The sequence below is a fragment of the Pseudonocardia oroxyli genome (genome assembly GCF_900102195.1).
GTDB classification, from domain to species: Bacteria; Actinomycetota; Actinomycetes; order Mycobacteriales; family Pseudonocardiaceae; genus Pseudonocardia; species Pseudonocardia oroxyli.
Map to the genome: position 1 here is coordinate 1 of NZ_FNBE01000016.1, position 111207 is coordinate 111207.

The window sequence follows — 111207 nt, forward strand, 5'->3', positions numbered from 1 at the left end:
CGGTGGGTGTGTACCGGGGTCAGGGTGCCGTGGCCGAGGCGGGCGAGGTCGCGGCCGAGGGGGAGGTCGTGTTCGCCGTCGGTCTCGAGGAGGACGTGCAGTTCGGGGAAGCGGCGGGCCAGGTCGCGGGGGTCGGGGCCGGCGTTGTGCACGGCGTCGGTGAGCAGGATCGCGGTGCGTCTGCGGGCGGCGGAGCGGGCGAGCTCGGCGTGGGCGACGGACAGCCCGAACCCGACGTTGGTCAGCCCGCGGGCGGGGATCCGCAGCAGCGTGTCCAGCAGGGCGGTGGGGGTGGCGGGCTCGGTGAGGGTCTTGACGACGGCGGCGTCGGACCAGAAGGCGACGAGCGCGAGCTGGTCCCCGGCACCGGACAGGTCGGCGGACAGGGCGGCGACGGTGGCGGCGGCGATGCGGACCTTCTCCCCGCGCATGGAGCCGGACACGTCCACGATCAGCACTGCTGCGCGTCGGGAGCTCATCCGCTCCCGCACGATCACGTCGCTCGTGCCGTCGTCTCCCCACCCACCCACCGGGTGCTCGGCGAGCATCTCGATGGTCTTGTCCAGGTCGATGTCGTCGCTGCGGTAGGCGTAGGGCACCGAGGCCAGGGCGCCGGTGCCGCGTTCGGAGCGGGCGTCTCGCGGGCGGCGGCGCACCGCCAGCCGCCGGGCGATGGCCTGGGCCATCGAGACGACCGTCGGATCGGGGGCGGTCTCCTCGAGCAGCTCGGAGAGTTCCTTCTGCGTGGCCTGCTGCGTGGTGACCAGCACGCCCTGCCCGCCCGCGGGCAGGTCGGTGTCAGTGTCGGTGTCGGGGCCGCCGCGGTCGGGGTTCAGCTCGGCGACGACCGGGGTGCCCTTGCCCTTGGCGAACAGGTCGGGTGCGGCGTCGAGCTTCTTGGGCTTGCGGCGCAGGGGTTGCAGGGTCCGTCGCTCACCGGTGTCGGCGGTGGGCAGCGCGACGGCGTTCGGGACGGTCAGGCGGTGCGGACCCGGCGCTGCCCGCCGGGGGCGGAGAAAAAATGGTTCTCCCAGATCTCGGTGATGACCTGTTCGGGGGTGGCGTCGGAGGCCTCGTCGACCCCCACGCGGGCGGAGAGGGCGAGCAGCGCGGCGTCGAGCACGACCTGGGTGTGGTCGGCGTCCGGGGTGATCTTCGCCAGCTCCAGGGCGATGGCCACGAGGTCGATCGCCCCGCGCACCGACGAGCCGCGGCGCAGCTCGGGGTGGGTGCGCGTGGCCCGGGTGAGGGCCACGCCGTCGGCGTTGAGCGTGGCGTCCGTGCTGCCGGTGCGCCGGGCGACGATGTCGGTCTCCTCCGCGGCGCTCTGGTAGCCGACGGCGAGGCGGTTCCAGCGGTCGTAGACGGAGTCGGAGATCCGGGCGGTGCCGACGTTGTCGAACGGGTTCATCGAGGCCAGCACCCGGAACGTCGACTCCGCCCGCAGGGTCCCGACCCGCGGCACGGTCACCGCGCGCTCGGCCAACGCGCCCAGCAGCACGTTGAGCGTGTCCTCCGGCGCCCGGTTGAGCTCCTCGATGTAGAGGAACCCGCCGGTGCGCATCGCCTCGACGAGCGGGCCGGGCACGAAGTTCTCCGCGGAGTAGTCCTCGGCCAGGACCCGGGCCGGGTTGTGGTGCCCGACCAGGCGGGCCGGGGTGAGCTCGGCGTTGCCCTCCACCAGCACGAACGGCACACCCCAGTGCTCGGTGATGGCGCGCAGCATCGTGGACTTCGAGGTGCCGGGCGGGCCCTCCAACAACACGTCCCGGCCGGCGGCCACGGCCGCCAACACCAGCGTCAGCTCGCGCTCGCGGCCGACCACCGCCTCGGCGATCGCCGCCCGTGCCTCCGTTGATGCACTCACATCACCATCCGACCTTCCGGTCGAGCGTTCGTCAACCCATCCGTCAGCCCATCCGTCAACCCATCGTCTTCGCGCCGTCGATGGCCTCGCGGATGATGTCGGCGTGTCCGGCGTGCTGGCTGGTCTCGGCGATCACGTGCAGCAGCGTGCGGCGCAGGGTCCACGCCGCACCCGGCTCGAACCAGGGCGCCGAGGGCAGCGGGGTCGCGTGGTCGAGGTCCGCGGTCTCGACGACGGCGTCCGTGGCCGCCGCGACCTCGTCGTAGCGGGCGAGCAGCGCGGCGAGCGTGTCCGCCTCGGACAGCACGAAGCGGGGGTCCGGGGCGTTCGGGTCCCACTCGCCGTCCCAGTCCCCGCCGTCCGCCCCGCCCATCGCCCCGGGCGCCCCGGTGGCGAAGGCGATCCACTGCTCCTCGGTGTCCGCGACGTGCTTGAGCAGCGAGGCGATCGTCAGCGCGCTCACGGTGCTGCGGGTGCGGGCCTGCTCGTCCGACAGGCCGTTCGCGGTCTGGCGCAGGAACCCCCGGTGCCGCCGCAGGGACTGGAGCAGATCGGCCCGCTCGCCGGTCAGTGTGGTAGTGGTCACGGCACGCATTATGGAGCCACGACTGTCGGATCGGGGCCCCGAAACGACGGTTGTGGCTCCACAATGCCTCAGGCGACGGGGACGACGTCCGGGGCGCCCATGCGGGCGGAGTCGGCGGTGGCGTCGTCCGGCATCGTCTGGCTCTCGCGCTCCGCCGCGACCCGGCCCCGGTAGTGCTCGACCTCCTTGGCCTTCTGCTCGTCGGTCCAGCCGAGCACCGGCGCCATCAGGTCCGCGGCCTCCTGCGCGGCGCCGAGCCCCCGGTCGAAGGTCTCGATGCTGGTGCGGGTGCGGCGGGTGAGGACGTCGTCGAGGTGGCGGGCGCCCTCGTGCGAGGCCGCGTAGACGATCTCGGCCCGCAGGTGGTCCGGTGCGCCCTCGAGGGGCTCGCCGAGCAGCTTGTCCTGCGCCACCAGGTCCAGCACCTCGGTCACCAGGGAGCCGTAGCGGTGGATCAGCCCGTCGATCCGGGCCGGGTGCAGCCCGGACTGGGCGGCCAGCACCCCGACGGAGTTCTTCAGCGCCTCCCAGCCCTCGGCCCCGAGCAGCGGCACGTCCTTGGTCACCGACTCCGGCACCTTGGCGTCCAGGCCGTGCACGGCCGCGTCGACGGCGTCCTTCGCCATGACCCGGTAGGTCGTGTACTTGCCGCCCGCGACCACGACCAGCCCCGGCACCGGGATGGCCACCGCGTGCTCGCGGGACAGCTTCGACGTCGACTCCGACTCCCCGGCCAGCAGCGGCCGCAGGCCCGCGTAGACGCCCTCGACGTCCTCGGGGGTCAGCGGCTGCTCCAGCACCGCGTTGACGTGCTCGAGCAGGTAGTCGATGTCCGCCTTGGACGCCGCCGGGTGGGCCTTGTCGAGGTCCCAGTCGGTGTCCGTGGTCCCGATGATCCAGTGTCGCCCCCACGGGATGACGAACAGCACGGACTTCTCGGTGCGCAGGATCAGCCCGGAGTCCGAGCGGATGCGGTCCCGCGGCACGACCAGGTGGATGCCCTTCGACGCCCGGACGTGGAAGCGTCCGCGCTCACCGGCCAGCCCCTGCGTCTCGTCGGTCCAGACGCCCGTCGCGTTGATGACCTGCTTGGCCCGGACCTTGATCGTGGTGCCGGACTCGAGGTCGTGGACCTCGGCGCCGATCACCCGGCCGGACTCCTTCAGCAGCCCGACGACGCGGGCGCGGGTCGCGACGTGCGCGCCGTACGCCGCCGCGGTGCGGGCGACGAACATGGTGTGGCGGGCGTCGTCGACCTGCGCGTCGTAGTACTGCAGGGCGCCGGTCAGGGCGTCCTTGCGCAGCGACGGCACGATCCGGCGGGCGCCCCGCCGGGTGAGGTGCCGGTGGTGGGGCACCCCGCGGGACTGCCCGGAGAGCAGCCCGAGGGTGTCGTAGAGCGCGACGCCTGCGCCCGCGTACGCCCGCTCCCACACGTGGTGCTTGAGCGGGTAGACGAACGGCACCGGGCGGATCAGGTGCGGCGCGATCTTCTGGATCAGCAGCCCCCGCTCCTGCAGGGCCTCCGCCACCAGGCGGAAGTCCAGCATCTCCAGGTAGCGCAGGCCGCCGTGGATCAGTTTGCTGCTGCGCGACGACGTCCCGGACGCGAAGTCCCGGGCCTCGACGAGTCCGACGCGCAGGCCGCGGGTGGCGGCGTCGAGGGCGCTGCCCGCGCCCACGACACCGCCCCCGACGACGAGAACGTCGAGCTCGCCTGCCGCCATGTCCCGCAACGCCTGAGTACGGGCCTCCGGGGAGAGCGCGACGGATCTCATGACACTTCTTCCTTTCGACAGCCGGTGGACGGGTGAGCCGGTCGGGCCACTCCGCAGCTAGTCCACGTCCACCCAGTCCAACGTCCGCTGGACCGCCTTCTTCCACTGCGAGTACCCGGTCTGGCGCTGTTCCTCGGTCCAGGCCGGGTCCCAGTGCTTGGACTCGTTCCAGTTGGCGCGCAGCTCGTCGGTGTCCTTCCAGAACCCGACGGCCAGGCCCGCGGCGTACGCCGCACCCAGCGCGGTGGTCTCGGCCACGACCGGCCGCGAGACCTGCACGCCGAGCACGTCCGCCTGGATCTGCATGCACAGCTCGTTGGCGGTCACGCCGCCGTCGACCTTGAGCACCTCCAGGTGCACCCCGGAGTCCTTCTCCATGGCGTCCGCGACGTCCCGGCTCTGGTAGCAGATCGCCTCCAGAGTGGCCCGGGCCAGGTGCGCGTTGGTGTTGTAGCGCGACAGGCCGACGATCGCCCCGCGCGCGTCGGAGCGCCAGTACGGCGCGAACAGGCCGGAGAACGCGGGCACGAAGTACACCCCGCCGTTGTCCTCGACCTGGCGGGCCAGCTGCTCGCTCTGCGAGGCGCCGGAGATGATCCCCAGCTGGTCGCGCAGCCACTGCACCGCCGACCCGGTGACGGCGATCGAGCCCTCCAGGGCGTAGACCGCGGGCTCGTCCCCGAAGCGGTAGCAGACCGTGGTGAGCAGCCCGGCCTCCGAGCGCACCAGCTCGGTACCGGTGTTGAGCAGCATGAAGTTGCCGGTGCCGTAGGTGTTCTTGGCCTCGCCCGGCGCCAGGCACACCTGCCCGACCATGGCGGCCTGCTGGTCGCCGAGGATGCCGGTGATCGGCACCTCGCCGCCGAGCGGACCGTTCGCCAGGGTCGTCCCGTACGGCGTGGGCGAGCTGGAGGACCGGATCTCCGGCAGCATGGCGCGCGGGATGTCGAACAGGGCCAGCAGCTCGTCGTCCCAGTCGAGGGTCTCGAGGTCCATCAGCATCGTGCGGCTGGCGTTGGTCACGTCGGTGACGTGGACGCCGCCGTTCGGGCCGCCGGTGAGGTTCCAGACGAGCCAGCTGTCGGTGTTGCCGAAGATCGCGTCTCCGCGCTCGGCGGCCGCGCGCACCCCGTCGACGTTCTCCAGGATCCACTGGATCTTGCCGCCGGAGAAGTAGGTGGCGGGCGGCAGGCCCGCCTTGCGGCGGATGGTGTCGCCGTGGCCGTCCCGCTCGAGCTTGGACGCGATGCGGTCGGTGCGGGTGTCCTGCCAGACGATCGCGTTGTAGTAGGGCCGCCCGGTGTTGCGGTCCCACACCACGGCCGTCTCGCGTTGGTTGGTGATGCCCAGCGCCGCGAGGTCCGACGCGGACAGGCCGGTCTTGTTCAGCCCCGTCTGGATGACCGAGGAGGTGCGCTCCCAGATCTCCACCGGGTTGTGCTCGACCCAGCCCGCCTCGGGCAGGATCTGCTCGTGCTCGAGCTGGTGGCGGCCCACCTCGTTGCCACCGTGGTCGAAGATCATGAACCGCGTGCTCGTGGTCCCCTGGTCGACGGCGCCGACGTACTCAGGCATGGAGGATCCTCTCCGGTGAGGGGTCAGGACTGCTTCTCGGGGGCGGGCTCGCGGCCGACGGGCTGCGGCGCGAACTCCTCCTCCTGGGTCAGGTAGCGCTCGATGAGGATCTTGAAGAAGGCGCCGCCGACGAGGGCGCCGATGATCGGTGCGACGATCGGCAACCAGAAGTACAGGGTGCCGTTCTGGTCCGACCAGGCGGTGCTGTAGCCGGTGATGAAGCTGGCCAGGCGGGGACCGAAGTCACGGGCCGGGTTGATCGCGTAGCCGGCGTTGGCGCCCCACGCCATGCCGATCGCGACGACCAGCAGGCCGACGCAGACCGGCGCCAGGTTCGCCAGCGGCGGGTTGTTGCGCGCATTGGTCAGCGCGAAGATCACGAACACCAGGATGGCGGTGCCCACGACCTGGTCCAGGAAGGCGGTCGGGATGGAGACGCCCTCCCCGCCGTTGCCCGGCAGCGTGGAGAAGATGCCCTGGGTGGCGATGGTGTGGTTCGGGTCGACCTTGGCGATCAGGTCGGAGTAGGTGGCGCGCACGATCAGCGCCGCGACGAACGCGCCCGCGGTCTGGGCCAGCGCGTAGGGCACCACCTTGCGCCAGGGGAAGCCCTGGTAGGCGGCCAGCGCGACGGTCACGGCGGGGTTGAGGTGCGCGCCGGAGATCCGACCCGCGACGTAGACGCCGAGCGTCACGCCGATGCCCCAGGCCCACGCGATCGAGTCGTGGTCGCCGAGGGGACTGTCGCTCGACGCGGTGACCACCTGGGCCACGACGCCGGTACCGAACAGGATGAGGATCATCGTGCCGGCGAACTCGGCGCTCAGCTCGCCGAGATAGGAGTTCCGCATCGAACTCTCCCTTTCTTCCGGTCGTGACGACCCCCGCCGTGCGGGGACCCGGCACGGCGGGGGTCGGACACAGAGAACGTAGGAACGGGTGGTGAGCGCGTCCACGTCCGCCGTTCGACAATGTCGAACACCTCGTGTCGAGTGGATCACAGTAGCCTGACGGGGTGCCGGGACCCATCCAGTCGATCGAACGCGCGGCCGCGGTGCTGCGGCTGCTGGGCGGCGCCGGGCGCCCGCTCGCGCTCGCCGAGCTGGCCGCCGCCCTGGACCTGCCGCGCCCGACCGTGCACGGGATCGTCGCGACGCTGCGGTCCGAGGGCCTCGTCGAGCAGGACCACGCCAGCGCGCTCTACCGCCTCGGCGGCGGGCTGCGCACCCTGGCCAGCGGCTGGGACCGCCACGACCTGCGCGCCCGCGCCATGAACTGGGCGGACGTGCTCGCGGGCGGCACCGGCTGCGCGGTCTACCTCGCGGTGCCCGAGGGTGCGGCGGCCGGCATCGTGCACCACGTCTTCCGCCCCGACGGCACGCCGCAGACCCTGCGCACCAACACCGACCACCCGCTGCACGCCACGGCGTGGGGCAAGTGCCTGCTCGCCTTCGCCCCCGTGTCGACGCCCGCGCCGCGGGACCTGGAGCTGCGCCGCTACACCGGCCGCACGGCGTCGACGGTGGCGATGCTCGAGGCCCACCTCGCCGCCGCGCGGACCCGGGGGATGGCCACGGACGTCGGCGAGTTCGAGAGCGGCGCGGGTGGCGCCGCCGTCCCCCTGCGGTCCGGCGGCGGCCTGACGGTCGCGGCGCTGGGCATCGCGGCACCCGTCGAGCAGCTGTTCGGGGGCGGCGGCGAACCCCGCCCCGCCCAGGCCGACCTGCTGCGCGCCGCGGGCCGCGAGATCTCCGCCCTGCTGGTGAGCCGATGACCACACCCGTGAGCGGCGATGGTCGCTCTGGCGACTATCGCCACTCACAGGTCGTGGCGGCCATCGACCAGGGCACCACCTCCACGCGGTGCCTGCTGTTCTCCCGCACCGGGCGGATGCTCGCGGTGGCCCAGCGCGAGCACCGCCAGCACTACCCGGAGCCGGGCCGCGTGGAGCACGACGCCGAGGAGATCTGGCGCAACGTGGCCCGGGTCGTCCCGGAGGCGCTCAAGCGCGCCGGGCTCGGCCCGGAGAACATCGCCGCCCTCGGCATCGCCAACCAGCGCGAGACGACCGTGATCTGGAACCGGCACACCGGCGTCCCTCTCGCGCGGGCGATCACCTGGCAGGACACCCGCACCGGCCCGATCGTCGCGGAGCTGGTCGAGGCGGGCCTGACCGACCTCTACTCGCGCACCAGCGGGTTCACCCCCGCCACCTACTTCGCGGGGCCGCGGCTGCGGTGGCTGCTCGACCACGTGCCGGGCGCGCGCGAGGGCGCCGAGGCGGGGGACGTGCTGTTCGGGACCATGGAGTCCTGGCTGATCTGGCGCCTCACGGGTGGGGTGCACGTCACGGACGTCAGCAACGCCAGCCGCACGATGATGATGGACCTGCGCACGCTGGAATGGTCGCCGAAGCTCCTCGAAGCCCTCGACGTGCCGGAGCGGATGCTCCCGGAGATCCGGTCCAACGCCGAGGTCTACGGCGTGTGCACCGAGGTGCTGCCCGGCGTCCCGGTGGCCGGGGCGCTCGGGGACCAGCAGGCCGCGCTCGTGGGGCAGACGTGCTTCGCGCCGGGCGAGGTCAAGTGCACCTACGGCACGGGGGCGTTCCTGCTCAAGAACACCGGGCCCCGGATCGCGGGCTCCGCGCAGGGGCTCATCCCCACCGTCGGCTACCTGATCGGAGACGAGCCGGTCTACGCCCTCGAAGGCTCCATCGCGGTCACCGGCTCGCTCGTGCAGTGGTTCCGGGACTCGCTGGGCATGATCGGCACCGCGGCCCAGATCGAGACCCTCGCGATGACCGTCCCGGACAACGGCGGCTGCTACGTCGTCCCCGCGTTCTCCGGGCTCTACGCCCCGCACTGGCAGGCCACCGCCCGCGGCGTGATCGTGGGCCTGACCGGCTACATCACCCGCGGGCACCTCGCCCGCGCGGTGCTGGAGGCCACGGCGTGGCAGACCCGGGAGGTGGTCGAGGCGATGAACGCCGAGTCCGGCATCCCCGTCACCCGGCTCAAGGTCGACGGCGGCATGACGGCCGACCACCTCCTCATGCAGTACGTCGCCGACGTGCTGGACGTCCCCGTCGAGCGCCCGCTGGGCTCCGAGGCGGTCTCCCTCGGCGCCGCCTACGTCGCGGGCCTCGCCGTGGGGCACTGGTCGGACCTGGAGGTGCTGCGCGCCAACTGGCACCGCGCGGCCCTGTGGCGCCCTGACATGCCCGCCGAGGTCCGCGACCGCGAGCGCGCCAACTGGGGCCGCGCCGTCGACCGCAGCTACGACTGGGTCGTCTAGCGGCTCCGCCGCTCGTGCGTGGCAAGTGGTGCTCTGGCACCACTTACCACGCACGGGCGCCGGAGGCGCTGAGCGCGACGACCAGGGCGGCCGCCGGGGCGGTCGGGTCCAGCTCGGCGAGGGCGCGGACGGCCCGGCCCGCGAGGCCGTCGGGGAGCCGCAGCGCCGGGAGCGGGCCGGTCTGCACCCGTCCGCGGGCCAGGGCGGTCCAGGTGTCCGCGAGGCGGTCGCCGTGCTCGGCCAGGGTCGCCAGCGCCGCGCGGAAGGCCGACACCGCGGGGCAGGGGTGGCCCGCGGCCCGCTCGGTCTCGCCGATGGCGACCCAGGTCGCGGCGGCGGTGACCGCCCCCGCGGTCTGCTGCAGCGCGACGGCGGCGCGCAGGTCCACGAGCGCCGCGGCAGTGCGGCCGCGGCGGGCGGCGAGGAGCCCGCGGCCGCGCAGCGCGGCGGCCTGGAGGTCGTCGTCGGTGGCGGTGGTCACGACCGCGTCGTAGGCCCGCCGGGCGCGGTCCTGCTCCGGGCCCGCGGCCAAGGCGTCGGCGAGGGCGAGGGCCGCGCGGCCCAGCGCGGCGCGATCGCCGCTCGCCTCGGCCACGGCGAGCACGGCGAGGGCCGCGGTGACGGGGTCCGGAGCCGCGTCCGGGGCGTGCAGGCGGGCCTCGACGCGGGTGAGGACGGCGTCGAGCAGGTCCGGGTCGGGCGGCGCGGGCGTGGGCGGGGCGGGCGCGGGCAGGGCGGGCGCCGCCGTGTCGACGGTGTCCGGCTCGCGGGTCGCCTGTGAGGGACTCGCGGGTCCGGTCTCGGGCCCGGCGCCGAACGCGGTCCGGTAGGCGGCCCCGAACGCGGCGTCGAAGGCGGTGCGGACGGCGCGGGGGACCGCGCAGGTCAGGCCGTCCGGGCCCGGGCGCGGGCTGAGCAGGCCGCGGGCCCGCAGCGCCCGCAGGGGCGCGGTCACGTCCGCGCCGACCAGCGCGCCGCAGGACTCGGCGTCGACCGTCGCGGCGCCCGCGCGGACCAGCCGCACCGCGGCGGCGAGCACCGTGCGCTCGGCCTCCGACAGGGAGCGCAGGGAGCGCAGGGTGTGCAGGGCGTGCGGCCCGGTGATCGCCGTGGCCCGCACCGCGACCTGCGCCCCGCCCTCGAGCCCGAGGGCCGGGAGCGGGGCCGGGCTCACCGCGATCACCGCCGACCCGGCGCGCGGCAGCACGGCGCGGACCTGGTCGGCGCCGGTCACGTCGTCGAGCACCAGGAGGGTCGGGCGCCCGGTCGGCTCCGCGGGTTCGGCGCGCGCGGGGTCCGGCGCGAAGCGAGCCCCGCCCGGGAAGTCCGCCTCGAGCCGGGTGGCCGCCGCCAGGGCGACCGCGGTCGCGCCGGAGCCGGGCGCCCCGTGGACCACGACCACCGACGCCCCCGCACGCACCAGCTCGACCACGGCGACGACCTCGGCCTCGTGCCCGGGCACGTCCGCGGGCACCCCCGCCACCGTGCCCGGCCGCGGCGCCACGACGATCCGCCCGACCTGCACCACCGTGTCGACGGGGGAGGTGATCCGCAGCTCCAGGTCGGTCATCGCGCACCGTCTCGGCGCAGCGTCAGGCCGCCGTGCAGCTCCCGGGTCTGGACGATGCTGCCGACCAGCCCGCCGTCCGCGATCTCGATCCGCATCCCCGACTCCGCGGGCGGCGCGGCGGGCTCCGGGACCCCCGCGGCGGGCAGCGGCGCGCCGACGTGCAGCCACACCCAGCCGCGGAAGGCCTTCACCGGCTCGCTGACCAGCACCCGTCGGTACTCGGTGACCGGCAGGTCGGCGGCCGCGACGGCGAAGACCGGCTCGGACAGGGCGCTGACCAGGTCGGCGCCGGGGCGCAGCTGCAACTGCTCGCGCAGCACGCGCGCCCCCAGGACGCGGCAGGTGCGGACCACGCCGCTGCCCGCGAACCCGTTGCGGGCCGGTCGGGCCCGGCCGAGGTGCGCGGCCACCCGCAGCCGCATCCGGTCGGCGGCGGGCGCCGCCACGTTCGCCGCGCGCAGCCCCGCGGCCAGGGCGGCCAGCACCTCGGGGACCGCCTCGGCCCCCACCCGGGGGCCGAGCAGCGCCACCTCGCCGTCGCCGTTGGGCTGGCGGGCGACCTCCCGGCCCGACCACACGGCGTCGAGCAGGGTGACCAGGGCGTCCTGGGCGCGTTCCTGGCCCGCGTCGGTCCGCCTGCCGTAGCCCTCCAGGTCCACGGCCACACAGACCCGGGTGTCCCCGTCCCCCCGGCGACCGACCATCCGCACCCCCGAACTCCGAACCGCCCGCGGGGAGCCTACGAGCCCGACGGCGGCGGCCGGTAGGTTGCGTGCGCGGACGAACGATCCGCGCGACGACCGTGGGGGTGACGGGTGTCGGTCCACGAGGCTCTCCCGAGCAGCGCGCTGCTCGACGCCGAGCTCTGGGACGCGTTGTGCGGACTCGGGCACCAGGCCGATTTCGCGAGCGGTGAGACGCTGCTGTTCGAGGGCTCGGCGTCGGAGTCCATGCTGGTCCTGGAGGCCGGGCTGGCCGCGGTGAGCGTCGCCGACCCGGCCGGGGACGAGGTGTTCCTGGCCTTCCGCGGGCCGGGCTCGCTGCTCGGCGAGTTCGGGTACCTCGACCGCAGGCCGCGCTCGGCCATGGTCCGCGCGGTCGCGGCCACCCGCTGTCGGGTCCTGCCGCGTCCGGTGCTGGACCGCTTCCTCGCCGCCGACCCGCGGGCCGGGCAGGCGCTCAGCGCCGCCGTCGTCGCGAAGATGCGGGCGGTCACCGACCGGCGGGTCCGCTACGCCCAGGGTCGGATCGGCACCCGGATCGGGCGGGTGCTGCTGGACCACGCGGACGAGTTCGGCACGCCGGGCCAGGGGGACGACGTGGTCATCGAGGTGCCCCTGTCGCAGGGCCGCATCGCGGACCTGGTCGGGGCGGGCACCCGCATCGTGGGGCTGGAGCTCGCCCGCCTGCAGGAGGCCGGGCTCGTCGACACCGGCTACCGCTCGCGCCCGCGCCGGCTGCGGGTGCTCGATCCGGTCGCCCTCGCCGTCCGGGTCGACGGCGCCGCCTGAGCCCACGCAGCCCACCCCCGCCTTCTCGCACCGGTGCCACATCAGCGGACCGGATTCGGTGGACGATGGTGCCTCGCGACCCCGGAGGGTGCCCCCGTGAGCTCCGACCAGCCCGACCCCGATCCGTTCGAGCCCGAGCCGGACGACGTACTCGCCCTGCTCGGCCACGACGGCGCCGCGCTGCCGACCACCCTGGAGCTGGAGGCCTGGTAGCCGACGGCGGCGAGCCCGGCCGCGTCGTCGAGTGCGCGGAAGCGGTCCAGCGCCGCCCGCCGCAGCCGGGTGGCCCGCGTGGCGTCGCCCTCCGCCGCGGCCAGCTCGCCGAGCCCGGACAGCGCCCACGCGGTCGTACGGAGGGCGTCGGCGCCCGTGTGGGCGGCGAGCGCGCCCAGCACCCTCCGGTAGCCGGTCGCGGCGAGCGCCCGCTCGCCCCGGTCCCGGTGCACGTCCGCGGTGGCGCGGGCCGCGTCGGCCGCGGCCGCCGGGTCGCCCGCGTCGGCGAACCGCTCCTCGGCACCCGCCAGCATCGCGAGCGCGGCGCCGGGATCGCCGCGCTCGCGCAGCGCGTGCGCGAGCCTGACCTGCAGCGCCGCCCGCCGGTGCGGCGGCCCCTCGGCCTCGGCGTGGCGCAGCGCCGCCCGCTGGATCTCCGACCAGGCCGCCCAGGGGGCCCGGCTGCGCCGCCGGTCGGCGGAGACGTCCGCGAGGTGGTCGAGGCGGTGCCGGTCCCGGCCGTCGAGGTGCCGGGCGAGCGGCACGAGGTTCGGCCACTCCGCCGCCCACCAGCCCGGGTCCGCGCGCTCCAGCGCCGTGGCGTAGACCCGGGCGATCCGGTCCCCGGCGGCGGCGGTCTCGCGCGGGCCGCCGCGGTCGCGCGCGTCCTCCTCGGCGAAGCGGCGGACCAGGACCGGGAGCTCGTACCGGCCCCACGCCCGGCTGCGCAGCAGATCGGCGTCGGCGAGCGCGGCGAGCGCCGACTCGGCCTCGGCCCGGGAGATCCCGGTCAGCGCGGCCGCGGTCTCGGCGGTCACGTCCGCGAGCGGGAACGCCCCGAGCCCGCGCAGCACCGCCCGCGGCCCGGGGCGGAGCGCGGCCGCCGCCCGCTGCACCGCCTCCCGCATCCCCCGGTCGCCGATCCGCAGCGCGGAGAGGGTCCGGTGGGCCGGGGTCAGTCCCTCGGCCACGGCGGAGACGGGTTCGGTCGCGAGGCGCAGTGCCGCGATCCGCAGCGCGAGCGGCACCCCGTCGCAGGCGGCGAGGATCCTCGGGTCGTCGCCGCCGAGCAGTGCCGCCGCGGCGGTGGGGTCGAGCCTGCCGAGCCGGACCCGGGGCAGGCCCAGCCCGCGACGGGCGGTGAGCAGCACGGCGGACCGCGATCCCGGCGGGAGGAGGTCGACGGCGGCGGCGTCCGCGGCGTCGTCGAGCAGGAGGAGGACCCGGCGTCGGGCCAGCGCGGCGCGGCACACGGCAACGGGATCGGTGACGGGATCGGACACGGGATCGGGCGCCGGGTCCGGCTCGCCGAGCGCGATGAGCACCCGCCGGGCGAGGTCCGCGGCGGACACCGGCCGGTCGCCGAGCGTCTCGGCCAGCACCCCGTCGGGGAACCGCGGGGCCAGCCGGTGGGCGGCCTCGACGGCGGTCGCGCTGCGCCCCGACCCGGGCCCGCCGGTCACCACGACCGCCCGGGCGGCCCGCTCGACCGCCCGGACGATCCGGGCCAGCTCCCCGGCGCGGCCGAGCAGCGGTCCGGGCCGGGCGGGCGGCGCGCTCGGCGTCCCCTCCGGAACGGGCAGGACGATCTCGCCGATCTGCACGACGGCGCGCGCGGGCGCGTCGACCCGGAGCGTCAGCCGTCTCACCCCCGCGAACCCCATGGACAGATCATCGGTGACGGGAGCGTGAAGGCAAGGCTCTGACCTGCGATGTGTAATCAACGGCAACATTGCGGCGACCCCTCCAAGATCGAGCTGGGGGTGACCACCGTGCCGCAGAAGGGACTCGACCCGTTGCAGGAGGGGCTGCCCGCGGCCCTGCGTGCGGTCGTCACGGACCTGCGGACGGTCTACACCGAGGGCCCCTTCGCCCGGCTCCGGTCCGTCGAGGACGCGATCGTGGACGCGCGGACACGGGGTGCCGATCTGGTGACGGTCAGCTCCGCGACCTGCTCGCGGATGCTCAGCCCGCGCCGTGGACCCGATGGACGCACCGCGCTCCCGCGGTGGCCGTCGGTGCGGGCGTTCCTCGTGGTGCACGGCGTGGACCCGGACCCGTACGAGGTCCGGTGGGCCGAGGCTCGTACGGCGTGGGCGGCGCTGCCCGACCCGCAGGCCGACGACCCGGAGCCCGGCGACGAGGACGAGCCCGCCGACGCGCCGTCGCCGCCTCCCCGGCGCGGCCGACGGGCCGTGCTGCTCGCCGCCGTGGGCCTGCTGCTCTTCGCGGCCGGGACCGGGTTCGGGCTGTACCTCGGGCGCGCGGGCGACCCCGCGGAGTCCGGCGCGGGTTCCGCGGAGGCCGTGTCGCCGCTCGCCCTGCCGAGCGCCGATCTCGCCGTCGGCCCCACCGGCGTCGCCTGCGACCCGGGCCCGGGCGGGACCGTCCGGTTCCTCGGGGTGACCGGTGCGGACGGCGCGGCGGGCATCCCGCAGAGCATCCGGGTGGACGTCGAGGTGATCGAGCCCGCGGCCCCCGGGGACACCTACTGGCTGATGCTGCGGCTGTTCACCGAGGGGCTCCCCTTCTACGCGAAGGCGCCGGTCCGCACGGACACCGGGCTCGCGTCCTACGTGCTGACCTTCGACTCGCCGATCGGGTCCGTGCGGGACCTCTTCGTCGTCGAGGCGGACCCGGGGGCGGGGCAGTGGCTGCAGGACAGCTACGCCGCCGACCAGGCGGGGGATTCGAGCTGGGCGCAGAAGCGTGGGGCCCTGCCGCCGGGGGCGAGGACGGCGTCCGGCACCTGCCGGGTCGAGCGCACCCGGTAGGTACCGTCCGGGGGGTGCGCTACGACCTCACCGACCTGCGGTTGTTCGTCGCCGTCGCGGCGGAGGGGTCGATCACCGCGGGCGCGCGGCGGGTGCACCTGAGCCTGCCGTCGGCCAGCGCGCGGGTGCGCGCCCTGGAGGACTCGGCGGGTGTGCCGCTGCTGGAGCGGAGGCGACACGGGGTGCGGCCGACCCCGGCCGGGACGGCGCTGGCCCGCCACGCACGACAGGTGCTCGGCGAGACCGCCCGGCTCGACGGGGCGGTGGCGAGCTACGCGCGCGGCGCGGGCGTACCGCTGCGCCTGGTCGCGGGCACCTCACCGCTGTACGACCTGGTGCCGCGGGCGCTGGTGTCGTTCCTGCGCGCCCGTCCGGGTACCGATGTCGAGGTGGCCGAGCTGCCCAGCTCCGAGTCCGTCGGGAGGTTGGCCGCGGGCGAGGCGGACCTGGGGGTGGTCTTGGCCGACGTCGCGCGGGCGGGGCTCCCGGACCCGGTGCGGCTGGCCGACGACCCGCTGGTGGTGATCGGTGCGGCGGGCGGGGTGCTGGTCGGGCGGGACGCGCTGACCTGGTCCGACGTCGTCGAGCACCCCATGGTCGGGCTGCGGGCCGACGCCCCGCTGCAGGAGATGATCCGCGGGCGGATCGGGCCGCACGCCCCGGTGCCCCGCTACCGGACGCGGGCGGACGGATTGGGCACCGTCGTGGCCCTGGCCGCGGCCGGGGTGGGGATCGCGGTGGTGCCGCGCCGCGCGGTGCCGCCCGGGGCGGCGCTGGAGGTCCGGGCGCTCGCCGAGCCGTGGGCCGTGCGGGAGCTCGTGCTGTGCCGGGGGGCCGGTCCGGCGCCCCCGGGGGTGGCCGAGCTGGCGGCCCACCTGCACGACGCCGCCGCTGCCTCTGTCCCTGCCGAAGGCTGAGGTCGCGAATCGCGCATTGTGCACCTCCGCGGCCGATCGGATCCTGGAGTCGTGGGGAACCGGGTCGTGGTGGTCGTGGCGGCGCTCGTCGTGGCGCTGGGCGCCCTGTCGACCGGTGGGGTGGTGCGCAACCAGGCCGTCGCTGAGGCGTCGGGGGCGACCCACACGGTCGCGACGGCGCTGGCCGACGGCCCGGGCCCCCTGCCGGCGTTCTGGACGGCGCCGGACGGCGGACTTCGGCGGGGACAGATCGACGCGCCTGCGGGGACGCGGCTCGGCGGAACCCTCGACCTGTGGGTGGACGGGACCGGCGAGCCGGTGGCGCCGCGCGGGCAGGCGGCGGCGGCGAACGCGGGGCTGGTGGCGGGCCTGCTGGTCCTCGCGGCCGGGTGGTTGCCGCTGGGCGCCGGGGTGCTGCTCCGCCGTGCCCGGCGCCGCCGCGCGCTCGACCGCGAGTGGGCCGCCGTGGCGCCGGTCTGGCGGCTCAGCTGAGCCCGGGCCCGCCGATCGGGGTGAGCTCGATGAACTCCGGCGGCGCCGCCAGCAGGGGGAGGACGGCCCCGAGGCCCGCCTCGCCGAGGTCCTGATTGAGCGCGGCGTCGCTCGACGCCTCGTCCGCCCACACCTCGGTGACCCAGACGACGTCCTCCTCGTCCGGGGTGCGGTTCACGACGTAGAGCTCGCAGCCCGCGGCCGCGCGCATCCCCTCGGCGACGGCCAGCAGGCCGTCGGCCAGGGCGGCACCCGCCCCCGGCGTCGCGACCATCCGTACGTACCTGCCCACCTTCATGGGGAGACCGTAAAGGGGTGGTGCTGCGCTCGGGACAGGGGGAGGACGATGATCCGGTCGTCGCCGTCTCGTGGGTCGCCCCGGCCGTCCCGGTTGCTGGTGGTGAACCAGATCGCGCGGCCGTCCGGGGTCGTCGCCACGGTGCGGATCCGGCCGTAGACGTCCTCGAAGAGGACCTGCGGCTCGCCCAGGCTGCCGTCGGCGTTGACGGGGTAGCGGAAGAGGCGCTCGCCGCGCAGGGCGCCGACGTAGAGCGAGCCGCCCGCGTAGGTCAGGCCGCTCCACGACGCGTTGCGCACGGGCTGCTGGGCCACCGGGTCCAGGAAGCCGTCCCGGCCCTCCTGCCCCTCGACCTCCGGCCAGCCGTAGTTGCCGCCGGGCTGCAGCAGGTTGATCTCGTCGAGGTTGTTCTGCCCGAACTCCGCCGCGTACAGCCGACCGCTCGGGTCCCAGGCCAGGCCCTGCGGGTTCCGGTGCCCGAGCGTGTACACCGGGGTGCCGAACGGGTTGCCGGGCGCGGGCGCGCCGTCCGCGGTGACCCGCAGGATCTTGCCGCCGAGGTCGTCCCGGTCCTGCGCGGGATCACCGCGGCCCGCCTCGCCCGCGGTGATGTAGAGGTAGCCGTCCGGGCCGAACGCGAGCCGCCCGCCGTCGTGGTTGCCGCCCTTGGTGATCCCGGTGACGACCTCCTGCTGGTTGCCGCGGGAGCCGTCGATGGTGCCGTCCGGGTCGGCCACGATCTTCACGACCCGGTTGTCGTCCGAGGTCGTGAACATGACGAACACCGTGCGGTCCGTCGCGTAGCCCGGGGACAGGGCGATGCCGAGCAGGCCGCCCTCCCCGGTGGGGGTGACGCCCTCGACCCGGCCCAGCTCGGTGACCCGCCCGTCCGGGTCGACGCGGGAGATCGTGGCCGGGATCCGCTGGGTGACCAGCGCCGACCCGTCCGGCAGGAACGCGATGCCCCACGGCACCTCCATCCCGGTCACCAGCTCCCGCGGCTCACCGGGGTTCAGCACGGTGCCGGGGGTGACCGGTGCGGAGGGCGCCGCCTCCGGGGTGGCGGTGGGCGGGGCGGGCGGCGGGGACGGGGGTTCGGCCGAGCAGCCGGCCGCGACCACCAGCACCAGGGCCGCGCCTGCGACGGATCGCGTCAGGGAGCGCACCCGCCCCACGCTATCCCCGGGTGGGTGACGCGGCCGGACCCGACCCACCCGAAACGGTCAGATCGCCCGAACGAGGCCGACCTCGTCGCCGTGCCCCAGCACGGGGACGTGCCCGACGTCCCCGGTCTCGGCGCCCCACTGCGCCAGCACGTGCGCGACGACGGCGGGGACCGGCCGGGCCGACCCGTCCAGCACGGTCAGGGCGAACGCCCGCCCGTCCGGCAGCGCCGCGGCGAACACGCCCTCCGCGCCGTCCTTCGCCACCAGCCCGGGCACGGCCTGCAGGAACCGGGTGATCGGCCGCCCGGGGCCACCGACCCACTCCGGGTGGGCGCGGACGGCCGCCGCGACCCGACCCTCCGGTGAGTCCGGGTCGGCGGTGGCCAGTGCGGCGAAGGCCCGCGCCAGCCCGCCGACGGTGCAGGAGAACAGCGGGGCGCCGCAGCCGTCGACGGCGGTGTGGGTGACGTCGTCCCCGGTCAGGGTCTCGACGTGGCGGCGGATCGCCTTCTGCAGCGGATGCCCGGGATCCCGGTAGCCCGCGGTGTCCCAGCCCGCGGCGACGCAGGTCGCGAGCATCGCGGCGTGCTTGCCGGAGCAGTTCTGGGCGAGGCGGGTGGCCTCCGCGCACGGGTCCGCCGGCGGGGCGTCGGGGGTGTTGTCCAGGTCGTCGGGGCCCAGCCCGGCGCCGGCGAGGATGCGCCGCGCACCCTCCTGGTGGAAGGGCAGCCCGGAGTGCGAGGCGGCGGCGAGCGCGAGCAGCTCGCCGTCGAGGTCGAGCCCGGCGCGCAGCATCGCCGCGGCCTGCACGGGCTTGAGCGAGGAGCGCGGCAGGAAGGTCGCGGCGGGGTTCCCGCGGGAGGCCCCGCCGAGCACGGCGAGGTGGCCCAGGTGGAGGGACTCGGGGAAGCCCGACCGGATCACGGTCGCAAGCGGCTCGGCACCGTTCAGCATGCCCCGACCCTAAGGACGCCGTGAGTGGCGATGGTCGCCGGAGCGACCATCGCCACTCACGGGTGGGACAGGTGGGGCGGGTTCGGGCCGTAGGCGTTGCGCTTCGCGGAGCGCTTGCGGACCCCGGGGACCGCGAAGACCCACCGCAGGAACCGCGGCGGGGCGATGGTGCGGTCCCGGTCGCGGGCCCGCGCCACCCGCCGCTCCGTGCGCACCTGGGCGGCCTGCACCTCCCGGATCGCGGCCTCCCGGTCCTGCTGCACCGCGCTCAGGTCCGTCTCGTGCACCCCGCCCGCGCGCAGCGCCGGGACCAGCCGGTTCGCCGCGGCGACGGCGTCCTGCAGGGCCATCAGGATCCCGTTGCCGCCGACCGGGGAGATGACGTGCGCGGCGTCGCCGATCAGCAGCAGGCCGGGGCGGTACCAGCGCTCCACGCGGGCGATGTCCACCGACAGCAGCGTGGTCCGGTTCATGTCGGTGAGCAGGTCGGCGCGGTCGGCGAGCCAGGGGACGTGCTCGCGGAGGAACTCCTTGATCGGCTCGACGCCCGCCGCGCGCACCGCCGCGTAGCCGCCCTTGGGCAGCGAGTAGCCCACCTGCCACTCGTCCGGCCCGCCCAGCAGCCCGACGTACCGGTCCGCGCCGAAGTACAGGTCGACGTCCGCCTCCGGGGGGTCGTCGGCGCGACGCGGCAGGGCGAACCACAGGACGTCGGTCTGGGCACCCAGGGACGTCGCGGGCAGCCCGGCGAGGGTGCGGACCTTCGAGAACCGCCCGTCCGCGCCGACCACCAGGCTCGCCGGCAGCTCCTCGCCGCCGACCGCGCCGCCGACCGCGCCGCCGACCGCGCTGCCGACCTCGACGCCGGTGACGACCCCGTCGCGGACGACCAGGCCGGTCACCCGCGCGCCGAGCCGCAGCTCGAACGTCGGCAGCTCGGCGGCCTTCGCGGCGAGGAACTCCAGGAACCGGGCCTGCGGCATGAGCGCGACGTACGGGAACCGGCTGTCCAGCGCGCCGTAGTCGGTGGGGGTGAGCGTGCCCGCGGGGGTGTGGAAGCGGAAGTACCGGGCCGGGAAGTGGGGCAGCCGCAGCAGGTCGTCCGCCAGCCCGAGCTCGTCGAGGGTCTCCAGGGTCCACGGGTGCAGCGAGTCCCCGCGGAAGCGCCGGTCGAAGTCCCGGTGGCCTTCGAGCAGGGTCACCGGGATCCCGGCGCGGGCGAGCAGGTAGGCCAGCAGCATCCCGCCGGGACCGCCACCGACCACGCGCACCGGATCCATGCCCCGACGATATCTCCACCATCGAGATACCGCAGCTCGGCCGCGCCGCCAGCGGTCAGCGCACGACGACCGCGCGGTCGCGGATGCGCTCCCACTGGGCGTACGGGATGTCGGCCCAGGTGAAGACGTCCTCCAGGGTGTCGAAGGGGCGGGCCTCGCGGGTGCGCACGATCTGGTCGGCCAGGTCGGGGTCGATGGCGCACACCTGCGCGATGGTCCCGGCCGGGGCGCCGCCGAGGTCCACCAGCCCGCCGTCGTCGAACGGCGGGTCGAGGTCCGGACGGCCGATCTTCAGCTCGCGGGCCAGCGCCGGGTCCTCCGCCACGATCCGCCGCGCCTGCGCGCGCTTCTCCCGCGCGGCCAGCGCCTCGGCCATGGCGGGGTCGACGGGCGCCCGGGTCGCGGGCCACACCTGGCGCCGCACCCACAGCAGGTGGCAGAACGCCACGACCATCAACCCGATGATCAACCCGCCGACGGTGTTGTCCGTGCGCGTCTCGGACGGTTCGACGGCGACCAGCAGCGCCACCACCGCGGCGGCGTAGAGCACCGGCCAGACGAACGCGAGCGGCCGCTTGAGCCGTACCGCGGCGTGCGCGAACGGGATGGGCGAGCCGATCCCGAGCGTCACGACGTCGAGCACCAGGTACCAGCCGCCCTCCCGCAACCACCTCATGCCCGGACATCGAACGGGCCCGCCCCGGTGTCACAGGTGTCTGGATTCCGCACACCTCCGGGTGAGTGGCGCGGGTCATCCTGTGGGCCGGAGCACACGGCTCAGTCCAGCGCAGTCCAGCGCACGTTCACAGATCTCGGAGGTCGACGATGACCAGACTCCGCTTCGGCACGTTCCTCGCCCCGTTCCACGCCCCCGGCCAGAACCCCACGCTCGCGCTGCAGCGCGACCTCGAGCTGGTCGAGCACCTGGACAAGCTGGGCTACGACGAGGCCTGGATCGGCGAGCACCACTCCGCGGGCAGCGAGATCATCGCCTCGCCGGAGATCTTCATCGCCGCCGCCGCGGAGCGCACCCGGAACATCAAGCTGGGCACCGGCGTCACGTCCATCGCCTACCACAACCCGCTCTGGGTGGCGGACCGGATGGTGCTGCTCGACCACCTCACCCGGGGCCGCACGATGCTCGGCTGCGGCCCGGGTTCGCTGCCCACCGACTCGTCCATGATCGGCCTGAACCCGACCGACACCCGCGAGCTGCTCGAGGTGAACCTCGACATCATCATGCGGTTGCTGCGCGGCGAGGTCGTCACCCAGACCACCCGCACCCACGAGCTGGTCGACGCCCGACTGCAGCTGCGGCCCTACACCGACCCGTGTTTCGACGTCGCCGTCGCGGCCGTCGCGAGCCCCACCGGGCCGCGCATGGCCGGGCAGCACGGGGTCGGGCTGCTGTCGATCGGCGCCACCCTGTCGGCGGACGGGTTCGACGCCCTGGCCCACCACTGGAACGTCGTCGAGGAGCGGGCCGCGCACTACGGCGGGCCGACGCCGGACCGGTCGAAGTGGCGCCTGGTCGGGCTCATGCACATCGCCGAGACCCGGGAGCAGGCCTACCAGGAGGTCGAGTACGGCATCGAGCACTGGTTCCAGTACTTCCAGAAGGTCGCGGCGTTCCCGCAGATGGCCGTCGACGGCTCGAACCTGCGCGAGATGATCGATTTCGTCAACGAGGCGGGAATCGGCGCCATCGGCACCGTCGAGGACGCGAAGGCGCAGGTCCAGAAGCTGTGGGACCAGTCGGGCGGGTTCGGCGCGATGCTGTTGCTGGGCCACGAGTGGGCGAGCCCGGCGGCCACCCGCCGGTCTTACGAGCTGATCGCGCAGCACGTGTTCCCGGAGTTCCAGGACCAGGCCGCGGGCACCCTCGCCGCCAAGGACCGCGCGTCCTCCACGCGCGAGGCGCACGCCCAGACCCAGCTCGACGCCGTCGACCACATGACGAAGCGCTACGAGAAGGAGCTCGCCGAGAAGGGCTGACCTTCGGGGGAGTGGACGTGCGGGCCGTCCCCGTCCGATGATCGGGCCGGGGACGGCCACTGTCGGCGCGGTCTCGGCGGGGAAGGTGACCATGACGGTGAGCACCTGGGAGCGGTTCCAGTCCGGGGACGAGCCCACCGACCTGCGGCCGGAGGTGCTCACCTCCTGGCGACGGTCGCGGCTGCACGGCGTGGATCCCGAGCACGTCGACGTGCCGTTCACCGACGCGGACCCGGACACCCGGCTGGCGCGGATCGCGGTGCCGATCCTGTCCCGGATGGCCGAGCTGCTCACCGGGGACGGCTCGTGCCTGGCCCTGTCCGACGAGCGCGGCGCCGTCCTCTGGCGCTGGGTGTCCGAGCCCGCGCTGCGGACCACACTCGACGACCTGTCCGTGGTCGAGGGGTTCTGCTTCGACGAGGAGTTCATCGGCACCAACGGGCTCGGCACGGCGCTGGAGACCGGCCGGATCGCCCTGGTGCGCGGCTCGGAGCACTTCGTGCAGCGCTTCCACCACGTCACCTGCGTGGCGGCGCCGATCCGCCACCCGATCACCCGGCGCACGGTCGGCGCGGTCAACGTCACCTGCCGGGCCGAGCACACGAACCCGCTGCTCACCGTCGTCGTGGAGACCCTGGTCGAGGAGATCCACGCCGCGCTCTGGCAGTCCGCGAGCCGCCGGGAGCGCCTGCTGCTCGACGCGTTCCTGCACGCCCGCCGCCGCGGGACCGGCCCGGTCGCGATCGTCGGCGAGGACGTGCTGATCACCGACGCCGCGGGCGCCGCCCTGGGGCTGGACCACCGCGACCTCTGGGCCGAGGTGCGCGACCTGCCCGACCGCGGCGAGGTCTCGCTGGGCACGCTGCGCGCGGACGTCGAGGTGCTGCGGGACGGGTCGACGCCCACCGGGGCGCTGCTGACCGTCGTCGACCCGGCCGCCGGGCGCCCCCGGGCCGTGCCGTCCGGTGCGCCGTCCGGGTCGCGGTCCGGGGCGCGGTCCTCGGTGCGGTCCACGGCGCCGTCCACCCCGGCACCGGATCCGTGGCGGGTCGCCGCGCAGCGGGTGGCGCAGCTCGCGGACGCGGAGCCGGTGGCGGTGACCGGCGAGCCCGGCGTCGGGAAGCTGACCCTGCTGCGCGACCGTTGGCCCGGCGCGACCGTCCTCGACGCCGCGACCCTGCCCGCAGACGGGTTGGGGGAGTGGGTCCGCGCCCTGCGGGCCGCGCCGCCCGGCCCGCTCGTGCTCTGCCACGTCGAGCTGCTCGACTTCCCGGCCGCGCGGGCGGTGGCGGCGGAGCTGGACCGGGCGCCGCGCCCGCACCTCGCGCTGACCGTGACCGGCGAGCCCGCCGAGGGCGCCGCGCTGCTGCTGGACCGGCTCGGCGCCGCGACGGTCGCGGTGCCGCCGCTGCGCCGCCGCCCGGACGCCGTGGCCGCGCTCGCCCAGGAGCTCCTCGACGCGGACGGGCTGACCCTCGCCGTCGAGGCCCTGGCCGGCCTGCGGCGCCACGCCTGGCCGGGCAACCTCCGCGAGCTGTTCCGGGTGGTGCGAGACGCCGGGCGGCGCGCCCGCGGCGGGGTCGTGCAGGTCGCCGACCTGCCCACGGACGTCGCGGCCGCCGCGGCCCGCCGGGCGCCGACCCCGCTGGAGCGCGCCGAGGCGGCGGTGATCGCCTGCGCGCTGGCCGACCACCGCGGCAACAAGTCCGCCGTGGCCAAGGAGCTCGGCATCTCCCGCACCGCCCTCTACGCGAAGCTGCGCGCGTACCGCCTCGGGTGACGTCGCCGAGGTGTCGTCGAGGTGTCGTCGGGCCTCCTCGGGGTAGCCGAGACACTCCAGCCGACGAGAGGAGAGGACGACATGCACCTGGACCGGTTGCGCCCGGTGTGCGAGTCCGACGGGCCGTTCGCGACGGTCGTGCTCGACACCACGCACGACACCGAGGACGCCGACGACCAGGACCGCCTGCGGTGGCGCGCGCTGCGCGACCGGCTGGCCGACCAGGGGGCGCCGAACGACGTCCTGACCAGACTCGACGACGCCGTCACCGACGCCCCCACCGCGGTCGGTCCGGCGGGCCGGGTGCTGGTCGCCGACCCGCAGCAGGTGCTGGTCGACCTCCGGACCCGGGGGCGCCCGACCGCGGAGGCGGCCTCCTGGGGTGTGGTGGCCGACCTGTCTGCGGTGGTGGGGCAGTGGACCGAGGCGGTGCCGCTCGTCGTCGCGACGGTCGACGAGGCGGGCGGCGAGGTCGGGGCGCCGGGCGAGGAGCCCGAGGCCGTCGGCGGGGATCGGCCGGTGCACAAGGTGCCCGCCGGCGGCCCCGCGCACCGGACGATGCAGGACCGGGTCGAGGAGGCGTGGCGGCGCAACGCCGTCGCGGTCGCCGACGCCGCCGCGACCCGGGTCGCGGAGACCGGCGCGCGGGCCCTCGTCGTGGCGGGCGACGGCCCGTCGCGTTCCCGGGTGCGGGATGCCCTGCCCGAGCGGGCCCGGGCGATCGCCGTCGACGTCGAGCGCGGGCACGTCGACCTCGACGAGGTGGCCGATGCCGTGCGCGCCGCCGACCGCGCGGCCGCGCTGGACCGCTTCGCCCAGGCCGTGGGCCGCGACGAGGGATTCGCGGCGCGCGGTCTGGAGGAGGTCGTGGCGGCGTGTCGGGCGTCCGCCGTCGAGGTCCTGTTCCTCGCCCCCGAGGCCGTCGGGGAGCGTGCGGTGTGGGTCGGGGCCGAGCCCGGGGCCGTCGGCCTGACCGAGGCCGAGCTGGTCTCGCTGGGCAGCCGGACCGTCGGGCCGGTGCCCGCCGCGTCCGCGGTGCTGCGGGCGGCGGTCGCGGCGGGCGCGGACGTGCAGCTCTTCGACCGCGAGGACCCCACCCCCGACCTGCCCGAAGGGCTCGGCGCGATCCTCCGGTTCCCCGTGTAGGAACAGCCCTCAGAGGACGGCGACGCAGGCTTCGAGCACCTCGTCCACCCCGATCCGCAGGCCGTCCGGGTCGCCCTGCCGCACGAGCGCGCGGTGCGGCCCGGGCGGCCTGGTCGCGGGCGGTCCGCCGATGACGACCGACGGGCGGCCGTGGGTGGCGGCCAGGTCCGCGACGAGGGGCTCGCCGGTCACGACCAGCGCGGCGCCGGCGACGAGGGCCGCCAGCTCCGCGGCCGTCGTCCGCCCGGCGAGCACCTGGTCGGGGCGCAGCCCGGCCTCGGCGGCGACCGCGAGTGCCGTCGGCCGCTCGGCGGCCTGCCCGGTGAGCACCACCGTCCCCGCGGGATGCAACCGGCGGGCCAGCGCGGCGAACCGCTCGACCGGCCACCGGCGGCGGCCGGGATGGATCACCACCGCCCCGCCGGGACCGGGGTTCGCGGTGCGCGGGGCGGGGACGGCGCGCCCGGCGGACACCGGCGCAGGCGGCATGAGCAGCTTCGTCATCGTCGCCCCCGCTCAGCGGTGATCCGTCGAAGGCGTCGTCGCCTCGGACTCGTTCATGCCGGAGCGTTACCCGCCGCCGGCCCGCGCATACCCGACATCACCCCGGCGGGTGCCCGGTGCGCGAGACTGCGGGCATGGTCGAGCACACCGGGCTGCGGATCGAGGACGTGTCGCTGGCGGACGCCCGGTTCCAGCAGATCAGCGCCGTCCGGGCGACGCTGTGGCGGGTCCGCCTGCGCGGCGCGTGGGTCGGCGAGGTCGAGATCGACGGCGAGATCGCCGGGCTGCGGGTCAACGGCGTGGACGTCGGTCCGCTGGTCGAGGCCGAGCTCGACCGGCGCCACCCCGACCGCGCGCTCATGCGCCCGACCGACGCCGCGGGGTGCCTCCGGGCCTGGGACCTCCTCGAGGAGCAGTGGGCCGAGACGGTGATCCGGGCGCGCGCCCTGCCCGCCGAGTCGCTGCACGAGCGGGTCGACGGCGAGTGGTCGTTCGTCCAGACCCTGCGCCACCTGGTCTACGCCACCGACATCTGGGTCGGCCGGGTGCTCCTCGGCGACCCGCGACCGTGGCACCCGCTGAGCCTGCCGTTCGACGGCTACGACCAGGGTCCCGAGGTGCCGTGCGACCCCGACGCCCGGCCGGACCTCGACGAGGTGCTCGCCCTGCGCGCCGACCGCCGGGACACGGTGCGCCGGCTCCTGGAGGGGCTGACCGACGAGTCCCTCGCGGGCGACACGACGCCGGTGGAGGGGCCCGGGTACCCGCCCGCCGACGCCTACCCGGTCGCCGACTGCCTGCGCACCGTGCTGTTCGAGGAGTGGCAGCACCGCCGCTACGCCGAACGGGACCTGGACCTCCTGGCGCGGCGCGGTACGTGAACCGCTCGGGAGCGGCGGACGCACCGCGCTGCGGGACTCAGCCCGAACGCCCGCCCAGGTGCGCGGCGAAGTGGCGCTCGACGGCCCGGTAGAGCCGCATCCGGTTCTCCGGGTTCTCGAAGCCGTGGCCCTCGTCCTCGGCGAGCAGGTACTCGACCGGGATCCCGCGCTCGCGCAGCGAGGCCACGATGTTGTCGGACTCGGACTGCCTCACCCGGGCGTCGTTGGCGCCCTGGGCGACCAGCAGCGGCGTCCGGATCCGGTCGACCATCGTGATGGGCGAGCGGGCCAGCAGGTCCGCGTGCTGCTCCGGGACGTCCGGGTCGCCGCCGTAGCGGTACCAGTTGGCGACCAGGCCGGGCCGCGCGAACTCCGGGACCGACCGCAGGAACTCGACGAGGTCGGAGATCCCCACGTAGTCCACCGCGGCCGCGAAGTGGTCCGGCGTCACGGTCACGGCGACGAGGGCGGAGTAGCCGCCGTAGGACCCGCCGTAGACGCCGATCCGCTCCGGATCGGCGATCCCCTCGGCCACCGCCCAATCGGCGGCGTCGATCAGGTCGGTGTGCATGGCCCGCGCGAGCTCCCCGACGGCTGAGGTGAGGTGGCGCCGCCCGTACCCGGTGGAGCCGCGGAACTCGACGTGCAGCACGGCGTACCCGCGGTTGGCGAGGAACTGGGCCTGCGGGTCGTAGCCCCAGCTGTCGTGCGCCCACGGTCCGCCGTGGACCAGCACCACCAGCGGCAACGCCTCCGGACGCCCGCCGACCGGCAGGGTCAGGAAGCCGTGCAGCGGCAGGCCGTCGCGGGCCGGGAAGTGGACGGCTCGCATCGGTGCCAGGTCGGCCGCGTCGAGGTGCGGGTAGGGCCGGAACAGCTCCCGGCTCTCGCCCGTCTCGTGGTCGTAGATCCAGGTCACGGCCGGTTCGCGGTCGTGGAGGAAGGTGGCGATCCAGCGGCGGCCCGCCTCGTCGGAGGACAGCGTGCCCAGCACGCCGTCGGACAGCGTGGCGAGCTGCGCGTAGACCGGGGCGAACTCCGGGTCGAGCACCTCGATGTGGCCGCGGTCGCCCACGAAGCGGGCGGCCAACACCTCGCCGCTGCCGCGCCGGGTGAACAGGATCGGGGGCAGCCGCGGGTCCAGCGCCCCGAGGGTGTCCAGGTCGTGCCCCTCGACGGCGGCGACGACGGTCCGCTCGCCGGTCGCGTGGTCGAGCCGGATCAGCTGCAGGTCGTCACCGTCGCCGTAGGACCCCAGGAGCAGGCCCCGGCCGTCCGGCGTGACGTACTGGGGCAGGACGCCCACCGGGTGCTCGGCCCCACCCGCGGTGTGGATCGGCCGCTGCCGCCCGTCCGGGTCGATCGCGGCGAAGTGCCACGCGCCGTCCACCAGCCGCGAGGCGAAGACGGGCAGACCCGCCGGGTCCAGCAGGACCGTCTCCCCCGGACCCGGTTGCTCCAGGTGCAGCGTGGTCTCGCCGCTCGCGACGTCGACCCGGAAGTAGTCGAAGTACAGCGGGCGCCGGTTCATCAGCACGAGGATGCTGCCGGGCACGCCCTCCAGGAGGTCGACGCCCACCACCCGGGACCCCGGCGGCAGCGGGGTGAGGTCGACGGCGGGCTCGTCGGGCGCGTCGAGGTCGACGCGGTAGAGGTGCCAGTCCTCGTTGCCGTCGGTGTCCTGCTCGTACAGCAGCCATCGCGGGTCGTCGGTCCAGTGGTACCTGCCGACGCCGCGGCGGGTGTCGTGGGTGACGCACACCGCGTCGGCGTGGTCCTGGTCGATCCCGCGGACCCAGACGTTGCGCCTGCCACCCTCCGGGGCGAGGTAGGCGATCCGGGTGCCGTCGGGGGACGGGCTCGCTCCGGAGAACTCCGGGTCGGAGAAGAACTCCTCGAGCGGGATCAGGCGGGCTTCGGCGATCGACTCGGTGGTCACCGGGTGTGCTCCTCTCGTCGGTGGTGTCCCCAGCAGAACCTGTGCCGTCGCGGCATGGTCAAGACCGGGGCTCACGGGAGTCGGAAGGGCCCGCGTGGTTCGCGAGGAACTCCTGCATGCCCTCGGCGTCGGTGTTCCACTCCAGGAAGCCCTGGGTGACGAACAACGGCGTGTCGGTGCCCTTCGCGTGCTCGGCGAGGTTCCGGAGCGTCCACGTCTCGGACTCCGGGTTCGGGTCCGTGTAGGACGCCGTGTTCAGGATCGTGCACTCCGGGTGCGGCCCTGCGGGGGAGTCCCAGGCGGCGTTGGCGAGGTAGCGGGCGTCGTCGGGCATCTGGGGCTGGGTGGCGAGCTGGTTGTGGATCGAGGGCACGGAGACCGTCGTGGAGCGGGGGACGCCGCCGGAACGCATGGTCCGCTGGATGTCCCAGATGGGCTCCTGCGCGATCGCGGCCTGGAGCGCCGGATGGTCCAGGTTGTTCCCGATCAGCGCGGTGATCCCGTCCATCGACTTGCCGTACATGCCCACCGATCCGGTGGAGAAGGGCTGCGCGGCGGCCCAGTCGAGCGCCGCCCGGACGTCCGTGCGGTCGGCGTTCCCGCCGATCGCCTCGGTGCAGCCGGTGGAGCCGCCGAAGCCGCGCAGGTCCACCATGACCAGGCCGTAGCCGCGCTCGAGCAGGCGGCCCTCGGTGACCAGGTCGTCGAACCGGGCGGACGGGCCGGTGTGGGCGAAGCCCTCCACGCTCAGCTGGCCGGAGTGGCCGAAGTAGGTCCCCGCGGACAGGACGAGGGGCACCTTCCCGTCCGGCGGGAGGTGATCCGCGAGAGCTCGCACCGGGCGCTGCAGGACCTGCGCGAGGTGATCGGCGTGCTGCGCGCCCCCGAGGGGGAGCTGCCGCTGCCGGGGATCGCGGACGTGCCCGCCACCGCGGGCCGCACCCTCTACCGGCTCGTCCAGGAGCGTCTGACGAACGTGCGCCGGTATGCGGCGGGCGCGCCGACGACGGTGCGGATCGCGGGCGGTCCGGGCCCCGGCCTGTCGGCCGAGGTGGTCGACGAGCGCCCGGTCGCGGCGTCCGGTCCGTCGGGCGCGGGCTCCGGCGAGGGGCTGCGCGGGCTGCGGGAACGCGCCGCCCTGCGCGGCGGCAGGCTGGAACACGGCCCGACGGAGTCGGGGGGTTGGCGGGTGGGGATGTGGGTGCCGTGGCCGACACGGTGAGGGTCCTGGTCGTGGACGACGACGCCGTCGTCCGCTTCGGGCTGACGATGATGCTGCGCGGGGCGCCCGACGTCGAGGTGGTCGCGGAGGCCGGGGACGGGGCCGAGGCGATCGCGCTGGTCGAGGGCGGCCACGACACCCGGGCGCACACCGCCCGCCGCAGGCTGGGCCTGCTCGCCGACCGCGAACGGCAGGTGGCCCTGGAGATCGGCGCCGGGCGCTCCAACGCCGAGATCGCCGCCCGCCGGCACATCGGCCTGGCCACGGTGAAGACGCACGTCTCCGCCATCCTCGCCAAGCTCGACCTGAACAACCGCGTGCAGGTGGCGCTGCTCGTCCACGACGCCGATCTGGACGCCGGTCCGTAGCGGCCGCCGGGCCGACCACTGGGCCCTGCACCCGTTGGGGGCCGGCGCTAGAGTGCGTCCCGTGGCGGCCGCATGATGGACCCCGAGCCCGCGATCTCCGGTGAGGACGTCGCACCGGCGCAGGCTCCGGTGCGCGTGCTGCTCGTGGAGGACGACGACGGGGACGCGCTGCTCGTCACCGAGCTCTTCGCGGACGTCGGGGAGATCCGGGACGTGGCGCGCGCCCGCACCCTCGCCGAGGCGTTGACCGCCGTGGTCGCCGCGGACTGCGTGCTGTTGGACATGAACCTGCCGGACGCGGCGGGCTTCGACGGGCTGCTGCGCCTGTTGGAGGTGCCCGACCACCCGGCCGTGGTCGTCCTGACCGGGGACGTCGACGAGACCCGCGGCCGGGCCGCGGTCGCCGCGGGCGCCGAGGACTACCTGGTCAAGGGGCGGGTCGACGGTCCGCTGCTCACCCGCGCGGTGCAGTACGCGGTGGAGCGTCGGCGCGCGGACCGGCTGGCGGGCCAGCTGCAGCTCGCGCAGGTTCACGAGCGGGAGAACCGCAGGCTGGGCCGCGGGCTGTTGCCCACCCCGCTGCTGCGGGACCGTGCGTTGACCGTGACCAGCCGCTACCAGCCGGGGAACGCGCAGCTGCTGCTCGGCGGGGACTTCTACGACACCGTCGAGATCGCGGACGGCAGCGTGCACGCGATCGTCGGGGACGTCAGCGGGCACGGGCCCGACGAGGCCGCGATCGGGGTCAGCCTGCGGATCGCGTGGCGCACGCTGGTGCTGGCCGGGATGCCCGCCGAGTACGTGCTCCCGGTGCTCGACCAGCTGCTGGTGACCGAGCGGCACGACGCCATCCTGTTCACCACCGTCGCGATGATCTCGCTGCCCGCGGACCGCAGCCACCTCGACCTCTACCTGGCGGGCCACCCCGCGCCGCTGCTCATCGACGGCACCACCTCGAGCCTGCTCCCCGACCGCGGGCTCGGCGTGCCGCTCGGGGTGCGGCTGGGGACGACCTGGCCCGCCGTCCGGGTGCCGCTGCCGCGGGAGTGGGCGCTGCTGCTCTACACCGACGGGCTCATCGAGGCCCGGGACGACCGGGGCGACGTGCTCTGGACGGACGGGCTGGTCGACCTGCTCGACGGCCTGCTGAACCGGCCCACCTGGAAGGACGAGCCCGGCGCGGTGCTGGACCAGGTGCTCGCCGCGGTCGACGCGCGGATGCCGCTGCGGACCGACGACCTGGCCGTCGCGCTGCTGACCCACACCCCGGCCGTCGAGCAGCGGCGGGTGTGGGACCACGAGCCCACCGCCGAGTCCTGCGTCGAGGTCCGCCGCGAGATCGCCGCGTTCCTGCAGGCCAACGACGTGGATCAGGACCGGGTGGACGACGCCGTGCTGGTGGCCTACGAGCTCGCCATGAACGCCGCCGACCACGCCCGGACCCCCTTCCGGCTCACCGCGGTCCTCGGCCCGCACGCGCTGCGCCTCGAGGTCACCGACGGCTCCGCGGCCCCGCCGCAGGTCCGGCCGGTGGACGCGCACGCCCTGCGCGGGCGCGGCCTGCGGATGGTGGACTCGATCGTCGAGTCCTGGACCGTCCACCACGACGGCGAGGGCAAGACCATCGTCGCGGACCTCACCCTCGACGGCTGACCGCCACCTCCTCGGCGTCCGCATCAAGGTCGAGGTCGACGTCGATGTCGAAGGGATCCGGCCCCGGGCGTCCGGTGAGCTGCACCAGCACCGACGCGAAGCCCTGCCGCAGGTGCTGCTCGGTCGCCGCGGCGGCGGCCTCCGGGTCGCCCGCCTCGAGCGCCGCCAGGATCGCCTCGTGCTCGGCGCGCGAGGCCGCGGAGCGCTCGTGCAGCGTCAGGTCCCAGGGGAACGCCCGCCAGGTCGCGGCGATCCGGTCGACCAGGGCGGGCATGCCGCACCGGTCGTAGCAGAGGAAGTGGAAGTCCCGGTTGCGGTCGCGCGCGGCGGCCGGGTCCCCGCCCGCGTCCCCGGTGGGCTCGGCGTCGAGCAGGGCCCGGGCGCGCGCCAGGTCGCGGCGGGAGAGGCGGAGCGTCGCGCGGCGCACCGCGTAGGCCTCGGTGAGCCTGCGGACCACGTAGGTCGCCGTCACCTGCGCCAGGTCCACACCGGCGACCCGGACGCCGCGATGGGGTTCGGCCACCACGAGCCCCTCGGCCTCCAGCAGGCCCAACGCCTCCCGCACCGGGGTGATGCTGGCCCCGAACCGGCGCGCCAGCTCGTCCTGCCGGAGCCGGGCGCCGCGGGCGAGCGTCCCCGCGAGGATGTCCCGGCGGAGGGCGTCGACGACCAGGTCGCGCTTGCTCACCCCCGCTCGCCCAGCCAGGCGAGGATCGCGTCGGTGTGCTCGCCGACCTCGGGGACGGCGCCCATCCGGGCGGGCCTGCCGGGCAGGGTGATCGGCGGCCGCAGCGCCCGCAGCGGGCCGACGGGGGAGTCCACCTCGGTCCACCGGTCGCGCGCGCTCAGCTGGGGATGGGTGAGGACGTCCGCGAGCTCGCGCTGCCGGGCGTGCGCGATCCGCGCCCCGGCCAGCCGGTCGAGGAACTCCTCGCCTTTCAGCGTCGACAGCACCGCGTCGATCGCGGCCTGCAGGGCCTCCCGCTCGGCCACCCGCCCGGCCCCGGTGGCGAACCGGGGGTCGACGGCCAGCCCGGGGGTCCGCAGCACGTCGGTGCAGAACGCCACCCACTCGCGCTCGTTCTGGATCGACAGCACGACCTCGGTCCCGTCGCCCGCGGCGAAGGTGCCGTACGGGGCGATCGCGGCGTGGCTGGTGCCGGTGCGCCGGGGCGGGGTGCCGCCGTACTCGGCGTAGTAGAGCGGATAGCCCATCCACTCGGTGAGCGAGTCGAACAGGCTGACCTCGACCTCGGTGCCGACGCCGGTGCGGTCGCGCTCGTAGAGCGCCGCGAGGATCCCGCTGAACGCGTACATGCCGGCGCCGATGTCCGCGGCCGGGATGCCCGCCTTGGCGGGCGCCTCCTCGGTCCCGGTGATCGACACGAGCCCCGCCTCGGACTGGATGAGCAGGTCGTAGGCCTTCGCGTCGCGGAAGGGCCCGCTCCCGCCGTAGCCGGAGATCGAGCAGGTCACCAGCCTCGGGAAGCGGGCGCGCAGGGCGGCGGCGCCGAGCCCGAGGCGCTCCGCGGCGCCGGGGGCGAAGTTCTGCACGAACACGTCCGCCCGCTCCAGCAGCCGCAGCACGGTCTCGACGCCCGCCGGGTCCTTGAGGTCGAGCGCGATGCTCTCCTTGGACCGGTTGAGCCACACGAAGTGGCTGGACATCCCCCGCACGGTCCGGTCGTAGCCGCGGGCGAAGTCCCCGCCGCCCGGCCGCTCCACCTTGATCACCCGGGCGCCGAGGTCGGCCAGGTGACGAGTGGCGAGCGGGGCGGCGACCGCCTGCTCGCACGAGACGACGACGAGCCCGTCCAGGGGCAGCGGGGGCATCCGGATCTCCTCGGCGAGAATGCAGGGTCCGCCACATCATGCATGATCTGAGTGGGAGAGGCATCTCTGGCTGTCCCGTTCGTGGCCGCTCTCGATCGCCCATGATCTGCTCGTGGGGAGGAAGGCGGTCGGGATCCGACCGCGTCGCTCCCGAGGAATGGATCATGGCCCTTCCTGGACCGAGTCCGCGTGTCGTCGGGCCGTCGGATGGGTGGTGGCGTGGTCCCGTCCGTCTCGCGCCAATGATCCACCCGTCGGGAGAGGATCGGTCGCGAGTCGACCGCCGGGCTTCCGGAGCGTGGATCATGGACGGCCGGGTGCCAAGGCCGGGTCGCGCCGCGGCGGGAGCACGTCGGGCTGAGCCGAGGGGGCCGGCGGGTCGACGGTCCTGACGGGTCGCGCCTGAGCGGCCCGGGCCCACCCCTCGAGCGTGGACCAATCGGCCCGGCTCCGAGAAGTCGGGGATGAGCGATCTGTTCTCGCACGCCCGGACGGGCGGGCGAAACGGACGAAAGCCCGTCAGTGCTCCTTCTTGATGGTGAAGTAGGAGCCGCGGATGGTGCCGGCCAGCTTCGAGCGCTGGCGGGCGAACTTGAACCGGGTGGCGAGCTCCTCGGGGACCTCCATGCCGTCGGACAGCTTGAAGCCGACGGCGCGCTTGCCGGAGTCCTCGAGGGTGTAGAGGACGTTGACGGACAGGCCGCTCGCGTAGAAGACGTAGGCCCACCTGACGCCCCCGACCTCGAAGGCCGTCGCCTCCAGGGGTGGGGAGTCGATGACGATGTCCCGCTCGTCCCGCAGGATCTCGTGGACCCAGTCCACGGTGTCCCGGGCGTCTGCGGCGGGCTCCACGGTGAACTCGTGGTCGTACTTGTTCTTGAAGTAGCGGGCCTCGTTCGCCCGCAGGCCGGCGAGCGCGTCCGCGACCGGTGACGACTCGAGGCCGACGGTCGACACGGTCTGGAAGTCCACGACGTAGGTCATGGCGGGCCCCCTCGTTCGGGACGGACGGGCGAACGCTGCGCATCCTGCCGGCGCTCCACGCCCGCCGTCACGAGCGGAGTCGGCCGCCCGCCGGGAGCAGCCGCGGGACCAGCCGCACGTAGGCGACCATGCCGACGATCTCCACGAGCGTCTGGGCGACGATCACGACGGCGGCCACGGCGTACGCGTCGGGCAGGGCCAGCGCGAGCGGCAGCACGACGAGGGAGTTGCGGGTGGCGCCGCTGAACACCACGGCCCGGCCGTCCGCGGGCCCCAGGCGCGCCAGCCGGGCCACCAGCGTCCCGAGCGGCGCCATCACCACGAGGAACAGTACGTAGAACGGGGTGACCGCGGCGACCGCGGTCAGGTCGCCACCGAGCACCGGCACCTGTGAGGCGACGACCGTGAGCAGCGTCGCGACCATGAGCGGCACCATCAGCCCGCCCGCGGCCTCCGCCACCCGCCGCCCGGTCCGGCGGCGGGCGGCCCAGGCCTGGGTGGCCCAGGCGAGCGCGAGCGGCCCCACGATCAGGACCGCGAACGCCTCGAGGAACGGCCCCACCTCCACGATCGCCGCGAGGTCCGGGCCGCCGAACACGGCCAGGAACACCGGGAGCAGCAGGATCTGCGCGAGGAGCAGCAGCGGGGTGGCCGCGAGCAGCCTGCCGCTGTTCGCGCCGGCCAGCCCGGAGAAGACGATCACGTAGTCCACGCACGGCGCGAGCAGCACCAGCAGCACGCCCACCCGCACGGCGGGCTCCGCGGGCAGGAACCCGACCATCGCGGCCACGACGAGCGGGACCACGACGAAGTCGGTCACGAGCAGGGCGCCCAGGAAGCGCCCGGACCGCAGCGACCGCACCAGCTCCGCGGCGGGGACCTGCAGGAACGTCACGTAGAGCAGCGCCCCGAGCACCGGGTTGATCGCGCTCTCCAGGCCGGGCCCCGCGCCGGGTACGACGAGCCCGAGGAGCAGCCCCGCGGCGATGGCCGCGAGGTGGATCGGGACCTGGCGCCGCTCCAGCCACGCGCTCGCCCCGCCCACGCACCCCCGCCTTCGCACCCGCCGTCCCGCGGCGATTCTCCCGCACCTCCGCGCCACGCCTGCCGTCGGCGGCGAAACCCGTCACGATGGCATCGTGCTGGGACTGGAGATGGCGGTCGTGCTGGGCGCCGCGCTGGTGCTGTGCGGTGCGCTCGCGCGCCGCTTCCCGATCGCGCCCGCGATCCTGCTGGTGCTCGCCGGCGTCCTCGTCGGGTTCGCGCCACACCTGCGCGAGGTGCAGCTGCCGCCCGAGGTCGTGCTGTTGGTCTTCCTCCCGGTGCTGCTGTACTGGGAGAGCCTGACGACCTCGCTGCGCGAGATCCGCAACAACCTGCGCGTCGTGCTCCTGACCAGCACCGTCCTGGTCTTCGTGACCGCGGCGGCGGTGGCGGCCGTCGCCCATGCGCTGGGGCTGGCGTGGGGACCCGCCTGGGTGCTCGGTGCAGCGCTCGCCCCGACCGACGCCACCGCGGTCGGCGTCCTGGCCCGACGGCTGCCGCGGCGGACCGTGACCACGCTGCGCGCGGAGAGCCTGATCAACGACGGCACCGCGCTGGTGATCTACGGGCTCGCGGTGGGGGTGACCGTGGGGGAGGAGTACCTCTCACCCGCCCACGTCAGCGGGCTGCTGGTGCTGGCCTACGGCGGCGGACTGCTGGCGGGCGCCGCCGTGGGGCTGCTGAGCTGGCAGGTGCGGCGTCGGATGGACGACCCGATGCTCGAGAACCTGGCGATGCTGGTGACCCCGTTCGCGGCGTTCCTGCTGGCCGAGGCCGTGCACGCCTCCGGGGTGCTGGCCGTCGTCGCCTGCGGGCTGTTCCTCAGCCAGGTCACGCCGCGCATCACCGGCGCGGTCACCCGGCAGACGTCGGTGCCGTTCTGGACGGTGACCACGACGGTGATCAGCAGCTCGCTGTTCGTGCTCGTGGGCCTGCAGGCCCACACCGCGGTCCGGGCGCTCCCCAGCGCCTCGCTCGGCCGGGCGGTGGTCGACATCCTGGTGGTCACCGCCGTGGTGATCGGTGTCCGGTGGGCCTGGCTGTACACCACGCCGTACCTCATCAGGGCCCTCGACCGGCGGCCCGAGCAGCGCCTGCGCCGGGTCGGGGCGCGGCAGCGGTCGGTGAGCGCGGTGAGCGGGTTCCGGGGAGCGGTGTCGCTGGCCGCGGTGCTGGCCGTGCCGCAGACCCTGGACTCCGGCGCCCCCTTCCCGGACCGCGACCTCATCGTCGTGATCACCTCCGGGGTCATCGTGCTGACCCTGCTGCAGGCGCTGCTGCTGCCGCGGGTGGTGCGGTTCGCGCGGCTCCCGCCGGACGACTCCGTCACCGAGGAACGCCGCTACGCCCAGGTGTTCATCATCGACGCGGCGATCGACTCGCTGCCGGAGACGGCCCGGGAGCTCGGGGTCGACGAGGACATCGAGCGGCGGGTGCGCATCGAGATGGAGAAGCGGCGCCAGGTCGCCGCCGCGGACGGGCCCGAGGCGGACCAGGTGCTGCGCCACGACGACCAGTACGCGAACCTGCACCTCGCGCTGATCGCCCGCAAGCGCGAGGCCCTGCTCGAGCTGCGGGACGAGCGGCGGATCGACGACATCGTGCTGCGTCAGGTCCAGTCGGGGCTGGACGTGGAGGAGATCCGGTTCTCCCGGCCCGACCCCGTGGAGTGAGCGGGGCTCACTCGCTGCGGGTCGGCTCGGACTCGTTCTCGGCGTCCAGCTCCCGGGCGGCGGCGTCGGTGGCGCCCGCGTCCGACGGGACGGCGGAGTCGCGCGTCCCGCCCTCGTGGTCGTAGCGGTCGCGGGCGGTGCCGCCGCCCGCCCCGGTCAGGGCGTGGTCGTCGCCCTCGCCGCCGGGGGCGTCCCCGGTGCGGTCGGAGGTGTGCTCGGTCCTGTGCTCGGTCACGGGGTGCTCCTCAGTCGGTGGGCTCGTCGCCGGGGGCGGCGCCCTGGGCGTCGTCCGCGCTCGGCTGCCCTTCGACGTCCGTGTCGTCGGTGCCGTCGTGGCGGTCCTGGTCGACGCGGTGGCCGAGGACCTCCTCCTCGAGCCGGTCGACCTTCTCCTCGAGGTGGTGGGGGTCGTCGGGTCGGGGATCGCGGGCTTCGCTCATGCAGGCTCTCCTGTGGGTCGGTCGACGAGGTCGAGCCGGTCGGGCTCGTCGTGCGGGTGCATCCGACCGGGGGCGTCGGGGTCGGTGGCGGGCGGCGGGGCGAGCGCGTCCCCGGACCCCGAGGGACCGAGCACGACCCGCACGGCGCTGCCCGGGTCCACGGACAGGGCGGCCGCCGGATCCTGTTCGACGACGGGTGCCGAACTCGTGGCGACGACCCCGTCGCCGGTGACCACGATCACCCCCGCCTCGGCGCCCAGCGCGACCGCCTCCGACCCCGTCAGCCCGACGAGGGCCGGGACCACCACGGACCCGCTCATGCCTGCCATGACCGAGGACTACCCGGCCGGACCCGCTCGTACGCGGGATCAGCGCCCCCGTCTGCTGAGCAGGTGCGCCCGGTCGAGGAGCAGGCGCCCGAGCGTCGGGATCCGCTTGTCGTCGAAACGGGACCGGACGCCGGTCAGGCTCAGCGCGGACGTCGGTCGTCCGGTGGCGTCGAAGACCGCCGCCCCCAGCCCCCAGCTGCCCTCGACGACCAGGCCCGGGTTGACGGCGTAGCCGTGGTCCCGGGTGGTGGCGATCCGGCGCCGCACGGCGCGCCGGGAGTGCGCGGTGCCCCAGCGGGTCGTGAGGTCGGTGGCGTCGAGGTAGTCGTCCGCCTCGTCGGCCGGCAGGTGGGCCAGGATCACCAGCCCCGCCGAGGCGACGCCGAGCGGGAAGCGGATGCCCTCGTGCAGGACGTGCGAGCGCAGCGGGAAGCTGCCCTCGCACTCGGCGAGACACACGGTCTCCCGGCCGCGCAGCACGGAGAAGTAGGCGCTCTCCCCGGTCTGCTCCGCGAGGTCGGCGAGGACGTCCCGGGCGTGCGGGCTCACGTCGTAGCGCGGCGCGGCCGCGGCGCCGAGCAGGAACAGCTCCGGGCCGAGGTGCCAGCGCCCGGTGACGCCGTCCCGGTCGACGAAGCCCTGGTCGGCGAGGTCGGTGAGCAGCCGGTGCGCGGTGGGGCGGGGGAGCCGGGTGCCGCGGGCCACCGCGGAGGTGGACGCGCCCGCGGTGCCCAGCGCCCGCAGGACCAGACCCACCTTCGCGACGACGGACGCACCGCTCGGGTGCGACACCTCGGGCCCCTCCACACCGCGATCCTACGTCCGGGGAACAGACGGGTTCGGCGTGGAGCGTCCGCTGAACGGACGCTACCTTGGCGCCTGCGGCCCGGCCGGGTTCCCTGCCCGGGGCGCACGACAGGCCCGCACGACACGAGGAGTCGACATGGACAAGGTGGTCACCGCCGACCGGGCGTTGGCCGACATCCCCGACGGAGCCACCCTCGCGGTCGGCGGGTTCGGGCTCTGCGGCATCCCCTCGACCCTGATCGCGACGCTGCAGGCCGCGGGCACGACGGACCTGGAGGTCGTGTCCAACAACTGCGGCGTGGACGACTGGGGGCTCGGGATCCTGTTGTCCGCCAGGCGGATCCGGCGGGTGACCGGCTCGTACGTCGGGGAGAACAAGGAGTTCGCCCGCCAGTACCTCTCCGGGGAGCTGGAGGTCGAGCTCTGCCCGCAGGGCACGCTCGCGGAGCGGCTGCGGGCCGGGGGCTGCGGCATCCCGGCGTTCTTCACCCCGGCCGGCGTCGGGTCCCAGATCGCCGACGGCGGCCTGCCCTGGCGCTACGCCTCCGACGGGACCGTGGCCGTGGCCTCGCCCGCCAAGGAGGTCCGGGACTTCGGCGGGGTCCCGCACGTGCTGGAGGAGGCCATCGTCACCGACTTCGCGCTCGTCGCGGCGGCGAAGGGCGACCGGCACGGCAACCTCGTGTTCGACAAGACCGCGCAGAACTTCAACCCGCTGTGCGCCATGGCGGGTCGGGTCACGATCGCGGAGGTGGCCGAGCTCGTCGAGCCGGGCGAGCTCGACCCGGCGCAGGTGCACCTGCCCGGGGTGTTCGTCCAACGCGTGGTGCACGCCCCGGACGTCGAGAAGCGCATCGAGAAGATCACCGTCACGGAGGTGTCGGCGTGAGCCTGACCCGTCACCAGATGGCCGCCCGGGCCGCCGCGGAGCTGCGCGACGGCGAGTACGTCAACCTCGGCATCGGGCTCCCCACCCTGATCCCGAGCTTCCTGCCGGACGACGTGCACGTGGTCCTGCACAGCGAGAACGGCATCCTCGGCACCGGGCCCTACCCGGCCCGCGCGGCCGTCGACCCCGACCTGATCAACGCGGGCAAGGAGACGGTGACCGTCCGGCCGGGCGCGGCGTTCTTCGACTCGGCCCTGTCCTTCGGGATCATCCGCGGCGGTCACCTCGACGTCGCGGTCCTGGGCGCGATGCAGGTCTCGGAGACCGGCGACCTGTCGAACTGGGCGGTGCCCGGCAAGATGGTCAAGGGCATGGGCGGTGCGATGGACCTCGTCCACGGCGCCCGCCGGGTGATCGTGCTGATGGAGCACGTGGCCAAGGACGGCTCGCCCAAGATCCTGCGCGAGAACACCCTGCCCTACACCGGCCGGGCCGTGGTCAACCGGATCATCACCGACCTCGCCGTGATCGACGTGACGCCGGACGGCCTGGCACTCGTGGAGACCGCCCCCGGGGTCACCGAGGACGAGGTCCGCGCGGCCACGGACGCGCCCCTCACGGTCTGACGGGCACATCCGCTCAGCCGGGGCGGAAGACGGCGAGGGCGCCCGCGAGCATGGCGTAGTAACCGATGAGCCAGGTGAGGGCGGCGAGGCTGCGCTCACCGAGCGCGGCCCGGGCCCGGGCGTAGAGCTCGTCGGGCACGGCGTGGGTGCTCAGCAGGGTGCGCGCGAGCTCGACCGCGCACGCCTCCGCGTCGGTGAGGTCCGGGGGCGGGGCGCCGTCGAGGAGGGCCTGCAGCTGCGGTGTCGTGAGACCCCTGCTCGGGGTCCAGCTCGGCCCTGGCCAGGGGGTGGGTGCGGGCGGGACCCGCGAGGGGCCGTCCGACCAGGTCGTCGGTCACGCGGTGCTCCGTTCAGGCTTCGGGCAGCTCGCCGATCAGCTCCCGCAGCTGGTGGCGGTCGGTGACCCCGAGCTTGGGGTAGGCGGCGTGCAGGTGGGAGCCGACGGTCCTGGGGGAGAGGTAGAGCTGGTCGGCGATCTCCTTGTTGCGCAGGCCCCGGGCGGCGGGCAGGACGACCTCGCGCTGCGGCGGGGTGAGCGTGCCGAGGTGGTCGGTCGGGGTGGGTGCGGCCGGCGCGGTCCGGGCGGTGGCGCCGCTGGCCCGGAGCTCGTTGCGCGCGGTCGCGGTCGGGGGTGCGCTCCGCCGCGCGCTGGAACGCCTTGGCCGCCGTGTGCACACCCCCGCGCATCCGGGCGACCGCTACGGTCTGCTCGAGGGCGGCGGCGACCGCCTCGTCGGGGGCGACGCTCGCCTCGGCGAGGTGCGAGGCGTGGCGCACCGGGTCGTCGACGAGACGCGCGGCGGCGACCTCGGACAGCGGACCGAGCTCGACCAGCGAGACGGTGGCCTCGATCCGCGGGGGACGCACCGTGGAGCGCGCGGCCGGCAGCAGCGCGACGCGCTCGGTGATCAGCCTCGCAGCACGAATGTCAGCACCTCGGCGGTGTCCCGGTCGACGAGCTGCAGGTCGTCCACGATCACGACGAGCGGCCTGCGGGCGGAGACGGTCTCGAGCAGGGTCAACACGCCGGTGCGGACCGCGACGGCCTCGGTCGGTGCCGGTTCGCGCAGGAGGCCGACGGCGGTGCGCACCGCGCCGCCGATGTCCGGCGGCAGCGCGTCGATCTGCGGGAACACGGGCTTGAGCTTTCCCGAGATCGGCGCTCGGGGGTTCTCCACTCGGCCCGTCGAGAGGACGAGGCCCGATGGCGACGGAGGAGACCGGCCGGTCACCCGAGCTGGACCCCTGGCGGGCCTACCCAGCACGACGAGATCACCGCCTCCCCGCTGCGCGCCACCCTCGACGACCTCGCCGGGCTGCCCGAGGCCCTCGTGATCGTCGGCGAGGCGGACGTCCTGCGGGACGAGGTCGAGGCCTACGCCGCCGAGCTGCGGTCCGCGGGCGTGCCGGTCACCGCGGTGCGCTTCCAGGGCATCATCCACGACTTCGTCATGCTCGACGCCCTGCGCGACACGCACGCCGCCCGTACCGCCACGAGGCTCGCGAGCGAGTTCCTCCACGACGCACTGCACCCCTGATCCACCGCCGAGAAGGAGTCGCTCATGCCCCAGCCCACCGTCGTCCTCGTGCACGGCGCCTTCGCCGACGCCGCGAGCTTCGCCCCCGTGGTCTCCGAGCTGCTGTCCTCGGGGGTGACGGTCCGGGTCCCGGCCGTGCCCAACCGGAGCCTGATCGGCGACGCGGAGTACATCGCCTCGGTCGTCCGCGCGATCGACGGCCCCGTCCTGCTCGTCGGCCACTCCTACGGGGGCGCGGTGATCACCGTGGCCGGTGCCGAGGAGAACGTCGTCGGCCTGGTCTACCTCGCGGGCTACGCGCTGGAGGAGGGGGAGAGCCTCGCCGAGCTGCAGGGCCGCTTCCCCGACTCCCCGCTCGCGACCGCCCTCGTCCAGACCCCCTACCCGGGTGGCGTCGACATCACCGTGGACGTCGAGCGGTTCCCGTCGATCTTCGCGGCGGACGTCGACCCCGAGGTCGCCAAGGTCCTCGCCGTCGGGCAGCGGCCGCTCGCCTACGCCGCGTTCGGCGAGGCCGCCCCGGCCGCCGCCTGGAAGACCAGACCCAGCTGGGGCGTCGTCTCCTCGTCCGACACCACGATCAACCCGGACGTCGAGCGGTTCGGCTACGAACGGGCGGGCGCCGCGGTGACCGAGATCGACTCGTCCCACCTGGTCATGCTGGCGCACCCCAAGGAGGTCGCGGACGTCATCCGCACCGCGCTCGCGGCGGTCGGCTGACCCGCCCCGGCTCCACACTGCGCTACGCGTTGAGGTACCGGATGACCGCGAGCACCCGGCGGTGGTCGTCGTCGGTGAGCGCCAGGCCGAGCAGGTCGTAGATCCGGGAGACGTGCTGCACCACGGCCTTCTCGGAGATGCCCAGCCTGCGGGCGATGCCCGCGTTCGTCCGGCCCTGGGCCAGCAACGCGATCACCTCGGTCTGCCGGGGCGTCAGGTCGTCGAGCGGGTCCGGCGCGGAGCGGGCCCGGTGGAGCATCGCGGAGACGACGTCGGGGTCGAGGACGGTGCCGCCACCGGCCACGGTCCGGACGTCCCGGCAGAAGCCCGCCACGTCCGCGACCCGCTGCTTGAGCAGGTAGCCGACCCCGGCCGGACGGTCGGAGAGCAGCTCGTAGGCGTACTGGCGGTGGACGTACTGGGAGAGCACCAGCACCGCGGTGTCCGGGCGCTCCGCGCGGATCGCGAGGGCGGCGCGCAACCCGTCCTCGGCGTGGTCGGGCGGCATGCGGATGTCGGTGAGCACGAGGTCGGGCCGCTGGTCGCGGGCGAGCCGGACGAGGTCCGGCGCGGTGTCGGTGGCCCCGACCACCTCGCAGCCCGCACCCTGGAGCAGGAGGACGAGACCCTCGCGCAGGAGGGCCTCGTCCTCGCCGATCACGACTCGCACGGCAGCTCGACCCGCAGTCGGGTGCCGCGGCCCGGGGGACTGAGCAGGTCCAGCCTGCCGCCGAGGGCGTCGACGCGGTCGGCGATGCCGCGCAGCCCCCCGCCCGTGAGGTGGGCGCCGCCGACCCCGTCGTCTCGCACCTCGACGGCGAGGTGGCCGCCGTCGTGGGTCAGTGACACCCACAGCGCCCGCGCGGCCGCGTGTTTGACCGCGTTGGACAGGGCCTCCGCCACCGTGAAGTACGCGGCGGTCTCGACCGTGACCGGCAGCCGCGCGTCCTCCTCGGGCAGGCGGACCGTGCTGGGCAGCGGCATCCGGTCGACCAGCTCCCGCAGCGCGGCGACCAGCCCCCGCTGGACCAACAGGGCGGGCATGATGCCGTGCACGAGCCCGCGGAGCTCGGCGATGGCCGTCTCGGCGTCGGTGCGCACCGCCCGGGCCTGCTCGTCCACCGGCGGCGCGGTCCGGTCGGCGAGAGTGCCCGCCCGCAGCGCCAGCACGACGAGCCGGGCCTGCAGCCCGTCGTGGAGGTCCCGGGCCAGGCGCCTGCGCTCGAGGTCCCCGGACTCGACGATGCGGGCGCGCGACTCGCGCAGCGCGGCGCGACCGGCCAGCAGCGCGGCGGTGAGGCGTTCGCGCTCCATCGCCAGCGCGACCACCCGGCCCGCCGCCCGGACGGGCTCCGGGTCGGCGAGGGACACCGCGTCGTAGACGATGGCCCCGACGTCGTCGATCTCGACGGCCGCCCGGGCGCCGCCCGCCGGCGGCAGGGCCACCGGCCTGCCGGACGCGTCGGCGTGGCACCGCTGCTCGGGCAGCCAGAACAACAGCTCCAGGGAGGGATCGCCCAACGTGGCGGCGAGCGCGTCCCGCAGCTGCGGCCGGTCGCCCTCCGCCGCGCCCAGCCACGCGCCGAGCTCCTCGACCTCGGCGGTGCGGGCGAACCCGCCGCGCAGCAGGCCCGCGAGGAAGGCGACCGGCACCCCGGCCATCACCGTGAGCTGCAGGGCGAACAGGGTCGCGGGATCGATGTCGACGAACCGGGTGAGGATCGAGCTGCTCGTCAGGAACAGGATGGTGAGGATCCCGTAGCCGGACACCGCGGCGAGCACCCGTCGTTGGGCCCGGTCCGCCACGCGCATCCGCCGCACCAGCACGAACGCGCTCAACGCCACGACGACGAAGCCGGCCGCCGTCGTCACCCGGGCGAAGGCCTCGGCGAGGTCGGGCCGGTCCGCGACGGACAGCACCGGGGGCACCCCGGGCAACGGCCGGAAGACGTAGCTCGGCACCGGCAGGACCAGCGTGACGACGTACCCGCTCACGGCCAGCCGCCGGGAGAACCGGTCGGGCAGCCTGCCGGACGGGAACGCCAGCAGCAGGTGCAGCAGCACCCCGATCGGCAGCTGCGCGAGCACCGTGCCGACGATCGCGGTGGCCGTCGTCGCGATGTTGCTCGCCGCGGAGGCCGACAGGCTGAGTCCGCACAGACACAGCAGCGCACCGGTCCGCCCGGACGGGCGGCGCCACCAGGCCACCAGGCCCGCCGCGAGATAGCAGGCCCCGGTCAGGGCGTAGCCGACCAGCGCCGGGACGGGGCCCGCACCCTCGTGCACGAACAGGGCGATCTCCAGCGCGGTCAGCCCCGCACCGACCACCCCGAGCTGGACGAGGGCGAGGCGCAGCGAGGCCCGCAGGGGCGACTCGGACCGGGCGCTGCTCACCGCGGCAGATCGTCTCCTACATCCCGACGACGGTCCAGTCGGCGACCCGACCGGACCCAGGTCCCTCCCGCACTGGACCCAGGTCCATTCCGGGCGGAGGCGATCGCCGCAGAGAATTCGCTCCGCCGCCGCTGCCCGGCGGCGGCCGTCGGGGGCACCGACCTGTGGAGGATCCTGCATGACGACCGTCACGGCCCGCGTCGGCTGCGCCGCCCTCCTGGCGGCCGTCCTCACCCTGGCCGGGTGCGCCTCGTCCCCGCCGCCGGAGCCGACGACCACGGCGGCCGCCTCGAACGCCTCGGCCGCGCTCCCGGTGGGCCCCGATGCGACGGCCGTGCTCACCCCGATCGCCGCCCGACCCCTGTCTCCCGAGATCTACCCGGTCCTGGGCGCGGACGACCGCCTCCACCTGGCGTACGAGCTCCAGATCGTCAACATGAGCGGCGGGCGGGTGCTCCTCGACAGCGTGGCCGTCCTGGGCGACGGCGACACCGCGCTCACCACGATCCCGCAGGCCGACCTGCGGCTCCGGCTCGCCGGGGGTGCGAGTGGTGACGCGTTCGGCCCGGGCCAGGCCGCCGATCTCTTCCTCGACGTGACCCTCCCGGCGGACGCGACCCCGCCGCAGGTCGTCCGACACACCTTCGCCGTGGCGATGCCCGACGGCGCGACGAAGAACCTCACGTTCACCGGCGTCCCCGTCGCCGTGTCCGACCAGCAGGCGGTCGTCGTCGCGCCGCCGCTGAAGGGGAAGGGCTGGGTCGCGGGCAACGGCTGCTGCGACGCCGTCACCGCCCACCGCGGCGCGACGCTCCCGGTGGACGGCACCATCCGCGTCGCGCAGCGGTTCGCGATCGACTTCGTGCAGCTCGACGCGGCCGGGCAGCTCTACACCGGCGACCCCGCCGACAACGCGTCCTTCCCGTTCTTCGGCGACGAGATCCTCTCCGCGGCCGACGGGACGGTGGTCCGGGTGCTCGACGGTGAGCCCAACCAGCCGCCCGGCACCCTGCCTGCGGGCGCGAACCTGCAGAACGCGGACGGCAACTACGTCGTGGTGGACATCGGTAGCGGCCGCTTCGCGTTCTACGCCCACATGCAGCCCGGCACGGTCCGGGTGAAGGTCGGGGATCAGGTCAAGACGGGGGACGTCCTCGGGATCCTCGGCAACAGCGGCAACACCGATGCCCCGCACCTGCACTTCCACATCATGGACGGGCCGTCGCCCTTGCAGTCGAACGGACTGCCGTTCGTCTTGACGAGCTTCACCGGAACCGGTGTGGTCGGCGACGAGGCCGCGATCGTGGCCCCGTTCGCGCCGCAGGCACCCGTCGTCCCGATCGACGCCGCGACGTGGGCCGGGCCGCACCGCGACCAGCTCCCGCTGAACCTGCAGGTCGTCGACTTCGGCTCCTGACCAGCGCAGTGTGGAGCCACCACTGTCGTGTGAGGGCTCCGAAACGACAGTGGTGGCTCCACACCGCCTACGGGGTCGAGCGGTGCGCGCCCGACCAGGCCAGCCCGGCGACGACCGCGTCCTCCAAGAACGCGCCGGGGAGGTCGGTGCCGAGCCGCTCGGCCAGCACCGCGCGCAGGCGAACGCCGCCGAAGGCCGTGGCGAGCGCGGCGCCCACCGCGGCGGTCGCCTCGGCCAGGTTCCAGACGTCGGGATCCCGGGTGGTCCGCAGGCCCGCCGCGACGGCGGCGACGGGGGCGAAGAGGAGCCGCGGAGCGAGGCCCGGCACCTGGGTGCGGGGCGGGGTGACGGGCAGCTTGTCCGCCACCACCTCGCCGAGCGCGAACAGGCAGGCGACGGCCCGGCCCGCGGGCGTGCCGAGCCGGCTCGCCACCCCGCGGTCGGCGACGGTCGAGCTCAGCGCCACGGCCGCCGGACCGGCGCTGCTGCGTCCCCCGGTCGCCGCGCCGAGCGCCGCCGCCCGCGCCAGCCGGGCGAGCAGTTCCCGCGCCGGGTGCGGCAGCCGGTCGGCCGCGGCGGTGGGGTCGGAGGTGCTCACGACGTCGCCGGGGCGCAGGTTCGGGCGAGGCCGTGCCGTGGAGAGCGCATGCCGTCGGCTACCCGCGCCGGGCGGGTCGAACCCGCAGCGACGCGCCGAAGCGCCCCGGTGGCGCTACCGCCCGTAGTGACCGAGGGTGGAGGCCACCATGACGGCAGAGCCGAACACCACGGAGCCCTGGCTCTCCCTCGTCGTCGACGCGTCGCCTGCCCTGCTGGCGGTGGTCCGCGGGGGGATCGAGGCCTGGCTGAGGAACCTCCGCTGGCGGCCCGAAGACATCGCCCCCGTCGTGTCCGCGGTCAGCGAGGCCGCGGGAAACGCGATGGAGCACGCCTACCGCACGGAGGAGCCGGGCACGGTGACCGTCGACCTGGCGGTCGAGCGGACCTCGGCGGGCCGGCGGGTGTGCGTCGAGGTGTCCGACCGGGGGAGCTGGCGACCGGCGGGCTCTGAACCGGGACGCGGCAACGGGATCGCCCTGATGTCCGCCCTGATGGCGGAGGTGCGCGTCGACGCCCGCCCCGAGGGGACCACCGTGCACCTGTGCTCGCCGTGGCTCCACCCGGGCTGACCGTTACGGCACCCGCGCTGCGTCGTCGGCATAGGGGAGCGCGACCAGGTCGAGCACGTAGCCCGCGACGCTGTCCGGCGGGGCGCACAGCCGCAGCGGCGCGCCGGGGAGGGCGTCACGCATCGCCCCGTGCAGCACCGCCACCCCGCCCGCGGTCAGCCGGGTGACCCCCGTCAGGTCCACGGTGAGCGGTCGGGTCCCGGCCTGCGTCCGGTGTCGGAGTTCGGCCTGCAGCCGGACGGCGGTCGCCTCGTCGACCGCACCGTCCAGCCGGATCCGGGCTCCGGACGCGGTGGACGCGGTGGACCGGTCCCGGATGGCCAGCCGGTCCCGCGCCCCGTCGCCCGGCGGGACCGGTGCGGGACCTGCGCTGAGCAGCCGCGCCGGGTGGGCGGGGCGGAAGCAGACCGTCGCGGACGTGCCGTCGACCCGACGGTCGAGGAACAGCTCACCGCAGAGGTGGCGGGTCATCGCGAGCCCGCGGCCCAGCCCGCCCGGTGGGTCGCGCTCGGTACAGCGCCAGATCCCGTGGTCGGACACCCGCAGCCGCAGCTCCCCGTCGTCGGTGAGCGCACCTTCGAGCCGGACGGTCTCCGAGCCCGCCCCGACGTAGGCGTGCTCGACCGCGTTGGTCATCAGCTCGCCGACGGCGTGCTGCACCGAGACGAGGTCGGCCTCGTCGAGTCCCAGTCCCCGGAGCCACTCCGCGAGCACGACCCGGGACGCGCGCACGGCGGACGCCTCTGCCGACCAGGACATCCCCAGCGCGTCCGGCCGCCGGAGGCGCTGCGCGGACAGCAGCGTGAGGTCGTCGCTGTGCCCCGTCCGCCGCAGCAGGGCGTCCATGACGTCGACGCACGCCCGCTCGGCCGCCGCCCCCGGGACCCGGTGGTCGCCGTGTTCACCGACGGCGTCCGCGGCCACCTGCGCGAGCTCCACCGTGCCCGCGGTCGCGTCGCGTCCGGGGCGGTCCAGGACCCCGTCGGTGCAGAGCAGGACGAGATCGTCGGGTTCCAGCCGCGCGGCGGCGACGGCGCACGCCGATCCCATCCCGACCGGCCCGGAGCCCGACGGGGGCAGGTAGCGCGGCTCGCCGCCCGCGGGCAGCACCAGCGGCGGCGGGTGCCCCGCCGTGCAGTAGCGCAGCTCGCCGCTGTCGGGATCGAGCACGAGCAGACACATCGTGGCGCCGCGCACCTCGGGGGCGCGGCGGGCGAGTGCCTCGGCGGCGGCGCAGGTCTCGCCGATCGACGCCCCCGCGGCGAGCCGCTCCCCGACGAGGGTGCGGAGCCGGGCGGTCAGCACCGTGGCGGCGACGCCCCGCCCGCCGACGTCGCCCACCACGAGCCCGACCTGCCCCGCCGGGGTGGGGACGACGTCGAACCAGTCCCCGCGCGCGTCCGCGTCCGTCTCGGCGAGCAGCGCGCAGGCCGCGACCCGGACACCCGGGAGCAGGGGGATGTCCGTGGGGAGCACCGCCCGTTGCAGGTCGGCGCTCACGGCGGGGTCACCGACGCGCCCGACCGCAGCGAGATGGGCAGCTCCGTGATGACGGGGATGCCGAGCGCCTGCAGGACCAACCGGGCAGGGCGGTGCTCGCCGCACTGGAGCAGCAACCCACCACCCTGGTCCTCCTTGACGGCGCGTATCTCCTCGAGGAACCGGACCCCGGCGGCGGACAGGTGACCGACGTCGTCCAGGCTCACGACGAGCACCGACGCCGCGTCGAGCACCGGCACGAGGGCGCGCCGGAAGCGCGGGAGGGTCGCCAGATCGACCTCCCCGCCCACCGAGAGGATCGCGCACCGACCGTCTCGGGTCGGCGTGCACACGACGGTCGGTTCGTTCAGCAGCATGACGCCTCCGTTCCGGAGACGAGCGCTGGTGGTTGAACACGCGTCGCAGGAGAGTGTGACAGGTCGTGGCTCGACGGGACAGGCCGCGCACTACCCCGAATGGGCTCGCGTACTCATCTCGATTTCCCCCTGCACCACACCCGGGAACCCGGTACCGTGCCCCGCGTCGGCAGTCGCCGACGAGGTCAAACCAGCGCCTCCTTCCACACCTCGGTACGTGGAGAGGGTTGATGACCATCGCTTCCGCACCGTCCCGTGCACCCGGCTACGATGAGAACGACCTGGACGACGGCCTCCCGATGCTGCAGAGGATGGCCGCCCTGCCCGAGGACGATCCCGAGCGGGAGGCCCTCCGGACCGCACTCATCCTGCGGTTCCTCCCGGTCGCCGAGCGGATCGCCGCGCGGCAGGCGGCGTCGACACCGTGGGCACGTGACGATCTCCTGCAGATCGGTCGCACCGCGCTCGTCGGCGCGGTGGACCGGTGGGACCCCGATCGGGCGCACGGTGATTTCCTCGGCTATCTCGTCCCGTGCGTCCGCGGGGAGATCCTCCGGTTCTTCCGCGATCAGTCGTGGACCATGCGGGTGCCGCGCCGGGTCAAGGACCTGCACGTGGCGATCCGGAAGGTGACCGGTCCGATGTCGCAGGAGCTCGGCCGGGCGCCGCGCCCGTCCGAGCTCGCCGAACGGCTCGACGTCGATCGGGAGGAGATCGTGGAGGCGCTGCGCGCCGAGGACGATCACCATCCCATGGCGCTGGACGCCGCCGCCGAGGACGGACAGCAGTCGGTGTCCGACCGCATTCCCCAGGTCGATGGCGGCTACGAGCTGATCGAGGACCTCCGGTCGCTGCGGCCCCTCCTGGAACGGTTGCCCGCCCGGGAGTACCGCATCCTGATGCTGCGCTACTACGGCGACCGCACCCAGACCCAGATCGCCCAGGAGATCGGGATCTCCCAGATGCACGTCTCCCGCCTGCTGTCCCAGACCCTGGCGCGGCTGCGCCGCGGGCTGCTGGCCGAGGCGCCGGGTGACGACGATCCGGCGCGGGGACCCTGACCGGGAGCGCGCCGTCCCGCGGGCGCCGCGCGCTCAGGTGCCCCTGGCGAGACTCAGAGCCGACCGCGCCACCCGGGTGGCGGGCACGTCGAGGCACTCGTGGCCGTAGGGGCAGGCGAACTGGCGGCAGGGGGTGCAGACGGTGGGGACGCGCAGCACCCGGGCGGGCACGGACCGGGGCCGGTACTGGTCGACGTCCTCGGTCCCGGCGAAGAGTGCGACGACGGGCGTCCTCACCGCGTCCGCCAGGTGCATCCCGCCGCTGTTGTTGGTCACCGCCACGGCGGCCCCCGCGAGGAGTCCGGCGAGGCCGGGCACGGCCAGCCCGCCCGCCAGCGCCACACAGCCGCGGATGTCCGCCGCGATCTCACCGACGAGGTCGCGCTCCGCCGTGGGGCCGCACACCGCGACCCCCAGCCCGCCCGCCACCAGCTTGCGGGCGACCTCCCGGAACCGGGTGGGCGCATAGCGCCGTGACGCGCAGGACGCGCCGGGGAGGATCACGGCATAGGGCCACTGCGCCGCGAGGCGGGCGTCGGTCAGCGCCCGCCGCCCGGCACCGCGGGCGGCCTCGTCGACCCGGGCGTGCAACCGGGTGTCGCGCCGGGGCACCCCGAGCCGCTCGAGCAGCAGCAGCGTGCGGTCGGCCTGGTGCACGGCGTCGTCGGGGGCCGGGACCCAGTGCGTCAGGCCGGAGCCCCCGAACTCCTTCGAGGCACCCGCCCGCACGGGGATGCCGGCGAGCTGACAGACGTAGCCTGCGGGCCAGGGGGACTGGGAGAACGAGGTGGAGATCAGGGCGAGGTCGTAGCGGCGCGCGGCGAGGCGCCCGACCAGCCCCGGGTCGGGCGGTCCGGGAGCGGTGGCGATCCGTTGCCAGGACACGTCGGCGACGAGAACGCCGTCGACCTCGGGGAGCAGGTGCGCCGCCGCGGCACCCGCAGGCGAGGCCAGCAGGTCGATCCGGGCGCCGGGCACGGCGACGCGCAGCGCTGCGAGCGCCGGGCCGAGCAGGAGGACGTCACCGAGGTTGTCCGGACGTACCACCAGCAGCCTGCGGATGTGTTCCCACCGGATCGGCGCGCCCGCGACGGCGGCGGGGTGCTCGAGCGGGGCCGTGGCAGGGGACATGGGCCGCGCCTTCCCGGTCGGCGCGATTTCATGCACGAGCAGGCGCGGTGGTCACGGAGAGTAGTAGTTCGCCCGGAGGAGTTTGTGCCCGGGGACTGGGGCAAGACGACCGGCCATGACCACGGTCTGGAACCCACCCGCGGCGATCCTGTTCGACCGGGACGGCACGCTCGTCGTCGACGTGCCCTACTGCGATGACCCGTCCGCCGTACGACCGATGCGCACCGCGGCGCGGGCGCTCACGGCCGTCCGCGCCCACGGGCTGCCGACCGGGGTGGTGTCCAACCAGTCCGGCGTGGGCCGCGGCCTCCTGCGGCGGCGGGACGTGGACGCCGTGAACCGCGAGGTCGACCGCCTCCTGGGCCCGTTCGACACCTGGCGGTTCTGCCCGCACGCACCCGGCGAGGGGTGCGGGTGCCGCAAGCCCGCGCCCGGGCTGGTGCTCTCGGCCGCCGCGGACCTGGGGATCCCGCCGCACCGCGTGGCGGTGGTCGGTGACATCGGCGCGGACGTCGACGCGGCGCACGCCGCGGGCGCGGTCGCGGTCCTCGTGCCCACCGCCGCCACCCTGGTGGACGAGGTCGGGCGGGCGCCGGTCGTGGCGTCGGACCTGGTGCAGGCGGTGGACTACCTGCTGCACGGACCGTGCGTGGACGCGGCATGAGGCGGGTGCTCGTCGTACGACTCGACGGCGCGGGCGACGTCCTGCTCGCGGGACCCGCGGTGCGGGCGGTCGCGGCCACCGCCCGGGTGACCCTGCTGGTCGGCCCGGCGGGGGCCGAGGCGGCCCGCCTGCTGCCGGGGGTCGACGAGGTCCTCATCTGGTCCTGCCCCTGGATCGCGGCGGACCCGCCGCCCGTCGACCGGGGCGGGCTCGACGACCTCGTCGACACCCTCGCCGCGGCCGGGTTCGCCGAGGCCGTGGTCCTGACCTCCTTCCACCAGTCGCCGCTGCCCACCGCGCTGGTGCTCCGGATGGCCGGGATCCCGCGGATCACCGGGGCGTCGGTCGACTACCCGGGCTCGCTGCTCGACGTGCGGCTGCGCCCGGGCGAGACGCTGAGCGAGGACCAGCCGGAGCCCGAGCGGATGGTCGCGATCGCCGGTCGTCCCCTGCCCGCGGGCGACGACGGCGGGCTCGCCGTCCGAGCGGCCGAGTGGGCCGGACCCGCGGTCGACGTCGTGGTCCACCCCGGTGCGGCGGTGCCCGCCCGCCGGTGGCCCGCGCGGCACGCCGCCGAGGCGGTGCGCCTGCTCGCCGCGCAGGGGCTTTGCACCGCGGTGACCGGCAGCGCGGACGAGCGGGCGCGTACCGCCGCCGTCGCCGGCGACCACGCCCTGGACCTGGGCGGGCGCACCTCGCTCGCGGAGCTGGCCGGGGTGATCGCGGGTGCGTCGGCGATCGTGGTGGGCAACACCGCGGCCGCCCACCTGGCCGCCGCGGTCGGCACCCCCGTGGTGTCGCTGTTCGCGCCGGTGGTCCCGGCGGTCCGCTGGCGCCCCTACCGCGTACCGCACGTGCTGCTCGGCGACCAGGCGGCGCCGTGTCGGGACAGCCGGGCCCGCGAGTGCCCGGTGCCGGGCCACCCGTGCCTGACGTCCGTGACCCCCGCCGACGTCGTGGCCGCCGTCGGCGCCGTCGGCGCGCTCGCCCGCTCCGGCCGGGAGGTGCCGGTGTGAACATCCTGATCTGGCACGTCCACGGGTCGTGGACCACCGCGTTCGTCCAGGGGTGGCATCGGTACCTGCTGCCCACGCTGCCCGAGCGGGGGCCGTGGGGCGGTGGGCGGCCCGCCGCGTGGGACTGGCCCGCCTCGGCCGTCGAGGTCCCGCCGGAGCGGCTCGCGGCCGAGGACGTCGACCTGGTGGTCCTGCAGCGACCCGAGGAGCTGGAGCTGGCCACCCGCTGGCTCGGTCGGCGGGTGCCTACGGTCTACGTCGAACACAACGCACCACGCCAGGGCGCCGCGACCAGCAGACACCCGATGGCCGACCGCGACGACCTGCTCCTCGTCCACGTCACGCACTTCAACGCGCTGATGTGGGACTCGGGCGACACCCCCACCACGGTGGTCGAACACGGTGTCCTCGACCCCGGGCTCCGCTACTCCGGGGAGCTCGCGCGCGCCGGGACGTGCATCAACGAGCCGCTGCGCCGGCACCGCGTCGTCGGGACCGACCTGGTCGCGGCGCTGGCGAAGGAGGCCCCCGTCGACGTCTTCGGGATGGGCGCGGAGGCGTTGTCCCTGCCGGGGGTGCACGGTCGCGGCGACCTGCCGCAGGGCCGGATGCACGGCGAGCTGGCCCGCCGCAGGCTCTACCTGCACACCGCGCGCTGGACCTCGCTCGGCCTCTCGCTGATCGAGGCGATGATGCTCGGGATGCCGGTCGTGGTCGTCGGGACGACCGAGGCCCCCGAACGCGTCCCCGCCGTGGCGGGGGTCGTGTCGACCGACCTGCGGCGGCTGCGCCGCGGCGTCGCCGAGCTCGTCGCCGACCCGGCCGCCGCGGCCGCCGCGGGCCGCGCCGCCCGCGCGGCCGCCCTGACCCGTTTCGGTATCGCGCGCTTCCTGCGCGACTGGGACGAGGTCCTCTCCACCCACCTGTCCACGCGCGTCCTCGTCGGAGGGAGCTGACCGATGCGCATCGCCATGGTCTCCGAACACGCCAGCCCGTTGGCCGAGCCGGGCGGCCCCGACGCGGGCGGCCAGAACGTGCACGTCCGGGAGCTGAGCCTGGCGCTCGCCCGCGCCGGTCACGACGTCGTCGTCCACACCCGTCGAGACGATCCCGACCTGCCCGCCGAGGTGCCGCTCGGGCCGGGTGTCCGGGTGCACCACCTCGACGCGGGCCCGCCGCGGCCGGTCCCCAAGGACGACCTGCTGCCCGTCGTGCCCGCCCTCGAACGGGAGCTGCGCGCGGCGTGGCTGGCCCGTCCACCGGACGTCGCGCACGCCCACTTCTGGATGTCCGGGCTCGCCGCGCTCGGGGCGGCCCGGGTGGCGGGGCTCCCGGTCGTCCAGACCTTCCACGCCCTCGGGCACGTCAAGCGCCGCGAGCAGGCCCGCGACGACACCAGCCCGGACGCGCGGATCCCCGCGGAACGTCGGCTGGCGCGCGCCGTCGACGGCCTGACCGCCTCCTGCGAGGACGAGCTGTTCGAGCTGCTGCGCCTGGGCGCGGACCGCAGGCGGGTCTCGGTGGTGCCCTGCGGGGTGGACACCGCCGAGTTCTCCCCGGGTCCGGCACCCGGGACGCGACGGATCCTGTGCCTGGGCAGGCTCGTGCGCCGCAAGGGGATCGACGAGCTCGTCGCGGCCCTCGCCGAGGTGCCTGCGGCGGAGCTGCTCGTCGCGGGCGGCGGCCGGGACGACCCCGGCGCGGGCCGCCTGCGCGCCTGCGCCCGGGAGGCCGGGGTGGCGGACCGGGTGCGGTTCCTCGGCCCGGTCGCCCGGGCGGAGGTGCCCGCGTTGATCCGGTCGGCGGACGTCGTGGTCTGCGCACCCTGGTACGAGCCGTTCGGCATCGTGCCCCTGGAGGCGATGGCCTGTGGCCGTCCGGTGGTCGCGACCGCGGTCGGCGGCATGAAGGACACCGTCGTCGACGGCGGTACCGGGCTGCTCGTGCGGCCGCGGGACCCGGGGGCGATCGCGGCGGCCCTGCAGGCCGTGTTCGCGGACCCGCGGGCGGCCGCGGAGCTCGGCGCGGCCGGGCGCCGCCGGGTGCTCGCCCGCTACACCTGGCCGCGGGTCGCCGCGGCCACCGCGGGCGTGTACCGGGCCCTGGTCGAGGCGGGCGCACTCGCCGGGGCGGAGGCACGGTGACGGGCTCCCAGGACGGCCTGCTCGACGACCACGTGACCCGGCTCGAGGCGGCCCTGCCCGCGCTGCGGGCCGCCTCCCCGACCCTGGCCCGCTGGGGTGGCGCGCTCGCGGCGCTGCTGCCCTCGGGCGGGCGCCTGCTGGCGGCGGGGAACGGGGGCAGCGCCGCGGAGGCCCAGCACCTGACGGCCGAGCTGGTCGGCCGGTTCGACGGCGAGCGCCGCCCGCTCGGCGCGCTCGCCCTGCACGCGGACACCTCGTCGCTGACCGCGATCGGCAACGACTACGGCTACGACGAGGTCTTCGCCCGCCAGGTGCGCGCCCACGGCCGCGCCGGGGACGTCCTCGTGCTGCTGTCCACCAGCGGGCGCAGCGCCAACCTGCTGCGCGCCGCGGACGCCGCCCGCGAGCTCGACCTGCACTGCTGGGCCCTGACCGGGCCCGGCCCCAACCCCCTGGCCCGCCGGGCGAGCGACGCCGTCTGCCTGCCGGGGGACACCGCGACGGTCCAGGAGTCCCACCTCGCGGCGGTGCACATGCTCTGCCGCGCGCTCGAGGCCCAGCTCCCCGCCGAGCTGGGCAGCAGACGACCCCACGCCCTCGACCCCACGATCACCAGGAGGCCCGCATGACCCTCACCGACACCCGCGCCACCCCCGGCCCGCAGGAGCGGCTGCCCACCTCGCGTCCACTGGGGACGGTGCTCGTCACCGGCGCCGCCTCCGGGCTCGGCCTCGCCGTGGCCGAGGCGGTCGGCACCGCGGGCGGCACCCCGCTGCTGCTCGACCGCGAGGTGCCGCCCGGCGAGGGGCTGCACGCCGTCGTCGACCTCGCGGACACCCGGGCGGCGGAGGCCGCGGTCCGGGCGCTCGTCGAGCGGGCGGGCGGGGTCGACGCCGTGGTGTGCTGCGCCGGGACCGACGCCTGCGGCGCGCTCGACGCCGTGCCCGGCGCGGCCTGGGAACGCGTGGTGCAGGTCAACCTCCTCGGTACCGCCGCGGTCCTGCGCGCCGCCCTGCCGAGCCTGCGGGAGCGCCGGGGCCGGATCGTGACCGTCGCCTCGACCCTCGGCCTGCGGGCGCTGCCCGACGCCTCGGCCTACTGTGCGTCGAAGTTCGGGGTGCTCGGCCTGAGCCGCGCCCTCGCCGCCGAGCTGGCGGGCGAGGTCGGGCTGACCACGCTGCTGCCCGGCGGGATGGACACCGCCTTCTTCGACGGCCGCACCGAGCAGTACAAGCCCGGCCCGGACGCGAAGCTCAACGACCCGCGCAACGTCGCCGCCACCGTGCTGTTCGCGCTGACCCGACCCGAGGGGTGCGAGGTCCGCGAGCTGGTCGTGTGCCCGAGTGAGGAGCCCTCGTGGCCGTGAGCGCAGCGGGCCCCCGGGTGGCCCCGGCCGCCGCGGTGGGCCTCGCCGCCCTCATCGCGGACCGGCGCCCCCGGGTGCTCGTGCTGGGCGACGCGGCGCTCGACGGGTGGGTGTTCGGCACCACCCGCCGGGTCGCCCGGGACGGTCCGGTGCCGGTGGTGGACGCCTCCTCGTCCCGGCTCGCCCCGGGTGGGGCGGCCAACGCGGCCGCGGCGCTCGCCGCGCTCGGCGCGGACGTCGAGCTCGTCTGTGCGCTCGGAGACGACCCGGACGGCCGCATGCTGCGGGGACTGCTCGCCGACGCGGGCGTCCGCACCAGTCGGTGCGTGCTCGACCCCGGCACGTCCACCACGGCCAAGCACCGGGTGGTGGCCGGGGACCAGCCCGTCGCGCGGTACGACGCGGCGTCCGGAACCCGACCGGGGCCCGCGGCCGTGCGCGCGCTGGCGGACCAGACGACCGCGGCACTGGCGGACCACCCGGACGCCGTCCTCGTCGCCGACTACGGGCGGGTGCCCGCGCCGGTCCGCCGCCGGGTCGCCCGGGCCCGCGGCCGGATCCCGCTGCTCGTCGTCGACGCCCACGACCCGACCCCGTGGGCGGCGCTGCGCCCGGACGCGGTCTGCCCGAGCGCGGCGGAGGCCGCGGACGCGCTCGGCGTGCCGCACCCGCGCGAGGATCGGTTGACGTGGGGGAACGACCGGGCGGGCGCGCTGCGCACGGCCACCGGCGCGCAGGAGGTGCTGCTGACCCTCGACGTCGACGGCGCGGTGTGGCTGGGCGACGCCGCGCCGCTGTGCCGCCCGGCGGGTGGGCGCGCCGCATCCTCCGCCGCCTGCGGCGCGGGTGACGTGTTCGCCGCGGCGTGGACCGCCGCGGTCGCGGCGGGCGTCCCCCGCCCCGAGGCGCTGTCGCTCGCCCAGACCGCCGCGGACGTCGTCGTCGGGCTTCCGGGGACCGCCGTGTGCACCACCGCGGCGCTGGCCTCCCGGCTGGCGGCGGGGGACCCCGGCGTCGTGCTCTCCCACCGCGACCTGGTCACGGTGCTGGCCGAGCGCCGGGCCGCGGGCGCCAGGGTCGTGTTCACCAACGGGTGCTTCGACGTGCTGCACCGCGGCCACGTCGGCTACCTGCGCGAGGCCGCGCAGCTCGGCGACGTGCTGGTGGTGGCGCTCAACGGCGACGAGGGGGTCCGCAGGCTCAAGGGACCGACCCGGCCGGTCAACCCGGTCGAGGACCGGGCGGGCGTGGTCGGGGCGCTCGCCGCGGTCGACCTGGTGACGTCCTTCGACACCGACAGCCCGGTCGAGCTGCTCGACCTCGTCCGCCCGGACGTCTACTGCAAGGGCGGGGACTACACCCCCGACATGCTGCCCGAGACACCCGTGATGGAGCGCCTGGGCGGGGAGATCCGGATCCTCGGGTATCTCGCCGACCACTCCACCAGCGCGATCGTCGCCCGGGCGGCGGGCTCGTGAGACCGGTCGTCGTGGTCGGGGACGTGCTGCTCGACGTCGACGTGCACGGCACCGTCGACCGGCTCGCCCCGGACGCCCCGGTACCCGTCCTCGACGTCGTCGAGGAGGTCTCCCGGCCCGGCGGTGCCGGACTCGCGGCGGCCGTGCTCGCGGGCTCCGGGGTGCCGACGACCCTGGTCACCGCCCTGGCCGACGACGGGGGTGGGATGCGGAGCCTGCTCGAACCGTCCCTCCGCGTCGTCGCGGGCCGGGCCGTGGGCGGCACCCCGACCAAGCGCCGGTGGCACGGCCCGCAGGGTCCCCTGCTGCGCACCGACTCCGGCGAGGGCACCCCGGCCCCCGGGTTCGGCGCGACCGTGCGGAACGGCCTGCGGGGCGCCCTGGAGGCCGCGGGGGCGGTGCTGGTGTCCGACTACGGCCGCGGGGTCACGGCCGACCCGGTCGTCCGGGAGCTCCTCGCCGCCGCGGTCGACCGCGGGACGCCCATGGTGTGGGACCCGCACCCGCGGGGCAGCGAGCCCGTGCCCGGAGCCGTCCTCACCCCGAACACCGCCGAGGCGACCGCGGCGCTCGGGCTGATCGACGAGGACGGGGACGCGGTCGGCGGCGCGGTGGGCCTGCGGGACGAGCAGGGCTGCCGCGCCGTCGTCGTGACCCGGGGGGAGCGGGGCGCGGTGCTGGTCGTGGACGCGCACTGCATCGTCGTGCCCGCCGTCGCGGCCGAGCACGGTGACCCCTGCGGCGCGGGGGACGCCTTCGCCGGGCGGCTCGCCGCCACCCTCGCGGACGGGATCGACCTGCTCGCGGGTGTGACCGCGGCCGTCGAGGAGGCGGGTCGGTTCGTCGGGGCGGGCGGGGCCGCCGCGGTCCGCCGGGTCGAGGGTCGGTGGACACAGGTCTGATCAGCTCCGATCAGCCCCGACCAGCTCTGATCAGGCAGAGGACACCCGCAGGCAGGCGGCGTGCACCTCGTCCACGCCGATCGCCAGCAGTGCGGGGTCCGGGTCGTCGGCGAACGGGTCGCCGCGGCGCACCCGGGCGTGGGTGAGGGCCTCGTGCGGGCCCGCGGGCGGGCCCCAGCGCTCCGGCCCGACCGGCCCGAACAGCACCACCGACGGCCTGCCGAACGCCGAGGCGAGGTGGGCGACCCCGGTGTCCCCGCTGACCACCAGCCGCGCGCCCGCGACGACCGCCGCGAGGTCCTGGATCGACGTCCGCCCGGCGAGCACCGCGGCACCCTCGGCCACCCGCTCGGCAAGCCCCCGCTCCGCCGCCGATCCCGTGACCACGACGGGGCCGACGGGGGCGAGCCTGCGGGCGAGCTCGGCGAAGCGCTCGACCGGCCACCGCTTGGCGCCGTACGCCGCACCGGGGTGGACCACGACGGGCCCGTCGGCGACCCGGTCGCGCGGCGGAGGGAGCCGCAGGTCGTCGGGGTCCGCGGGCACCCCGTGGGCGGCGAGCATCCGACACCACCGCACGCGCTCGTGCAGCGCGTCGAGCTCGGCGGCGGGCGGCCCCGGCCAGCCCTGCGCGGGGCAGCCCACCCCGATGCGCCGCCGGGGGGCCAGCGCGTCGAGCGCGCGGTGGCTGTCCGGGCCTGCCCCGTGCAGGTTGACGGCGAGGTCGACCGGTCGGCCGACCGGCGGCGGAACGGTCCCCCGCGTGGGCGCCACCTCGTCGACGGCCCCGCTGAGCCGGGCGAGCGGCGCCAGCTCGCCGGGCGCGGCCAGCACGATCCGGTGGCCGGGGAAGCCCCGCCGCAGGGCGCGCAGGGCGGGGACCACGGTCACCAGGTCGCCCAGCTGCGAGGCACGCAGCGCGACCAGGACGGGACGGATGTCGGGCGGCATGCCCGGTGACTGCCCCCGATTCGTCTCGGCATGCCTGCGCCGCGTCCGGGTAGTGGCGCGCATGCCCTCCGTCGAGGTTCTGGTGCCCACGTGCGATCGGCCGGTCGAGCTGGCGACGACCCTGGCCGGGTTGGCGGCCCAGGACCACCCCTTCGACCTGGTGGTGTTCGACCAGTCCACGGGACCCGCCTCCTACGACACCGCCCCCGCCCGGGCGATGATCAGGGTGCTCGAGCTCGCGGGACACCGGGTGCGCACCGGCAGACACCTGCCCCGGCGAGGGGTGGCGGAGCACCGGGCGGCGCTGGCGGGCCGGTCCACCGCGCGGTACGTGCTGTTCCTCGACGACGACGTCTGGCTCGCCCCGGGCACCGTCGCCCGGCTGCACGAGGCGATCGTCGAGCTGGGCTGCGGGCTCGTGGGCGCGGCGCTGGAGGGCCTGTCCTACGTCGCCGACGAGCGCCCCGCCGAGCAGGCGGCGTTCGAGCGGTGGGACGGGCCCCCGCAGCCCGAGGACCTGCGCCCCGACACCCCCGAGTGGGAGCGCTGGCGCCTGCACAACGCGGCCAACCCCGTCCACCTCGCCCGCCGCCACGTGCGCCCGGACGACCGCTGGGTGGCTTACAAGATCGCCTGGGTCGCCGGGTGCACGCTCTACGACCGGGCGGCGCTCGAGGCGGTGGGCGGGTTCGACTTCTGGTCGGAGGTGCCGGAGACCGTGGTGGGTGAGGACGTCGTGGCCCAGCAGCGCGTGCTCGCGGAGTACGGCGGGGCCGGGATCCTGCCGTCGGGTGCGGTCCACCTGGAGTCGGTGACGACGATCCCGGACCGCTCGGTCACGGCCGACGGGTTGCTGCCGCCGCGACGGCCGCGGGGGACAGGTCGACTAGGCACGCCGGGAGCGGAGCCAGCGGGCAGCGCGCCTCCCACCAGCACACCTGCTCGGTGATCGCGGTCGGGAGCCGGTGCGGGCAGCCGGGCAGGCCCTGCAGGCTCACCCCCGGGATGTCCAACCCGTAGCGGTCGGCGAGGGTGGGCCCGAACAGACCGACGGTCCGCGCGCCCGCGGCCGCGGCGACCCGGGTCGGGCCGGTGTCGCCGCCGATCACGGTGCCCCCGCGGCACCCGACCGCGGCGAACCGGGCGGCGAGCCCGCGCAGGTCGGTCGGCGGCAGCTCCGGGGCCGGGGTCCCGGGCCCGACCGCCACCACCGGCGCGTCGAGCAGCCCGCACAGCGCCGCCCAATGGGGCCAGACCTTCACCGACATCCCCGCCCCGGGGACGAGGACGGTGGGCACCCCGGACGGCAGGGCGGCGTCGGCCGCCGCGACCTCGGCGGCGGTCAGGTGTAGGCGCGGCGGCCGGTACCAGCGCGCGAGCAGGCCCTCCGCGGCCAGGATCCGGACGTACCGGCGGGAGACCGGTTCGTCGGGCGGCGGGCTCCGCCACAGGTCCGTGACGCCCGGCGTGCCGTGCTCGGCGACGAGCTCCGGGATGCCGTGCAGCCGGGTCGTGCTGACCACGAGGTCGGTGTCGTCGAGCGCCGCGGCGACCGCCTCGGGCTCGGCGCCGCGGGCGGCCCGGAGCACCTCCGTCACGGTCGGGTCGGAGTCGAGCAGCGCCGCACCCGGGTCGTGGGTGAGCACCCGCAGCTCGGCGCGGGGGAAGCGGGCGGCGAGGCCGTGCACGACGGGCAGCGCCATGACCAGGTCGCCCAGCCCGCCCAACAGCTCGACGACCAGGATCCGGTCAGGCACCCGCACGCACCTCGGCGTAGAGCTTGCGGTGGACCTCGGCGAGGCGCTCCCAGCTGCGGGTCGCGCCCGCGGCCGCGCCGCCCGCCGCCACTCGCAGGCGCAGCGTCGGGTCGTCCAGCAGCCGACGCAGCGCCACGGCCAGCGCCTCGCCGTCCCGGACGGCCCGCGCGACGACGACGGTCTCGCCGTCGACCAGCTCGGGGTCGGGCGGGTCGGCGGCCGTGACCACGGTCGGCAGGCCGTGCGCCCACGCCGAGAGCAGGGCCCCGCTCTTCGTCGTGACACCCGCGGTCAGGGGGAACGCGGCCAGGTCGGCGGCGTGCAGCGCGGCGGACACCTGCTCCTCGGGCAGGTGACCGGTGATCGTGGCCGGGACCCCCGTCGCCGCGATCTCGGCGAGCAGCTCGTCCCGGAACGCACGGGCCTCGTCTTCGGGCAGGGCCTGCGAGGTGAACCCACCGACGACGAGCAGGTGCAGCCGCTCGGTGTGCCGGGCGCCCACCCGGGCGATCGCGTCGGCGAGGTACCGCACCCCCTTGACCGGGTGGACGAACCCGAAGAAGACGACGACCACCGCGTCGTCGGGCAGCCCGAGGCGGCGGCGGGTCACCCCGCGCGGCTCGGTGGCCCGGTCGGCCACGTTCGGGGCCAACGGCACCCGCGCGGCGAGCACCCGGCTGCGCTCGCGGATCGCCTGCTGGTGTCCTGCGTTCGTGGCGAGTACCGCGGCACTGCGCGGCACGAGTAGCCAGGTCTCGCGGTCGACGCCCCGGCGATCGAGGACCCGCCACGCCCGGTTCGGCGCCCGATCCGGCCACGCCCACCAGCCGTACTCGTGCACGGTCGTGACCACCGGTGCCCCCACCAGCACGGGCAGCAGGCCGATCCAGGGTCGGAACCGGAAGGCCGACGGCGCGAACTGCACGTGGACCACCTCCGGGCGGCGGGTGCGCAGGATCCGTGCGGCCCGCAGGACACTGGGCAGCGAGCCGGACACCGACACGCGCAGCAGGTCCTCGCCCGCGTCGGTGAGCGCACCGGCGAGGTGTTCGGTGTAGTCGGCCACGCCGTCGCGCAGCGGGTCGGCGCCGCCCTGCACCATCGCGATCACCGCCCCCACTTCCCCGCGGACCGGGGCCGAAACCCCGCCGGTGTGGACGCCCCGCGGCGCGGGTAGCGGTCGGGCATGGACGACACGACAGCCCGGGACGTGCTGACCGCCGAGCGGGACCGGCTCGACGGCGAGCTGCGCACCGAGTCGGCCGACGAGGCCGCGCGCCGCGATTCCCTCGCCGAGCAGGGCACGGCGGGGGAGGACTTCGGGGACGCGGGCACCGACCTGGCGCACACGACGGAGGGTGAGCAGGCGGTCGACACGATCCGCAGGCAGCGCCGCGAGGTCGGCGAGGCCCTCGACCGGCTCGACCGCGGCGAGTACGGCCGCTGCATGGTCTGCGGCCGCGAGATCGACGACGAACGCCTGCAGGCCCGCCCGGAAACGCGCACCTGCCGCGAGCACGCCCCCTGACCCCGCGCATTGTGGAGCCACAACTGTCGTCCGGGGCCCCCGATTCGACGGTTGTGGCTCCATAATGCCGGGGTGCCGGACGACTCGAGCTGGAATGCGGCGGCGCGGCCCGGGGAGACGGCGACCGAGCGGCTGGACCGCAACTGGGCGGACCTGCTGCAGGAGCTGCGGGTCTCCCAGACCGGGGTGCAACTGCTCACCGGGCTGCTGCTCACCGTGCCCTTCCAGAGCCGGTTCACCGATCTCGTCGCCCACCAGCGGGTGCTGTACCTGGTCACGACCTGCCTCGCGGTGCTCGCGACCGGGCTGCTGATCGCGCCCGTCCTGCTGCACCGGGTGCTGTTCCGCCGACACGCCCGCCGGGAGCTGGTCGCCGCCGCGGAGCGGTTCGCGATCGCGGGGCTCGCGGTGCTGGGCGCCTCGGTGCTCGGCGTGTTGGGGCTGATCTTCGACGTCGTGCTCGGCGGGGCCGCCGGGTACCTGGCCGCGGCCGCGGGCCTGGTCGTGTTGGTGCTGCTGTGGGTCGTCGTGCCCCTGACGATCCGCCGCAGGCTGTCTCGCTGACGCGGCGCCTCTACTCGATGCGGGTGGCCGCCCGGATGGCGCGGTGCTCGGCGAAGACGTCGAGCGCGGACCGCACCCACGACAGCGTCGGCTCCTCGAACAGCCGCTCGTAGCGGGTCCGACGGTCGCCGGGGGCGCCGCTGTCCGCGCTCGCCCAGCGCAGGTAGTCCTCCACCAGCCGGCGGTGCCGGACCCGGACGATCTCGTTGGGCTCGCGGCTGGCGAGCCAGGCCACGAAGGGCCCGAGCGCGGCACTGAGCTGGGCGGCGTTCGGGCGGGTGGACACGGCCATGGCGCTACCTCCGTTGCGGTCGGTCGCCACTACCCCCGGCCCTCCCGGGCAACCATGGACTCGTCGATGTCGATCCCGCGGCGCAGCAGCTTGCGGGTGTAGATGGTGTCCCGGGAGATCAGGTGGCTCAGCCCGGTCGCGAGCGCGACGGCGACGAGCAGCGGCAGGATGACCGCGTACTGGCCGGTCAGCTCGAACACGATGAGCGCGGCCGCGATGGGGGCGTGGCTCGCGGCGGCGAACACCGCGGCCATCCCGACAAGTCCGAACGCGCCGGGGGAGAGGGCGAGTCCGGGGAACGCGGCCTGGGCGACGACCCCGAACGCGGTGCCGAGCATGCCGCCGACGAACAGCGAGGGCGCGAAGACGCCGCCGGAGCCGCCGATGCCGATCGTGAAACTGGTGGCGACCATCTTCCCGACCAGCAGGAGCAGCAGGAGACCGAGCGTGTACGACCCCGAGACCGCCGATTCCAGGACCGGGTAGCCCACCCCGTACATCTGGGGCAGCGCGAGCAGGACCGCGCCGAGCAGCACGCCCCCGACGGTGGGCCGCAGCCACTCGGGGCCGCGCCAGACCCGGTCGCAGACGTCCTCGACGAGGTAGAGGAACCGGGCGAAACCCCAGCCGACGACGCCGGCGGCGAGACCGAGGACGGCGTAGAGGGGCAGCTCGGCGGCCGAACCGAGCGAGTACGCGGGCAGCTGGAGGACGTGGTCGTGCCCGACGAGGGCGTGGGCGATCACGTTCGCGGTGACCGACGAGATCACGACGACGCCGAAGGCCTCGGCGGTGAAGGCGCGCAGGATGATCTCCAGCGCGAAGAAGACCCCGGCCACCGGTGCGTCGAACGTCGCGGAGATCCCGCCCGCGGCCCCGCACGCGACCATCAGCCGCAGCCGGTGTTCGGGGACCCGCAGCCACTGCCCGATCGACGAGCCGAGCGCGGAGCCGATCTGGACGATCGGTCCTTCCCGCCCGACGGACCCGCCGGTCCCGATGCACAGTGCCGACGCCAGCGACTTCACCGCCGCCACCCGGGCGGGGATGCGACCACCGTTCCGCGCGACGGCCAGCATCACCTCGGGCACCCCGTGGCCGCGGGCCTCGGGGGCGAACCGGTATACCAGCGGCCCGTAGAGCAGGCCGCCGACGACCGGGGCGAGCAGCAGGAACCACGGTCCCAGCGCGGGCAGGTGCAGGCTGGCGACCCGGCCCGCGTCGCTGAAGTCGTCCCGTCCCGTGACCAGGTTCGTGATGGCGAGGATCAGGTACCGGAACACGACGGCACCCAGTCCGGCCCCCGCACCGATGATCAGGGCGAGTCCGACGAGGCCGTACTGGGTGGCGACCAGCCACCCGTGCAGGCGGCGCAGGGTCGTCACGGCAGCACCGCCCACTCCTGCTCGGGCACCTCGCCCGCGGACTCGGCGAACGTCCGCAGCGCGCGGACGACCGCGTCCCGGTCGCGCGGGGCCATGCCCGCGAGCAGGGTCCCCAGCTCGGCGCGGCGCCGCCGGGTCACCTCGTCGACCAGTGCGAGGCCGCGGGCGGTGAGGCTGACCTGCACCTCGCGGCGGTCGTCCGGGACCCGGTCGCGCCCGACGAGGCCGCGCGCCTCCAGGCGGTCGCACATCCGGGTCGCGGTCGACGGCGTGACGGCGAGGACGCCCGCCAGGTCGACCGGGCGCCGGGCGCCGCGCTGGGCGAGCACGATCAACGCACGGTACTGCGGGAGCGTCACGTCCTCGTCGACCGCGGCGAGGGACCGGGCGACCACGGCGAGCAGCGCGCGGCTCGCCGTCATCACCGCGTCGACCAGCTCGTCCGTGGAGGGTTCGCCGACTCGTTGCACCGCAACATCATTGCACAGTGCCATGATTGCCGTGTGCAACTCTGTCGTCCGGAGCGGTCACTCGACCCGGGTCGAGCTCTCGCGGTGCTCGGCACCGTCGGTGACGTCCGCGTCGTCGGACGGGAGGTGGACGTCGTCGACCGCGATGTTCACCTCGACGATCTCCAGGCCGGTCATCCGCTCGAGAGAGCCGACGACGTTGCGCCGGACCGCCTTCGCCAGGTCGGCGATCGCGACGCCGTACTCGACGACGAGGTTGACGTCGACCGCGGCCTGCTTCTCCCCGACCTCCACCGAGATGCCCTGAGCAGCGTTGACGGTCGCCCCGGGGATGCGCTCGCGCAGCGCACCGAACGCCCGTGCCGCGCCGCCCCCGAGGTCGTGGACGCCGGTGACCTCGCGCGTCGCCAATCCGGCGATCTTGGCCACGACGGTGTCGGCGATGGTGGTGGCGCCCTGGCTCGTGGTCAGGCCCTCGGCGGTCTTCGAGGTGGTCACGATGATCTCTCCTTCCGGTGGCACCGCGGGCTGCGGTGACATCGGTGAGACGCCACCGAAACGAGATCCTCACTTCCGATCGGTGTGACGTGTGTCGCCGACACTTCGCCGTCGGACCGGGACCTCGGTGGCGTCGGGCCTCGTGAGCGGCGATGGTCGCCATGGCGACCATCGCCGCTCACGGGTCACGCGGAGTGGGGGAGCTTGAACGGCAGGGTGGCGCCCGCATCGAGGGTGAGCGTGATGCCGGTGACGTACTTCGACTCGTCCGAGGTGTCCTCGTCCTTCCCCGGTCCTGCCGAGACTGTACGAGGACGGGGGCGGAAGGGGAGAGGGCCGCGCGGCCTCCCGGGGGCGGGGAGGCCGCGCGGCGTGCGGGGTCAGCCGCGCGCGGGCGACACGGCCACCGGCTCCCGGTGTGCCTCGTGGTGGTTGGCGTTCTTCGGGACGGCCAGGACCTCGCGGGTGCGGGCGTCGACGTCCGCGTCGGAGAGCACGCCGTTGTCCGCGAGCACGGACTCCAGCGCGGTCACCCAGTGCTCGTAGTAGCTCCACGGCTCGCCGGCACCGCCGCCCTCCCACTGCTTGATCGCCTGGATCAGTGAGAGCTGGAACTCGCTCCACTCGTACTTGCCGTTGTGGTAGGCCGCGACGGCCATGGCGAAGGCCCGCAGCTCCCACGGCTCGCTGAACATGCGCTCGTCCACCCCGCCGCCGGGCAGGTCACAGACCAGGGCCTCGACCCGGCGTCGGGCGTCCCCGAGCTCGGTCGTGTCGCTGCGCATCACGGCGTCCCGACCGGGCCGACGCCGATCATCGAGTCCCGCGTGACGAGCGCGGCGAGCTCGAAGGCGCCCAGGTCCTCGGTGCCCGCCGGGCGCTGCGGGAGCACCCAGTAGCGCAGCTCGGAGCTGGAGTCCCAGACCCGGACCTCGACGTCGTCCGGGATCGGGAAGCCGAAGTCCTCGGCCAGGACCTTGCGGGGCTCGCGGACGATGCGCGCCCGGTAGGCCGGGGCCTTGTACCAGTTCGGGGGCAGGCCGAGCACCGGCCACGGGTAGCACGAACACAGCGTGCAGACGATGGCGTTGTGGACGGTGTCGGTGTTCTCGACGACCACCATCTCCTCACCCTGCAGACCGCCGATGCCCATCTCGGCACAGGCGGCGGAGGCGTCGGCGAGCAGCCGCTCCTTGAACTCGGGGTCGGTCCACGCGCGGGCGACGACCTGTGCGCCGAGCTGCGGCCCGACCTCGTTCTCGTAGATCTCGGCGAGGCGGTCGATCGCCTCGGTGGTCATGATCCCCTTCTCGATCAGCATCGCCTCCAGGGCCTTGACCCGGGCTGTGATCTCCTCCTGGGTGCGGAGGCGGGTGTCGGTGGGCGCGTTCATCGTCAGCTCCTGTCGTCGGACGCGAGGGTGAGGTAGGGCTCCCACACGTCGAAGTACACGGTGTTGTTGGGCTCGGCGGCGTCCGGCCCCCACAGCTCCTGGGCGGTGAACCGCACGGTGTAGAGGTGCTCGGGCGCCTCGGGGCCGTCGTTGCCCGCGCTGTCGGGGTAGATCGCCGCGCCGTGCGCGCCGGTGATCTCGCCGGTGCGGCCGCGTACGTAACGCGCGCGGCGGGTGTGCCCGTAGGGGCTGTCGTCGCTGACCCGCACCCGGTCACCGACCTTGAACTGGGCGATCTTGTCCGTCGGCCGGTTCGCCGGCGCCCCGCTCTTCACGACGGCGTCGACGAAGGCGAGCAGCTCGGGGTCCTCGCGCTCCGGCAGCGGCGCATCCGGGTTCTCGAGGTAGAACCGGGTCCGCTCCTCCAGCTCGGCGGGGTCGATCACGCCCTTCTGCGCGCCGCGGTCCTCCACGACGTGCACCCAGTGCTCGTAGTAGTTGGAGAGCAGGTACTCCGCCGCATCCATCTTCTCGATGCTGTGCCGGAACGCGTCCACGCCGAAGAAGCCGGCGCGGAAGCAGTTCGAGAACATCGCGAAGGCGGCCTTCTCCCACTCCGCGCGGAACACCGGCTCGTTCTCGACGGTCTGGACCTTGCCCATCCCGTCCGTGCCGCCGAGGTCGAAGACACCGTTCATCCGGATACTCCCGTCGTCTGTCGCGGGGCGGGGAAGCCACCGCGGGCGAGCTCGTAGGTGTGGGCGACGCGCAGCACCGTCGCGTCGGCGAAGTGCTTGCCGATGATCATCAGGCCGGCCGGCAGCCCGTCCACCAGCTCGGTCGGCACGCTGCAGGCGGGGTGCCCGGTGATGTCGAACGGGGCGGTGTTGGCGATCATCGACAGGGCCGTGTCGAGGTAGGTGCCCAGGTCGGCGTCCGCGGGCGGGATCTCCCGCGCCGTGTAGGGCAGGGTCGGCATGACGAGCACGTCGTACTCCGCGAGCGCCGCGTCGTAGGCCGCGCGGACCTCCGGCACCAGGTTCTGGGCCATGGCGTAGTAGGTGCCGCCGCCGACGGCGAAGGTGTGCCTGCCGGACATCGCGACGAGCTTGACCGTCTTGGACAGCTCGGCGCCGCGCTCGGCGCGCCCGCGCCGGTAGTGGGCGATCAGCTCGGGATCGTAGAGCCCGGACCAGTTCATGCCGTAGGCGTTGCCGTCCACCATCTGGTAGGCGGCGCCCTCGGTCGCGATCACGTTCCAGACGTGCATGGCGTCGAGGTGCCAGGGGATCGAGACCTCGCCGACCGACAGCCCCGCCGCGGCGAGGACGTCGACGGCGGCGCGCACGGCGGCGTCCACCGCGGGGTCGGAGTTGGCATGCCCGAACCCCTCGGTGACGATCCCGACGCGCAGCCCCGCGGCGGGTTCCGCGAGGGCGGCCGAGTAGTCGACCGGGTCGATCACGGTGGGCTGGCGCGGGTCCCTCCCGTCCCGACCGGCGAGCACGTCGAGCATCAGTGCGGCGTCGGCCACGGTGCGGGTGATCGGCCCGAGGTGGTCGATGGTCTGCTCGATCGGGAACGCGCCGGTGTAGGGCACCAGGCCGAAGGTCGGCTTGTGCCCGACGGTCCCGCAGAACGAGCTCGGGATCCGCACGGAGCCGCCCTGGTCGCCGCCGAGGGCGAGGTCGACCTCGCCGGTCGCGACCAGCACCGCGCTGCCCGAGGACGAGCCGCCCGCGTTCCGGGTGGGGTCCCAGGGGTTGCGCACCGGGAGGGGCTGGGAGGTGAAGCTGGCACCGGAGAAGCAGAGGTCCTCGCACACCGCCTTGCCCGTGATCACGGCGCCCGCGTCGAGCAGGCGCTCGACCACGGTCGCGTCCCGGGTCGGGACGAAGCCCTCGACCGTCGCGGACCCGTTGGCCATCGGGATGCCCGCGACCGCGACGTTGTCCTTGATCGCGACCGTGCGCCCGGCGAGCGGCCCGTCGGTCACCCCGGAGACCTCGGCCGTCACGGCCCAGGCGTTCAGGGGGTGGTCGCCGGGCTGCCACTCCCGGACGGGCGCGGTGGGTGCGGTGCGGCGGTAGAGCGCCTCGACGGCGTCGGACGCGGCGAAGCTGGCGGCGACGGCGGGGGCGAACTCCGCGAGCTCCGCGCTGCTGAGGCCCAGGTCGGCGCCCAGTTCGGCGAGCCGCTCCGGCTCGGGTGGGGGAACAGCCACAGGTGGGCTCCTGTCGTCCGTAGGTGCGGGTGAATCTACGAACACCCCGCTTCACATGTCAACGGGTTGCGACATATTGACTTGTTACAAGGAGGTGACCACGCGGAGGTCCGTGCCGACCGCCTCCGCCACGTGGATGCGCTGTCCGACGACGCCGTTCGCGTCGAGGGTGACGGTGCCGCGCGGCATCTCGAAGCGCGCGTCGTGCATCGCCCCGGCCACAGCGCGCGGGTCGTCGCTGCCGGCCCGCAGCGCGGCCGCGAACCACATCCGGACGCCCTCGTACACCGACTCGCTCAAGGTCGACAGCGGCGGCGCCCATCGGCCGAACCGCTCCCGGTAGCGCTGCAGCAGCGTGGAGTTGCGCTCGGTCTCCAGGGACTCGACGTAGCCGGACACGGTGTGCAGGCCCGCGGTCGCCTCCGCGCCGATGCGGGCCAGCGTGGACTCGTCCATGGCCGGGGCGAGGGTGAGGCAGCGGTGGTGCAGGCCGCGCTCGTGGCACTGCCGCTGGAAGGTCGCGGCGTCCGCGCCGACGAACGTCGACAGCACGATGTCGGCGCCCGACCGCTCCACGGCCTCGACGACGGCGGCGAACTCCGTGGTCCCCAGTGGCGCGAGACGCTCCCCGACCAGGGTGCCGCCGAGTCGGGGCAGGACGTCCCGGGCGGCGGCGTGGGTGGCCCGCGGCCAGCAGTAGTCGTTGCCCGCCAGGAACCAGCGCCGCCCGCCCGCGGCCCGCATCATCGGCATGGCCGCCGCCGCGAGCTGCTCGGCGGGACGCTCACCCAGCTGCACGCGCAGGCCGCCCGACATCCCACCCTCGTTCATCAGGGTCTGCACGAGCAGGACGCCCGAGTCCGCCATCGCGGCGGACACGGCGACGAAGGTGGCCGACGTCGTCGCGACGAGGATGGTCCGGCAGCCCGCGGCGGCGAGCCTGCGCGCCTCCCGCGCCCCGGTCGCCGGGTCGGTCGCGTCGTCCCCCACCACGAGCTCGACCGGGCGACCGCGCAATCCGCCGTCGGCGTTGATCTCCTCGAGGGCCAGCGTGGCCATGTTGTCCGAGGCCGCGGCGAACAGGTTGCCGGGCCCGGACTTGGAGGTGAGCAGCCCGATGGTCGTGTTCTCGTGCGCCGCGGTGCGCAGGACGTGACCGCGCCTGCGCATCAGCCACTCGAACCCCGGCTGGTCCAGCTCGGACTGCAGGCGGACCCGGGTGCCCGTGCCGTGCGCGGCGAACCGCAGCACGGTCCGGCCGCGCCACGGCTGGTCGTGCACGATCTCGATCATCCGGCCGGTCCGCACGGTGCCGATCCGGCCGACGATCTCGACCAGGGCGCCGTCCGGGTCGAGCGGAGCCCGCAACGTGACGGCGGCGCCGGGGACCACCCGGTCGCACAGCGCGTCGAACACCCAGCCCGCGCCCGCCCCCGCGCCGAACAGGCCGAAGACCACGTGCGGCGGCGCAGGCACCTCCTCCTGCGCGGTCAGCGTGAGGACGGACATCGAGCCCCCGTGGGGTGTCAGTCGTGCCGGACGGAAGGGGTCGAGACTGCGGCGGGTCGCGTGGGGAGGACGCGCAGCCTACCGGGTGTCAGGCGGGGCGTTCGTGCTCGACGGCCCGGGGCACCGCGTCGCCCACGGAGCGCAGGCCCGAACGGAACACCTGGTGGAGCAGGGTCAGCACGTCCCGCGCCGAACCCGAGGGGTCGATCGAGTAGTACCGGAATCGTCCGTCGCGGCGCTCGCTGACCAGGCCGGCGACCCGCAGGACCTTCAGGTGGGTGGACACCGCGGTGCGACCGACGCTCGTGATGCGCTCGGCGATCGCCCCCACGCTGCACTCCTCCTCGGCCGCGAGGATCCCGAGGATGTCGCGGCGGACCGGATCGGCCAGGGCGTCGAAGGCCATGTTCGAGTCCACGTCCGGCCCTCCAAGTGTCAGCGGTTGCTGACATGAGCGTACAACAGCCCGCGGGGTCGCATGCCGTCCAGTGATATACGAGGTCTGTTACGTCGGTGAAACGCGAGGACATCCCCCGAACACGTTAGCGGTATACCACTATTACTGTTCGTTGCACGGCCGGTTCTGCCCCTCCTCGCCGCCGGCGGGAGGGCCACCCACCCGACGTGGAGCCCACAGAAGATGTCTGCCACCCACCTCCCGGAGGCGCAGCCCTCCGGCACCATCGCCACCACTCTGGACAGGGCCGGGTTCACCCGGGCCCAGTTCTGGGTCCTGATGCTGATCCTGGCCGGGATGTTCTTCGACACCCTCGAGCAGAACTCGGTGGGCGCCATGGGCGCCAACCTCAAGCTCTCGCTCGGGATCACCGACACCGAGCTGACCCTGATCAACACCTTCACGGTCGTCGGCGGTCTGATCGGGCGGCTGCTCGGCGGCTGGCTGGCGGACCGCTACGGCCGGCGCACGGCGCTGTCGGTGAACCTGCTGATCTACACCCTCGGCGGGGTGATCAGCGCGATCTCCTGGAACTACGAGGTGCTGCTGGCGAGCAGGCTGATCGTCGGCATCGGGCTCGGCGGCGAGTTCACCATCGGGATCGCGATGCTGTCGGAGATGGTCTCGACCAAGCGCCGCGGCACACTGGTGGCGGCCCTGAACATCGGTTCCGGCGGCGTCGGCAACTTCGTGTCCTACGGCCTGTTCTTCCTGCTCCTGGGTCCGCTGGCGGCGGGTCTGGGCGGCGACGACACGGTGTGGCGCTGGACCTTCCTGTTCCTGGCGGTCCCGGCGCTGCTCGTGGTCTTCTACCGCAGGCTGCTGCCCGAGACCCCGCGCTACCTGCTGTCCAAGGGTCGCGTCGCCGAGGCCAACCTGTCGCTGACCACCCTGACGTCGGACTCGTTGCGGGCACCGGCGACGCCGCCGACCGGCCCGTTGACCGAGGCCGACATCCCGGAGCGCCAGCTCAAGTCCTCGCCCGCCGCGGTGTTCGCCCGCGCGGTGCTGCCGCGCACGCTGACCCTCGGCGCGGCGTCCTGGATGGCCTTCGGCGCCCAGGTCACGCTGAACTTCCTCATGCCGACGCTGCTGGTCGCCCGGGGCTACTCGATCTCCGAGAGCCTGCTCTTCACCATGATCATGAACATCGGGTCGCTGCTCGGCGCGGTCGCCGCCGCGCTGCTCGCCGGGCGGGTCGGGCGCCGCTCCGCCGTCGGGGGCGCCGCGCTGCTGGGCTGCGCCACCGCCGTCCTGTTCGCCGCCTTCGGCCACACCACGCTGTGGATCCTGGTGCTGGGTGCGGTCTTCCAGTTCTTCACGATGATCACCAACACCACGCTCGCGGTCTGGTCCCCGGAGCTGTTCCCGACGGCCGTGCGGGCCAGCGGCACCTCGATCGTCAACGGCATCGGCAACATCGCCGGGGCGGTCATGCCCTTCCTCGCCGTCGCCCTGTTCGGCACCTGGGGACTCGCCGGGGTGTTCAGCATGGTCGCGGTGATGTACGCCCTGCTCGTGATCGCCTCCCGGTTCGCCCCGGAGACCAGGGGCCGCACCCTCGAGCAGGTCAACGAGCACGCCCCGGTGCCCACGCCGGCCACCGTCTGAGAGAGGACCCCCGCCATGGACCAGCTGCGCATCTCCGCCACCGCCAACGGACTGAACTACCTGCCCGAGTACCTGGCCGACGTCACCGGGATCTTCGCCGAGGCGGGCCTGGCGGTGACCGCGCGGGACCGCGATCCGTGGACGGGGGTCCTCGACGACCTCGAGTCCGGCGCCGCCGACCTGGCCCTGGGCGGGCTGTGGGTACCGGGCATGTACGCAGGCGGCCCCCGCAGGCTCACCGTCGTCGGGCAGGTCAACCACACCTGCCCCAAGGTCGTCCTCGGCCGGGCGCCGGACCCGGACTTCACCCTCGCCGACCTGCGCGGGAAGACCGTCCTCGCCCCCGGCGCAGGCGGCAGCGGCCCCTACGCCGTGACCGCCGGGCTGATCCGCGAGGCCGGCGTCGACCCCGACGAGGTGCGGTTCGTGCGGGACCTGTCCGGTCCCATGCTCGTCGAGCTGTTCCACGCCGGGCTCGGGGACGCGATCGTCCTCGACCTGGTCACCGCCATCGAGCTGGAGCGCGCGGGCCGCGGGCACGTGGTGTACCGCCACCTCGAGAGCGGCGGCCTGATGCCCAACAGCGTCTACTACTGCCGCACCGACCGCGTCGAGGAGCTCCGCGACCGGATCACCCGCTTCGTCTCCTGCCTGGCCACCTCCATGGCCCGGCTGCCGGGCACCCCGGCCGAGACGGTCGACGGCGTCCTCGCCGCCCGCTGGCCGGGCAAGGACATCACCGTGCTGCGCGAGGCCGTGGCGCAGATGCGGGCCGGGCGGACCTGGGAGACCGTCGCGATCGACCCGGCCGCCAGTGACCGCTGGATGCGGATGCTCGCCGAGAGCCAGATGGTCGTGCGCGCCCCCGGCTACGCCGAGCTGGCGGACGACAGCTTCATGAAGGCCTACCGATGACCCGGATCGTCACCGACGACGACCTCGACGGTCTGGTCGACACCGACGCCCTGATCGCCGCGGTCCGGGCCGTGCACCTCGACGAGGCCCTCGGCCGCGCCGTCCAACCCGTCCCGACGCTCACCGAGACCGGCCCGGACACCGTGCTGCTGCCCATGATCGCGACCTCGCACCGCCTCGGGCTCACCGCGGTCAAGATCCTCACCGACGCCCGGGCCAACGGTCCCGGCGACGGACCCGCCCAGCAGTCCACGATCGTGCTGCTCGACGCCCGCACCGGCGCGCGCCGCGCGGTGCTCACCGGCGGCCGGATCACCCGCGAGCGCACCGCGGCGGCCACCGCCGTGGCCACCGACGCACTGGCCCGACCGGACGCCCGGGTGCTCGGCATGATCGGGGCGGGCCCGCTCGCCGTCGAGCACGTCACGGCGCTGCGCCGGGTCCGCGACCTGCACACGGTGCAGGTCTGGTCGCGCACCGCGGACCGGGTCGCGGAGTTCCGCACCGCGCTGCGCAAGCGCGAGGCCGCCGACGGGGTGGCGCCCATCGAGGTCCGTGCGGCGGCCGACCCGCGCGCCGCGGTCGAGGCCTGCGACGTGCTCTGCACCGTCACCCCCTCCCGCACCCCGGTCGTCGAGGGGGTCTGGTTCCGGCCCGGCCTGCACGTCAACGCCGTCGGCGCCCCGCCGCGGCCGGACCACCGCGAGATCGACTCCGCGGGCATGGCCCGGGCCACCGTCGTCGTCGACAGCCGGGAGATCCAGCTCGCCAAGTCGGGGGAGGTGCGCCTCGCGATCGCCGACGGCAGCACGACCCCCGGCCACTACGCCACCGAGCTCGGTGACGTCCTCGCAGGCAGGCGGCCCGGCCGCACGGGTCCGGAGGAGATCACCCTGTTCAACTCCGTCGGCGTCGCCCTGCAGGATCTCGCCTACGCCGCCCTCGCACTCGATCTCGGACCCTGACCGTTCCGGCTACCGTGGTCGGCGTGACCGGCTCCTTGCGTGACAGCACCTACGCCGAGCTGCGCCGCCGGATCGTGACATTGGCCTACCAGCCGGGCGAGCGGCTCGTCGAACGGGACCTGGCCGCCGAGCTGCAGGTCTCCCGGATCCCCCTGCGGGAGGCCCTGCAGCAGCTGCAGAGCGACGGCCTGGTCGTCCTGGTGCCGCGGCAGGGCGCGATCGTCGCCCCCTTCACCGCGGACGATGTCCGGGACCTGTTCGACGTCCGGGAGTCCCTCGAGGTCCTCGCCGTCCGCCTCGCCGCCACCCGCGTGGCCGAGCCCGGGCTCGGCCGGCTTCGTGAGCAGATGGCGCTCGCGGAGGCGGCGATCGCCCGGGGGGACGATCCCGAGACCGCCGCCGCCAACTCCGGCTTCCACCGCGTGCTCGTCGACATGGCGGCCAACCCCCTGCTGTCGGCCATGATGGGACCGCTCGCCGCCCGCACCCAGTGGCTGTTCGCGCTGACCCACCGCCGGGACCTGGTGCTGCAGTGCGAGGAGCACCACGACATCTACGCGGCCGTCGCCGGCGGCGAGGCCGACCTGGCCGCCCGTCTGATGTTCGAGCACGTCACCTCCGGCCGTCAGGAGAGCATCGCGCTGGCCGCCGACTGGTCCACCGTGGACCCGGTCGCCGCCACCCGCAGCCGGCGGCGCTGACCGGTCGACCCGGACCCGTCACCGGGCGTACCGCTCGCCCCACTCCCGCAGCGCGCCCAGGACGGGGAGCAGCTGTCGACCGGCCTCGGTGAGTCGGTACTCGTCCCGCGGGGGGTGCTCGCTGTAGCGGTGTCGCTCGAGCAGCCCGTGTCCCTCGAGGTCGCGCAGCCGCGCGGACAGGCTCGCCCGCGGCGCCCCGGTGTGCCGCTGGATGTCGGAGAACCGGGTCACGCCGAAGCCGACCTCGCGCAGCGCGAGCAGTGCCCAGCGGTCGCCGACGACCCGCAGCGCGTCCGCCATGCCGCAGATCCGCACCCCGGTCGGTTCGAAAGCTGAACTCACTGTGCTAGCGTACCGCCTTGTTGGTTCAGAATCTGAACTCAGGAGGTGCGAGATGGCGTCGGTGCTCATCACCGGAGCGTCCAAGGGCATCGGACGGGCGATCGCGAGCGAGCTGAGCCGCCGCGGACACCGGGTCGTGGCGACGGCGCGCAAGCCGGACACCCTGGCCGATCTCGACGTCGACGGCCGACTGGCGCTCGACGTCACCGACCCGGAGAGCATCCGGCACGCCGTCGCGGCGGCCGGGGAGATCGACGTCCTGGTCTCCAACGCCGGGGAGATCTTCTACTCCGCCGTCGAGGCCATCCCGGCCGAGGAGTTCCGGCGACTGTTCGAGCTCAACACCCTGGGTGCCCTGCGGGTGGCCCAGGCCGTCCTGCCCGGCATGCGGGCCCGGGGGAGCGGCAGACTCCTGTTCACCTCGAGCATCGCCGGGCGGATCGTGCTGCCACCGGGCGCCGCCTACGGCGCCACGAAGTGGGGGCTGGAGGCGCTCGCGGAGGCGCTGGCCATCGAGGTCGCGCCCTTCGGGATCCAGGTCGCCCTGCTGGAGCCGGGCGCGGTGAGCTCCGGCGCACTCGACGAGGTCACGACCTACCGGCTGCCGGACGACCCGTACGCCGCGCTGCTGGAGCCCGGTGCGGCGCGCCGGGCGATGATGAGCCCGCACGAGGTCGCGGTCGGCGTCGCCGACGCGGCGGAGGCCGCATCCCTGCCACTGCGCATCCCGCTGGGCGACGCGGCCACCGCGATCCTTGCCGCGCGTCGAGCGGCACCGGACGACCGGCCGTTCGTGATCGGCCGCACCTGAGCCCCCGTCGGGACCGTCCACCACACGTCGACCAGGGAGAACGAGACCATGCCCACCGTCACCGTCGGGACCGAGAACGGCGTCCCCATCGAGATCCACTACACCGACCACGGATCGGGCCGCCCGATCGTGCTGAGCCACGGGTTCCCGCTGGACGGCACCTCGTGGGAGCCGCAGGCCATCCCGCTGCTCGAGGCCGGCTACCGCGTCGTCACCTACGACCGCCGCGGCTTCGGCCGGAGCGGCAGGCCGACGACGGGGTTCGACTTCGACACCTTCGCCGACGATCTCGCCGCCCTGCTGGCCCACCTCGACCTGCGGGACGCGACCCTCGTCGGCCACTCGATGGGGACCGCCGAGATCGGGCGCTACCTCCGCAGGCACGGGACGGACCGGGTGCGTTCCCTGGTCATGCTCTCGGCGTTCGGTCCCCAGCTCGTCGCGTCCGACGACGATCCGGCGGGCATCCCGGCCGAGGTCTTCGCCGGAATCCAGGGCCTGATCCGCCGCGACCGCTTCCAGTACCTGGAGAACTACCTCCTCCAGCACTACGTCGCGGCGCAGAACCTCGGCTGGCGCATCAGTCGGGCGGCGCTGAGGCAGAACTTCCGCGTCGCCGCCGACGCCGGTGCGTACGCCACCCTCCACTGCGTCGACTCGTGGCAGGAGGACTTCCGGGACGACCTGCGCGCGATCGAGGTGCCGCTCCTGGTGCTGCACGGCACCGAGGACACCAACATCCCCATCGTGTTCGGCGCCCGCAGGGTGCCCGAGTTCGTGCCTGCGGCGGAGGTCGTCGAGATCGAGGGCGGGCCGCACGGCATCGCCGTCACCCACGCGGAGATCGTCAACCCGGCTCTGCTCGACTTCGTCGGGCGGCCGCCCGCCACCGATCCCGTCGGCTCGGCGCCCGGACCCGCGGACTGACCGCCGGGCCGGTCCTGCGGTGCGGTGCGCCCGCACACGCGTCGGGGAGTTCGGCGTGCACGCGGGCGGCGGCCCTCGTCAGCCGCCGGTCGCCACCGTCGCGGCGAGGCCGCCGTCGACCGGGAGGAGGACCCCGTTTACGTAGGCGGCGGCGTCGGAGGCCAGGAACACCGCCGCGTGGGCCACGTCCCAGGGGTGCCCATCCGGCCGGTCGGGCTGGCGGCGTTCCGGTCCGCCCGGGCGCGGGCGGCGTCGTCGGCGTGCAGCTGGGCGCCGACCAGCGGCGTGGCGATCAGGCCGGGCAGGATCGCGTTCGCCCGGATGCCGCGGCGCGCGTAGGTCAGGCCGATCGAGACGGTCAGCTGGTCGAGCGGCCTTGCCCGCCATGTAGGCCGGGTAGGGGTAGCCGGTGTGGCGCACCGCGGCCGGCGAGGACACGTTCACGATCGCCCCGCGCCCCGCGCCCCGCCGCCATGTGGGGCAGGGTGTTGCGGCAGGTGAGGAACGCGCCGGTGGCGTTGAGCGCGAGGCCGCGCTCCCAGTCGGCCGTGCTGAGCGAGTCGACCGCGCCGAGCACGGTGACGCCGACGTTGTTGTGCAGGACCGACGGGGTCCCCAGGGCCTCGACGGCGGCGTCGACGACCGCCGCGACGGAGTCCTCGTCGGTCACGTCGGCGGCGAGGGCGAGGGCGCTGCCGCCCTCCGCGGTGATCCCGTCCACGGTGCACTGCGCCGCCTCGGCGTCCACGTCGACCACGGCGACCGCGGCACCCGCCCTGGCGTAGGCGAGGGCCGCCGCCCGGCCGTTGGTGAGCGCCCCGCCCCGGGAGCCTGCGCCGAACACGAGCGCGACACGGCCCTCGAACGCACCCGTCCTCCTCGGCGACCTCCTCGGCACTGTCGGTCGGGCCAGCGTGCCGAGCGGCTCCGCACCGGGACAACCGCCCGCTGACGAGCGGACCCGACCGCGACCCCGACAGAGTGTCGGACGGCGACGCCGGTGAGATGGATCGTGACAACCGCGGAGACGGCCTGCTCGTCGTCCTCGTTGCGTCGCTTCGCAAGCGTGCCCGGGACGACGGGCCCGAGGCCGTGCTGAAGCCCCGGTCGCGGTGGCCGCGGCCGAGTCCGTCGAGGCCGGTGAGCAGTCAAGGCACAGGCGGTCGGGGCGGGCCGCCCGGGAGGCGTCCGGGCGCTGCCACGGTCCGATCAGCGTGCACGACAAGACGGCCGCGGTGAGCCTGGCGGCGGCGCCTCCTCGGCGGCGCCGGCGCGGATCTTCTGCGAGACCTGAGACATCACCTCGAGGAGCGGTGGCGGGAGGGAGCAACGGGAACGTATGTTCGATTTTGGTGCGCTGAACTGCTACTATGGCTCCATAGTCACGAGCCTGGCGGATCCTCGTGCGGCGACACGTGTCGTGCCGTCGCGGGAGGAGCGGGCCGCGGGTTTCGCTCGGATCGAGCGGCTGGTCGCACTGCGGAACCGGATCGACGCCGAGATCGCCGAAGAGGTCCGGGCGGCGGCGCAGCGGGAGGTCGAAGCCCGTCTGGAGGAGGCGCTGGTCGATCCCGAACGGGTCGAGGCGAGCATCGTCGGGCAGCTCGGGTTCGCCCTGCGCGTCTCGCCCACCCGGGCCCGCACCCAGCTACGACTCGCCCGGGACCTGCACGCCGGGCTGGACAACGTCCGGGAGGCGTTCGCCGCCGGGGAGCTGGACGAGCGGCGGGTCGCCGCGATCGTCGCCGCGGGCAGACACCTCGACCCCACCCCACGCGCCGAGCTCGACCGCCGACTCTCGCTCCATGACCTGCCCCTGCTCGGGGTGCGGCGAATCGCCGACCTCGCCCGGACGGTCGCGGCGGCGGTGGCGCCGGAGACCTTCGCCGAACGCGCCCGTGCCGCCCGTCGGGACCGGCACGTCACGATCTCCCCCGCCGAAGACGGCATGGCGCTGATCCGGGCGCTGCTGCCGATGGAGCAGGCCATCACCTGTTATGCGGCGCTGTGTAAGGCGGTCACCGAGCACTGGGTCGGCGCCGAGCCGGTCACCCGCACCCGCGGACAGATCATGGCCGACACCCTCGTCGAACGCCTGACCGGACAGAGCGCCACCACGCCGGCGCAGGTGGAGATCCAGGTTCTCGTACCGCTCGAATCGCTCCTGGACCCCGACTCGCCCCTGCCGGCGGAGATCCCCGGGTTCGGGCCCACCGCTCTGCTGGACGAGGCCACCTGTGTGGGGTGGCGGCGGCTGGTCACCCGGGACGGCATCGTCATCGGCGGCGACTCCCGCCGCCGCGCCTTCGGCGGCGTCCTCGCCGACTGGATCCGCGCCCGCGACCGGGGCCGCTGCACCGAACCGGGGTGTGACGCCCCGATCGAGCATCTCGACCACCGCAGACGCTGGTCCGAAGGCGGGGTGACGAGCCTGGAGAACGGCCGCGGTGCCTGCGCCTTCCACAACCAGGTGCGTGAACAGGCCGGGTGGAGTATGGAGGGCGCGGCCACCGTCACGCCGACCGGACGCCGTTACGCGTTGCGGTTGTAGGGTCCGGCGGGTGAGCTCGGAGGTCCAGCGGCGCATCGACCAGCTCGGTGAGCAGCTGGGCCGGTCCGTCGTCGTCAACGACCCGGGCATCCGGCTGCTGTACACGAACAGGCACTACTGCGACGAGGACCCGGTCCGCATCAAGGGCGTGCTCAACCGGGACCCCGGCAGCCGCACGATCGCCCACGTGCTCGCGCAGGGGGTGGCGCTCCCGTCGGCAGGCCGACCTCGCGGCCCGGGCGGTGCCGCTGCTCGACCGGGGCGACGTGGCGCACGGGGGTGCGATCGGCGTCCTGCAGCTGCTGGCCCGGATCCCGACCGAGGAGATGGACGACACCGTCGTGCCGGAGGCGCTCGGCGCGCTGCAGGCGGCGGACCCGCACGGGCGGCTCGTCGAGACCCTCACGGAGTACCTGCACAGCGGAGGCGCCGGGTCCGCCCCCACGACGTCCATGATCGCGCCGACCTGTCCGGCGTCCGCCTCGGTCAGCCACGGGTCAGCGCGCAGAGGCTCGGCTGGTCGACGAGGACCAGCGACGAGACCCGGTCCGTGCCGTGCGGGTCCACGTAGGACCACAGCACCGAACAACCCAGCGAGTTGGCGAGCAGGCGGGCCTTCTCGACGCCCAGGTGGTCGAGCAGCTCGGCGAGGTCCTGCGCCGGCGACGCGACGCGGGCGCCGTTGTCGATGGACCCCGACTCGCCGTGGTTGCGGTGGTCGTAGGCGACGATGCGGTAGCGGTCGCCGAGCTCGTCGAGGACGGCGCCATGCGGCATTCCGGCGGAGCCCACCGCGGGCGCCGAACTGTCGCACTGGGGTCGCGACGCTCAGCCCGACCGGCGCTCCGCCAGCGCGGTGAGCCACTCGATGAGCAGCGTCGTCTGGGTGCGGCCCAGCACGTCGGGGTGTGCGGCGGCGATCTCCATCGCGGCGGCGAGCGGGTCGTCCCGCAGCGTGCCGGTGCCGGTGATCGCCGCGATCACGCCCTCCCGCACGGCAGCCGACAGCGCCGGATCCGGGGTCGCGAGGACGATCTGGCGCAGGGTCACGCCGATGTTCGCGACGAGGACGTGCGCCGCCGCCTGCTCCGAGGGCACCACGAGCCGGTGCTGCGCCGCGGCCCGAGCGGTCAGCGCGCGCAGGATCTCGCTCGGGCGGGCCTGTGCGGCAGGGGAGTGGCCGGGTCGGACCTTGCCGTACATCAGCGTGTAGAAGCCCGGGTTCGCCAGCCCGAAGGCGACGTGGACGTCCCAGCCCGCCCGGATGTCCTGGATCGGGTCCCCGGAGGACTCGGTCGCGGCCTTCCCGCCGAGGTAGAGATCGAAGCCGTGCTCGACGACCGCGTCGACGAGGCCCTGCTTCGAGCCGAAGAAGTGATACAGCGTCGGCAGCTTCACGCCCACCGCGTCGCACACCGCGCGCAACGAGAAGTCCTCGCCCGGCGTGGCGGCGATCAGGTCCACGGCCGCGGCGATCAGTCGCTGCCGGGTGTCACCTCCCGCGTGCTCCGCCACGCTGCTACGGTAGCTCCTGTATCGATGATACTTCGATGCATATCAGCGTTAGGGGAGGCACATGGCCGAGCACACGCTCCAGGGCAAGAACGTTCTCGTCGGTGGCGGGGCGAAGAACCTCGGTGGGCTGATCGCCCGCCAGGTGGCCGCGGCGGGCGCGAACGTCGCGATCCACTACAACTCCGACTCGAGTCGGGCGGAGGCGGAGGAGACTCTCGCGGCCGTCGAGGCGCTCGGGGTGAAGGGGGCGATCTTCCAGGGTGACCTCACGGTCCCGGCGAACGTCGCCGCGCTGTTCACCGCCGCCGAGTCGGCGATCGGGACCATCGACGTCGCGGTGAACACGGTCGGCAGGGTGTTGCGCAAGCCGATCCTGGAGACCACCGAGGACGAGTACGACTCGATGTTCGACATCAACGCCAAGGCCGCGTACTTCTTCATCCAGGAGGCGGGCAGGCACCTGGCCGACGGTGGGAAGATCATCACGATCGTCACCGCCCTGCTGGCCGCCTTCACCGACGGGTACTCGACCTACGCGGGCGGCAAGTCGCCGGTCGAGCACTTCACCCGGGCCGCGGCCAAGGAGTTCGCGGGTCGGGGCATCTCCGTCACGGCGGTCGCGCCGGGCCCGATGGACACCCCGTTCTTCTACGGCCAGGAGACCCCCGAGCGCGTGGAGTTCCACAAGTCCCAGGCCATGGGCGGGCAGCTCACCCAGATCGAGGACATCGCCCCGATCGTGCGGTTCCTGGCGTCCGAGGGCTGGTGGATCACCGGCCAGACGATCTTCGCCAACGGTGGGTACACCACCCACTGACCGCGATCCCGACGTGGAGGAGGATCCGAGCATGACCACACCGTCGGTGCCCGAACCGGTGGCCTCGTTCATCGAGCACGTCAACGCCCACGACGAGGGCGCGTTCCTGGACGCCTTCGTCGCCGAGGGCGTGGTCGACGACTGGGGGCGCACCTTCACCGGGCGGGCCGCCATCAAGACATGGAGCGACAAGGAGTTCATCGGCTCCCGTGGCACCCTCACGGTCGAGGAGGTCGACGTCGCCGGGAGCACGGTGACCGTCGTCGGCGACTGGAGATCGAACCACGCGAACGGACGCTCCCGGTTCGTCTTCGACGTCGACGGTGACAAGATCGCTTCGATGACCATCCGCGAGGGCTGACGGCCCCGTCCGGCCCGCTACGGCGGGCCGACGTGCCCGGGTGCGGTCGGCGGAGCAGACTGCGCCCGTGGACCAGTCCGACGCACCCACCTCGTCCGAGCCCACGACCGTCGAGTCGTGCGGGCCCGACGCCGGGGCTCCGGCGGCCGGGAGCCCGGCGCCGCCGCCCGCGCGGGACGATCTCCATCCCGCGGCGCACGGCGGCGGCTGGGGCGGGCTCGTGCTGGGTGCGCTCGGCATCGTGTTCGGGGACATCGGCACCAGCCCGCTCTACGCCGTCCAGACGGTGTTCTCGATCGACGACGGTGCGGTGAAGCCGACGGTGGACGACGTCTACGGCGTCGTGTCGCTGATCTTCTGGGCCGTGACGGTCGTGGTCACGATCAAGTACGTGACGCTGGTGCTGCGGGCGGACAACGACGGCGAGGGCGGCATCATGGCGCTCGCCGCGCTGGTCCAGAGGGTGTCGCGGCCCTTCGCCCGCCGCGCCGCCGTCGCGTTGGCCCTCGGCGTGGTGGGCGCGTCGCTGTTCTACGGCGACTCGCTGATCACCCCGGCCATCTCGGTGCTCTCGGCCGTGGAAGGCCTCGAGATCGCCCGGCCGCAGCTGGCCGAGCTGGTGCTGCCGGTGGGCCTGGGCATCCTGACGCTGCTGTTCGTGGTGCAGCGGTGGGGGACCCACCGGGTGGGGCGGTTGTTCGGGCCGGTGATGGTGCTGTGGTTCCTCACGCTGGCCGTGCTGGGGGTCCCGCACATCGTCGCGCACCCCGGTGTGCTGCTGGGCCTGTCCCCGACGTACGCGGTGGCGTTCATCGTCGACCACCCGTTCACGGCGTTCCTGGCGATGGGCGCCGTCGTGCTGGCGATCACCGGTGCCGAGGCGCTGTACGCGGACATGGGCCACTTCGGCCGCCGGCCGATCCGCGTCGCCTGGTTCGTCCTGGTCTTCCCGGCGCTGATCCTGAACTACCTGGGCCAGACGGCGCTGATCGTCGAGGACCCGTCCGCCGCGCGGAGCCCGTTCTACCTCCTGGCGCCGGGCTGGGCGCAGCTGCCGCTGGTGGTGCTGGCGACCCTGGCCACGGTGATCGCCTCGCAGGCGGTGATCTCCGGGGCGTTCTCGGTGTCGCGGCAGGCGGTGCGGTTGGGCTACCTGCCCGCGCTGACGGTGCGGCACACGTCCCAGCAGGAGAGCGGCCAGATCTACGTGCCCGCGGTGAACTGGCTGCTCTACGGCGGCGTGGTGGTGCTGATCGTGGTGTTCGGCAGCTCGGAGCGCCTGGCCACCGCCTACGGGTTGGCGGTGACCGGGACGCTGCTGCTCACCACGACGCTGCTGCTCGTCTACGCGGCGACGGCCTGGCGGTGGCCGTGGTGGCGGATCGCGCTGACGGCGGTGGTGTTCGGCGGGCTCGAGCTGCTGTTCTTCGCCGCGAACCTGACCAAGATCGCCCACGGCGGCTGGCTGCCGATCCTGGTGGCGGTCGTGGTGGTCACGGTGATGACGACCTGGCAGCGCGGCCGCCGGATCGTGACCGCCCGGCGCCGGGACCTGGAGGGCTCCCTGGCCGAGTTCGTGGACGAGATGCGCGACCACGAGGTGCCGCGGGTGGCCGGGGTGGCGGTGTTCCCGCACCCGACCAGCGAGACGGCGCCGCTGGCGTTGCGGGCCAACGTGCGGTTCAACCGGGTGCTGCACGAGCGCGTGGTGATCGTGTCGGTGCTGACCGAGCAGGTGCCCCACGTGCCGGCGGGGCAGCGCGTGAGCGTCGACCAGCTCGGCCCGCAGGACGACGGCATCGTCCACGTCAGCGCCCGGTTCGGCTTCCAGGACTCCCAGGACATCCCGGCGGTCCTGCAGGAGGCGCGCGGGCTGTCCGACGAGCTGGACTTCGAGCCCGCCGAGGCCTCGTACTTCCTGTCCCGCATGACGATCGAGCGCGGCACCCAACCGGGTCTGCGGTCGTGGCGCAAGCGGCTGTTCATCGGCCTGGCCCACAACGCCGCCACGCCCGCGGGCTACTTCAAGCTCCCCGTGGACCGGACCGTGGTGATGGGCTCCCGCGTCGAGCTGTGATCCGAGCCGTGACCCGAGCCGTGACTCCGCACTGTCAGCCGATCCGCTTCCGGTAGGTGGCGACGGCGAGCACGTGGCCCAGCACCAGGATGCCGACCAGCCAACCCAGTGCCACCCAGATCCCCCCGCCGACGGGCTGTCCCGCGAACAGCGCGCGGAGGGTGTCCACGATGGACGTCACGGGCTGGTGCTCGGCGAACCACGCCATCGGGCCGGGCATCGAGTCGGTGGGCACGAACGCGGAGCTCACGAACGGCAGGAAGATCAACGGGTAGCTGAAGGCACTCGCCCCGTCGACCGACTTCGCCGAGAGCCCGGCGATCACCGCGAGCCAGGTCAGGGCCAGGGTGAACAGGGCCAGGATGCCGACGACCGCGAGCCAGGCGCCGACCGACGCCCCGGTGCGGAAGCCCATCGCCAGCGCGACGGCGACGACGACCGCGACGGAGGCGAGGTTCGCCACCACCGAGGTGAGGACGTGCGCCCAGAGCACGCTGGACCTGGCGATCGGCATCGACCGGAACCGCTCGACGATCCCGCCCTTCAGGTCAAGGAACAGTCGGTACGAGGTGTAGGCCACGCCGGAGGCGATCGTGACGAGCAGGATGCCGGGCAGCAGGTAGTCGACGTAGGAGCCGCCGGACCCGGTGTCGATCGCGCCGCCGAGGACGTAGACGAACAGCAGCATCAGCGCGATCGGGGTGATCGCGGTGGTGACGACCGTGTCGGGGCTGCGCAGGATGTGGCGCAGCGAGCGGCCGGTCAGGGCGCGGGTGTCGGCCAGTGCGTACGCGGTCATGACGACTCCTCGTGGTGCGGGACGGGGCCCACCAGGCTGAGGAAGACCTCTTCCAGGGTGGGCTGTTTCTCGACGTGGACGACCTCGGTGGGCGGAAGCAGCCGCTTCAGCTCGGCGAGGGTGCCGTGCTGCACGATCGTGCCCCGGTGCAGGATCGCGATCCGGTCCGCGAGCTGCTCGGCCTCGTCGAGGTACTGGGTGGTGAGCAGCACGGTCGTGCCGCCCCGGGCGAGGTCCTTGACGGCGTCCCACACCTCGATCCGCGCCTGCGGGTCGAGACCGGTGGTGGGCTCGTCGAGGAAGATCACCGGCGGGTCGCCGATGAGGCTCATGGCGATGTCGAGCCTGCGGCGCATCCCGCCCGAGTAGGTGGCGGCCCGGCGCGGTCCGGCGTCGGTCAGGGAGAAGCGTGCGAGCAGGTCGTCGGCGATCGCGCCGGGGGTGCGCAGGTGGCGCAGCCTCGCGACGAGCACGAGGTTCTCCCGGCCGGTGAGCATCTCGTCGACGGCGGCGAACTGGCCGGTCAGGCTGATCGACCGGCGGACGTCCGCGGGGGCCGTGCCCACGTCGAAGCCGTGCACCGTCGCGGTGCCCTCGTCCGCGGTGAGCAGCGTGGACAGGATCCGGACGAGGGTGGTCTTGCCCGCGCCGTTGGACCCCAGGAGGGCGACGATGCTGCCGGAGGCCACGTCGAGGTCGACGCCGCGCAGGACCTCCAGGTCGCCGTAGGACTTCCGGATGCCGCGGGCCCGGATCGCGGTCTCGGTGCTCACTTCTGCTCACCCCGTTCGGCGTCCTCGATCGCCCGCGTGAAGCGGGCCCGCTCCTTGTCGATCCAGTGCTCGGCCTCGTAGGCCCGCGCGAAGTCCTCGGCGAAGCCGACGGGATCGTCACCGACGATCTCGCGGACCGGGGTGCCGTCGGTCGCGGCGCGCTCCCACAGGTCGGCCAGGTCGGTGTGCATCGTGATCAGGATGTCGCCGTCGACGATGCCCCCGAAGTACGTGAGGTACCGCTGCATCGCCTTCGCGGCCGTGCCGTAGGGCTCGGGCAGGCCCGCGATGCGGTCCCGGTCCCGGCGGTACTGCTTCTTCTGCTCGAGCGACCCGGTCAGGGTGTCGATCCACTTGGCGGCCATCAGGTCTCCTTCGTCGTCAGGTGTTCGGTGCGGAGCCGTTCGATCCGCGCGGTGAGGGAGTCCCAGGTGGTCCAGAACTCCTCGAGCTGTGCGCGGCCTCGCGGGTTGAGCGTGTAGACCTTGCGCGGCGGGCCCTTCTCGGAGGGGACCTTCTCCACGTCCACCAGGCCGCGCTTCTCGACCCGGATCAGCAGCGCGTACACGGTCCCCTCGACGATGTCCGCGAAGCCCTGCTCGCGCAGCCGCGCGGTGATCTCGTAGCCGTAGGCCGGGCGCGCGGACAGCACCGCGAGGACGATGCCTTCGAGCGTGCCCTTGAGCATCTCGGTCATCTGGTTCGCCATCGCTCACCTCCCATCTACTCGGTGTCGCTGACTACCGGTATGAAGCTACACCGAGTACCGGTACTCCGCAACGCTGAATAGCGACCCGGTCAGTCGAGCCGCCCCGCCGCCATGGTGAGGACGCGGTCGGCGTAGCCGGCGAGCCGGGCCCGGTCGTGGCTGACCACGAGCAGGGCGGTGCCGCGGTCGGCCAGGTGCCGGAGCAGGTCGGTGACGGCCGCGGTGGTGGCGACGTCCAGGCTGGCGGTGGGCTCGTCGGCGACCAGGAGGGCGGGCTCGGCGAGCAGGGCGCGGGCGAGGGCGACCCGTTGGGCCTGGCCGACCGAGAGGCTGCCCGGGCGGCGGTCGAGGTCCACGTCGAGCCCCACGTCGGCGAGGGCGCGGGCGGCGGCCTCCCGGCTGAGCGTGTCGCCGCGGGCTCGGACGGGCTCGGCGAGGGTCCGCCACAGCGGCCAGCGGCGGTCGAGGCTCGCGACGGGGTCCTGGAAGACGGGCATCACGTAGCCGGGGCGCAGCCGCCGACCGGCGGTCGTCCGCCCGGCGAGGGCGACGGTGCCGGTGTCGGGGGGTTCGAGGCCTGCGACGAGCCGGGCGAGGGTGGACTTCCCGGATCCGGAGCGTCCGACGACGCCCACGATCTCACCGGGGCGCAGGGCGAGGGACACGTCGTCGACGGCGAGGACCGTGCCGTAGCGCCGGGTGACCCCCCGCACCTCGGCGACGGGGTCGCCGGTGGCGGCCGACGGCGTGCGCCGCGGGGGCGGCGTGGCGGCCTCGACGAGGGTGCGGGTCTCGGGGACCGTCGGGGAGCCGAGCAGCTCGGCGCAGCGACCCCGGTCGACCTCGCGGCCGTCGGCCAGGACGACCACGTGCTCGGCGTGGCGGGCGACGAGGGCGAGATCGTGGCTGATCAGCAGCAGGGCGGCGCTGCGTCGGCGGACCGTGTGGAGGACGTCGTCGGCGAGCTCGGCGTCCAACGCGCTGGTCGGCTCGTCGGCGAGGGTGAGCGCCGGGTCGTGGGCCGTGTGGCGCGCTGGAGCATGCCGCCCGACCACTGGTGCGGGAACCGGCGGGCCCGGTCCGCGGGGTCGGCGATGTCGACCTCGGCGAGCCCGGCGGCCACCGCCCCGGCGGGCACCGGCAGCCGGTGGGCCCGCCAGGCCTCCTCGACGTGGTGGCCGACGCTGCGCAGCGGGTCGCAGGCGGCGAAGGGATCCTGGGGGACGTACCCGACGGCCCGCCCGCGCAGGGCCCGCAGCTCCCGTTCGGGGCGCCCGACGATCTCCCGGCCCGCGACCTCGATGCTGCCCGTGACCCGGGTTCCCGCAGGCAGCAGCCCGAGGACGGCCCGGACCAGGGTGGTCTTGCCGCTGCCGGAGCGACCCACCACGGCCCACCGCTCCCCGGCGGGCACCGTGAGGCTGATCGACTCCAGCGCGCGGTGGCCGTTCGGGTAGACGACCGTCAGGTCCCGGACGCGCAGCGCGGTCATGTCGGCTCGGTGACGTCGCGGAGGGCGTCGCTCACCAGGGTGGCCGCGGCGACGGCGAGGACCAGGCCGAGCCCGGGGCCGACGAGCTGCCAGGGGGCGTAGGCGAAGGTGTCGCGGCCCGCGGCCAGCATGGTGCCCCATTCGGCGGTCGGCGGTTGGGCGCCCAGGCCGAGGAACGACAGCCCGCCCAGGGTGAGCACGGCCTCGCCGAGGCCGAGCGTCGCGGCCACCGCGACCTGCACCGCGACGCCGGGCAGGACGTGGCGGAGCACCGCGCGGACCGGGCCCACCCCGGCCATCCGGGCGGCGAGGACGTCCGGCCGGGACAGCGCCCCGCGCGCGACGGCGCGGGCGAGCCGGGCGATCCCCGCCCAGCTCGTCACCGCCATGGCGAGGACGAGGTTGCCGTACCCGGGCCCGAGCACCCCGACGACGGCGAGGGTGAGCACGAGGCTCGGCAGCCCCAGCAGGACGTCGGTCAGCCGGGTCAGCACGGTGTCGACCGCCCCGCCGAGCGCGCCGGCGAGGGTGCCCACGACCAATCCGATCAGCGCGGCGAGGGCCGTCACCAGGGCGGCGGCGCCGAGGGACGTGCGGGCTCCGGCGAGGGTGCGGGCCAGCAGGTCGCGCCCGGCGGTGTCGGTGCCCAGCCAGTGCCCGGCACCGGGTGGGGCGAGCTGGTCGGTGTAGTCCGGCACGTCCGGATCCGGGAGGAACAGCGGCCCGACGGCGGCGGCCAGCACGAGGACCAGCCCGAGCGCGAGCCCGACCCGGGCCGCCGGTCGGGCGAGCAGCGCCCGCCAGAGCGGCTGGTGCACCTCGCGGAGCCGCGGCGCGGTGCGGGTGAGGACGCTCATGCGCGCAGCCGGGGGTCGACGGCCGCGCACAGGAGGTCCACGACGAGCCCGGCCAGCACGTAGGTCAGGACGGCGACGAGGGTGAACCCGACGACGACGGGCATGTCCCGGGCGTTGATCGCCTCGACCGTGTAGCGGCCGATCCCGGGCCAGGTGAACACGCTCTCCACGATGGGCGCCCCGCCGATCAGGGCCGCGGTGCCGAGCCCGACCATCGTCAGGAACGGGGCTGCGGCGTGGGGCAGCTGGTGCACGAGCAGCCGCCGCCGCGGGCTCGCGCCGCGGGCGGCGCTGACCCGCAGGTGTGCCGCCGACCCGGCTTCCAGCAGGCTCGTGCGCAGGACCCGGGACCAGGTGGCGATCGACCCGAGGGCCAGGGTGAGCGCGGGGAGGAACACCGTCGCCCACGTGCCGTCGGCGATCACCCGGCCCAGCCCGGCCCGGACCACGACGAGGTCGAGCACCACGATGCCGACCACGAAGCCGGGGACGACGAGCACGGCGAGGGCGATCCCGCGCGCGAGCACGTCCGGCCACCGGCCCGCGCCGAGCGCCGCGGTCGCGCCCAGGAGCAGGGCCGCCGTGACCGCCAGCGCCAGCGCCGCGGTGGTCAGCCGCAGGGTGGCGGGCAGGCGGGCGGCGAACTCGTCGGACACCGGGCGGCCGGTCCGCCAGGACGTGCCGAGGTCCCCCCGGGCGGCGTCGGCGGCCCAGCTGCCGAAGCGCACGAGGAGGGGGTCGTCCAGGCCCAGCTCCGCGCGCACGGCGGCGACGGCGGGCGGCCCGGGCTCGGTGACGCCGCGGGCCTCGAGGACCCGTCGGGCGGGGTCGCCCGGGGTGGCGGCGAGCATGGCGAACACCAGCACGCCCGCCCCGGCGAGGGTCACCAGGGCCTGTCCGAGTCGGCGCAGGACCAGCACGTCAGGCCGGTGCGGTCCGGGCGTCCACCCAGAGGTTGGAGATCGGCACGGGGTAGTTCCGCCACTCCGGGCCGGTCACCACGGCCGGGAGCCGCATGCCGAGGTAGCCGTAGTAGCCGCGGGACGAGACCAGGGTCTGGATCCGGCGGAGGAGGTCGTCGCGGGCGGCGGTGTCGGTGGTGACGGCGAGCTCGGCGATCAGGCCGTCGAGCTCGGCGTCGCTCGTCCCGGTGTGGTTGGCCGGTCCGCCGGTGCGCAGCAGGTTCGTCAGTGGCGTCAGGTAGTCGCCGCCGAAGGAGATGAAGCCCTGGCCGCGGATGGCGGCCTGCCAGCCGGTCGGGGCGTCGACCGCGTCCTCGATGTCGGGGACCTGCCGGATGTCCACCCCGACGCCGAGCCGCGCGAGCTGCGCCTGCACGGCCAGGCCGAGGGTGTCCGCGTCCGGCTGCTGGGGGTAGGTGAGCATCGTGAACCGCAGCTCGCGACCCTCCCGGGTGCGGGGACCGTCTCCGGTCCGGGTCCAGCCCGCCTCGTCCAGCAGCGCACCCGCCCGGGCGGCGTCGAAGGTCTGGGTCCGCTCGGCCCAGGGCCGGGACTCGGCGTAGAGGCCGGTGGCGGCGGAGTAGAGCCCGTTCATGACCTCGTCGGCGAGCTCGGGGTAGTCGACGCCCGCGTACACCGCGCGGCGCACGCGCTCGTCGTCGAAGGGGGCCTCGCGCTGGTTGAGCTCGAAGGCGAACGTCGGGCCGGTCGCGGCGCCCGTCACGTAGTACGAGTCGTCCCGCCCGGTCAGGGTCCGGGCGGTCGCCGTCGGGGGGTAGAGCGCGATGTCGGCCTCGCCCGCCTGCACGGCCTGGATCCGGGCGCCCGCCTCGGGCACGAACCGCAGGGTCAGGTCGTCGAGGGCGGGCTCGCCGCCCCAGTGGTCGGCGCGCGGCGAGAGCTGCATCGTCGCCCCGTCCAGGCTGTCGACGACGTACGGGCCGGTGTAGAGGCCCGCCGTGAGGAGGTCGGCCGCGGGGGCGCCGGAGTCCCGGTGGGCCCGGTAGGCGGCCACGTCGTAGACCGGGACCATGGACTCGTCCGCCAGGATCGCCGGCACGTTCGGGGCGGGCCGCGCGGTGGTGAGGGTGACCTCGAGCGGCCCGGTGGCCGCGGCCGTCGCACCGGTCAGGGCGGCGACGAGGTCGGGGTTCTCGGCGAGCTGGAAGGTCAGCAGGTCGGCCAGGGCGGCGCCGGTCAGCGCCGTCCCGTTCTGGAAGGTGACACCCTCGCGCAGCCGCAGCACCCAGGTCGTGGGTGACGGAGCGGTCAGCGCCTGCAACACCCACGGGGTCGGGTCGCCGCCGCGTTCGGGGCGCATCAACAGCTCGACGTAGCCGAACTCCGGGCCCCAGTAGCCGCTCTCCAGGGGGTCGAGGTCCTCGATGGCGAACCCGGTCGCCAGGGTCAGCGTCGGCGGCCCGGCCGGTGCGGGCTCGCTCCCGCCGGTCGTCGCGCACCCTGCGGCGAACGTCAGGACGACGGCGCAGGCGGCCAGCCTGTGCACGAGGGAGCGCCTGCTCACGGGTGCCTCCAGTGATCTCCGATGACGACACGGGGACGCTAACAGGCGCACATCTGAACAACCAGACATACTTCTTGTGATCTGAGGAGGTCCCGTGCGCCACGTCGTACTCGTCGCCCGTCCCACACCGTCCGGTGTGGACGAACGTTCGCTGGCCGCGCTCGCCGCGGCGGTCACCGAGGCGCTCGGCGCGCCCGCCCGCATCGCGCACCTGGACCAGGCCGACCCCTCGGTCGCCGCGGTGCTCGACGAGATCGCCGGGCTCGCCGGCCCGCAGGACGACGTGGTGCTGGTCCCGCTCGCCCTGCCCGCGGACCCCTACCTGCGGAACTGGATCGCCCGCGCCGCGGCGCACTGGCGCGAGTCGCGGGCGTCGGAGCTGCTCGTGCGGCTGGGTCCGCCGCCGGTCACCGCGCCGGGCATGGCCGAGGTGATCGCCGAGCTCGCGCGCGGGGAGGCGACCCCGGTGGCGGTGAGCCCGGCGGCGTTCCGCAGCCCCGCGTGGTCGGTGCGCGAGGACCCGGCCCGCCACCTGCTCGTCTGCCGCGGGCCCCGCTGCACCGTCTACGGCGCGGGCGCCACGCACCGGGCCCTCGCCGCGGCGGCCAGGGGTCAGGACGTCCTGGTCACCCCGGTCGGCTGCCTCGGGCCGTGCAACCTCGGCCCGTTGGTGATCGACAACCCGGCGGGCGAGTGGCACGAGTCGGTGGACGCCGACCGGGCCGGTGCGCTGCTCGAGGGCGCCCCACCGGCGGTGGGGCGCCGTCGGGCCTAGACGGTCAGCGACCCGGAGCGGGCCGCGGTGAAGCGCGCCTCGGCGTCCGCCCAGTGGACGACGTTCCACCAGGCCTTGACGTAGTCCGGCTTCACGTTCTTGTACTGCAGGTAGAAGGCGTGCTCCCACATGTCGAGCATGACCACGGGGATCTGGCCCGCGGGCAGCTGCGCCTGCTGGTCGTAGAGCTGGTGCACGAGGAGGCGGGAGCCCAGGACGTCCCACCCGAGGATCGCCCAGCCGGAGCCCTGGATGGTGGTGGCGGCGGCGGTGAAGTGCGCCTGGAAGGCGTCGAACGACCCGAAGGAGTCGTCGATGGCCGCGGCGAGCTCGCCGGAGGGCTTGTCGCCGCCCTCGGGGGAGAGGTTCTTCCAGAAGATCGAGTGGTTGACGTGCCCGCCGAGGTTGAAGGCGAGGGTCTTCTCGAGGCCGACGATCGCGCCGAAGTCCCCGGCCTCCCGGGCGGCGGCGAGCTTCTCGATCGTCTGGTTGAGCGCGCCGACGTAGGTGTTGTGGTGCTTCGAGTGGTGCAGCTCCATGATCTCGGGCGCGATGTGCGGGGCCAGTGCGCCGTAGTCGTAGGGCAGGTCGGGAAGCGTGTACTCGGTCATCGGTCCTCCACTGAGTTAGATGCCAATATCTGGCAACAACCTAATATCTGCTGCTGCCTCCCGCTCGCGCTGGACGGCGTCGTGCCGGTCACCTACACTCTTGCCAGCACCTTGCAACAAGCTCGTTCGGTCGGGTCGCAGGGGCTGGTGGGGTGGTCGTTCTGGCAGCTCGGCGCCCACGCAGAAGAGGGTCGGCCCGGGCAGCGGGCCGACCCTCTTCGTGTCCGTCCCCTCGTCCGGACACGAAGCCGGCGACGGGCAGGGGACCAGCCCGCGGAGCCTTCACTCCCGGCGTGCGGTGGCGTCGCGCACCGCGGCGGGCGCCGGGCCGCGACATCTCCGTCATCGCGCGCAGGTGATCCACAGTGGGGGAGCGGGGCGGTCGATGATCGACCGTTTCGCTCCCGACCTGCGGATCACGGGGCTCAGGCCACGATCGTCGCGCCCTCGGCCGTCCGTCGAGTCGGACCCCGTGAGTGTCACGTCCGGGTGATCCGGCCGCGGGCGACGAGCTCGAGGACGACCCAGACCGCGAGGGTCTCGGCGGCGAGCAGGCCGATCAGGACCAGGATCTGGGCGGCGCCCGCCTGCACCGGGTCTCCGCTGCCCAGCAGCACGCCGACGAAGGCGCCGGGGAGGGTGACCAGGCCGACGGTCCGCGTCTGGTCGAGCGGGGGGACCAGGGCGTCGGTCGAGGACGCGCGGACCACGAGGAGCGCGGCGTCCCGGGGGAGGAACCCGAGGGAGAGGGCGGCCTCGTACTCGCCGCGTCGGGTCTGCAGCTGGTCGAGCGCGCGTCGGCCTGCGACGGACGTGGCGGTCATGGCACCGCCGACGACGATGCCGGCGATCGGCACCACGGCGATCCCGGTCAGGGGGACCGTGCCGGTGGCGAGGACGACGGCCAGCACCGGCACGGTCCCGGCCATCAGCGCGACACCGGCGAGGAGCCCGCTGCGCGCCCGGGTCATGCGGCGGGCCGAGGTCCAGGTCGCGACGCCGACCATCAGCGACACGAAGAGCGCGGTCGACCACCAGGACCGGACGACGGCGAGGATGACCGCGGCGACGGCGCCGAGCTGGACGATCGCGCGGACCGCGGCGACCGCGGACTGGCGTGCGGTGTCGAAGCGGGCGAGCAGGCTCGCGGCCACGGTCAGCACGACGAGCACCGCGAGCGCCACGCCGAGCGGCCACCCGACGACGACGGTCGACCCGCCCATGCCGTCCTCCCTCGCGCCACGACTCCGACCCGGCGGAGCGCCTCGGCGTCAGTGTCCCGGGACGTCGATCACAGAGCTCGTCCGGCCACGGGGGAGCCGGCTAGTCTCCCTCAGAATTAGGTGAGGCTCACTTGAGGAGTGGCGATGCGTCGCAGCCGTGTCCTGGTCGGGATCGTGGCCGCCCTGGTGGTCCTCGCGGGGTGTGGAACGTCCGACGGGCAGGCACCCACGACGTCCGCGCCCCCGGCTCCGGCCGCCGCCGACGGCGCGCCCGGCCCGCAGGGCATTCCCGAGGGCATGGGCGCCGCCGAGCCGGACGGGGTGTTCCCCCGGACGGTGACGCACTTCGGCGGACAGACCCGCATCGATGCCGAGCCGACCCGGGTCGTGGTGATCGCGACCGGTCAGACGGACGCGATCCTCACCCTCGGTGTGGTGCCCGCCGGGGCGGCCGCCGGGGACGGGGCGGACCTGATCCCGCGCTACGTCCGCGACGCGTTCCCGCAGTACGCCGCCCAGCTGGACGCGATGCCGTCGGTCGGTCAGCGGCAGAACCCGAACCTCGAGTCGCTGGCGGCGCTGCAGCCGGACCTGATCATGGCGAACGCGGCGGCGTCGCAGGACATCTACCCGGCGCTCTCGCAGATCGCGCCGACCGTGCTGGTCCAGGGCACCGGGGTGAACTGGAAGCAGGACTTCCTCCTGCTCGCCGACTCGCTCGGCAGGGAGGGCGTGGGCCGCGCGTACCTGGACTCGTTCGAGGCCGATGCGAAGGCGCTCGGTGCGCGGGCGGGGGACCGGACGGTGTCGTTCGTGCGCGTCACCGTCGACCGCACCCGGGTGTTCGGCGTGCCGTCCTTCCCCGGGTTCATCGCCTGGGACGCGGGGCTGGCCCGGCCCGCGACCCAACAGTTCGACAAGACCTCCCAGGACCTGTCGCCCGAGCAGCTCCGCGACGCGGACGGGGACCTGATCTTCTACTCCGTGCAGGGGTCGACGTCCGCCGCCGACGCCGCGAGCTCGCCGGTGCTGGGCAGCGAGCTCTGGCGCAACCTCACCGGCGAGCAGGTCTGGGTGGACGACGACCCGTGGTACCTGAACGCCGGACCCACGGCCGCGCGGCTGGTGCTCGACGGGTTGACCCGGCAGCTCGCGCCCTGACCGCCGCGTGCGGCCGGACGCCGTCAGGACCGCATTCGGAGTCGGGGCGCCCGCGTCAAGATCGCGCATGAAGGGCTGCGGGGCGGCCTCGGGAGGGCGCATACCCGGGGTCGGGGCGCCGCAGCGGCGCCGCACCCGAGGCACGAAACGGAGTTCCGGTGACCCTCGCCGACCTCATCCCGACCCTGCGTCCCACCCTCGCCGCCCGGCTGGAGCCCGGCCTGTGGCCCGTCACCACCGCCGCGACCTGCGACGGCCGGGTGTCCGTCGGCGGTTGTGATCTCGCCGAGCTGGCCGCGCGGCACGGCACGCCGCTGCAGGTGCTCGACGTCGCCGACGTCCGGGAGCGCTGCCGCGCCTACCGCCGCGCCCTGCCCGACGCCGAGATCGTGTATGCGGCGAAGGCGCTGCTCACCCCCGCGGTGGCCCGGCTGGTCGGCGCGGAGGGGATGTCGATCGACGCGTGCTCGGGCGGCGAGGTGGCGATCGCGGCGGCGGGGGTGTCGGGCGAGCGCATCCTGCTGCACGGGAACGTGAAGACCGACGCCGACCTGCGGGCCGCCGCCGAGGCGCGCGTCGGGCTGATCGTCATCGACTCGCTCGACGAGATCGCACGCGTCGCCGCGCACGCGCGTGGCGTGCAGGACGTGCTGATCCGGGTCACCCCCGGCGTCGACGCGCACACCCTGCCCGGGCTGACCACCGGCACGCTGAACCAGCAGTTCGGGCTGCCGTTCCCCGAGGCCGCGATCGCGGCGAAGGAGATCGGCACCCGTCGCGGGCTCCGGCTGGTCGGGCTGCACTGCCATCTCGGGTCACAGGTGACCTCGACCGCGCCGTACGTGGACGCCGTCCACCGGGTCGTCCGGTTCGCCGCGGAGCAGGACATCGACCTGCAGGTGCTGGACACGGGCGGCGGGCACGCCGTGGACGTCCGCGGTGCGGCGCACGACGGCCCCGCCACCCTGGACCCGAAGGACCTCGCCCGGGATCTCGGTCGGGCGCTGCGCGGCGCCTGCGCCCACCACGGGATCGCCGTGCCGCACCTGCTGGTCGAGCCGGGCCGGGCGATCGTGGCGCGGGCGGGGGTCACCCTCTACCGGGTCTGGGCGGTCAAGCACGTCGGGGACACCACGTTCGTCGCGGTCGACGGCGGGATGAGCGACAACCCCCGCCCCGCGCTCTACGGCGCGCGCCACCCGGTGCGGCGGATCGGGAAGCCGGTGCGGGCGCCGCTGTCGCCGATGACGGTCGTCGGACGGCACTGCGAGGCCACGGACCGGATCGCCGAGGGGGTGCCGCTGCCCGCCGACCTCGCCGTGGGCGACCTGCTGGCGGTGCCGTGCACGGGCGCCTACACCCGCTCCATGGCCTCCACCTACAACGCCGTCGCCCCGACCCCGATGCTCGGGGTCGGTGGGGGTGCGGCCCTGCCGATCTGAGGCGGCGGGGACACGGCGTTGCCCCGGTCGGGTGGTCGCCGTCAAGGGCGCGTCAACACCGGTTGCCGCCGCCCGGCCGCCGGGTGTTCCCTCGATGTCGTGACCAGGCATTATCGGGTGATCGGAGTCGTCGCGCCGCTCGTGGTGGCCGTGGCGACGAGCCTGCTGCGCGACCGGGTGGCCAACACCAGCGCCGCGCTCGTCCTCGTGCTGGTGGTCCTCGCGGTCGCCGTGCGCGGGGACCGCTGGGCGGGTCTGCTGGCCGCGCTCACCGCGGCGGCGGCGTTCGACTTCGTGCTCACCGCGCCGTACGACGACTTCGCCATCCACAGTGCCCGGGACGTCGAGACCGCGGTGCTGCTCCTGGTGGTCGGGGCGGCGGTGAGCGAGGTGGCGCAGTGGGGCCGCCGGGAGCTCGCCCGCGCGGTCCGGCAGGAGGGCCACGTCGAGGGCCTGGTGCAGGCGGCGCGGATGGCGGCCGACGGCGTCGGCACCGCCGAGGCCGCGGCCGTCGTCGCAGCCATGATCGCCGACGTCCTCGACCTCGACGACTGCCGCTTCGCCGCCGAGCCCTCCGATCCGCAGCGGCCGCGGCTGGGCCCCGACGGCGCGGTGACCTGGCGCGGGCGGCCGGTCGACGTCGCCCGGCACGGTCTGCCGACGATGGACCTCGTCGAGCTCGAGGCGCCGCGGGCGGGCGGGCGGTTCCTGCTCAGCTCGGCCACCGCCGTGCGCAAGCCCTCGGCCGCGCTGCTGCGGATCGCGGTCTCGCTCGCCGCCCAGGTGGGGCCCTCGACGGGTGACCGGGGTCTCGCCCCCGTCAAGGACGCGTCAAAATCGCCGTGATCGGTGTCAAGGTCGCGTAGCACCACTTCCTCCCGCGATCCGGCCCGCCGCAGACTCGCCACCGGCCCACCGGAAGTCCTGGTGGGCGCCTGGATGAGGAGTGTTCCGGTGGCCGATGTGCTGTACGCACTGCTGCTGGTCGGCGGGTTCGCCGTCCTGGTGCTGTGCCTGCGTGGGCTGGAGCGCCTGTGAGTACCGCTGACCTCGTGGCGAACGTCGTCGGCGGCGTCGTCGCGCTGGCGTTGCTGGTCTATCTCGTGGTGGCGCTGTTGCGGCCGGAGAGGTTCTGACGGTGGACGACACTCTCGCCGGGCTCCTGCAGGTGCTGTTCCTGCTGGTCCTGCTCGCGGCCTGCTACGCGCCGCTGGGTGACTACATGGCCAGGGTCTTCACGTCCGAGAAGGACTGGCGGGTCGAGGCGGCGCTGTACCGGCTCGTCCGGGTCGACGCCTCCTCCGGGCAGCGCTGGCCGACCTACGCGATGGGACTGCTGGGCTTCTCGTTCGTCTCGATCGTGCTGCTCTACCTGCTGCAGCGCCTGCAACCGCTGCTGCCGCTGTCCTTCGGCCGCGGGGCGGTCGAGCCCGCGATGGCCTTCAACACCGCGGTCTCGTTCGTGACCAACACGAACTGGCAGTCCTACGTGCCCGAACAGGTCCTGGGCGACACCGTGCAGATGGCCGGGCTGACCGTGCAGAACGTGCTGTCCGCGGCCGTCGGGCTCGCGGTGGCCGCGGCGCTGATCCGCGGGTTCGTGCGCGCGAACACCGACCGGATCGGCAACTTCTGGGTCGACCTGACCCGCGCCACGGTGCGGATCATGCTGCCCCTGTCGTTCCTCGCCGCCGTCGGCCTGCTGATCATGGGTGTGACGATGTCGCTGCGCTCCGGCGTGGACGTCACCGGCCTGGACGGGAACACCTACACCCACCCGCTGGCGCCGACCGCCTCGCAGGAGGCGGTGAAGATGGTGGGCACCAACGGTGGCGGCGTGTTCAACGCGAACTCCGCGCACCCGTTCGAGAACCCGAGCGCGCTGTCGAACCTGTTCCAGATCTTCCTGATGCTCGTCGTCCCGGTCGCCATGACCCGGACCTTCGGCACGATGGTGGGCAACCGTCGTCAGGGCACGATCCTGCTGTCCGTGATGGGTGTCCTGTGGGGTGCGCTGCTGGCCGTCGCGTGGTTCGCCGAGACCCATCCCACCGGGGCGGCCGGGATCGCGACCGGGGCCATGGAGGGCAAGGAGACCCGCTTCGGGATCCCGACCTCCATCCTGTTCGGCGTCTCCACGACCGGGACCTCGACGGGCGCGGTGAACTCCCTGCACGACAGCTACTCCGGCGGCGCGGGCGGGGTGACCCTGCTGAACATGCTGCTCGGCGAGGTCGCCCCCGGCGGTGTCGGCGTGGGGTTGGTCGGGATCCTGGTGGTCGCGATCATCGCCATGTTCCTCGCCGGCCTGATGGTCGGGCGCACCCCCGAGTACCTGGGCAAGAAGCTCGGCCGCCGCGAGGTGACGTGCGCCGCGGTCTACATCCTGGTGATGCCGGCGATCGTGCTCCTCGGCGCGGGTCTGGCGATCGCCCTGCCGAGCACGCTCGACGCGCTGAGCAACGACGGGGCGCACGGCTTCTCCGAGGTGCTCTACGCCTTCGCCAGCGCCGCCAACAACAACGGCTCGGCCTTCGGGGGCCTGACCGTGACCAGCGACTTCTTCCAGTCGGCGCTCGGGCTGGCGATGCTGTTCGGCCGGTTCGTGCTGATCCTGGCGGTGCTCGCCCTGGCGGGGTCGCTCGCCCAGCAGAAACGGGTGGAGGCCACCGCCGGGACGCTCGTCACGGACCAGCCGCTGTTCGGCGTCCTCGTCGGCGGGACCCTGATCCTGGTCGCCGCCCTCACCTTCTTCCCGGCCCTCGCGCTGGGCCCGCTCGCGGAGGCACTCGCATGACCACCACCCTCGACAGGCCCGTCGAGTCCGCGGGGGCGCCGGTCAAGGCGGGCGCCTTCCGGCCCGCGCAGCTCTGGGCCTCGCTGCCCGACGCGCTGCGCAAGCTCCACCCGAAGGCGCAGCTGCGCAACCCGGTCATGTTCGTGGTGTGGGTCGGCTCGGTGCTGGTCACCCTCGACGCGATCGTCTCGCCGAGCCTGTTCGGCTGGCTGCTCGCGATCTGGCTGTGGTTCACGGTGCTCTTCGCGAACCTGGCCGAAGCCGTCGCGGAGGGCCGCGGCAAGGCGCAGGCCGAGACGCTGCGCAGGACCAAGCGGGACACCGTCGCCCGGCTGGTGGACGGGACGACAAAGGGCGGCACCGAGCTCGAGATCGGGGACCGGGTCGTCGTCGTGGCGGGGGAGACCATCCCCGGCGACGGGGACGTCGTCGAGGGCATCGCCACCGTCGACGAGTCCGCCATCACCGGGGAGTCCGCCCCGGTCGTGCGGGAGGCGGGCGGGGACCGGTCGTCGGTCACCGGCGGCACCACGGTGCTCTCCGACCGCATCGTCGTGGAGATCACGACGAAGCCCGGCGAGTCCTTCGTGGACCGGATGATCGCGCTGGTGGAGGGGGCGTCCCGGCAGAAGACGCCCAACGAGATCGCGCTGACGATCCTGCTCGCCGCCCTGACGGTCATCTTCCTGCTGGCCGTCGTGGCGCTGCAGCCGATGAGCGCCTACGCGGGCGGCCCGCAGTCGGTCGTCGTCCTGGTGGCGCTGCTCGTCTGCCTGATCCCGACCACCATCGGGGCGCTGCTGAGCGCCATCGGCATCGCGGGCATGGACCGCCTCGTGCAGCGCAACGTGCTCGCCAAGTCCGGGCGGGCCGTCGAGGCCGCGGGGGACATCGACACCCTGCTGCTGGACAAGACCGGCACGATCACCTTCGGCAACCGGCGCGCCACCGAGCTCATCCCGGTGGGGGACGCGACGGTGGTCGAGCTCGCCGAGGCGGCCCGGCTGTCCAGCCTCGCCGACCAGACCCCCGAGGGCCGCAGCGTCGTCGAGCTCTGCACGACGGAGTACGGGCTCGCCCCCGAGGCGAGCGCCGAGGAGGCCCGCGCCGAGTTCGTGCCCTTCACCGCCCAGACCCGGGTCTCGGGTCTGGACATCGGGGGCAGGCGCGTCCGCAAGGGCGCCGCGCAGACCCTCCTCGCCGCGACCGGCGTGCGGAGCGACGAGGTCGAGCGCTGGGTCCAGCTGATCTCCGACGAGGGCGGGACGCCGCTGGTGGTGGCCGACGGCGAGCGGGTGCTGGGCCTGATCCGGCTCTCCGACGTCGTGAAGCCCGGCATCGCGGAGCGTTTCGCCGAGCTGCGGGCGATGGGCATCCGCACGGTGATGGTGACCGGCGACAACCCGCGGACCGCCCGCGCGATCGCGGCCCGGGCGGGCGTCGACGACCACATCGCCGAGGCCACCCCGGAGGACAAGCTGGCCTACATCGTGGCCGAGCAGGAGGGCGGGCGGCTGGTCGCCATGACCGGCGACGGCACCAACGACGCCCCGGCGCTGGCCCAGGCGGACGTCGGCGTCGCGATGAACACGGGGACGGCCGCCGCCAAGGAGGCGGGCAACATGGTCGACCTCGACTCCGACCCGACGAAGCTGATCGAGATCGTGGAGATCGGCAAGCAGCTGCTGATCACCCGCGGGGCGCTGACCACGTTCTCCGTGGCCAACGACCTCGCCAAGTACTTCGCGATCCTGCCCGCCATGTTCGCCGCGCTGTACCCATCGCTGGGGCTGCTCAACGTGATGGGCCTGCACTCGCCGCAGTCCGCGATCCTCTCCGCGGTGGTGTTCAACGCCCTGATCATCGTGGTGCTGATCCCGCTGGCCCTGCGGGGCGTGCGATACCGGCCCAGCTCGGCGTCGGCGCTGCTGCGCCGGAACCTGCTCGTCTACGGCCTGGGCGGCGTCGTCACGCCGTTCCTCGGCATCTTCCTGATCGACCTGCTCGTCCGACTCATCCCGGGGATGTGACGTGTTCTCCACCCTGCGCAGCCAGACCGGTGTCGGTCTGCGCCTGCTCCTCGTGTTCACCGTGGTCTGCGGGATCGTGTTCCCGCTCGTCGTCTGGGGGGTCTCGCGGATCCCCGGCCTGGCCCACTCCGCCGAGGGCTCGACGATCACCCGTGACGGGGCCGTCGTCGGCTCGTCGGTGGTCGCGGTCGATCCCGTCCCCGCCGACCCGGCCGCGGACCCCTACTTCCACACCCGGCCCTCGGCCTCGGCGCAGGACGTGCTGGGTCCGGCGGACCCCTCCACCTCCGGCGGGTCGAACAAGGCGGCCGACTCCACCGACCTGCTCGACACCGTGGGGCGGCGGCGGGCGCTGATCGCCGCGCGCGAGGGGGTGGCATCCGAGGCCGTCCCCGCGGACGCGGTGGCCGCGAGCGCGTCCGGCCTCGATCCGGACATCAGCCCGGACTACGCTGCGCTGCAGGTGGACCGGGTGGCCCGGGTGACGGGGCTGTCGGTCGCCGAGGTCGAGCAGCTGGTCGGCGGCGCGACGCGGGGTCGGGTGCTCGGGTTCCTCGGGGAACCGACGGTGAACGTGCCCGAGCTGAACCTCGCCGTCGCGGACGCACAGGGACGGTGACGGATGACCGGGTCCTCGCACAGTGAGGGCGACCCCGCGGCGGAGCGCGGCGGCTCCGCGGAGGGCGAGCTGCGCATCCACGTCGGCGCCGCACCCGGCGTGGGCAAGACCTACGCCATGCTGTGCGAGGCCCGGCGCCGTCTCGACCGCGGCACGGACGTCGTCGTCGGGGTCGTCGAGACCCACGGCCGGGAGAAGACCGCCGCCCTGCTCGAGGGGCTCGAGATCCTCCCGCGCCGGGAGACCCCCGTCGGCGGGGAGCTCGACGTGCAGGCCGTGCTCGACCGGCACCCCGAGGTGGTGTTGATCGACGAGCTCGCCCACACGAACGCGCCGGGCTCGCGGCACGCGAAGCGGTGGGAGGATGTGGCGCAGATCCTCGCCGCCGGGATCGACGTCCTGGCCACGGTGAACGTGCAGCACCTGGAGTCGCTCAACGACGTCGTCGAGCGGATCACCGGGGTGCGCCAGCGCGAGACCGTCCCCGACGAGTTCGTGCGCAGCGCCGAGCAGATCGAGCTCGTGGACATCACCCCCGAGGCGCTGCGGCGCAGGCTCGCCCACGGCAACGTCTACGGCGCCGAGAAGATCGACGCCGCCCTGGCCAACTACTTCCAGGTCGGCAACCTCATCGCGCTGCGCGAGCTGGCGCTGCTCTGGGTCGCCGACGAGGTCGACGTCGCCATGCGCCGGTACCGCGCCGAGAAGCGCATCTCCGAGACCTGGGAGACCCGTGAGCGGGTCGTCGTCGCGCTCACCGGCGGCCGCGAGTCCGAGACCGTGCTCCGGCGCGCCACCCGCATCGCCAAGCGCGCAGGCCAGGCGGACCTGCTCGCCGTGCACGTTTTGCGCGGCGACGGGCTCGCCGGTGCCCCGGTCGGCGCCACCACCGCCCTGCGAAAGCTGGCGGACGATGTCGGCGCCACCTTCCACACCGTCGTCGGAGACGGCGGGGCGGGCGGGGTGACCGAGGCGCTGCTGGAGTTCGCCCGCGGCGCCAACGCCACCCAGCTCGTGCTCGGCACCTCGCGCCGCTCCCGGCTGGCCCGGCTGTTCGACGCCGGCATCGGTGCCCGCGTGGTGCAGGACTCGGGGACGATCGACGTCCACATGGTCACCCACGCCGCCGCCGGGTCGGCGGGCCTGCGGCTGCCGCCGCGCGTCCGCAGCGCCGTCCCGATGAACCGGCGCCTCCTGGGCTGGGTGCTGGCCGTGCTCGGGCCGGCCGTCGCGACCGCCGTGGGCGCCTCGCTCTACGAGGTGGTCGGTCTCTCCACGGACGTGGTGCTGTTCTTCCTGGCCACGGTGCTCGCCGCGCTCGTCGGGGGGCTGGGCCCGGCGGTGGTGGCGGCGCTGCTGGGCGGGCTGCTGCTCAACTTCTTCCTCACCCCGCCGCTGTACTCGTTCACCATCGGGCAGCCCGAGAACGTGGTCACCGTGGCCGCGATGGTGGTGGTCGCCGTGCTCGTCGCCCTGGTGGTGGACCGCGCGGCGCGCCGTGGCGAGCAGGCCGCCCGGGCGCAGACCGAGGCCGCCTTGCTGGCCTCGTTCGCCCGCACCGTCCTGACCGGGGCCGACCCGCTGCCCCGGCTGCTGGAGAAGGTCCGCGAGGCCTTCATCCTCCGTTGCGTCGCGCTGCTCGAGGAACAGCCGGACGGCAGCTGGAGCCGGGTCGCGGTGTCCGGGCCGCCGGACTGCGGGCGCCCCGAGGACGCGGACGTCGACGTCGAGGTGGAGGACGGGCTGCACCTGGTCGGCACCGGCCGGAACCTGCCCGCCCACGACCGGCGCCTGCTGGAGACCGTCGGCGGCCAGGCCCTGCTCGCGCTGCGCGGCCAGCGGGCGGTCGAGGAGGCCGAGCAGGCGCGCCGCCGGGCGGAGGCGAACGAGACCCGCGGGGCGCTGCTGTCCGCGGTGGGGCACGACCTGCGCACCCCGCTGACGTCCATCAAGGCGTCCGTCGGCAGCCTGCGCGACCCGCTGCTGCGGCTGTCCGGGAGAGACCGGGCCGAGCTGTTGGAGACGGTCGAGGAGTCCACCGACCGGCTGAGCGGGCTGGTGGACAACCTGCTCGACTCCTCCCGCCTGGCCGCGGGCGCGGTGCAACCGCTGTCGGAGCGGGTCGGGTACGACGAGATCGCCGCCCGGGCGCTCATCGGGCTGCCCGAGGCCGAGCGGGTGGGGCTGGAGATCCCGGACGACATCCCGGACGTGCTGGCGGACATCGGGCTGCTCGAACGGGTCGTGGCGAACCTGGTGGACAACGCTCTGCGCCACGGCCGCGGCGCGCCCGTCGTGCTCCGGGCGAGCGCGCACGAGGGCCGCGTCGAGCTGCGCGTCGTCGACTCCGGGCCGGGCGTGCCCCCCAAGCAGCGGGAGAAGCTCTTCGCGCCCTTCCAACGGCTGGGGGACCGCCGCACCTCGGGGATCGGGCTGGGGCTGTCGGTGGCCCGGGGGTTGACCGAGGTCATGGGCGGCACGCTCGCCGCCGAGGACACCCCCGGGGGTGGGCTGACCACGGTCGTCTCGCTGCCCGCCGCCGTCGCGTCCGCCCCGCGGGCCACCGCCGAGGCGGCGTCGTGAGCGTGGCCGAGCGGGCCGGTGCGCGGGCCGCCGAGACGGGCGCGGTGCGCGTGCTCGTCGTCGACGACGACCCGCAGATCCTGCGCGCGTTGCGGATCAACCTGTCCGCCCACGGCTATCACGTGACCACCGCCCGGGACGGCCGCTCGGCGCTGACGTCGGTGGGTGACGTGCACCCCGACCTCGTCGTCCTCGACCTCGGCCTGCCCGACCTGGACGGGACCGAGGTCATCACCGGGCTGCGGGCCTGGACCCGGGTGCCGATCGTCGTGCTGTCCGCCCGCGCCGACTCCGTCGACAAGGTCACCGCGCTCGACGCGGGCGCGGACGACTACGTCACCAAGCCCTTCGGCATGGCCGAGCTGCTGGCCCGGCTGCGGGCCGCGGTGCGCCGCTCCGCCACCGCGACCGGCGGCGGGGACAGCCTCGTGGAGTTCGCGGACGTCGAGGTCGACCTCGCCCGCAAGCGGGTCCGCCGGGCCGGGGCGGACGTGCACCTCACCCCGACCGAGTGGGAGATGCTCGAGCTGTTGGTGCAGCACCGCGGCAGGCTGGTCTCCCAGCGCGACCTGCTGCGCCACGTCTGGGGACCCCGCCGCGAGGACCGCACCAACTACCTGCGCGTCTACCTGGCCCAGCTGCGCCGCAAGCTCGAACCCGACCCCTCCCGGCCGCGCCACCTCATCACCGAACCGGGCATGGGATACCGCTTCGAGTCCACACCGGACTCCATGCGGGACGCGCTGCGCGAGACCTGAGCACCCCGTAGCCCGGTGATGCGGCTGCCGGCGCCGCGGTGAGGGTCGACCACACCGGGGAAGGCGGTTGGGTCCGGCGGGCGCACCGGACCACCCACCTTTCGACCCGGTGGGCGGAGGCGGGCGGGGCCGCCGCCGGCCAATCTGGGTGGCGTCCGTGATCGAGAATCCCCGACAGAGCAGGACGGTGCCATGACCATCAAGTCCGAGTCCGTGTCCCTGGAGGACGCCCGGCGGATCATCGCCGCGGGCGAGGCCGAGGCCGCCTCGATCGGGCAGCCCAGCAACATCGCCGTCGTCGACGCGGGTGGGAACCTCGTCGCGCACGTCCGGATGGACGGTGCGTGGCTCGGGAGCGTCGACATCTCCATCAACAAGGCCTTCACGTCCCGGGCCTTCGACATCACCACCGCCGACCTGGCCGAGGCCGCCGCGCCCGGTGCCCAGTTCTTCGGGATCAGCGGCTCCAACGGCGGCCGCGTCATGATCTTCGCAGGCGGCGTCCCGCTGCGGGTCGACGGCCGGGTCGTCGGCGCCGTCGGCGTCAGCGGGGGCAGCGGCGCACAGGACCAGCAGGTGGCCGACGCCGCCGCGGCGGGCTTCTGAGGGGCGGCCTCACCTTCACCGGTCCCGGGGAGGGGGTTTAACCGTCCGTGGTCGCGGTACCACGGGTGATGGGTACCGAGAAGCACGGCGAGCCGAACGTGAGCGATCCCCGGGAGCAGCAGGAGCTGAGCCCCTCCGACCTCCCCGACGACGACCACGACGACACGGACACCGCGGAGCAGGCGCCGTGCGGGCGACGGGGGGATGGGCCGCAGGACGGCGAGGGCGGTTGAGACCCGCTCAGGCGAAGACGGGGCCGCGCAGGGTCTGTCCGGGGGAGCGGCCGAACCGCGTGCCGTAGGCCGTCAGGAAGGCCTGCGGCCGGAACCCCCACGACCTCGCGACCGCGCTCACCGTCGTCTCCTCGGGCAGGCCGGACTCCAGGTCGCGGTGGGCCCGCCCGAGCCGGACCCGACCGACGTCGTGCCCGGGGCGGCTCTCCCGGTGCCGCAGCCAGCACCCTTCGAGGGCCCGGATGCTCAGCCCGGCGTACGCGGCGAGGCCTGCCAGGGTCAGTGGCAGCTCCGCCCGGTCCTCGATGTAGTCGACGCAGCGGCGCACGGTCCGGGGACCCCACGTCGGGACGCGCTCGTCCAGCGCGTCGCGGTGCGCGTGGTCGGCGGCGAGCAGCAACCGGATCAGCAGGGTGTCCTGGAGCGGATCGGCGCTCACCGGGTTCGCGAGCGCCGCGGCGGTGTCGGCGGTGCCGTCGGCGACCAGCCGCGCCGTGCCCGCCCACGACCCGCCGGCCGCGGCGCCGACGGGCATCGTGGTCGCCGGCCGGAACGGGTGGGGCACGGTCCGGCCGAGCAGCGCCTCCAGCATGCCCTCCAGGGCGGCCGAGGAGACGTCGAACAGCAGCAGGTCGAAGCGGTCGCCGGTCAGCAGCGTGGTCTCCTCCCACGGGGAGAGGACCGCCGCGACGCCGGGCCCCAGCTCCAGCTGCTCGCCGCGATGGCCCGCCTGCAGCGGCGCCCGCACCGGGACCCCGATCCGATACGTCGGCCCGTCCGGCAGCCGCAGCTGGACCCCCTCGGTGCCGGCCATCTCCTCGACGGTCAGGGGGCCACGGGCGACCCGGTGGCTGTGGAAGGCGAACGGTGCCGTCGGGGCGTGGTCGAGGTGCACGCTCGGCGGGAGCAGGTCGTCCACCCGGCCGATGTCCGTCACGTGGACGTCGGCGAACCGGGGAGCGGTCATCAGTACACCTGCCGGAAGAGCGCCGTGACGCGGTCCCAGAGCTCCGTACCGGGGTTGACGACCTCGGGGTCGGCGATGCGCAGGGCCCGGGCGAAGGCGATCCCCAGGCCGCCGAACAGCTCGGGCAGCACCGCCTCGGTGTCCTCGGAGAAGGTCACGTCCGCCGGGGGCCGCCGCACGACCTGGGCCAGGACGGCGCGGACGTCGGGCGCCTCCTCCAGCTTGTCGAACTCCCGCATCCGCTCCTGGAGCCCCTTCGTGAGGGGGAGGTCCATCGGGGCGATGACGTCCCGGCCGTTCGCCCGGGCGCAGTTGCGGCCGGCGACGGCGATGTCGTCGACCATCTCGTCGACGAACTCGCGGAACCGCCGCACGTCGTTCTTGTCCACCTTGAGCTGCGCGACCGAGCGGAAGAACCGCTCGAACACCGGAACACTCGACGGACCGGCCATGCCCGTACCCCCTGTTCGTCCACGTGCGCCGACGGGCCACCACCGTGGCAAAGCCGCGTCGGCTCCGATTCGGTCCCGCAGACGCAACCTCGGTGCGGGACCTCGGCCCGACAGGGCGACCGGGCCCGGGCCGCCTCGGTGACGGTGTCGGTGTCAGAGCAGCGCCAGGACCTCGTCGGTGGTGCCCGTCTCGCCGAGGCGCGGGAAGATCCGCTCCACCGCGTGTCGGTGCGTCTCCTCGTCGCGGTCCGCCATCGCGTCGACCACCGTGGTCACGTGGTAGCCGTGCTCGTGGGCGGCCCGCGCTGTGGACTCCACCCCGGCGCTCGTGGCGACGCCGGTGAGCACGATCTGGGTGATCCCCCGCCTGCGCAGCTGGAGGTCCAGGTCGGTGCCGTGGAAGGCGCCCCAGTTCCGCTTGGTCACCACGATGTCGGCGGGGTCGCCCGCGAGCTCGGGCACGATCTCGTCCCAGCCCGGCGGCGGGGTGCCCATCCGGCTCGGGTGCTCGGTGCGGCCGGGTGTGGCGTCGGACCCGTCGGCACGCAGGGTCACCCGTACCAGCACGACGGGCCGGGACGCCGCGCGGAAGGCTTCGGCGAGCCGGACCGTGCGGGCCACGACGTCCGTCGGGTGGTGCGGTCGGACGGGGAGGCCGACGATGCCCTTCTGGAGGTCGATCACGACGAGCGCGCTGGTCGGGTCGAGGGTGGTCACGGTCATCGATGGTCCTTTCGAAGGACCGACCGCAGGGAGCGGTCGGTGAGGGTGACGGCGAGGAAGGCCACCGCCACCACGAGCAGGAAGAGGGCGAGGCGGTGCAGCCCCGTGGTGTCCGCGCGGTCGGCCAGGAAGACACCGTTGCCCACCGACGCCACGATGGCGCCGAGGTAGCCGAAGGTCCGGAGCAGACCGGCCGACGCGCCGATCCGTTCGGGATCGGCCTGGTGGTAGAGCGCGTTCTGGTTGGCCAGGCTGACGAGGCCCTGCGGGATCCCGACCAGGATCGCCAGCCCGACGACCACCCACAGCGGGGTCCCGTCGCCGAAGAACAGCAGGGCGGCGCAGGCGAGCACCTGCGCGACGGCGCCGACGACGAGCTTGCCCCGGACCGCGGCCCGCCGCCCGGTCAGTGCCGCGACCACGACGGCGGTCACCGACATCGGGAGCAGCATCAGCCCGGCCACGGACGCCGACAGCCCCCGGCCGTCCTCCAGCCACTGCGTGAAGCCGTAGAGGAACGCGTACGAGACGACGTAGGTGAGCAGGGTGCGGCCGTAGGTCGCCAGCAGCGGCCGGTTCCCACCGAACACGCGCAGGTCGAGGAACGGGTCCGACGCGGTCAGCTCCTGCCACGCGAATCCGGCGCCCGCGGCGACGGCCACCGGCAGCAGCCACCCCCGGGCGGGGTCCGTCAGGAACAGGAGCAGCGCCACGAGCGTCGTCGCGAACAGCGCGATGCCCGCGTGGTCCAGGCGCGGCGCGGGAGCCGTGCGCGGGGTGCGCGGCAGCCGCAGGGCACCGAGGCCGAACGTGGCGGCCGCGAGCGGCACGTTCACCGCGAACACGGCCCGCCAGCCCCCTGCGCCGATCAGCAGCCCGCCGAGGGTGGGACCCACGACCGCGATCGTCTGGGTGGCGACCGAGAGCAGGGTCAGGATCCCGGCCGGGCTGTCCCGGCCGGTGCGGGTGGCCTCGCTGCGGATCAGGTACATCGCGGCCGGATAGCCCGCGCAGGTCCCGAACCCCAGCAGCACCCGGGCGAGCACGAGCACCCAGAGCTGCGGGGACAGCGCGCCGAGGACGCCGCCCGCGCCGACGAGCGCGGACCCGGCCAGGAAGAGCCGCCGCGGGCCGAACGTGTCCACCAGGCGTCCGACGACCGGCTGGCCGATCGCCGTGGCCAGGTAGAGCCCCGACACCAGCCAGGCCGTGTCGGCGGGCGGCGCGCCGAAGGCGATCCCG

General features: G+C 74.7%; 119 protein-coding genes and 2 pseudogenes (1 of these 121 only partly in view). 54 read left to right on the plus strand and 67 right to left on the minus strand.

Annotation, left to right across the window (positions count from 1 at the left end):
- The 6 genes from BLS43_RS22065 to BLS43_RS22090 all read right to left on the minus strand — a co-directional run.
- A partial coding sequence (locus tag BLS43_RS22065; RefSeq protein WP_245707687.1) for a vWA domain-containing protein occupies positions 1–770 on the minus strand: 770 nt, incomplete at its 3' end.
- Positions 771–976: 206 nt separating this feature from the next.
- Positions 977–1867: an AAA family ATPase gene (locus tag BLS43_RS22070; protein WP_093088383.1), complete on the minus strand. Its 891-nt coding sequence runs from the start codon at positions 1865–1867 to the stop codon at positions 977–979.
- Positions 1868–1922: 55 nt separating this feature from the next.
- Positions 1923–2462, minus strand: a complete 540-nt coding sequence (locus BLS43_RS22075; RefSeq protein ID WP_093088386.1) for a DinB family protein — start codon at positions 2460–2462, stop codon at positions 1923–1925.
- A 59-nt stretch (positions 2463–2521) separates the two neighbouring features.
- Positions 2522–4231 carry a glycerol-3-phosphate dehydrogenase/oxidase gene (locus tag BLS43_RS22080; RefSeq protein WP_093088388.1) on the minus strand — a complete coding sequence of 570 codons (1710 nt, stop codon included), beginning with the start codon at positions 4229–4231 and terminating at the stop codon, positions 2522–2524.
- Between the two features lie 57 nt (positions 4232–4288).
- Positions 4289–5806, minus strand: coding sequence for a glycerol kinase GlpK (gene glpK / locus BLS43_RS22085; protein WP_093088390.1), 1518 nt, complete (start codon positions 5804–5806; stop codon positions 4289–4291).
- A 23-nt stretch (positions 5807–5829) separates the two neighbouring features.
- The gene (locus BLS43_RS22090) at positions 5830–6657 is read right to left on the minus strand and encodes an MIP/aquaporin family protein (RefSeq protein WP_093088392.1); all 828 of its coding nucleotides are present in this window, start codon (positions 6655–6657) and stop codon (positions 5830–5832) included.
- A gap of 164 nt (positions 6658–6821) precedes the next feature.
- On the opposite strand from BLS43_RS22090, the gene BLS43_RS22095 reads away from it, so the two are divergent.
- The gene (locus BLS43_RS22095) at positions 6822–7580 is read left to right on the plus strand and encodes an IclR family transcriptional regulator (protein ID WP_093088395.1); all 759 of its coding nucleotides are present in this window, start codon (positions 6822–6824) and stop codon (positions 7578–7580) included.
- A 53-nt stretch (positions 7581–7633) separates the two neighbouring features.
- Positions 7634–9103: a glycerol kinase GlpK gene (glpK, locus tag BLS43_RS22100; RefSeq protein WP_308116971.1), complete on the plus strand. Its 1470-nt coding sequence runs from the start codon at positions 7634–7636 to the stop codon at positions 9101–9103.
- A 43-nt stretch (positions 9104–9146) separates the two neighbouring features.
- Here glpK (BLS43_RS22100) and BLS43_RS22105 read toward each other — a convergent pair whose 3' ends face one another.
- Positions 9147–10673 (minus strand): hypothetical protein, encoded by a 1527-nt coding sequence (locus tag BLS43_RS22105; protein ID WP_093088401.1) that lies wholly within the window; start codon positions 10671–10673, stop codon positions 9147–9149.
- The gene (locus BLS43_RS22110) at positions 10670–11377 is read right to left on the minus strand and encodes a hypothetical protein (RefSeq protein WP_093088404.1); all 708 of its coding nucleotides are present in this window, start codon (positions 11375–11377) and stop codon (positions 10670–10672) included. The genes BLS43_RS22105 and BLS43_RS22110 overlap by 4 nt, the downstream gene beginning before the upstream one ends.
- A 111-nt stretch (positions 11378–11488) precedes the next feature.
- Here BLS43_RS22110 and BLS43_RS22115 point away from each other — a divergent pair, with 111 nt between their 5' ends.
- Positions 11489–12184, plus strand: a complete 696-nt coding sequence (locus BLS43_RS22115; protein ID WP_093088407.1) for a Crp/Fnr family transcriptional regulator — start codon at positions 11489–11491, stop codon at positions 12182–12184.
- Positions 12185–12225: 41 nt separating this feature from the next.
- Here the strand turns inward: BLS43_RS22115 and BLS43_RS30170 are convergent, their stop codons facing one another.
- The gene (locus tag BLS43_RS30170; RefSeq protein ID WP_176921475.1) at positions 12226–14046 is read right to left on the minus strand and encodes a hypothetical protein; all 1821 of its coding nucleotides are present in this window, start codon (positions 14044–14046) and stop codon (positions 12226–12228) included.
- 114 nt (positions 14047–14160) lie between these two features.
- Here BLS43_RS30170 and BLS43_RS22125 point away from each other — a divergent pair, with 114 nt between their 5' ends.
- The 3 genes from BLS43_RS22125 to BLS43_RS22135 are packed head-to-tail and all read left to right on the plus strand — an operon-like array spanning position 14161 to position 16580.
- On the plus strand, positions 14161–15171 hold the full coding sequence (locus tag BLS43_RS22125; RefSeq protein WP_093088412.1) for a hypothetical protein: 1011 nt from the start codon (positions 14161–14163) through the stop codon (positions 15169–15171).
- Positions 15172–15185: 14 nt separating this feature from the next.
- The gene (locus tag BLS43_RS22130) at positions 15186–16088 is read left to right on the plus strand and encodes a LysR family transcriptional regulator (RefSeq protein ID WP_093088415.1); all 903 of its coding nucleotides are present in this window, start codon (positions 15186–15188) and stop codon (positions 16086–16088) included.
- 51 nt (positions 16089–16139) lie between these two features.
- Entirely contained in the window at positions 16140–16580 is a 441-nt protein-coding gene (locus tag BLS43_RS22135; protein WP_093088417.1) for a hypothetical protein, read from the plus strand.
- Here the strand turns inward: BLS43_RS22135 and BLS43_RS22140 are convergent.
- Genes BLS43_RS22140 through BLS43_RS22160 form a run of 5 tightly spaced genes read right to left on the minus strand, consistent with a single transcriptional unit; the run spans position 16573 to position 20954 of the window.
- Complete coding sequence (locus BLS43_RS22140; RefSeq protein ID WP_093088420.1) at positions 16573–16878, minus strand: putative quinol monooxygenase; 306 nt, start codon at positions 16876–16878, stop codon at positions 16573–16575. The genes BLS43_RS22135 and BLS43_RS22140 overlap by 8 nt on opposite strands.
- Positions 16875–18044 carry a PQQ-dependent sugar dehydrogenase gene (locus tag BLS43_RS22145; RefSeq protein WP_245707691.1) on the minus strand — a complete coding sequence of 390 codons (1170 nt, stop codon included), beginning with the start codon at positions 18042–18044 and terminating at the stop codon, positions 16875–16877. Before BLS43_RS22145 ends, BLS43_RS22140 begins: the two co-directional genes overlap by 4 nt.
- Positions 18045–18101: 57 nt before the next feature.
- Positions 18102–18998: an asparaginase gene (locus BLS43_RS22150; protein WP_093088422.1), complete on the minus strand. Its 897-nt coding sequence runs from the start codon at positions 18996–18998 to the stop codon at positions 18102–18104.
- Between the two features lie 56 nt (positions 18999–19054).
- Positions 19055–20278, minus strand: a complete 1224-nt coding sequence (locus tag BLS43_RS22155; protein ID WP_093088425.1) for an FAD-dependent oxidoreductase — start codon at positions 20276–20278, stop codon at positions 19055–19057.
- 55 nt (positions 20279–20333) lie between these two features.
- Positions 20334–20954: a hypothetical protein gene (locus BLS43_RS22160; RefSeq protein WP_093088426.1), complete on the minus strand. Its 621-nt coding sequence runs from the start codon at positions 20952–20954 to the stop codon at positions 20334–20336.
- Between the two features lie 149 nt (positions 20955–21103).
- Between BLS43_RS22160 and BLS43_RS22165 the strand changes: the two genes are divergently transcribed.
- From BLS43_RS22165 to BLS43_RS22175, 3 genes are all read left to right on the plus strand, one after another.
- Complete coding sequence (locus BLS43_RS22165) at positions 21104–22273, plus strand: LLM class flavin-dependent oxidoreductase (RefSeq protein WP_093088429.1); 1170 nt, start codon at positions 21104–21106, stop codon at positions 22271–22273.
- A 91-nt stretch (positions 22274–22364) separates the two neighbouring features.
- Entirely contained in the window at positions 22365–24053 is a 1689-nt protein-coding gene (locus tag BLS43_RS22170) for a sigma-54-dependent Fis family transcriptional regulator (protein ID WP_176921476.1), read from the plus strand.
- A gap of 81 nt (positions 24054–24134) precedes the next feature.
- Positions 24135–25199 carry a baeRF2 domain-containing protein gene (locus BLS43_RS22175; protein WP_093088435.1) on the plus strand — a complete coding sequence of 355 codons (1065 nt, stop codon included), beginning with the start codon at positions 24135–24137 and terminating at the stop codon, positions 25197–25199.
- A 9-nt stretch (positions 25200–25208) separates the two neighbouring features.
- On the opposite strand, the gene BLS43_RS22180 is transcribed toward BLS43_RS22175, so the two are convergent.
- Positions 25209–25703, minus strand: coding sequence for a glycosyltransferase family 9 protein (locus tag BLS43_RS22180; protein ID WP_093088437.1), 495 nt, complete (start codon positions 25701–25703; stop codon positions 25209–25211).
- 134 nt (positions 25704–25837) lie between these two features.
- On the opposite strand from BLS43_RS22180, the gene BLS43_RS22185 reads away from it, so the two are divergent.
- Positions 25838–26584 (plus strand): DinB family protein, encoded by a 747-nt coding sequence (locus BLS43_RS22185; RefSeq protein ID WP_093088664.1) that lies wholly within the window; start codon positions 25838–25840, stop codon positions 26582–26584.
- A gap of 37 nt (positions 26585–26621) precedes the next feature.
- Here BLS43_RS22185 and BLS43_RS22190 read toward each other — a convergent pair whose 3' ends face one another.
- Together BLS43_RS22190 and BLS43_RS22195 are read right to left on the minus strand one after the other, a co-directional pair.
- The gene (locus BLS43_RS22190) at positions 26622–28523 is read right to left on the minus strand and encodes a S9 family peptidase (RefSeq protein ID WP_245707692.1); all 1902 of its coding nucleotides are present in this window, start codon (positions 28521–28523) and stop codon (positions 26622–26624) included.
- A gap of 58 nt (positions 28524–28581) precedes the next feature.
- Positions 28582–29322 carry a CocE/NonD family hydrolase gene (locus tag BLS43_RS22195; RefSeq protein ID WP_245707694.1) on the minus strand — a complete coding sequence of 247 codons (741 nt, stop codon included), beginning with the start codon at positions 29320–29322 and terminating at the stop codon, positions 28582–28584.
- Between the two features lie 18 nt (positions 29323–29340).
- Here BLS43_RS22195 and BLS43_RS22200 point away from each other — a divergent pair, with 18 nt between their 5' ends.
- The 3 genes from BLS43_RS22200 to BLS43_RS22210 all read left to right on the plus strand — a co-directional run bounded on the left by BLS43_RS22200 (position 29341) and on the right by BLS43_RS22210 (position 31766).
- Positions 29341–29745, plus strand: a complete 405-nt coding sequence (locus BLS43_RS22200; RefSeq protein WP_176921477.1) for a sensor histidine kinase — start codon at positions 29341–29343, stop codon at positions 29743–29745.
- Positions 29730–30113, plus strand: coding sequence for a response regulator transcription factor (locus tag BLS43_RS22205; RefSeq protein WP_425438561.1), 384 nt, complete (start codon positions 29730–29732; stop codon positions 30111–30113). The genes BLS43_RS22200 and BLS43_RS22205 overlap by 16 nt, the downstream gene beginning before the upstream one ends.
- 72 nt (positions 30114–30185) lie before the next feature.
- Positions 30186–31766 carry an ATP-binding SpoIIE family protein phosphatase gene (locus BLS43_RS22210; protein ID WP_176921478.1) on the plus strand — a complete coding sequence of 527 codons (1581 nt, stop codon included), beginning with the start codon at positions 30186–30188 and terminating at the stop codon, positions 31764–31766.
- On the opposite strand, the gene BLS43_RS22215 is transcribed toward BLS43_RS22210, so the two are convergent.
- From BLS43_RS22215 to BLS43_RS22230, 4 genes are all read right to left on the minus strand, one after another.
- Positions 31750–32454 (minus strand): GntR family transcriptional regulator, encoded by a 705-nt coding sequence (locus BLS43_RS22215; protein WP_176921479.1) that lies wholly within the window; start codon positions 32452–32454, stop codon positions 31750–31752. The genes BLS43_RS22210 and BLS43_RS22215 overlap by 17 nt on opposite strands.
- Positions 32451–33599 carry a CaiB/BaiF CoA transferase family protein gene (locus BLS43_RS22220; RefSeq protein ID WP_093088443.1) on the minus strand — a complete coding sequence of 383 codons (1149 nt, stop codon included), beginning with the start codon at positions 33597–33599 and terminating at the stop codon, positions 32451–32453. The genes BLS43_RS22215 and BLS43_RS22220 overlap by 4 nt, the downstream gene beginning before the upstream one ends.
- Before the next feature lie 519 nt (positions 33600–34118).
- On the minus strand, positions 34119–34583 hold the full coding sequence (locus BLS43_RS22225; RefSeq protein WP_093088445.1) for a phage tail protein: 465 nt from the start codon (positions 34581–34583) through the stop codon (positions 34119–34121).
- Positions 34584–34650: 67 nt separating this feature from the next.
- A complete protein-coding gene (locus tag BLS43_RS22230) occupies positions 34651–35628 on the minus strand; it encodes an arsenic resistance protein (protein WP_093088667.1) in 978 nt (325 codons plus the stop codon).
- Positions 35629–35722: 94 nt separating this feature from the next.
- Between BLS43_RS22230 and BLS43_RS22235 the strand changes: the two genes are divergently transcribed.
- Positions 35723–37300, plus strand: coding sequence for a Na+/H+ antiporter (locus BLS43_RS22235; protein ID WP_176921480.1), 1578 nt, complete (start codon positions 35723–35725; stop codon positions 37298–37300).
- A 7-nt stretch (positions 37301–37307) separates the two neighbouring features.
- Here BLS43_RS22235 and BLS43_RS22240 read toward each other — a convergent pair whose 3' ends face one another.
- Genes BLS43_RS22240 through BLS43_RS22255 form a run of 4 tightly spaced genes read right to left on the minus strand, consistent with a single transcriptional unit; the run spans position 37308 to position 38876 of the window.
- Complete coding sequence (locus BLS43_RS22240) at positions 37308–37535, minus strand: hypothetical protein (protein WP_093088448.1); 228 nt, start codon at positions 37533–37535, stop codon at positions 37308–37310.
- A gap of 10 nt (positions 37536–37545) precedes the next feature.
- Complete coding sequence (locus tag BLS43_RS22245; protein ID WP_093088451.1) at positions 37546–37740, minus strand: hypothetical protein; 195 nt, start codon at positions 37738–37740, stop codon at positions 37546–37548.
- Positions 37737–38069: a PASTA domain-containing protein gene (locus BLS43_RS22250; RefSeq protein ID WP_093088454.1), complete on the minus strand. Its 333-nt coding sequence runs from the start codon at positions 38067–38069 to the stop codon at positions 37737–37739. Before BLS43_RS22250 ends, BLS43_RS22245 begins: the two co-directional genes overlap by 4 nt.
- A 39-nt stretch (positions 38070–38108) precedes the next feature.
- Positions 38109–38876, minus strand: coding sequence for an IclR family transcriptional regulator (locus tag BLS43_RS22255; protein ID WP_237197297.1), 768 nt, complete (start codon positions 38874–38876; stop codon positions 38109–38111).
- A 136-nt stretch (positions 38877–39012) separates the two neighbouring features.
- Between BLS43_RS22255 and BLS43_RS22260 the strand changes: the two genes are divergently transcribed.
- Positions 39013–39765, plus strand: a complete 753-nt coding sequence (locus BLS43_RS22260) for a CoA transferase subunit A (protein WP_093088456.1) — start codon at positions 39013–39015, stop codon at positions 39763–39765.
- A complete protein-coding gene (locus BLS43_RS22265) occupies positions 39762–40391 on the plus strand; it encodes a CoA transferase subunit B (RefSeq protein WP_093088459.1) in 630 nt (209 codons plus the stop codon). Before BLS43_RS22260 ends, BLS43_RS22265 begins: the two co-directional genes overlap by 4 nt.
- Positions 40392–40404: 13 nt before the next feature.
- Here the strand turns inward: BLS43_RS22265 and BLS43_RS31745 are convergent, their stop codons facing one another.
- The 3 genes from BLS43_RS31745 to BLS43_RS22275 form a co-directional block, all read right to left on the minus strand.
- Positions 40405–40530: a hypothetical protein gene (locus BLS43_RS31745; protein ID WP_281245859.1), complete on the minus strand. Its 126-nt coding sequence runs from the start codon at positions 40528–40530 to the stop codon at positions 40405–40407.
- A 211-nt stretch (positions 40531–40741) separates the two neighbouring features.
- Positions 40742–41068: a response regulator transcription factor gene (locus BLS43_RS22270; protein WP_093088461.1), complete on the minus strand. Its 327-nt coding sequence runs from the start codon at positions 41066–41068 to the stop codon at positions 40742–40744.
- A 231-nt stretch (positions 41069–41299) separates the two neighbouring features.
- The gene (locus tag BLS43_RS22275; protein ID WP_143030170.1) at positions 41300–41527 is read right to left on the minus strand and encodes a hypothetical protein; all 228 of its coding nucleotides are present in this window, start codon (positions 41525–41527) and stop codon (positions 41300–41302) included.
- Between the two features lie 117 nt (positions 41528–41644).
- On the opposite strand from BLS43_RS22275, the pseudogene BLS43_RS22280 reads away from it, so the two are divergent.
- Together BLS43_RS22280 and BLS43_RS22285 are read left to right on the plus strand one after the other, a co-directional pair.
- Positions 41645–41929 (plus strand): annotated as a pseudogene (locus tag BLS43_RS22280) (alpha/beta hydrolase); the annotation flags it as partial.
- A 24-nt stretch (positions 41930–41953) separates the two neighbouring features.
- A complete protein-coding gene (locus BLS43_RS22285) occupies positions 41954–42649 on the plus strand; it encodes an alpha/beta fold hydrolase (RefSeq protein WP_093088466.1) in 696 nt (231 codons plus the stop codon).
- A 22-nt stretch (positions 42650–42671) separates the two neighbouring features.
- On the opposite strand, the gene BLS43_RS22290 is transcribed toward BLS43_RS22285, so the two are convergent.
- On the minus strand, positions 42672–43319 hold the full coding sequence (locus tag BLS43_RS22290; protein WP_093088469.1) for a response regulator: 648 nt from the start codon (positions 43317–43319) through the stop codon (positions 42672–42674).
- Positions 43307–45043: a sensor histidine kinase gene (locus BLS43_RS22295; protein WP_093088472.1), complete on the minus strand. Its 1737-nt coding sequence runs from the start codon at positions 45041–45043 to the stop codon at positions 43307–43309. The genes BLS43_RS22290 and BLS43_RS22295 overlap by 13 nt, the downstream gene beginning before the upstream one ends.
- 178 nt (positions 45044–45221) lie before the next feature.
- Between BLS43_RS22295 and BLS43_RS22300 the strand changes: the two genes are divergently transcribed.
- Positions 45222–46460: a M23 family metallopeptidase gene (locus tag BLS43_RS22300; protein WP_093088475.1), complete on the plus strand. Its 1239-nt coding sequence runs from the start codon at positions 45222–45224 to the stop codon at positions 46458–46460.
- A 67-nt stretch (positions 46461–46527) separates the two neighbouring features.
- On the opposite strand, the gene BLS43_RS22305 is transcribed toward BLS43_RS22300, so the two are convergent.
- On the minus strand, positions 46528–47058 hold the full coding sequence (locus BLS43_RS22305) for a hypothetical protein (RefSeq protein WP_093088478.1): 531 nt from the start codon (positions 47056–47058) through the stop codon (positions 46528–46530).
- Positions 47059–47206: 148 nt separating this feature from the next.
- On the opposite strand from BLS43_RS22305, the gene BLS43_RS22310 reads away from it, so the two are divergent.
- On the plus strand, positions 47207–47629 hold the full coding sequence (locus BLS43_RS22310; RefSeq protein WP_143030171.1) for an ATP-binding protein: 423 nt from the start codon (positions 47207–47209) through the stop codon (positions 47627–47629).
- Between the two features lie 3 nt (positions 47630–47632).
- Here BLS43_RS22310 and BLS43_RS22315 read toward each other — a convergent pair whose 3' ends face one another.
- Positions 47633–49129 (minus strand): SpoIIE family protein phosphatase, encoded by a 1497-nt coding sequence (locus BLS43_RS22315; protein ID WP_176921481.1) that lies wholly within the window; start codon positions 49127–49129, stop codon positions 47633–47635.
- A complete protein-coding gene (locus BLS43_RS29570) occupies positions 49126–49485 on the minus strand; it encodes an STAS domain-containing protein (protein ID WP_143030173.1) in 360 nt (119 codons plus the stop codon). Before BLS43_RS29570 ends, BLS43_RS22315 begins: the two co-directional genes overlap by 4 nt.
- Positions 49486–49715: 230 nt before the next feature.
- On the opposite strand from BLS43_RS29570, the gene BLS43_RS22320 reads away from it, so the two are divergent.
- Positions 49716–50546: a sigma-70 family RNA polymerase sigma factor gene (locus tag BLS43_RS22320; RefSeq protein ID WP_093088486.1), complete on the plus strand. Its 831-nt coding sequence runs from the start codon at positions 49716–49718 to the stop codon at positions 50544–50546.
- A gap of 33 nt (positions 50547–50579) precedes the next feature.
- Here the strand turns inward: BLS43_RS22320 and BLS43_RS22325 are convergent, their stop codons facing one another.
- The gene (locus BLS43_RS22325) at positions 50580–51677 is read right to left on the minus strand and encodes a glycosyltransferase family 9 protein (RefSeq protein ID WP_093088489.1); all 1098 of its coding nucleotides are present in this window, start codon (positions 51675–51677) and stop codon (positions 50580–50582) included.
- 115 nt (positions 51678–51792) lie between these two features.
- Here BLS43_RS22325 and BLS43_RS22330 point away from each other — a divergent pair, with 115 nt between their 5' ends.
- Genes BLS43_RS22330 through BLS43_RS22365 form a run of 8 tightly spaced genes read left to right on the plus strand, consistent with a single transcriptional unit; the run spans position 51793 to position 59247 of the window.
- The gene (locus BLS43_RS22330; RefSeq protein ID WP_093088492.1) at positions 51793–52341 is read left to right on the plus strand and encodes a D-glycero-alpha-D-manno-heptose-1,7-bisphosphate 7-phosphatase; all 549 of its coding nucleotides are present in this window, start codon (positions 51793–51795) and stop codon (positions 52339–52341) included.
- Complete coding sequence (locus BLS43_RS22335) at positions 52338–53357, plus strand: glycosyltransferase family 9 protein (RefSeq protein ID WP_093088495.1); 1020 nt, start codon at positions 52338–52340, stop codon at positions 53355–53357. Before BLS43_RS22330 ends, BLS43_RS22335 begins: the two co-directional genes overlap by 4 nt.
- Positions 53354–54313 carry a glycosyltransferase gene (locus BLS43_RS22340; RefSeq protein ID WP_093088498.1) on the plus strand — a complete coding sequence of 320 codons (960 nt, stop codon included), beginning with the start codon at positions 53354–53356 and terminating at the stop codon, positions 54311–54313. Before BLS43_RS22335 ends, BLS43_RS22340 begins: the two co-directional genes overlap by 4 nt.
- A 3-nt stretch (positions 54314–54316) precedes the next feature.
- Entirely contained in the window at positions 54317–55501 is a 1185-nt protein-coding gene (locus tag BLS43_RS22345; protein WP_093088501.1) for a glycosyltransferase, read from the plus strand.
- Between the two features lie 17 nt (positions 55502–55518).
- Positions 55519–56130 (plus strand): D-sedoheptulose-7-phosphate isomerase, encoded by a 612-nt coding sequence (locus BLS43_RS22350; RefSeq protein WP_218129956.1) that lies wholly within the window; start codon positions 55519–55521, stop codon positions 56128–56130.
- Positions 56127–56867: an SDR family oxidoreductase gene (locus BLS43_RS22355; RefSeq protein ID WP_093088507.1), complete on the plus strand. Its 741-nt coding sequence runs from the start codon at positions 56127–56129 to the stop codon at positions 56865–56867. Before BLS43_RS22350 ends, BLS43_RS22355 begins: the two co-directional genes overlap by 4 nt.
- Positions 56858–58345: a PfkB family carbohydrate kinase gene (locus BLS43_RS22360; RefSeq protein WP_245707696.1), complete on the plus strand. Its 1488-nt coding sequence runs from the start codon at positions 56858–56860 to the stop codon at positions 58343–58345. The genes BLS43_RS22355 and BLS43_RS22360 overlap by 10 nt, the downstream gene beginning before the upstream one ends.
- Entirely contained in the window at positions 58342–59247 is a 906-nt protein-coding gene (locus BLS43_RS22365) for a bifunctional heptose 7-phosphate kinase/heptose 1-phosphate adenyltransferase (protein WP_093088510.1), read from the plus strand. Before BLS43_RS22360 ends, BLS43_RS22365 begins: the two co-directional genes overlap by 4 nt.
- Positions 59248–59277: 30 nt before the next feature.
- On the opposite strand, the gene BLS43_RS22370 is transcribed toward BLS43_RS22365, so the two are convergent.
- Positions 59278–60198, minus strand: a complete 921-nt coding sequence (locus BLS43_RS22370) for a glycosyltransferase family 9 protein (protein ID WP_093088513.1) — start codon at positions 60196–60198, stop codon at positions 59278–59280.
- Between the two features lie 61 nt (positions 60199–60259).
- Here BLS43_RS22370 and BLS43_RS22375 point away from each other — a divergent pair, with 61 nt between their 5' ends.
- Positions 60260–61147 (plus strand): glycosyltransferase family 2 protein, encoded by an 888-nt coding sequence (locus BLS43_RS22375; protein WP_093088671.1) that lies wholly within the window; start codon positions 60260–60262, stop codon positions 61145–61147.
- Here BLS43_RS22375 and BLS43_RS22380 read toward each other — a convergent pair.
- Entirely contained in the window at positions 61035–61955 is a 921-nt protein-coding gene (locus BLS43_RS22380) for a glycosyltransferase family 9 protein (protein WP_218129941.1), read from the minus strand. The genes BLS43_RS22375 and BLS43_RS22380 overlap by 113 nt on opposite strands.
- Positions 61948–63057, minus strand: a complete 1110-nt coding sequence (locus BLS43_RS22385) for a glycosyltransferase (RefSeq protein WP_093088672.1) — start codon at positions 63055–63057, stop codon at positions 61948–61950. The genes BLS43_RS22380 and BLS43_RS22385 overlap by 8 nt, the downstream gene beginning before the upstream one ends.
- Before the next feature lie 84 nt (positions 63058–63141).
- Between BLS43_RS22385 and BLS43_RS29575 the strand changes: the two genes are divergently transcribed.
- Together BLS43_RS29575 and BLS43_RS22395 are read left to right on the plus strand one after the other, a co-directional pair.
- On the plus strand, positions 63142–63483 hold the full coding sequence (locus BLS43_RS29575) for a TraR/DksA family transcriptional regulator (protein WP_218129943.1): 342 nt from the start codon (positions 63142–63144) through the stop codon (positions 63481–63483).
- Positions 63484–63555: 72 nt separating this feature from the next.
- Positions 63556–64047 carry a DUF6328 family protein gene (locus BLS43_RS22395; RefSeq protein WP_093088516.1) on the plus strand — a complete coding sequence of 164 codons (492 nt, stop codon included), beginning with the start codon at positions 63556–63558 and terminating at the stop codon, positions 64045–64047.
- A 10-nt stretch (positions 64048–64057) separates the two neighbouring features.
- On the opposite strand, the gene BLS43_RS22400 is transcribed toward BLS43_RS22395, so the two are convergent.
- The 10 genes from BLS43_RS22400 to BLS43_RS22445 all read right to left on the minus strand — a co-directional run bounded on the left by BLS43_RS22400 (position 64058) and on the right by BLS43_RS22445 (position 72236).
- Positions 64058–64339, minus strand: a complete 282-nt coding sequence (locus tag BLS43_RS22400) for a hypothetical protein (RefSeq protein WP_143030174.1) — start codon at positions 64337–64339, stop codon at positions 64058–64060.
- A gap of 29 nt (positions 64340–64368) precedes the next feature.
- Positions 64369–65724, minus strand: a complete 1356-nt coding sequence (locus BLS43_RS22405) for a chloride channel protein (RefSeq protein WP_218129944.1) — start codon at positions 65722–65724, stop codon at positions 64369–64371.
- Positions 65721–66194 carry a MarR family winged helix-turn-helix transcriptional regulator gene (locus tag BLS43_RS22410; RefSeq protein WP_245707698.1) on the minus strand — a complete coding sequence of 158 codons (474 nt, stop codon included), beginning with the start codon at positions 66192–66194 and terminating at the stop codon, positions 65721–65723. Before BLS43_RS22410 ends, BLS43_RS22405 begins: the two co-directional genes overlap by 4 nt.
- A 57-nt stretch (positions 66195–66251) precedes the next feature.
- Entirely contained in the window at positions 66252–66734 is a 483-nt protein-coding gene (locus BLS43_RS22415; RefSeq protein ID WP_093088527.1) for an Asp23/Gls24 family envelope stress response protein, read from the minus strand.
- Positions 66735–67072: 338 nt separating this feature from the next.
- A complete protein-coding gene (locus tag BLS43_RS22420) occupies positions 67073–67477 on the minus strand; it encodes a nitrile hydratase accessory protein (protein WP_176921482.1) in 405 nt (134 codons plus the stop codon).
- Entirely contained in the window at positions 67477–68085 is a 609-nt protein-coding gene (nthA, locus tag BLS43_RS22425; RefSeq protein ID WP_093088532.1) for a nitrile hydratase subunit alpha, read from the minus strand. The genes BLS43_RS22420 and nthA overlap by 1 nt, the downstream gene beginning before the upstream one ends.
- Positions 68086–68087: 2 nt before the next feature.
- Entirely contained in the window at positions 68088–68783 is a 696-nt protein-coding gene (gene nthB / locus BLS43_RS22430) for a nitrile hydratase subunit beta (RefSeq protein ID WP_093088534.1), read from the minus strand.
- A complete protein-coding gene (locus BLS43_RS22435) occupies positions 68780–70309 on the minus strand; it encodes an amidase (RefSeq protein ID WP_093088537.1) in 1530 nt (509 codons plus the stop codon). The genes nthB and BLS43_RS22435 overlap by 4 nt, the downstream gene beginning before the upstream one ends.
- An 84-nt stretch (positions 70310–70393) precedes the next feature.
- A complete protein-coding gene (locus tag BLS43_RS22440; RefSeq protein WP_093088540.1) occupies positions 70394–71818 on the minus strand; it encodes a substrate-binding protein in 1425 nt (474 codons plus the stop codon).
- Between the two features lie 88 nt (positions 71819–71906).
- Positions 71907–72236 carry an ArsR/SmtB family transcription factor gene (locus BLS43_RS22445; protein ID WP_093088543.1) on the minus strand — a complete coding sequence of 110 codons (330 nt, stop codon included), beginning with the start codon at positions 72234–72236 and terminating at the stop codon, positions 71907–71909.
- Between the two features lie 222 nt (positions 72237–72458).
- On the opposite strand from BLS43_RS22445, the gene BLS43_RS22450 reads away from it, so the two are divergent.
- Genes BLS43_RS22450 through BLS43_RS22465 form a run of 4 tightly spaced genes read left to right on the plus strand, consistent with a single transcriptional unit; the run spans position 72459 to position 76467 of the window.
- On the plus strand, positions 72459–73886 hold the full coding sequence (locus BLS43_RS22450; protein WP_218129945.1) for an MFS transporter: 1428 nt from the start codon (positions 72459–72461) through the stop codon (positions 73884–73886).
- 15 nt (positions 73887–73901) lie between these two features.
- Complete coding sequence (locus BLS43_RS22455; protein ID WP_093088545.1) at positions 73902–74801, plus strand: ABC transporter substrate-binding protein; 900 nt, start codon at positions 73902–73904, stop codon at positions 74799–74801.
- The gene (locus BLS43_RS22460; protein ID WP_093088548.1) at positions 74798–75766 is read left to right on the plus strand and encodes an ornithine cyclodeaminase family protein; all 969 of its coding nucleotides are present in this window, start codon (positions 74798–74800) and stop codon (positions 75764–75766) included. The genes BLS43_RS22455 and BLS43_RS22460 overlap by 4 nt, the downstream gene beginning before the upstream one ends.
- A gap of 23 nt (positions 75767–75789) precedes the next feature.
- The gene (locus BLS43_RS22465) at positions 75790–76467 is read left to right on the plus strand and encodes a GntR family transcriptional regulator (protein ID WP_218129946.1); all 678 of its coding nucleotides are present in this window, start codon (positions 75790–75792) and stop codon (positions 76465–76467) included.
- 18 nt (positions 76468–76485) lie between these two features.
- Here the strand turns inward: BLS43_RS22465 and BLS43_RS22470 are convergent, their stop codons facing one another.
- On the minus strand, positions 76486–76809 hold the full coding sequence (locus BLS43_RS22470; protein ID WP_245707701.1) for a winged helix-turn-helix transcriptional regulator: 324 nt from the start codon (positions 76807–76809) through the stop codon (positions 76486–76488).
- Between the two features lie 52 nt (positions 76810–76861).
- Between BLS43_RS22470 and BLS43_RS22475 the strand changes: the two genes are divergently transcribed.
- On the plus strand, positions 76862–77620 hold the full coding sequence (locus BLS43_RS22475) for an SDR family oxidoreductase (RefSeq protein ID WP_093088554.1): 759 nt from the start codon (positions 76862–76864) through the stop codon (positions 77618–77620).
- A 48-nt stretch (positions 77621–77668) separates the two neighbouring features.
- On the plus strand, positions 77669–78547 hold the full coding sequence (locus BLS43_RS22480; protein WP_093088556.1) for an alpha/beta fold hydrolase: 879 nt from the start codon (positions 77669–77671) through the stop codon (positions 78545–78547).
- A 78-nt stretch (positions 78548–78625) separates the two neighbouring features.
- Here BLS43_RS22480 and BLS43_RS31750 read toward each other — a convergent pair.
- Positions 78626–78909, minus strand: a pseudogene (locus BLS43_RS31750) (SDR family oxidoreductase).
- Positions 78906–79391: an SDR family NAD(P)-dependent oxidoreductase gene (locus BLS43_RS31290; RefSeq protein ID WP_245707703.1), complete on the minus strand. Its 486-nt coding sequence runs from the start codon at positions 79389–79391 to the stop codon at positions 78906–78908. The pseudogene BLS43_RS31750 and the gene BLS43_RS31290 overlap by 4 nt, the downstream one beginning before the upstream one ends.
- A gap of 576 nt (positions 79392–79967) precedes the next feature.
- Here BLS43_RS31290 and BLS43_RS22490 point away from each other — a divergent pair.
- A complete protein-coding gene (locus tag BLS43_RS22490) occupies positions 79968–81098 on the plus strand; it encodes an HNH endonuclease (protein ID WP_176921483.1) in 1131 nt (376 codons plus the stop codon).
- A 486-nt stretch (positions 81099–81584) separates the two neighbouring features.
- On the opposite strand, the gene BLS43_RS22495 is transcribed toward BLS43_RS22490, so the two are convergent.
- Positions 81585–81875, minus strand: coding sequence for an alpha/beta fold hydrolase (locus tag BLS43_RS22495; RefSeq protein ID WP_093088562.1), 291 nt, complete (start codon positions 81873–81875; stop codon positions 81585–81587).
- A 51-nt stretch (positions 81876–81926) separates the two neighbouring features.
- Positions 81927–82613, minus strand: coding sequence for a TetR/AcrR family transcriptional regulator (locus BLS43_RS22500; protein ID WP_093088565.1), 687 nt, complete (start codon positions 82611–82613; stop codon positions 81927–81929).
- A gap of 61 nt (positions 82614–82674) precedes the next feature.
- Between BLS43_RS22500 and BLS43_RS22505 the strand changes: the two genes are divergently transcribed.
- The 3 genes from BLS43_RS22505 to BLS43_RS22515 all read left to right on the plus strand — a co-directional run bounded on the left by BLS43_RS22505 (position 82675) and on the right by BLS43_RS22515 (position 85868).
- Complete coding sequence (locus tag BLS43_RS22505) at positions 82675–83430, plus strand: SDR family oxidoreductase (protein WP_093088568.1); 756 nt, start codon at positions 82675–82677, stop codon at positions 83428–83430.
- Positions 83431–83461: 31 nt separating this feature from the next.
- The gene (locus BLS43_RS22510; RefSeq protein WP_093088570.1) at positions 83462–83791 is read left to right on the plus strand and encodes a nuclear transport factor 2 family protein; all 330 of its coding nucleotides are present in this window, start codon (positions 83462–83464) and stop codon (positions 83789–83791) included.
- 67 nt (positions 83792–83858) lie between these two features.
- On the plus strand, positions 83859–85868 hold the full coding sequence (locus tag BLS43_RS22515; protein ID WP_176921484.1) for a potassium transporter Kup: 2010 nt from the start codon (positions 83859–83861) through the stop codon (positions 85866–85868).
- A gap of 34 nt (positions 85869–85902) precedes the next feature.
- Here the strand turns inward: BLS43_RS22515 and BLS43_RS22520 are convergent, their stop codons facing one another.
- From BLS43_RS22520 to BLS43_RS22555, 9 genes are all read right to left on the minus strand, one after another.
- Entirely contained in the window at positions 85903–86667 is a 765-nt protein-coding gene (locus tag BLS43_RS22520) for an ABC transporter permease (RefSeq protein WP_093088573.1), read from the minus strand.
- The gene (locus tag BLS43_RS22525) at positions 86664–87440 is read right to left on the minus strand and encodes an ABC transporter ATP-binding protein (protein ID WP_093088576.1); all 777 of its coding nucleotides are present in this window, start codon (positions 87438–87440) and stop codon (positions 86664–86666) included. The genes BLS43_RS22520 and BLS43_RS22525 overlap by 4 nt, the downstream gene beginning before the upstream one ends.
- Positions 87437–87805, minus strand: a complete 369-nt coding sequence (locus BLS43_RS22530) for a DUF1048 domain-containing protein (protein ID WP_093088578.1) — start codon at positions 87803–87805, stop codon at positions 87437–87439. Before BLS43_RS22530 ends, BLS43_RS22525 begins: the two co-directional genes overlap by 4 nt.
- Positions 87805–88149, minus strand: a complete 345-nt coding sequence (locus BLS43_RS22535; RefSeq protein WP_093088581.1) for a PadR family transcriptional regulator — start codon at positions 88147–88149, stop codon at positions 87805–87807. The genes BLS43_RS22530 and BLS43_RS22535 overlap by 1 nt, the downstream gene beginning before the upstream one ends.
- Before the next feature lie 89 nt (positions 88150–88238).
- A complete protein-coding gene (locus BLS43_RS30610; RefSeq protein WP_218129947.1) occupies positions 88239–89126 on the minus strand; it encodes an ABC transporter ATP-binding protein in 888 nt (295 codons plus the stop codon).
- Positions 89060–89641 (minus strand): ATP-binding cassette domain-containing protein, encoded by a 582-nt coding sequence (locus BLS43_RS30615; RefSeq protein WP_218129948.1) that lies wholly within the window; start codon positions 89639–89641, stop codon positions 89060–89062. Before BLS43_RS30615 ends, BLS43_RS30610 begins: the two co-directional genes overlap by 67 nt.
- Complete coding sequence (locus tag BLS43_RS22545; RefSeq protein WP_093088584.1) at positions 89638–90498, minus strand: ABC transporter permease; 861 nt, start codon at positions 90496–90498, stop codon at positions 89638–89640. The genes BLS43_RS30615 and BLS43_RS22545 overlap by 4 nt, the downstream gene beginning before the upstream one ends.
- The gene (locus tag BLS43_RS22550; RefSeq protein ID WP_218129949.1) at positions 90495–91418 is read right to left on the minus strand and encodes an ABC transporter permease; all 924 of its coding nucleotides are present in this window, start codon (positions 91416–91418) and stop codon (positions 90495–90497) included. The genes BLS43_RS22545 and BLS43_RS22550 overlap by 4 nt, the downstream gene beginning before the upstream one ends.
- A gap of 1 nt (position 91419) precedes the next feature.
- The gene (locus BLS43_RS22555; protein ID WP_176921485.1) at positions 91420–92985 is read right to left on the minus strand and encodes an ABC transporter substrate-binding protein; all 1566 of its coding nucleotides are present in this window, start codon (positions 92983–92985) and stop codon (positions 91420–91422) included.
- Positions 92986–93079: 94 nt separating this feature from the next.
- Between BLS43_RS22555 and BLS43_RS22560 the strand changes: the two genes are divergently transcribed.
- Positions 93080–93760 carry a (2Fe-2S) ferredoxin domain-containing protein gene (locus BLS43_RS22560; protein ID WP_093088679.1) on the plus strand — a complete coding sequence of 227 codons (681 nt, stop codon included), beginning with the start codon at positions 93080–93082 and terminating at the stop codon, positions 93758–93760.
- On the opposite strand, the gene BLS43_RS22565 is transcribed toward BLS43_RS22560, so the two are convergent.
- Together BLS43_RS22565 and BLS43_RS22570 are read right to left on the minus strand one after the other, a co-directional pair.
- Positions 93757–94371: a superoxide dismutase gene (locus BLS43_RS22565; RefSeq protein WP_093088591.1), complete on the minus strand. Its 615-nt coding sequence runs from the start codon at positions 94369–94371 to the stop codon at positions 93757–93759. The two genes, BLS43_RS22560 and BLS43_RS22565, sit on opposite strands and share 4 nt — an antisense overlap.
- A 479-nt stretch (positions 94372–94850) precedes the next feature.
- On the minus strand, positions 94851–95594 hold the full coding sequence (locus BLS43_RS22570; RefSeq protein ID WP_093088595.1) for an ABC transporter permease: 744 nt from the start codon (positions 95592–95594) through the stop codon (positions 94851–94853).
- 144 nt (positions 95595–95738) lie between these two features.
- Here BLS43_RS22570 and BLS43_RS22575 point away from each other — a divergent pair, with 144 nt between their 5' ends.
- The 11 genes from BLS43_RS22575 (at position 95739) to BLS43_RS31755 (ending at position 107823) form a co-directional block, all read left to right on the plus strand.
- Positions 95739–96755 (plus strand): ABC transporter substrate-binding protein, encoded by a 1017-nt coding sequence (locus tag BLS43_RS22575; RefSeq protein ID WP_093088598.1) that lies wholly within the window; start codon positions 95739–95741, stop codon positions 96753–96755.
- A 158-nt stretch (positions 96756–96913) separates the two neighbouring features.
- Positions 96914–98197, plus strand: a complete 1284-nt coding sequence (gene lysA / locus BLS43_RS22580) for a diaminopimelate decarboxylase (RefSeq protein WP_093088601.1) — start codon at positions 96914–96916, stop codon at positions 98195–98197.
- A gap of 99 nt (positions 98198–98296) precedes the next feature.
- Entirely contained in the window at positions 98297–99043 is a 747-nt protein-coding gene (locus BLS43_RS22585) for a DUF4118 domain-containing protein (protein ID WP_093088604.1), read from the plus strand.
- 188 nt (positions 99044–99231) lie between these two features.
- Positions 99232–99333, plus strand: coding sequence for a K(+)-transporting ATPase subunit F (kdpF, locus tag BLS43_RS29580; protein ID WP_143030175.1), 102 nt, complete (start codon positions 99232–99234; stop codon positions 99331–99333).
- A gap of 2 nt (positions 99334–99335) precedes the next feature.
- Positions 99336–100994 (plus strand): potassium-transporting ATPase subunit KdpA, encoded by a 1659-nt coding sequence (gene kdpA / locus BLS43_RS22595; protein ID WP_093088610.1) that lies wholly within the window; start codon positions 99336–99338, stop codon positions 100992–100994.
- Positions 100991–103024 carry a potassium-transporting ATPase subunit KdpB gene (gene kdpB / locus BLS43_RS22600; RefSeq protein ID WP_093088614.1) on the plus strand — a complete coding sequence of 678 codons (2034 nt, stop codon included), beginning with the start codon at positions 100991–100993 and terminating at the stop codon, positions 103022–103024. The genes kdpA and kdpB overlap by 4 nt, the downstream gene beginning before the upstream one ends.
- A 1-nt stretch (position 103025) precedes the next feature.
- On the plus strand, positions 103026–103643 hold the full coding sequence (locus tag BLS43_RS22605; RefSeq protein WP_093088615.1) for a potassium-transporting ATPase subunit C: 618 nt from the start codon (positions 103026–103028) through the stop codon (positions 103641–103643).
- A gap of 3 nt (positions 103644–103646) precedes the next feature.
- Positions 103647–106226 (plus strand): DUF4118 domain-containing protein, encoded by a 2580-nt coding sequence (locus BLS43_RS22610; protein WP_093088616.1) that lies wholly within the window; start codon positions 103647–103649, stop codon positions 106224–106226.
- A complete protein-coding gene (locus BLS43_RS22615) occupies positions 106223–106984 on the plus strand; it encodes a response regulator (RefSeq protein ID WP_281245860.1) in 762 nt (253 codons plus the stop codon). The genes BLS43_RS22610 and BLS43_RS22615 overlap by 4 nt, the downstream gene beginning before the upstream one ends.
- Before the next feature lie 192 nt (positions 106985–107176).
- On the plus strand, positions 107177–107590 hold the full coding sequence (locus BLS43_RS22620; RefSeq protein WP_093088617.1) for a GlcG/HbpS family heme-binding protein: 414 nt from the start codon (positions 107177–107179) through the stop codon (positions 107588–107590).
- Positions 107591–107688: 98 nt separating this feature from the next.
- Positions 107689–107823, plus strand: coding sequence for a hypothetical protein (locus BLS43_RS31755; RefSeq protein ID WP_281245861.1), 135 nt, complete (start codon positions 107689–107691; stop codon positions 107821–107823).
- Positions 107824–107830: 7 nt separating this feature from the next.
- Here BLS43_RS31755 and BLS43_RS22625 read toward each other — a convergent pair whose 3' ends face one another.
- The 4 genes from BLS43_RS22625 to BLS43_RS22640 all read right to left on the minus strand — a co-directional run.
- Positions 107831–108790 (minus strand): AraC family transcriptional regulator, encoded by a 960-nt coding sequence (locus tag BLS43_RS22625; RefSeq protein ID WP_093088618.1) that lies wholly within the window; start codon positions 108788–108790, stop codon positions 107831–107833.
- Entirely contained in the window at positions 108790–109242 is a 453-nt protein-coding gene (locus BLS43_RS22630; RefSeq protein WP_093088619.1) for a DUF1931 family protein, read from the minus strand. The genes BLS43_RS22625 and BLS43_RS22630 overlap by 1 nt, the downstream gene beginning before the upstream one ends.
- A 153-nt stretch (positions 109243–109395) precedes the next feature.
- The gene (locus tag BLS43_RS22635; RefSeq protein ID WP_093088620.1) at positions 109396–109965 is read right to left on the minus strand and encodes an isochorismatase family protein; all 570 of its coding nucleotides are present in this window, start codon (positions 109963–109965) and stop codon (positions 109396–109398) included.
- A protein-coding gene (locus BLS43_RS22640) for an MFS transporter (RefSeq protein ID WP_218129958.1) crosses the window boundary here: on the minus strand, positions 109962–111207 show its 3' portion. 62 nt of this gene lie beyond the right edge of the window; 1246 of the gene's 1308 nt are visible here — the last part of the coding sequence; its start codon lies off the right edge, out of view; it ends in the stop codon at positions 109962–109964. Before BLS43_RS22640 ends, BLS43_RS22635 begins: the two co-directional genes overlap by 4 nt.

Bases quoted from the DNA above. Each gene is read 5' to 3' on its own strand.
- BLS43_RS22575 (WP_093088598.1), top strand. From the start codon at position 95,739: ATGCGTCGCAGCCGTGTCCTGGTCGGGATCGTGGCCGCCCTGGTGGTC.
- BLS43_RS22310 (WP_143030171.1), top strand. From the start codon at position 47,207: ATGACGGCAGAGCCGAACACCACGGAGCCCTGGCTCTCCCTCGTCGTC.
- nthB (WP_093088534.1), bottom strand. From the start codon at position 68,783: ATGAACGGTGTCTTCGACCTCGGCGGCACGGACGGGATGGGCAAGGTC.
- BLS43_RS22225 (WP_093088445.1), bottom strand. From the start codon at position 34,583: ATGACCTACGTCGTGGACTTCCAGACCGTGTCGACCGTCGGCCTCGAG.
- BLS43_RS22635 (WP_093088620.1), bottom strand. From the start codon at position 109,965: ATGACCGTGACCACCCTCGACCCGACCAGCGCGCTCGTCGTGATCGAC.
- BLS43_RS22250 (WP_093088454.1), bottom strand. From the start codon at position 38,069: ATGGCAGGCATGAGCGGGTCCGTGGTGGTCCCGGCCCTCGTCGGGCTG.
- BLS43_RS22630 (WP_093088619.1), bottom strand. From the start codon at position 109,242: ATGGCCGGTCCGTCGAGTGTTCCGGTGTTCGAGCGGTTCTTCCGCTCG.
- BLS43_RS22110 (WP_093088404.1), bottom strand. From the start codon at position 11,377: ATGGTCGGTCGCCGGGGGGACGGGGACACCCGGGTCTGTGTGGCCGTG.
- BLS43_RS22355 (WP_093088507.1), top strand. From the start codon at position 56,127: ATGACCCTCACCGACACCCGCGCCACCCCCGGCCCGCAGGAGCGGCTG.
- BLS43_RS22330 (WP_093088492.1), top strand. From the start codon at position 51,793: ATGACCACGGTCTGGAACCCACCCGCGGCGATCCTGTTCGACCGGGAC.
- BLS43_RS22080 (WP_093088388.1), bottom strand. From the start codon at position 4,231: ATGAGATCCGTCGCGCTCTCCCCGGAGGCCCGTACTCAGGCGTTGCGG.
- BLS43_RS22260 (WP_093088456.1), top strand. From the start codon at position 39,013: ATGGACAAGGTGGTCACCGCCGACCGGGCGTTGGCCGACATCCCCGAC.
- BLS43_RS22480 (WP_093088556.1), top strand. From the start codon at position 77,669: ATGCCCACCGTCACCGTCGGGACCGAGAACGGCGTCCCCATCGAGATC.
- BLS43_RS22375 (WP_093088671.1), top strand. From the start codon at position 60,260: ATGCCCTCCGTCGAGGTTCTGGTGCCCACGTGCGATCGGCCGGTCGAG.
- BLS43_RS22185 (WP_093088664.1), top strand. From the start codon at position 25,838: ATGGTCGAGCACACCGGGCTGCGGATCGAGGACGTGTCGCTGGCGGAC.
- BLS43_RS22535 (WP_093088581.1), bottom strand. From the start codon at position 88,149: ATGGCGAACCAGATGACCGAGATGCTCAAGGGCACGCTCGAAGGCATC.
- BLS43_RS22335 (WP_093088495.1), top strand. From the start codon at position 52,338: ATGAGGCGGGTGCTCGTCGTACGACTCGACGGCGCGGGCGACGTCCTG.
- BLS43_RS22440 (WP_093088540.1), bottom strand. From the start codon at position 71,818: ATGTCCGTCCTCACGCTGACCGCGCAGGAGGAGGTGCCTGCGCCGCCG.
- BLS43_RS22415 (WP_093088527.1), bottom strand. From the start codon at position 66,734: ATGTCACCGCAGCCCGCGGTGCCACCGGAAGGAGAGATCATCGTGACC.
- glpK (WP_093088390.1), bottom strand. From the start codon at position 5,806: ATGCCTGAGTACGTCGGCGCCGTCGACCAGGGGACCACGAGCACGCGG.
- BLS43_RS22400 (WP_143030174.1), bottom strand. From the start codon at position 64,339: ATGGCCGTGTCCACCCGCCCGAACGCCGCCCAGCTCAGTGCCGCGCTC.
- BLS43_RS22475 (WP_093088554.1), top strand. From the start codon at position 76,862: ATGGCGTCGGTGCTCATCACCGGAGCGTCCAAGGGCATCGGACGGGCG.
- BLS43_RS22105 (WP_093088401.1), bottom strand. From the start codon at position 10,673: ATGACCGACCTGGAGCTGCGGATCACCTCCCCCGTCGACACGGTGGTG.
- BLS43_RS22495 (WP_093088562.1), bottom strand. From the start codon at position 81,875: ATGCCGCATGGCGCCGTCCTCGACGAGCTCGGCGACCGCTACCGCATC.
- BLS43_RS22210 (WP_176921478.1), top strand. From the start codon at position 30,186: ATGATGGACCCCGAGCCCGCGATCTCCGGTGAGGACGTCGCACCGGCG.
- BLS43_RS22075 (WP_093088386.1), bottom strand. From the start codon at position 2,462: ATGCGTGCCGTGACCACTACCACACTGACCGGCGAGCGGGCCGATCTG.
- BLS43_RS22245 (WP_093088451.1), bottom strand. From the start codon at position 37,740: ATGAGCGAAGCCCGCGATCCCCGACCCGACGACCCCCACCACCTCGAG.
- BLS43_RS29570 (WP_143030173.1), bottom strand. From the start codon at position 49,485: ATGCTGCTGAACGAACCGACCGTCGTGTGCACGCCGACCCGAGACGGT.
- BLS43_RS22175 (WP_093088435.1), top strand. From the start codon at position 24,135: ATGCACCTGGACCGGTTGCGCCCGGTGTGCGAGTCCGACGGGCCGTTC.
- BLS43_RS22300 (WP_093088475.1), top strand. From the start codon at position 45,222: ATGACGACCGTCACGGCCCGCGTCGGCTGCGCCGCCCTCCTGGCGGCC.
- BLS43_RS22385 (WP_093088672.1), bottom strand. From the start codon at position 63,057: ATGGTGCAGGGCGGCGCCGACCCGCTGCGCGACGGCGTGGCCGACTAC.
- BLS43_RS22505 (WP_093088568.1), top strand. From the start codon at position 82,675: ATGGCCGAGCACACGCTCCAGGGCAAGAACGTTCTCGTCGGTGGCGGG.
- BLS43_RS22180 (WP_093088437.1), bottom strand. From the start codon at position 25,703: ATGACGAAGCTGCTCATGCCGCCTGCGCCGGTGTCCGCCGGGCGCGCC.
- BLS43_RS22150 (WP_093088422.1), bottom strand. From the start codon at position 18,998: ATGCTGAACGGTGCCGAGCCGCTTGCGACCGTGATCCGGTCGGGCTTC.
- BLS43_RS22530 (WP_093088578.1), bottom strand. From the start codon at position 87,805: ATGGCCGCCAAGTGGATCGACACCCTGACCGGGTCGCTCGAGCAGAAG.
- BLS43_RS22450 (WP_218129945.1), top strand. From the start codon at position 72,459: ATGTCTGCCACCCACCTCCCGGAGGCGCAGCCCTCCGGCACCATCGCC.
- BLS43_RS22090 (WP_093088392.1), bottom strand. From the start codon at position 6,657: ATGCGGAACTCCTATCTCGGCGAGCTGAGCGCCGAGTTCGCCGGCACG.
- BLS43_RS22140 (WP_093088420.1), bottom strand. From the start codon at position 16,878: ATGAAGGTGGGCAGGTACGTACGGATGGTCGCGACGCCGGGGGCGGGT.
- BLS43_RS29575 (WP_218129943.1), top strand. From the start codon at position 63,142: ATGGACGACACGACAGCCCGGGACGTGCTGACCGCCGAGCGGGACCGG.
- BLS43_RS22160 (WP_093088426.1), bottom strand. From the start codon at position 20,954: ATGAGGTGGTTGCGGGAGGGCGGCTGGTACCTGGTGCTCGACGTCGTG.
- BLS43_RS22610 (WP_093088616.1), top strand. From the start codon at position 103,647: ATGACCGGGTCCTCGCACAGTGAGGGCGACCCCGCGGCGGAGCGCGGC.
- BLS43_RS22170 (WP_176921476.1), top strand. From the start codon at position 22,365: ATGACGGTGAGCACCTGGGAGCGGTTCCAGTCCGGGGACGAGCCCACC.
- BLS43_RS22370 (WP_093088513.1), bottom strand. From the start codon at position 60,198: ATGCCGCCCGACATCCGTCCCGTCCTGGTCGCGCTGCGTGCCTCGCAG.
- BLS43_RS22510 (WP_093088570.1), top strand. From the start codon at position 83,462: ATGACCACACCGTCGGTGCCCGAACCGGTGGCCTCGTTCATCGAGCAC.
- BLS43_RS22545 (WP_093088584.1), bottom strand. From the start codon at position 90,498: ATGAGCGTCCTCACCCGCACCGCGCCGCGGCTCCGCGAGGTGCACCAG.
- BLS43_RS22155 (WP_093088425.1), bottom strand. From the start codon at position 20,278: ATGGATCCGGTGCGCGTGGTCGGTGGCGGTCCCGGCGGGATGCTGCTG.
- BLS43_RS22625 (WP_093088618.1), bottom strand. From the start codon at position 108,790: ATGACCGCTCCCCGGTTCGCCGACGTCCACGTGACGGACATCGGCCGG.
- BLS43_RS22455 (WP_093088545.1), top strand. From the start codon at position 73,902: ATGGACCAGCTGCGCATCTCCGCCACCGCCAACGGACTGAACTACCTG.
- BLS43_RS22460 (WP_093088548.1), top strand. From the start codon at position 74,798: ATGACCCGGATCGTCACCGACGACGACCTCGACGGTCTGGTCGACACC.
- BLS43_RS22520 (WP_093088573.1), bottom strand. From the start codon at position 86,667: ATGACCGCGTACGCACTGGCCGACACCCGCGCCCTGACCGGCCGCTCG.
- BLS43_RS22420 (WP_176921482.1), bottom strand. From the start codon at position 67,477: ATGCGCAGCGACACGACCGAGCTCGGGGACGCCCGACGCCGGGTCGAG.
- nthA (WP_093088532.1), bottom strand. From the start codon at position 68,085: ATGAACGCGCCCACCGACACCCGCCTCCGCACCCAGGAGGAGATCACA.
- BLS43_RS22570 (WP_093088595.1), bottom strand. From the start codon at position 95,594: ATGGGCGGGTCGACCGTCGTCGTCGGGTGGCCGCTCGGCGTGGCGCTC.
- BLS43_RS22325 (WP_093088489.1), bottom strand. From the start codon at position 51,677: ATGTCCCCTGCCACGGCCCCGCTCGAGCACCCCGCCGCCGTCGCGGGC.
- kdpB (WP_093088614.1), top strand. From the start codon at position 100,991: ATGACCACCACCCTCGACAGGCCCGTCGAGTCCGCGGGGGCGCCGGTC.
- BLS43_RS22565 (WP_093088591.1), bottom strand. From the start codon at position 94,371: ATGACCGAGTACACGCTTCCCGACCTGCCCTACGACTACGGCGCACTG.
- BLS43_RS30615 (WP_218129948.1), bottom strand. From the start codon at position 89,641: ATGACCGCGCTGCGCGTCCGGGACCTGACGGTCGTCTACCCGAACGGC.
- BLS43_RS22320 (WP_093088486.1), top strand. From the start codon at position 49,716: ATGACCATCGCTTCCGCACCGTCCCGTGCACCCGGCTACGATGAGAAC.
- BLS43_RS22220 (WP_093088443.1), bottom strand. From the start codon at position 33,599: ATGCCCCCGCTGCCCCTGGACGGGCTCGTCGTCGTCTCGTGCGAGCAG.
- BLS43_RS22620 (WP_093088617.1), top strand. From the start codon at position 107,177: ATGACCATCAAGTCCGAGTCCGTGTCCCTGGAGGACGCCCGGCGGATC.
- BLS43_RS22165 (WP_093088429.1), top strand. From the start codon at position 21,104: ATGACCAGACTCCGCTTCGGCACGTTCCTCGCCCCGTTCCACGCCCCC.
- BLS43_RS22285 (WP_093088466.1), top strand. From the start codon at position 41,954: ATGCCCCAGCCCACCGTCGTCCTCGTGCACGGCGCCTTCGCCGACGCC.
- BLS43_RS22345 (WP_093088501.1), top strand. From the start codon at position 54,317: ATGCGCATCGCCATGGTCTCCGAACACGCCAGCCCGTTGGCCGAGCCG.